At 70.7% G+C, this 112,894-nt stretch carries 102 protein-coding genes and 6 pseudogenes (1 of these 108 cut by a window edge); 58 read left to right on the top strand and 50 right to left on the bottom strand.

Annotated features, from left to right (window positions below; genetic code table 11):
* Positions 1-4,740, bottom strand: the 5' portion of a protein-coding gene (locus IE124_RS27800; RefSeq protein WP_189511611.1) for a ricin-type beta-trefoil lectin domain protein. It extends 2,061 nt beyond the left edge of the window; only the first 4,740 of its 6,801 coding nucleotides appear in the window; its start codon is at positions 4,738-4,740; the stop codon falls past the left edge of the window.
* Between the two features lie 528 nt (positions 4,741-5,268).
* Here IE124_RS27800 and IE124_RS27795 point away from each other — a divergent pair.
* Both IE124_RS27795 and IE124_RS27790 read left to right on the top strand, forming a co-directional pair.
* The gene (locus IE124_RS27795; protein WP_189511609.1) at positions 5,269-9,420 is read left to right on the top strand and encodes a ricin-type beta-trefoil lectin domain protein; all 4,152 of its coding nucleotides are present in this window, start codon (positions 5,269-5,271) and stop codon (positions 9,418-9,420) included.
* A gap of 95 nt (positions 9,421-9,515) precedes the next feature.
* Positions 9,516-9,914 (top strand): annotated as a pseudogene (locus IE124_RS27790) (tyrosine-type recombinase/integrase); the annotation flags it as partial.
* A 207-nt stretch (positions 9,915-10,121) separates the two neighbouring features.
* Here IE124_RS27790 and IE124_RS27785 read toward each other — a convergent pair.
* The 3 genes from IE124_RS27785 to IE124_RS27775 are packed head-to-tail and all read right to left on the bottom strand — an operon-like array spanning position 10,122 to position 13,590.
* Positions 10,122-10,856: an ATP-binding cassette domain-containing protein gene (locus IE124_RS27785; protein ID WP_306432433.1), complete on the bottom strand. Its 735-nt coding sequence runs from the start codon at positions 10,854-10,856 to the stop codon at positions 10,122-10,124.
* A complete protein-coding gene (gene pstC / locus IE124_RS27780; RefSeq protein ID WP_189511607.1) occupies positions 10,844-12,676 on the bottom strand; it encodes a phosphate ABC transporter permease subunit PstC in 1,833 nt (610 codons plus the stop codon). The genes IE124_RS27785 and pstC overlap by 13 nt, the downstream gene beginning before the upstream one ends.
* Positions 12,677-12,678: 2 nt before the next feature.
* Positions 12,679-13,590 carry a phosphate ABC transporter substrate-binding protein gene (locus IE124_RS27775; RefSeq protein ID WP_189511605.1) on the bottom strand — a complete coding sequence of 304 codons (912 nt, stop codon included), beginning with the start codon at positions 13,588-13,590 and terminating at the stop codon, positions 12,679-12,681.
* An 858-nt stretch (positions 13,591-14,448) separates the two neighbouring features.
* Between IE124_RS27775 and arsL the strand changes: the two genes are divergently transcribed.
* The 5 genes from arsL (at position 14,449) to IE124_RS27750 (ending at position 19,458) form a co-directional block, all read left to right on the top strand.
* Positions 14,449-15,699 carry an arsinothricin biosynthesis radical SAM protein ArsL gene (arsL, locus tag IE124_RS27770; protein WP_189511603.1) on the top strand — a complete coding sequence of 417 codons (1,251 nt, stop codon included), beginning with the start codon at positions 14,449-14,451 and terminating at the stop codon, positions 15,697-15,699.
* Positions 15,700-15,729: 30 nt separating this feature from the next.
* Positions 15,730-16,989, top strand: coding sequence for a GNAT family N-acetyltransferase (locus IE124_RS27765; protein ID WP_189511601.1), 1,260 nt, complete (start codon positions 15,730-15,732; stop codon positions 16,987-16,989).
* Positions 16,990-17,025: 36 nt separating this feature from the next.
* On the top strand, positions 17,026-18,132 hold the full coding sequence (locus IE124_RS27760; protein WP_189511598.1) for a GTP-binding protein: 1,107 nt from the start codon (positions 17,026-17,028) through the stop codon (positions 18,130-18,132).
* A gap of 19 nt (positions 18,133-18,151) precedes the next feature.
* Positions 18,152-18,940 (top strand): methyltransferase domain-containing protein, encoded by a 789-nt coding sequence (locus IE124_RS27755; RefSeq protein WP_189511596.1) that lies wholly within the window; start codon positions 18,152-18,154, stop codon positions 18,938-18,940.
* 182 nt (positions 18,941-19,122) lie between these two features.
* Complete coding sequence (locus IE124_RS27750; protein ID WP_189511594.1) at positions 19,123-19,458, top strand: ArsR/SmtB family transcription factor; 336 nt, start codon at positions 19,123-19,125, stop codon at positions 19,456-19,458.
* Between the two features lie 259 nt (positions 19,459-19,717).
* Here the strand turns inward: IE124_RS27750 and trxB are convergent, their stop codons facing one another.
* Together trxB and IE124_RS27740 are read right to left on the bottom strand one after the other, a co-directional pair.
* Complete coding sequence (gene trxB, locus IE124_RS27745; protein ID WP_189511686.1) at positions 19,718-20,692, bottom strand: thioredoxin-disulfide reductase; 975 nt, start codon at positions 20,690-20,692, stop codon at positions 19,718-19,720.
* 29 nt (positions 20,693-20,721) lie between these two features.
* Positions 20,722-21,141 carry an arsenate reductase ArsC gene (locus IE124_RS27740; RefSeq protein ID WP_189511592.1) on the bottom strand — a complete coding sequence of 140 codons (420 nt, stop codon included), beginning with the start codon at positions 21,139-21,141 and terminating at the stop codon, positions 20,722-20,724.
* Positions 21,142-21,212: 71 nt separating this feature from the next.
* Here IE124_RS27740 and IE124_RS27735 point away from each other — a divergent pair, with 71 nt between their 5' ends.
* The 4 genes from IE124_RS27735 to IE124_RS27720 all read left to right on the top strand — a co-directional run bounded on the left by IE124_RS27735 (position 21,213) and on the right by IE124_RS27720 (position 24,207).
* On the top strand, positions 21,213-21,521 hold the full coding sequence (locus IE124_RS27735) for an ArsR/SmtB family transcription factor (protein WP_189511590.1): 309 nt from the start codon (positions 21,213-21,215) through the stop codon (positions 21,519-21,521).
* Positions 21,518-22,600 carry an ACR3 family arsenite efflux transporter gene (arsB, locus tag IE124_RS27730; protein ID WP_189511588.1) on the top strand — a complete coding sequence of 361 codons (1,083 nt, stop codon included), beginning with the start codon at positions 21,518-21,520 and terminating at the stop codon, positions 22,598-22,600. Before IE124_RS27735 ends, arsB begins: the two co-directional genes overlap by 4 nt.
* Positions 22,601-22,679: 79 nt before the next feature.
* Positions 22,680-23,738, top strand: coding sequence for an ArsO family NAD(P)H-dependent flavin-containing monooxygenase (locus IE124_RS27725; protein WP_189511587.1), 1,059 nt, complete (start codon positions 22,680-22,682; stop codon positions 23,736-23,738).
* 88 nt (positions 23,739-23,826) lie between these two features.
* Complete coding sequence (locus IE124_RS27720) at positions 23,827-24,207, top strand: ArsR/SmtB family transcription factor (RefSeq protein ID WP_189511585.1); 381 nt, start codon at positions 23,827-23,829, stop codon at positions 24,205-24,207.
* 9 nt (positions 24,208-24,216) lie between these two features.
* Here IE124_RS27720 and IE124_RS27715 read toward each other — a convergent pair whose 3' ends face one another.
* Positions 24,217-24,630 carry an arsenate reductase ArsC gene (locus tag IE124_RS27715; protein WP_189511583.1) on the bottom strand — a complete coding sequence of 138 codons (414 nt, stop codon included), beginning with the start codon at positions 24,628-24,630 and terminating at the stop codon, positions 24,217-24,219.
* 87 nt (positions 24,631-24,717) lie between these two features.
* On the opposite strand from IE124_RS27715, the gene IE124_RS27710 reads away from it, so the two are divergent.
* The 7 genes from IE124_RS27710 to IE124_RS27680 all read left to right on the top strand — a co-directional run bounded on the left by IE124_RS27710 (position 24,718) and on the right by IE124_RS27680 (position 30,793).
* Positions 24,718-25,026, top strand: coding sequence for an ArsR/SmtB family transcription factor (locus tag IE124_RS27710; RefSeq protein WP_189511580.1), 309 nt, complete (start codon positions 24,718-24,720; stop codon positions 25,024-25,026).
* Between the two features lie 585 nt (positions 25,027-25,611).
* Entirely contained in the window at positions 25,612-26,874 is a 1,263-nt protein-coding gene (locus tag IE124_RS27705; RefSeq protein WP_189511578.1) for an ATP-grasp domain-containing protein, read from the top strand.
* A gap of 38 nt (positions 26,875-26,912) precedes the next feature.
* Positions 26,913-27,938 carry an S-methyl-5-thioribose-1-phosphate isomerase gene (gene mtnA, locus IE124_RS27700; RefSeq protein WP_189511576.1) on the top strand — a complete coding sequence of 342 codons (1,026 nt, stop codon included), beginning with the start codon at positions 26,913-26,915 and terminating at the stop codon, positions 27,936-27,938.
* Positions 27,935-28,597: a methylthioribulose 1-phosphate dehydratase gene (gene mtnB, locus IE124_RS27695; protein WP_189511574.1), complete on the top strand. Its 663-nt coding sequence runs from the start codon at positions 27,935-27,937 to the stop codon at positions 28,595-28,597. Before mtnA ends, mtnB begins: the two co-directional genes overlap by 4 nt.
* A gap of 24 nt (positions 28,598-28,621) precedes the next feature.
* Complete coding sequence (locus IE124_RS27690; RefSeq protein ID WP_189511572.1) at positions 28,622-29,197, top strand: 1,2-dihydroxy-3-keto-5-methylthiopentene dioxygenase; 576 nt, start codon at positions 28,622-28,624, stop codon at positions 29,195-29,197.
* Positions 29,197-29,979, top strand: a complete 783-nt coding sequence (gene mtnC / locus IE124_RS27685) for an acireductone synthase (protein ID WP_189511569.1) — start codon at positions 29,197-29,199, stop codon at positions 29,977-29,979. The genes IE124_RS27690 and mtnC overlap by 1 nt, the downstream gene beginning before the upstream one ends.
* Positions 29,972-30,793, top strand: coding sequence for an S-methyl-5'-thioadenosine phosphorylase (locus IE124_RS27680; RefSeq protein ID WP_189511568.1), 822 nt, complete (start codon positions 29,972-29,974; stop codon positions 30,791-30,793). Before mtnC ends, IE124_RS27680 begins: the two co-directional genes overlap by 8 nt.
* Before the next feature lie 82 nt (positions 30,794-30,875).
* Here IE124_RS27680 and IE124_RS27675 read toward each other — a convergent pair whose 3' ends face one another.
* Positions 30,876-31,388, bottom strand: a complete 513-nt coding sequence (locus IE124_RS27675) for a GNAT family N-acetyltransferase (RefSeq protein WP_189511566.1) — start codon at positions 31,386-31,388, stop codon at positions 30,876-30,878.
* Positions 31,389-31,518: 130 nt separating this feature from the next.
* Entirely contained in the window at positions 31,519-32,640 is a 1,122-nt protein-coding gene (locus IE124_RS27670) for a permease (protein WP_189511564.1), read from the bottom strand.
* Between the two features lie 386 nt (positions 32,641-33,026).
* Between IE124_RS27670 and IE124_RS27665 the strand changes: the two genes are divergently transcribed.
* Positions 33,027-33,356 (top strand): ArsR/SmtB family transcription factor, encoded by a 330-nt coding sequence (locus tag IE124_RS27665; RefSeq protein ID WP_229832930.1) that lies wholly within the window; start codon positions 33,027-33,029, stop codon positions 33,354-33,356.
* A 17-nt stretch (positions 33,357-33,373) separates the two neighbouring features.
* Positions 33,374-33,763 carry an ArsR/SmtB family transcription factor gene (locus tag IE124_RS27660; protein ID WP_189511684.1) on the top strand — a complete coding sequence of 130 codons (390 nt, stop codon included), beginning with the start codon at positions 33,374-33,376 and terminating at the stop codon, positions 33,761-33,763.
* Between the two features lie 215 nt (positions 33,764-33,978).
* Here the strand turns inward: IE124_RS27660 and IE124_RS27655 are convergent, their stop codons facing one another.
* Together IE124_RS27655 and IE124_RS27650 are read right to left on the bottom strand one after the other, a co-directional pair.
* Positions 33,979-34,341: an ArsR/SmtB family transcription factor gene (locus IE124_RS27655; protein WP_189511562.1), complete on the bottom strand. Its 363-nt coding sequence runs from the start codon at positions 34,339-34,341 to the stop codon at positions 33,979-33,981.
* 4 nt (positions 34,342-34,345) lie between these two features.
* Positions 34,346-34,702: a hypothetical protein gene (locus IE124_RS27650; protein WP_189511560.1), complete on the bottom strand. Its 357-nt coding sequence runs from the start codon at positions 34,700-34,702 to the stop codon at positions 34,346-34,348.
* A gap of 322 nt (positions 34,703-35,024) precedes the next feature.
* On the opposite strand from IE124_RS27650, the gene IE124_RS27645 reads away from it, so the two are divergent.
* From IE124_RS27645 to IE124_RS27630, 4 genes and pseudogenes are all read left to right on the top strand, one after another.
* Positions 35,025-36,392, top strand: coding sequence for an NAD(P)-binding domain-containing protein (locus IE124_RS27645; RefSeq protein ID WP_229832928.1), 1,368 nt, complete (start codon positions 35,025-35,027; stop codon positions 36,390-36,392).
* Positions 36,393-36,438: 46 nt separating this feature from the next.
* Positions 36,439-36,903 carry an ArsI/CadI family heavy metal resistance metalloenzyme gene (locus IE124_RS27640; RefSeq protein ID WP_189511556.1) on the top strand — a complete coding sequence of 155 codons (465 nt, stop codon included), beginning with the start codon at positions 36,439-36,441 and terminating at the stop codon, positions 36,901-36,903.
* A 7-nt stretch (positions 36,904-36,910) separates the two neighbouring features.
* Positions 36,911-38,128, top strand: a complete 1,218-nt coding sequence (locus IE124_RS27635; RefSeq protein ID WP_189511554.1) for an MFS transporter — start codon at positions 36,911-36,913, stop codon at positions 38,126-38,128.
* A gap of 484 nt (positions 38,129-38,612) precedes the next feature.
* A pseudogene (locus IE124_RS27630) lies at positions 38,613-39,354 on the top strand (SulP family inorganic anion transporter); the annotation flags it as partial.
* 26 nt (positions 39,355-39,380) lie between these two features.
* Here the strand turns inward: IE124_RS27630 and IE124_RS27625 are convergent.
* From IE124_RS27625 to IE124_RS27615, 3 genes are all read right to left on the bottom strand, one after another.
* Entirely contained in the window at positions 39,381-42,317 is a 2,937-nt protein-coding gene (locus IE124_RS27625; protein ID WP_189511552.1) for an FtsX-like permease family protein, read from the bottom strand.
* A gap of 2 nt (positions 42,318-42,319) precedes the next feature.
* A complete protein-coding gene (locus tag IE124_RS27620) occupies positions 42,320-43,057 on the bottom strand; it encodes an ABC transporter ATP-binding protein (RefSeq protein WP_189511550.1) in 738 nt (245 codons plus the stop codon).
* A gap of 122 nt (positions 43,058-43,179) precedes the next feature.
* Positions 43,180-44,340, bottom strand: coding sequence for an MFS transporter (locus IE124_RS27615; protein ID WP_189511548.1), 1,161 nt, complete (start codon positions 44,338-44,340; stop codon positions 43,180-43,182).
* A 273-nt stretch (positions 44,341-44,613) separates the two neighbouring features.
* Between IE124_RS27615 and IE124_RS27610 the strand changes: the two genes are divergently transcribed.
* Positions 44,614-44,844 carry an SHOCT domain-containing protein gene (locus tag IE124_RS27610; protein WP_370468829.1) on the top strand — a complete coding sequence of 77 codons (231 nt, stop codon included), beginning with the start codon at positions 44,614-44,616 and terminating at the stop codon, positions 44,842-44,844.
* 10 nt (positions 44,845-44,854) lie between these two features.
* On the opposite strand, the gene IE124_RS27605 is transcribed toward IE124_RS27610, so the two are convergent.
* The 4 genes from IE124_RS27605 to IE124_RS27590 form a co-directional block, all read right to left on the bottom strand.
* Entirely contained in the window at positions 44,855-45,070 is a 216-nt protein-coding gene (locus IE124_RS27605; RefSeq protein WP_189511543.1) for a hypothetical protein, read from the bottom strand.
* A gap of 8 nt (positions 45,071-45,078) precedes the next feature.
* Positions 45,079-46,728 carry a SulP family inorganic anion transporter gene (locus IE124_RS27600; RefSeq protein WP_189511682.1) on the bottom strand — a complete coding sequence of 550 codons (1,650 nt, stop codon included), beginning with the start codon at positions 46,726-46,728 and terminating at the stop codon, positions 45,079-45,081.
* A 56-nt stretch (positions 46,729-46,784) separates the two neighbouring features.
* A complete protein-coding gene (locus IE124_RS27595) occupies positions 46,785-47,126 on the bottom strand; it encodes an ArsR/SmtB family transcription factor (protein WP_189511541.1) in 342 nt (113 codons plus the stop codon).
* Positions 47,127-47,277: 151 nt separating this feature from the next.
* Entirely contained in the window at positions 47,278-47,655 is a 378-nt protein-coding gene (locus tag IE124_RS27590; protein ID WP_189511539.1) for a zinc ribbon domain-containing protein YjdM, read from the bottom strand.
* A gap of 146 nt (positions 47,656-47,801) precedes the next feature.
* Here IE124_RS27590 and IE124_RS27585 point away from each other — a divergent pair, with 146 nt between their 5' ends.
* The 4 genes and pseudogenes from IE124_RS27585 (at position 47,802) to fdhF (ending at position 52,788) form a co-directional block, all read left to right on the top strand.
* The gene (locus tag IE124_RS27585) at positions 47,802-48,125 is read left to right on the top strand and encodes a rhodanese-like domain-containing protein (protein ID WP_189511537.1); all 324 of its coding nucleotides are present in this window, start codon (positions 47,802-47,804) and stop codon (positions 48,123-48,125) included.
* A 90-nt stretch (positions 48,126-48,215) separates the two neighbouring features.
* Positions 48,216-48,353 (top strand): annotated as a pseudogene (locus IE124_RS27580) (TSUP family transporter); the annotation flags it as partial.
* Positions 48,354-48,457: 104 nt separating this feature from the next.
* Positions 48,458-50,098 carry an NADH-ubiquinone oxidoreductase-F iron-sulfur binding region domain-containing protein gene (locus IE124_RS27575; RefSeq protein ID WP_229832926.1) on the top strand — a complete coding sequence of 547 codons (1,641 nt, stop codon included), beginning with the start codon at positions 48,458-48,460 and terminating at the stop codon, positions 50,096-50,098.
* Positions 50,095-52,788 carry a formate dehydrogenase subunit alpha gene (gene fdhF / locus IE124_RS27570; protein WP_189511533.1) on the top strand — a complete coding sequence of 898 codons (2,694 nt, stop codon included), beginning with the start codon at positions 50,095-50,097 and terminating at the stop codon, positions 52,786-52,788. Before IE124_RS27575 ends, fdhF begins: the two co-directional genes overlap by 4 nt.
* A gap of 10 nt (positions 52,789-52,798) precedes the next feature.
* On the opposite strand, the gene IE124_RS27565 is transcribed toward fdhF, so the two are convergent.
* The 8 genes from IE124_RS27565 to IE124_RS27530 are packed head-to-tail and all read right to left on the bottom strand — an operon-like array spanning position 52,799 to position 60,542.
* Positions 52,799-53,656 (bottom strand): universal stress protein, encoded by an 858-nt coding sequence (locus tag IE124_RS27565; protein WP_189511532.1) that lies wholly within the window; start codon positions 53,654-53,656, stop codon positions 52,799-52,801.
* Positions 53,653-54,333: a CBS domain-containing protein gene (locus IE124_RS27560; RefSeq protein WP_189511529.1), complete on the bottom strand. Its 681-nt coding sequence runs from the start codon at positions 54,331-54,333 to the stop codon at positions 53,653-53,655. The genes IE124_RS27565 and IE124_RS27560 overlap by 4 nt, the downstream gene beginning before the upstream one ends.
* Complete coding sequence (locus IE124_RS27555) at positions 54,333-54,602, bottom strand: acyl carrier protein (protein ID WP_189511521.1); 270 nt, start codon at positions 54,600-54,602, stop codon at positions 54,333-54,335. The genes IE124_RS27560 and IE124_RS27555 overlap by 1 nt, the downstream gene beginning before the upstream one ends.
* Positions 54,599-55,993 carry a dihydrolipoamide acetyltransferase family protein gene (locus IE124_RS27550; protein ID WP_189511519.1) on the bottom strand — a complete coding sequence of 465 codons (1,395 nt, stop codon included), beginning with the start codon at positions 55,991-55,993 and terminating at the stop codon, positions 54,599-54,601. The genes IE124_RS27555 and IE124_RS27550 overlap by 4 nt, the downstream gene beginning before the upstream one ends.
* A 1-nt stretch (position 55,994) precedes the next feature.
* Positions 55,995-57,005, bottom strand: coding sequence for an alpha-ketoacid dehydrogenase subunit beta (locus IE124_RS27545; RefSeq protein ID WP_189511518.1), 1,011 nt, complete (start codon positions 57,003-57,005; stop codon positions 55,995-55,997).
* Positions 57,002-58,066 (bottom strand): pyruvate dehydrogenase (acetyl-transferring) E1 component subunit alpha, encoded by a 1,065-nt coding sequence (pdhA, locus tag IE124_RS27540; protein WP_189511516.1) that lies wholly within the window; start codon positions 58,064-58,066, stop codon positions 57,002-57,004. Before pdhA ends, IE124_RS27545 begins: the two co-directional genes overlap by 4 nt.
* On the bottom strand, positions 58,066-59,868 hold the full coding sequence (acsA, locus tag IE124_RS27535; protein ID WP_189511514.1) for an acetate--CoA ligase: 1,803 nt from the start codon (positions 59,866-59,868) through the stop codon (positions 58,066-58,068). Before acsA ends, pdhA begins: the two co-directional genes overlap by 1 nt.
* Positions 59,865-60,542: a CBS domain-containing protein gene (locus IE124_RS27530; protein WP_189511512.1), complete on the bottom strand. Its 678-nt coding sequence runs from the start codon at positions 60,540-60,542 to the stop codon at positions 59,865-59,867. Before IE124_RS27530 ends, acsA begins: the two co-directional genes overlap by 4 nt.
* 247 nt (positions 60,543-60,789) lie before the next feature.
* On the opposite strand from IE124_RS27530, the pseudogene IE124_RS36075 reads away from it, so the two are divergent.
* The 3 genes and pseudogenes from IE124_RS36075 to IE124_RS27515 form a co-directional block, all read left to right on the top strand.
* Positions 60,790-60,969 (top strand): annotated as a pseudogene (locus tag IE124_RS36075) (DUF1918 domain-containing protein); the annotation flags it as partial.
* A 288-nt stretch (positions 60,970-61,257) separates the two neighbouring features.
* Positions 61,258-62,166 carry a universal stress protein gene (locus IE124_RS27520; protein WP_189511508.1) on the top strand — a complete coding sequence of 303 codons (909 nt, stop codon included), beginning with the start codon at positions 61,258-61,260 and terminating at the stop codon, positions 62,164-62,166.
* On the top strand, positions 62,166-62,873 hold the full coding sequence (locus IE124_RS27515) for a helix-turn-helix domain-containing protein (RefSeq protein WP_189511506.1): 708 nt from the start codon (positions 62,166-62,168) through the stop codon (positions 62,871-62,873). The genes IE124_RS27520 and IE124_RS27515 overlap by 1 nt, the downstream gene beginning before the upstream one ends.
* A gap of 89 nt (positions 62,874-62,962) precedes the next feature.
* Here the strand turns inward: IE124_RS27515 and IE124_RS27510 are convergent, their stop codons facing one another.
* Positions 62,963-63,826 carry a universal stress protein gene (locus IE124_RS27510; RefSeq protein ID WP_189511504.1) on the bottom strand — a complete coding sequence of 288 codons (864 nt, stop codon included), beginning with the start codon at positions 63,824-63,826 and terminating at the stop codon, positions 62,963-62,965.
* Positions 63,827-64,057: 231 nt separating this feature from the next.
* Between IE124_RS27510 and IE124_RS27505 the strand changes: the two genes are divergently transcribed.
* The 8 genes from IE124_RS27505 (at position 64,058) to IE124_RS27470 (ending at position 73,709) form a co-directional block, all read left to right on the top strand.
* Entirely contained in the window at positions 64,058-64,963 is a 906-nt protein-coding gene (locus IE124_RS27505; RefSeq protein WP_189511502.1) for a universal stress protein, read from the top strand.
* Positions 64,960-65,928, top strand: coding sequence for a universal stress protein (locus IE124_RS27500; RefSeq protein WP_189511500.1), 969 nt, complete (start codon positions 64,960-64,962; stop codon positions 65,926-65,928). The genes IE124_RS27505 and IE124_RS27500 overlap by 4 nt, the downstream gene beginning before the upstream one ends.
* Before the next feature lie 170 nt (positions 65,929-66,098).
* A complete protein-coding gene (ppsA, locus tag IE124_RS27495) occupies positions 66,099-68,501 on the top strand; it encodes a phosphoenolpyruvate synthase (RefSeq protein ID WP_189511498.1) in 2,403 nt (800 codons plus the stop codon).
* Positions 68,502-68,746: 245 nt separating this feature from the next.
* A complete protein-coding gene (locus tag IE124_RS27490) occupies positions 68,747-69,160 on the top strand; it encodes a CBS domain-containing protein (RefSeq protein WP_189511496.1) in 414 nt (137 codons plus the stop codon).
* A 219-nt stretch (positions 69,161-69,379) separates the two neighbouring features.
* Positions 69,380-69,841 (top strand): Hsp20/alpha crystallin family protein, encoded by a 462-nt coding sequence (locus tag IE124_RS27485; RefSeq protein WP_189511494.1) that lies wholly within the window; start codon positions 69,380-69,382, stop codon positions 69,839-69,841.
* On the top strand, positions 69,838-70,341 hold the full coding sequence (locus tag IE124_RS27480; RefSeq protein ID WP_189511492.1) for a flavodoxin domain-containing protein: 504 nt from the start codon (positions 69,838-69,840) through the stop codon (positions 70,339-70,341). Before IE124_RS27485 ends, IE124_RS27480 begins: the two co-directional genes overlap by 4 nt.
* Before the next feature lie 47 nt (positions 70,342-70,388).
* Positions 70,389-70,832, top strand: a complete 444-nt coding sequence (locus tag IE124_RS27475; protein WP_189511490.1) for a hypothetical protein — start codon at positions 70,389-70,391, stop codon at positions 70,830-70,832.
* 135 nt (positions 70,833-70,967) lie between these two features.
* Complete coding sequence (locus IE124_RS27470; protein ID WP_189511488.1) at positions 70,968-73,709, top strand: cation-translocating P-type ATPase; 2,742 nt, start codon at positions 70,968-70,970, stop codon at positions 73,707-73,709.
* Here IE124_RS27470 and IE124_RS27465 read toward each other — a convergent pair.
* From IE124_RS27465 to IE124_RS27440, 6 genes are all read right to left on the bottom strand, one after another.
* On the bottom strand, positions 73,679-74,338 hold the full coding sequence (locus IE124_RS27465) for a DUF4389 domain-containing protein (protein WP_189511486.1): 660 nt from the start codon (positions 74,336-74,338) through the stop codon (positions 73,679-73,681). The two genes, IE124_RS27470 and IE124_RS27465, sit on opposite strands and share 31 nt — an antisense overlap.
* Positions 74,339-74,352: 14 nt before the next feature.
* Positions 74,353-74,949 (bottom strand): CBS domain-containing protein, encoded by a 597-nt coding sequence (locus IE124_RS27460; RefSeq protein ID WP_189511484.1) that lies wholly within the window; start codon positions 74,947-74,949, stop codon positions 74,353-74,355.
* 43 nt (positions 74,950-74,992) lie between these two features.
* A complete protein-coding gene (locus tag IE124_RS27455; RefSeq protein ID WP_306432432.1) occupies positions 74,993-75,847 on the bottom strand; it encodes a potassium channel family protein in 855 nt (284 codons plus the stop codon).
* 171 nt (positions 75,848-76,018) lie between these two features.
* The gene (locus tag IE124_RS27450) at positions 76,019-77,353 is read right to left on the bottom strand and encodes a nicotinate phosphoribosyltransferase (RefSeq protein ID WP_189511473.1); all 1,335 of its coding nucleotides are present in this window, start codon (positions 77,351-77,353) and stop codon (positions 76,019-76,021) included.
* A 51-nt stretch (positions 77,354-77,404) separates the two neighbouring features.
* A complete protein-coding gene (locus IE124_RS27445) occupies positions 77,405-78,058 on the bottom strand; it encodes a CBS domain-containing protein (RefSeq protein WP_189511471.1) in 654 nt (217 codons plus the stop codon).
* Positions 78,059-78,092: 34 nt separating this feature from the next.
* The gene (locus IE124_RS27440) at positions 78,093-79,466 is read right to left on the bottom strand and encodes an MBL fold metallo-hydrolase RNA specificity domain-containing protein (RefSeq protein WP_189511461.1); all 1,374 of its coding nucleotides are present in this window, start codon (positions 79,464-79,466) and stop codon (positions 78,093-78,095) included.
* A 176-nt stretch (positions 79,467-79,642) separates the two neighbouring features.
* On the opposite strand from IE124_RS27440, the gene IE124_RS27435 reads away from it, so the two are divergent.
* From IE124_RS27435 to IE124_RS27425, 3 genes are read left to right on the top strand one after another with little or no spacing between them, the layout of a single operon-like run.
* Positions 79,643-80,722, top strand: coding sequence for a zinc-dependent alcohol dehydrogenase family protein (locus tag IE124_RS27435; RefSeq protein WP_189511459.1), 1,080 nt, complete (start codon positions 79,643-79,645; stop codon positions 80,720-80,722).
* Positions 80,722-81,495, top strand: coding sequence for an HAD family hydrolase (locus IE124_RS27430; RefSeq protein ID WP_189511457.1), 774 nt, complete (start codon positions 80,722-80,724; stop codon positions 81,493-81,495). Before IE124_RS27435 ends, IE124_RS27430 begins: the two co-directional genes overlap by 1 nt.
* Entirely contained in the window at positions 81,492-83,882 is a 2,391-nt protein-coding gene (locus IE124_RS27425) for a glycoside hydrolase family 65 protein (RefSeq protein ID WP_189511455.1), read from the top strand. Before IE124_RS27430 ends, IE124_RS27425 begins: the two co-directional genes overlap by 4 nt.
* 35 nt (positions 83,883-83,917) lie before the next feature.
* On the opposite strand, the gene IE124_RS27420 is transcribed toward IE124_RS27425, so the two are convergent.
* Both IE124_RS27420 and IE124_RS27415 read right to left on the bottom strand, forming a co-directional pair.
* Positions 83,918-84,907, bottom strand: coding sequence for an Acg family FMN-binding oxidoreductase (locus tag IE124_RS27420; RefSeq protein ID WP_189511453.1), 990 nt, complete (start codon positions 84,905-84,907; stop codon positions 83,918-83,920).
* Between the two features lie 22 nt (positions 84,908-84,929).
* On the bottom strand, positions 84,930-85,553 hold the full coding sequence (locus IE124_RS27415; protein ID WP_189511451.1) for a CBS domain-containing protein: 624 nt from the start codon (positions 85,551-85,553) through the stop codon (positions 84,930-84,932).
* A 246-nt stretch (positions 85,554-85,799) separates the two neighbouring features.
* On the opposite strand from IE124_RS27415, the gene IE124_RS27410 reads away from it, so the two are divergent.
* Genes IE124_RS27410 through IE124_RS27395 form a run of 4 tightly spaced genes read left to right on the top strand, consistent with a single transcriptional unit; the run spans position 85,800 to position 91,975 of the window.
* Positions 85,800-86,702: a universal stress protein gene (locus tag IE124_RS27410; protein ID WP_189511449.1), complete on the top strand. Its 903-nt coding sequence runs from the start codon at positions 85,800-85,802 to the stop codon at positions 86,700-86,702.
* Positions 86,699-87,559 carry a universal stress protein gene (locus IE124_RS27405; RefSeq protein ID WP_189511447.1) on the top strand — a complete coding sequence of 287 codons (861 nt, stop codon included), beginning with the start codon at positions 86,699-86,701 and terminating at the stop codon, positions 87,557-87,559. The genes IE124_RS27410 and IE124_RS27405 overlap by 4 nt, the downstream gene beginning before the upstream one ends.
* A 7-nt stretch (positions 87,560-87,566) precedes the next feature.
* A complete protein-coding gene (locus IE124_RS27400; RefSeq protein ID WP_189511446.1) occupies positions 87,567-90,188 on the top strand; it encodes a cation-translocating P-type ATPase in 2,622 nt (873 codons plus the stop codon).
* Positions 90,189-90,238: 50 nt separating this feature from the next.
* A complete protein-coding gene (locus IE124_RS27395; protein ID WP_189511444.1) occupies positions 90,239-91,975 on the top strand; it encodes a sensor histidine kinase in 1,737 nt (578 codons plus the stop codon).
* Between the two features lie 5 nt (positions 91,976-91,980).
* Here IE124_RS27395 and IE124_RS27390 read toward each other — a convergent pair whose 3' ends face one another.
* The 3 genes from IE124_RS27390 to IE124_RS27380 are packed head-to-tail and all read right to left on the bottom strand — an operon-like array spanning position 91,981 to position 93,843.
* On the bottom strand, positions 91,981-92,667 hold the full coding sequence (locus IE124_RS27390) for a response regulator (RefSeq protein WP_189511442.1): 687 nt from the start codon (positions 92,665-92,667) through the stop codon (positions 91,981-91,983).
* 51 nt (positions 92,668-92,718) lie between these two features.
* Positions 92,719-93,357, bottom strand: coding sequence for a CBS domain-containing protein (locus IE124_RS27385; RefSeq protein ID WP_189511439.1), 639 nt, complete (start codon positions 93,355-93,357; stop codon positions 92,719-92,721).
* Positions 93,358-93,384: 27 nt separating this feature from the next.
* Complete coding sequence (locus IE124_RS27380; protein WP_189511433.1) at positions 93,385-93,843, bottom strand: Crp/Fnr family transcriptional regulator; 459 nt, start codon at positions 93,841-93,843, stop codon at positions 93,385-93,387.
* A gap of 416 nt (positions 93,844-94,259) precedes the next feature.
* On the opposite strand from IE124_RS27380, the gene IE124_RS27375 reads away from it, so the two are divergent.
* The 4 genes from IE124_RS27375 (at position 94,260) to IE124_RS27360 (ending at position 99,128) form a co-directional block, all read left to right on the top strand.
* Complete coding sequence (locus IE124_RS27375) at positions 94,260-95,465, top strand: NAD(P)/FAD-dependent oxidoreductase (protein ID WP_189511431.1); 1,206 nt, start codon at positions 94,260-94,262, stop codon at positions 95,463-95,465.
* Between the two features lie 66 nt (positions 95,466-95,531).
* Complete coding sequence (locus IE124_RS27370) at positions 95,532-96,572, top strand: hypothetical protein (protein WP_189511429.1); 1,041 nt, start codon at positions 95,532-95,534, stop codon at positions 96,570-96,572.
* A gap of 97 nt (positions 96,573-96,669) precedes the next feature.
* The gene (locus IE124_RS27365) at positions 96,670-97,626 is read left to right on the top strand and encodes a sigma-70 family RNA polymerase sigma factor (protein ID WP_189511427.1); all 957 of its coding nucleotides are present in this window, start codon (positions 96,670-96,672) and stop codon (positions 97,624-97,626) included.
* A 230-nt stretch (positions 97,627-97,856) separates the two neighbouring features.
* A complete protein-coding gene (locus tag IE124_RS27360; RefSeq protein WP_189511425.1) occupies positions 97,857-99,128 on the top strand; it encodes an APC family permease in 1,272 nt (423 codons plus the stop codon).
* Between the two features lie 36 nt (positions 99,129-99,164).
* Here the strand turns inward: IE124_RS27360 and IE124_RS27355 are convergent, their stop codons facing one another.
* Complete coding sequence (locus IE124_RS27355) at positions 99,165-99,584, bottom strand: DUF6223 family protein (protein ID WP_189511423.1); 420 nt, start codon at positions 99,582-99,584, stop codon at positions 99,165-99,167.
* Positions 99,585-99,959: 375 nt separating this feature from the next.
* Between IE124_RS27355 and IE124_RS27350 the strand changes: the two are divergent.
* Positions 99,960-100,286, top strand: a pseudogene (locus tag IE124_RS27350) (response regulator transcription factor); the annotation flags it as partial.
* A gap of 8 nt (positions 100,287-100,294) precedes the next feature.
* Here IE124_RS27350 and IE124_RS27345 read toward each other — a convergent pair.
* From IE124_RS27345 to IE124_RS27320, 6 genes are all read right to left on the bottom strand, one after another.
* The gene (locus tag IE124_RS27345) at positions 100,295-100,900 is read right to left on the bottom strand and encodes a hypothetical protein (RefSeq protein WP_189511421.1); all 606 of its coding nucleotides are present in this window, start codon (positions 100,898-100,900) and stop codon (positions 100,295-100,297) included.
* Between the two features lie 70 nt (positions 100,901-100,970).
* Entirely contained in the window at positions 100,971-101,210 is a 240-nt protein-coding gene (locus IE124_RS27340; protein ID WP_189511419.1) for a hypothetical protein, read from the bottom strand.
* Positions 101,211-101,292: 82 nt separating this feature from the next.
* Entirely contained in the window at positions 101,293-102,312 is a 1,020-nt protein-coding gene (locus IE124_RS27335) for a hemolysin family protein (RefSeq protein ID WP_189511417.1), read from the bottom strand.
* On the bottom strand, positions 102,309-103,625 hold the full coding sequence (locus IE124_RS27330; protein ID WP_370468828.1) for a hemolysin family protein: 1,317 nt from the start codon (positions 103,623-103,625) through the stop codon (positions 102,309-102,311). Before IE124_RS27330 ends, IE124_RS27335 begins: the two co-directional genes overlap by 4 nt.
* A 150-nt stretch (positions 103,626-103,775) precedes the next feature.
* Positions 103,776-104,795 (bottom strand): hemolysin family protein, encoded by a 1,020-nt coding sequence (locus tag IE124_RS27325; RefSeq protein ID WP_189511413.1) that lies wholly within the window; start codon positions 104,793-104,795, stop codon positions 103,776-103,778.
* Positions 104,792-106,129 (bottom strand): hemolysin family protein, encoded by a 1,338-nt coding sequence (locus tag IE124_RS27320; RefSeq protein WP_189511411.1) that lies wholly within the window; start codon positions 106,127-106,129, stop codon positions 104,792-104,794. The genes IE124_RS27325 and IE124_RS27320 overlap by 4 nt, the downstream gene beginning before the upstream one ends.
* A gap of 409 nt (positions 106,130-106,538) precedes the next feature.
* On the opposite strand from IE124_RS27320, the gene IE124_RS27315 reads away from it, so the two are divergent.
* From IE124_RS27315 to IE124_RS27305, 3 genes are all read left to right on the top strand, one after another.
* The gene (locus IE124_RS27315) at positions 106,539-106,760 is read left to right on the top strand and encodes a hypothetical protein (RefSeq protein ID WP_189511409.1); all 222 of its coding nucleotides are present in this window, start codon (positions 106,539-106,541) and stop codon (positions 106,758-106,760) included.
* A gap of 88 nt (positions 106,761-106,848) precedes the next feature.
* Positions 106,849-107,883, top strand: coding sequence for a sporulation protein (locus IE124_RS27310; protein WP_189511407.1), 1,035 nt, complete (start codon positions 106,849-106,851; stop codon positions 107,881-107,883).
* A 297-nt stretch (positions 107,884-108,180) separates the two neighbouring features.
* Positions 108,181-108,636 carry a tellurite resistance TerB family protein gene (locus IE124_RS27305; RefSeq protein WP_030211975.1) on the top strand — a complete coding sequence of 152 codons (456 nt, stop codon included), beginning with the start codon at positions 108,181-108,183 and terminating at the stop codon, positions 108,634-108,636.
* A 53-nt stretch (positions 108,637-108,689) separates the two neighbouring features.
* Here IE124_RS27305 and IE124_RS27300 read toward each other — a convergent pair whose 3' ends face one another.
* The 3 genes from IE124_RS27300 to IE124_RS27290 form a co-directional block, all read right to left on the bottom strand.
* The gene (locus tag IE124_RS27300; protein ID WP_189511405.1) at positions 108,690-109,055 is read right to left on the bottom strand and encodes a hypothetical protein; all 366 of its coding nucleotides are present in this window, start codon (positions 109,053-109,055) and stop codon (positions 108,690-108,692) included.
* Between the two features lie 87 nt (positions 109,056-109,142).
* Complete coding sequence (locus IE124_RS27295; protein ID WP_189511403.1) at positions 109,143-110,072, bottom strand: M56 family metallopeptidase; 930 nt, start codon at positions 110,070-110,072, stop codon at positions 109,143-109,145.
* A 4-nt stretch (positions 110,073-110,076) separates the two neighbouring features.
* Positions 110,077-110,481: a BlaI/MecI/CopY family transcriptional regulator gene (locus tag IE124_RS27290; protein WP_189511401.1), complete on the bottom strand. Its 405-nt coding sequence runs from the start codon at positions 110,479-110,481 to the stop codon at positions 110,077-110,079.
* Between the two features lie 206 nt (positions 110,482-110,687).
* Between IE124_RS27290 and IE124_RS27285 the strand changes: the two genes are divergently transcribed.
* Both IE124_RS27285 and tatA read left to right on the top strand, forming a co-directional pair.
* Positions 110,688-111,263, top strand: coding sequence for a TerD family protein (locus tag IE124_RS27285; protein WP_189511399.1), 576 nt, complete (start codon positions 110,688-110,690; stop codon positions 111,261-111,263).
* Between the two features lie 40 nt (positions 111,264-111,303).
* A complete protein-coding gene (gene tatA / locus IE124_RS27280; protein ID WP_189511397.1) occupies positions 111,304-111,573 on the top strand; it encodes a Sec-independent protein translocase subunit TatA in 270 nt (89 codons plus the stop codon).
* Between the two features lie 174 nt (positions 111,574-111,747).
* On the opposite strand, the gene IE124_RS27275 is transcribed toward tatA, so the two are convergent.
* Together IE124_RS27275 and IE124_RS27270 are read right to left on the bottom strand one after the other, a co-directional pair.
* Positions 111,748-112,074 (bottom strand): hypothetical protein, encoded by a 327-nt coding sequence (locus tag IE124_RS27275; protein WP_189511395.1) that lies wholly within the window; start codon positions 112,072-112,074, stop codon positions 111,748-111,750.
* The gene (locus tag IE124_RS27270) at positions 112,071-112,559 is read right to left on the bottom strand and encodes a hypothetical protein (RefSeq protein ID WP_189511393.1); all 489 of its coding nucleotides are present in this window, start codon (positions 112,557-112,559) and stop codon (positions 112,071-112,073) included. The genes IE124_RS27275 and IE124_RS27270 overlap by 4 nt, the downstream gene beginning before the upstream one ends.
* Positions 112,560-112,575: 16 nt before the next feature.
* Between IE124_RS27270 and IE124_RS27265 the strand changes: the two are divergent.
* Positions 112,576-112,894, top strand: a pseudogene (locus IE124_RS27265) (DM13 domain-containing protein); the annotation flags it as partial.

The following is a 112,894-nucleotide window of genomic DNA, read 5'->3' as shown; positions in this document are numbered from 1 at the left end:
GAAGCACTCACGGTCGCGCAAGGCCGGGCTGTTGTCAGGGGTGTTGGTGACCGACGTGATGCGCCCGGACTTGTCGTAGGTGTACGAGGCCTGCTGGACCGCCCCCGTCACCGAGGTCTGCTTGTCCAGCAGCTGGTTCTTCAGGCGTCCGCTGGCCTGGTCATAGTCCAGCGTGGTCACGACCTGCTTCTCGAACGGGTTCACCGTCGAGCGGATCACCCGGCCGAAGGCGTCGTACTCCGTCTGGACGTCGTACGTGGTGGCACCGGCGTACTTGTACATCTGACCGTAGTCGTTGTACGAGTACGCCATATCGTCCACGGGCAGTCCGCCGAGCGCCGGCAGCAGCGCGGTCTTGCGCTCACCGGTCAGCTTGTCGAAGGTGCTCGTGGCCGTGTACGTGTACGTGCCGGTCTGGCCGATCTCGCTGCCGGGGATGCTGACGCGCATCCCGGTCGCGCGGTAGCCGTTGTCGTAACCCGTGACGGCGTTGGTGTAAGCCTGGCCGACCGTGCCGCCGACGTAGCGGGTGGACGAGGCGGGCTTGCCCTTGCCGTTGGTGACCGTGTCGTAGGTCCAGCCGACGAGCTGCTTGGCGCCGCTTACCGTGCCGTCGTACAGGCCCGTCTGGCGGTCATTCAGGTCGTAGGTGCGGAGCAGAGTCTTGCCGCGGCCGTCCTTGGAGGAGACCAGACGGGAGGCGGCGTCGTACGACTGCGTGGTCGTGCCCGTGTCCGGCTCGCGGGCTGTGATCTGACGGCCCCGCAGGTCGTAGTCGTAGGACCAGGTGTTGCCGTCCGCGTCCTTGCGGGTCGAGGCCTTGCCCTCCGGCGTGTACGTGTACGTCGACACGGTCGCGTCGGTGGCGTTGCCCGTCACGGTCGCCGTGCGGTATTGCCAGCGGGCGGTGGTCTGGCCGCGCGCGTCGGTGAGAACACTGCTCGGCCAGGAACCGGCCGGCGGCACGGTGTCCGTGCGGTCGGCGCCCGGGTAGCTGGTGGTTGTGCGGTTCTGCTCGATACCCAGCGAGTGGGTGGCCACCACGGTGGGGCGCCCCTGGCCGTCGTACGTCGTGCGGGTCTGCGCCGGGACGGCGGACTCGGCGACGGCGGCGAGGGTGCGCACCGGACCGGAGGCGTTGTTGTACCAGGAGCCGTTGGCTACGCGGACCCGGCCCTGGGAGTCGTAGAGCTTGTCCGTGATCAGGCGGCCCGTGTACGCGGGGTTCGCGGGCGAGGCCTGGGTCTGCCGGTCGCGGCCGAAGCCGTCGAGCACGTTGATGCTGTGCGTGTAGACCGGGGGTGTGCCGTCCTTCTTGAGGATGGACGTGGTGATGGCCGAAGGCACGCCAACGGTCTGGGAGACCGTGTAGTCGAAGGTCATGTCGGCGTTCGGCTCGTTGGCCGGGGTGCGGCCGGGCCGCCAGGCTCCGGTCATCCGGCCCAGCGCGTCGTAGCGCAGGGTCTTCGTCTTGCCGTTGGGGTCCGCAACCGTCAGCGGCAGACCGCGGCGCGGGTCCAGCGTGGTGACCGTGTCCCACGTGGTGGTGGCCGGCTGGCCGGGGGCCGAGGCCGAGACGGTCATGGTGGACGGGAGCTCGCCGGTGGCGGGGCTGTACGTCGTACGGGTGACCGAACCACCCTGGTGCTGGGAGTCCGTACGCGTGGGATCGATGACTGTCAGGACACGGCCGTACACGTCGTACGTGGTGCTCGCGGTAGTGGTGAACTGGGCGCTGCCGTCACCGGCGTACTGCTCCAGTACCTGCGTGCCGGTCGGATTGCCGGTGGTGTCGGCCTGCCCGAAGGGCTTGCCGTCGAACAGGACCCGCTTGCGCTCCACGGTGTTGGCCGCGGTCGCGTCGGCGGCGCAGGCGTTCGCGCCGGAGACCTTCAGGGTCTCGGAGACGAGGTTGGTGCGCTGCGCGTCAGGGCCCGCGGCGTAGCTGGAGCGGGTGCAGATGTCGGCGGTGCCGTCGGCCTGGTCGAGCTCGGTGAGCGGCCGGTTGCCGTTCGCCGGGTCGGTGACCTTGATGGTGACGGCCTTCTGCCAGGTGCCGTCGGCCTTCTTGGAGCTGACCGTGGTGGTCGTCTTGGTCGATCCGTAGCGGGCGACCAGATCGGGCAGGCCGGAGCCACGGGACTGGGTGGCCGTGGCCACCTCGTTCGCGGACCCGGTCACCGCGTGGCGGACGACCGTACCGCCGGCCTGGTCGAAGGTCTCCGTCTGCAGGACCTGGCCGGAGAGCCATTCGTGGTCGGTGACGGAGCCGCCGAGGGCGTCGGTGAGCGAGACGGAACGGGTGCCGCTCTTGCGGACGTCACCGTTCATGCCCTGGCGGTACGTGGTGCGCACCTGGGACTTGGGGCCGTCGTTGCCGCTGCCGGTGGTGACCGTGACGGTCCGGAACCCGCGGAACTCGCCCCAGGTGCGGGCGTTGGTCTCGGTGTACTGACTGTCGTCGCGGTGCCAGCCCGCTGGCCCGTACGCGTAGGAGGTGATCTTCTGCGGGGAGTCGGTCACCGTGTCGTTCTCGGTGAGCGACTTGACCGTGTAGTGGTTGAACCAGTCCAGGACCGGGTCGGAGTCGGCGACCGAGCCGGGCGGGAGCCAGCGCACCGGGTAGCACGACATGGTGTTGTCGTCCTCAGCCGTCGGCATCACGTTGTTGATGCGCGAGCACTCCCGCAGGTTGTAGTCGACGTTGAGGACGCCGCCGGTCTCGTTGGCGATCTGCTGGATGCGCGGGCGGTTCATGATCGGCGGTGCGGGGACCAGGTTGGTGCCGTCCACGCGGTTGGGCAGCATCACCGGCGTGAACTTCACCAGGGGAAGGTCCGCGTTCGGCGTCGCCGTCATACCGGTGTGCTTGACCGAGTCCAGCCACAGGGCCTTCTGGCTGGTGGCGTCCTTCGGGTCCGGGAAAGAGTGCGCGAAGGTGTACGAGTCCACGCTCTGCCACGCGCCCGCGACGCGCACCTCGGTCAGCGCCGAGGCCAGCCGCTTGGTGGTGAAGAAGGTGGGGGTGTACTTGGTGCACGTCCCGGTGGACTTGCACTCCTGGTCGACCGGTACGTCGGGCCAGTTGGCGCTGTTGGCGGTGGTGCGCTGGGAGGGGGCGCAGGCTGCGGTGTTCACACAGCGCTCGGCCACGGTGAAGGTCACCCGGGCGGCCGGCTGGAGGGTACCCTTGGCCGCCACCTGCTCGTTCAGGCGTTGCCCGTAGGCCGCCGAGGCGAGGGTGGTGGCGCGGGTGTAGGCGGTCTGCGTGCCGGTGCCGTTGTTCTGGGCGCCGCCGCGGTTGTAGTAGTTCGTCTCCGGCGCCCACTTGTACTGGGTGAGGTTGCCGTGCGGGTCCACCACGTGGTCCAGGGAGAGGCGCTGCCACATCTCGCACCACGAGCCGAGGCCCTTGGTGGAGTCGTAGCAGGGGTCACCGCTCTTCGGCGAGTAGACCGGCACGCTGGAGACGGAGTTCGTCGCCGGGTCCGACTTGTCGCCGCCCGGCAGGTGGTTGATGCCGAAGTAATACACGGTCCCGGTGGGGTCCGTCACCTTGGCGTAGGCGCCGTCACGCACGGAGTTGCCCGCCCCGGAGCCGAACTCGACCCGCGTGCCATCGTCGTTCTTCAGCCGCCAGACACCGGTCGCGGCGTCGGTCGCGGCGGCCGACGTGCTGACGCGCACCAGCGGTCCCGAGTGCTGGCCGAGGGAGAGCGAGGCGTTGTAGCCCGCCCAGCACATGTCGGCGGACTTGTCGATGCCGGCCTTGTCGCACACCTTGTACGTGCGCTCGATGAAGCCCGGGCTGAGCTCCCAGCCGTCACCGATCCACGAGGCCTGGGCGTTGGTCGCGGAGGTTCTGCCGTCCACGGAGGAGGAGTCGTAGTTGAGCGCCAGCTCCGGGGCCGCGCCGCCGAGGCTGGGCGGGACCTGGAGCGGGTAGTTGTACGTCAGGGAGCCCGAGGCGTTGCCAGAGGCCCACGCCGACGACGGGTTCAGGGCGGACGCGGTGTAGTCGCCGCCACCGCCGCTCTCCTCGGTCTCGGCGGCGAGCAGCATCAGTGCGGTGGACGCGCCCGAGGCGGCGAACGCCGACTTGGAGCCGGCCACTGCCGTGGGCGCGGCGGCGGACACGGTCACGTCGGTCGTGAGCCGACCGGTGGACTTGTCGGTACGCATGGCGAGGGGCGTGCGCACACGGCAGGCGGCCACCTCCGGCGTGGTCACGGCACACGCCGGAAGGATCACCAGGCGGCCGCGCGAGGCGAACTGCCCGCCGGTGGCCTGCTGAAGGGCCGCCATGTCGAGGCCGACGGTCACCGGTGTGCGCGAACTGCTCGTGGACGCCGCATGGTTGGCGGTCAGTGTAAAGAGCAGGCCGTCAACTCCCGCCTTGCGGGCGGTCTTCGCGTCGTTACGGACGACGGTGACGGCGGGCGGGGCGGTCTTGGCGCGCTGGCCGGCCGGGGCCACCCACACCGGGAGCTTTCCGGCCCGAGCGGCGGAGTTCACGGTCGGCCGCGCCGTCCCGACGAGCCGGGTCACCGGCGCGGCGGGCGCGGGCTTGCCAGAGCGCGGGGGAACCGCGCGCGGCGGCTTCACCTGCTTGCGGGGCTTCTTCGCCGTGAGGGGAACCGAAGTGGTCTTCGGCAGTGGTGTCGTGGGCGGCTGCCAGACCTTGTCGTGGTCGGGCTTCGCCGCGGCGGTCGCCGGAACCGCCAGTAGTGATGTGGCCAAGGCGAGTACCAGCGGGACGGTTACCCGTCTCCAGTGGAATCGCCGAGAACTGCGCATGCCTGAATGCGGCATCGCTCAACCCCCCGAAGTGGACGCCGTTGATCCGGTTGATCGCCGGTCCAAGCGGGGGAAGGTAGCAGTGAACGATCATCGGGCCACTATCAGCCAACGCTTATGGACACGTGGGAAAGGTCACTCCGGTTTCAATTGGGCACGACCCCCCGCAGGAAGGGCGGAATTGACTCCTCCGCCTTTGGATCTTCTGTGAACCTGCTGTCAGAGTGCCCCGGTCCTTGCCTGTGGGGCCGGGACGCAACTCGTCTGGGGGGAGTGGGCACTCGCATGTCCAATGCACGAAGAGCCGGCTTGCGGAAGCCGGTTTCCGCCGGTCTGGCGGTGGGGGTTTCGGCGGTTCTGCTGCTGGCGACGCCGTATGTGGCGGATGCCGCTCCGGTCCCGTTGCCTGAGGTTCCGGGCAAGCCGGGTCCGTCGGCGGCGCCGGCGGCGCCCGGGGCCGGGAAGCGTCCGGTGGCTCCGGCGGGTATGCCGGCGCGTACGGCGGTGGAGAAGGCGTGGGAGCTGGCGGCGGAGTCCGGCAAAGACGTACCGGTCGCTGAGCTGACGACGGAGTACTCGACCACGGTCGCTACGCCCAAGGGGACGCTGCGGTCGGAGAGCCATGTGCTGCCGCAGCGGACGAAGGGCGCGAAGGGCGGCTGGCTGACGCTGGATGACACCCTGGCGGTACGTACGGACGGGTCGGTGGCGCCGAAGGCGGCGAGTTCGGGTCTGGTCATCTCCGGTGGCGGTACGGGTCCGTTGGCGACGATGACGAGCGCTGACGGCAAGAAGCTGTCGGTGTCCTCGCCGTTCGAGGGCCCGCTGCCCAGGCCGGTGCTGCGGGGCAATGACGCGGTGTTCGAGAATGTGGCCCCTGACACCGACCTCCAGGTGAGTGCCAGCAAGTACGGCGGTTACACGACCGTGGTGGTGCTGCGGACGCCTGCGGCGGCGGCGAATCCGGCGGTGCGTGATCTGGTGTTCCCCACGGTCACGGACGGTCTGACGCTGGCGAAGGGCAAGGACGGCGGGCTGACCGCGGCGGCGGGCGAGGACACCGTCTTCCGCGCGCCCGCGCCGCTGATGTGGTCGGCCGGCGAGGCGCGCACGTCCGGTGCGCGCGGCTCCCGTTACGCCGACTTTGAGGCCGCTGCCGGCCTCAGCAGCGCCGACGGCCCCGGGGACAGTGCCACCGTGGCCAAGATCCCGGTGACCGGCGCGAAGGTGTCTGGTTCCGCCAAGGGTGCCAAGGGTGAGATCGCTCTGGCGCCGAGTCCTGAGCTGCTGGACGGCGCGAACACCAGGTACCCCATTTACGTTGACCCTTCGTGGTCGGTGGACAGCCGGGGCAAGTCGCATCACGCGTGGGTGCAGCAGGCGTACGACACGGGCAACTACGACCGTACGGGTTCGACTGACCGGGACCGTCCGGGTGTGGGCTACCAGGGCTGGGAGACCAGCAAGGGTATTGAGCGCGCGCTCTATGAGTTCGACCTGAACGGTTACGCGGGCGCGACGATCAACTACGCCAACCTTCGGCTGGAGCAGTACATCTCGGCCGACTGGTCGTGCACGACGAAGTACCCGGTGCACCTGTACCGGGCCGGGGCCTTCGGTTCGTCGGTGAAGTGGAGTAATCACCAGATCCGTGAGTGGATCCAGAACCAGTGGGTCGGCGGCAACGGCAACAGCGGTGACTGCTACGCCAACATCCCGGTGGACTTCAATGTCACCAACGCGATGCGTGACGGCATCCGTGACACGGGCACCCCGCTCGCCTTCGCCCTGACGGGCCAGGAAGGCACGGGCGACAAGATGGCGTTCAAGCGGTATGCGTACAGCGCGGTCCTCAGCGCCGAGTACGACTTCCCGCCGCGTGTACCGGAGAACCAGCGCACGGTTCCCGCCCCGCGCCGCGTGGTCGCGGGTGACACCCAGGCCTGCGGGGACGTCCCCGCTGACCAGTTCGGCTGGATCACCACCCCGACCGTCACGATCGCCTCGAAGGTCAGCAGCCCCAACCAGGGCCAGCTGACCCAGTGGCTGAACATGTGGGAGCACAACACGGGCACGACCGTGCACACGGGCTGGTCCGGCTTCGTCGCCACCGGCACCGACGCCTCGTACACCGTGCCGCTGGACGCCATCAAGGACGGTCACAACTACGGCTGGGCGGTCCACGGTGACGACGGTCTGCTGCGCGGACCCTCCACCTCCTCCTGCCACTTCGCGGTCGACATGACCCCGCCCGTGCTGGAGTTCGGCCAGTTCACCAACCCGGCCACCCAGTTCCCCCCGGCCGGCAACGGCCAGATCACCAGCCTGCGCCTCGGCGACACGGGCTCCCTGCCCGTCGTCGCATCGGACCCGAGCCCGGGCGCGGGCCTGCGCAACTCCGGACTGGCCTGCATCCAGTGGGGCTTCAACCCGCAGCTCACCGACGTCCGGCAGCAGTGCGCGCCGGCCGGCAGTGCGCTGAGCGTGAACTCCATCAGCGTCAAGCCCGCGCACTGGGGCACCAACGTCGTCTACGCGCGGGTCCTGGATGAGGCGGGCAACTCCTCCCAGACGCGGTCTTACGCGTTCTACGTGCCGTGGAAGGACGGTGCGGTCGCCTTCGGTGACACCACCGGTGACGCCCGTTCCGACATCCTGGTCCCGGACGAGGCCGGCAACCTGGTCACCCACGGCCGTGCCACTGACGGTGACAGCCGCAGCATGATCCCCAGCGGTACCGCCGCCACCGCCCTCCAGGCGCCTGAGGTCTCCTCGGGCCGTACCTGGAAGGACTACCGGACCGTCCACCGGGGTTCGCTCGACCCGGGCCGCAACGTGGATGACCTGTTCGTCCACCAGGAGCCGGCCACCGCGGGCGCGCTGGGCGGTTCGCAGTTGTTCGCCTACGACAACACGCTCTCCGCCCCGGGCCGCTTCACTTTGGGCACGAAGTCGTCGGTGGAGAAGCCGGAGTGCTCCACCGAGTACACCACCGCCTGCACCGGCTACCGCAACGAGGCGACCTGGAAGTACTCCAGCCAGATCACCCCGACCGGCCCGGCCCGCACCACCCGCACGCCCAGCCGCCAGGTCACCGATGCCACCGGCCTGCTGGCCGTGGAGGCCGGCAACCTGTGGTTCTACCCGGTCAAGACCAACCAGACCCTGGCCGCCCCGACCCTCGTCAGCGCGTCCGGCACCTGGGACGACAAGGACCTGATGGTCCCCGGCAACGCCCTGAACATCGGCACCGCCACCGACACCGCTCCGGCGCTGTGGGTGCGCAACCGCGCCAACGGCGACATCTTCCAGTACAAGCTGACCACCACCACTCGCGCCGTCGACGGATACGTCGTCATCACCGGTGTCACGGCCCAGCCCGCCACCCGCATCGGCTACGGCATCAAGGGCGCGGACTACCCGCGCGTCGGCTCCGACGGCGATGTGACCGGCGATGACATCCCGGACTTCTGGGCTGTCGGCACCGACGGCACTCTCCACGCCTGGGCGGGCACCGCCGCCAGTGGCGCCGTGACCGGCTACTCCGGCTACCACGTCCGAGGTGACGCGCAGGCCCCGACCGTGCAGTGGCGCCTGGAGGGCGACACCAAGGCCATCCCGGCCAAGAACGGCAGCGGTGTCACCAATGACGCCACCGCGACCGCGGTCACCTACGCCACCGAGACCGTCGACGGCCGTGCCCGCAAGGTCGCAGTCTTCGACACCGCGGCGAAGTCAGTCATCACCGGCCCCCTCAAGGCCGTCGACACCCGGCAGTCCTTCACCATCTCCACCTGGGCGAAGCTGGACGCCGCTGACGGTGTGATTGTCAGTCAGGACAGCACGCATGCCAGTGCGTTCATGCTGTGGGCCGACTCCGGTCACTGGCGGTTCGCCATCGCGCGCGGTGACGACGACGGCTGGCCGTATGACTTCAACGCCACCGTCACCCCGGCCAACACCTTCAGGCAGGGCGTCTGGACCCAGCTGACGGCCACCTACAACGCCACCACGGGCGCCATGAGCCTCTATGTCAACGGCACCCTGGCCTCCAGCGGCTACCACAACGTCAGCACCAGTCCCGCACCCAGCGGCGCCCTCGCGCTCGGCCGGTACAAGTACGTCAGCCAGCCCAGCAACTACCTCAAGGGCGCCATCGCCGGACTCTCCGTCTACCAGAACTACGTCCCGCCGACGACGGCCACGGACCTGCCGATCCGGTACTCCGCGTCGCCCGACTTCTGCCAGGACGCACCGCAGGGCAACGTCGGCAACGGCTACCAGCCGCAGCTGTGGGACTGCAACGGCTCCGACGCCCAGAAGTTCAGCGTCAACGCCAACGGCACCCTGACCCAGAAGGGCCAGTGTGTCGGGGCACGGGGCAACGGCACCGGCCAGGGAACTGACCTGATCTTCTGGCAGTGCCTGGGTGAGGGCGGCCAGCAGTGGCTGCCGCGCGCCGACGGCAGCATCTACAATCCGCAGTCGAACAACTGCTTCGACCTCCCGCAGGCGAAGCGCGACTGGGGTACGAAGTTCATCATGTGGGGCTGCAACGGCACCCCGGCCCAGCGCTGGAGCATCCCGACGCTGGCCACTCCGGACCTCCCCGTCGCCCCGTAACACCCGCACCACCTGATCCACCGCCCCGCACCCCGGGGCAAGGCCCGCGGCTCATCCGAGCCGCGGGCCTTTTCGTGTCCTGTGTCTACGCCGTGCCGGCGAAGCTGAAGCACCGCAAGGCGGGGGAGTTCCGGGAGGTCCCGCTGCCGCGGTCGGTGCGGGAGGCGATCGAGCGGTACGAGGCCAAGCACGGCACCACGTGGGACGGCTATCTGCTGCGCGGCCCGGGCGGCTATTTCACCGAGGGCATGGAGCGACGCCGGGTGAGGAGGCTCTTCGCCAACCTGCCGCCGGAGGAGGGGGTGGGGATGTACGGCTTCCGGCACTACTTCGCCTCGAACGCCCTCGGCAACGGCATCCCGATCACCGACGTCGCGGAGTGGATGGGCCACAAGTCCATCGAGGAGACGTACCGCACGTACCGGCACCTGATGCCCGGGAGCATCACCAAGGCCGCCCGGATCCTGGACGTCGGCCTTTGGGCGGCGGCTTAATTACCTACGGGAGCACCATCGGCCGGCGTTCTGCCTGGGCGCTCGACGAGGCACCGTCCGTGTGCCGGGTTTGGGCGGACCCTTGGCGACCAGAGCGGTGCCGGCCGGTGAGCCGACGAGATCTCGATCATGCTCCCGGGCCCGCCCTTGCGATTTCGTCGCCAGGGCGGGCCCAAGAGCGTCGAGCCCTGCGGGTTGGGCGGGCGTTCAGACCATCGCTGCGGAAGGCTCGCAGGTGGTCGGCAGGTCGATGCGGACCGTCCGGTCGCAGAGTCGTTCCACCTGCGCGGGGTCGTGCGAGACGAGTAGGACCGTCCGGTTGCCCCGCAGGGCTGCCACGGACTCCTCGACGGTGTCGCGGCTCCGCTCGTCCAGGGCGCTGGTCGGCTCGTCGAGCAGGAGGGCTGCCGGTTCGAGGGCCAGGGCGCGGGCCAGGCAGAGTCGTTGGCGCTGGCCGTTGGAGAGGGTCTGCGCTGGGGTGTCCAGGCGGTCGGCGACCTCGCTCCACAGGCCCGCCTCGCGCAGTGCCTGCTCGACACGGTCGTGCAGTTCCGTCCGGGGCGCCCGTACCAGGTGACGGAGGCCGAACAGGGCGTTGTCCAGGATGCTGCCGCCGAAGACCACGGGGGTCTGCGGCACCAGGACGACCGTGCTGCGCAGGCCGGCGTCGCCCTTGCCGTACCGGACGGGACGGCCGAGGACCTGCACCTCGCCCTCGCGGCGGAGCCCGTGGGGCAGCAGGTCGACCAGGGCGCGCAGCACCGTGGACTTGCCCGCGCCCGACGGGCCGCACAGGCCGGTGGTGGATCCGGTGGCCAGCTCGAAGGTGACCGGACCGACCAGGCGCTTCGTGCCGTCGAAGATCTGCAGGTCGCGGACCGCGATGACAGTCTTGTCGACCGTGTCGTCCAGCGGCGCGAGACCCATTGTCACGTCGTCCATCGTCGGGCTCCTTCGAAGCGGTTGCGCAGGAAGACCGCGAGGCTGAGCAGGCCCGCGGTGATCAGGACCAGGACGAGGGCGCTGCCCCATGCCTGGGCGATCGCCTCGGGGGCGCCCGAGTCCTGCGACAGGGTGAAGATGTGCGTGGGCAGGGCCTGGACCGGAGCGTTGACGATGCCGGTCGGGAGGGCGGGTGCCCCGAAGAACACCGTGGCGGTGAAGATCAGGGGGGCCGTCTCTCCCGCCGCGCGGGCCAGGCCGAGAAGCAGGCCGGTGAGCGTGGCCGGCCAGGTGTACGGGATGACCACCGAGCGGACGTACTGGGAGCTCGTCAGACCCAGCGCGAGCGCGGCCTCGGTGATTTCCGCCGGCATGCTCCGAATCCGGCCCGCGGTGGTGAGGGCGACCACCGGGATCACGACGGGCACCAGGACCACGGCGCCGGCCAGCCAGGAGCGGCCCCAGCCCATGGTCGTGCAGAAGAGGACGTACCCGGCGAGGCCCAGCAGGATCGTGGGCGTTCCGCCGACCGCGACGGTCAGCGTCTCCAGCACGCGAGCGGTCTTCGCCGAGGCGCGCGTGCCGATCACGATGCCTGCTCCATAGCCGAGGGGCAGTGCGATCAGGGCCGTGGTGGCAAGGAGCAGGAGGGTGCCGAGGATCTGGTCGCGTATACCGCCACCCGCCGCGCCTTCGGAGGCCGTGAACCAGAAGACCGGATTGAGCGCTGCGCCGCCGCGGGCCAGCAGGATGCCGAGCATGCCGACGAGGAGTGCCCCCGGCAGCAGCAGGGCCCCGAGCCGGACGGCGGTGGTGAGCCGGTCCTTCGGGGTGCGCAGCCATGCGGAGGACCGCCGGGCACGTGGAGCGCGTACGGCCCTTCCCGTGGAGCCGCGGGTGCCCCAGACGGTGGCGACGGCGACCAGGGTCAGCAGGATGATGCCCAGCCCGCACAGGGCCGCGAAGTACGGGCCGGAGGTGCCCGCGAGCATCGGCTCGGGGCCGGCCAGCTTGGTGGTGAGCGTCTGGCCGGGGCGTACGAGGAAGGAGAAGACGTCTCCGAGTGACTCGGGGAGCCGGTCGTCGGCGCGCCCGATGACCATGAAGACCGCGATGGCCTCACCCAGCGCCCGCGCCAGGCCGAGCAGGACGCCGGCCCGCATGCCGGGACGGGCCTGGGGCAGGACGGCCGACCGCACGACCTCGCGCCGGGTCAGGCCGAGGGAGTACGCGGCCTCCCGGTACCGGCCGGGTACGGCGGCCAGCGCGTCCACGCTGACCGCCACGATCGTCGGCATGATCATCACGGCGAGGACGATGCCGGCGGCGAGCAGGCTGTCTCCGCCCGGCACGTCACCGAGGTCTGCCACGAAGGGCCTGATCACCATGATGCCGATCAGGCCGTAGACGATGGAGGGGACCGCTGCCAGGAGTTCGATGCTCAGGCGCAGCGGCTTGGCGAGGCGAGGCGGAAGGTACTCGGACAGGGCGACGGCCGCCGCCCAGCCCACGGGGACGGCGAGAACCAGTGCCAGGACGCAGACGACCGCCGATCCGTAGATCATGGCCAGGCCGCCGAACGCGAGGTTCCCCGGGCTCCAGGTGGACGAGGTGAGCAGTGCCGTCCAGTCGACGGTTCCACTCGCGATGCCCGTGACCAGGTAGCCGAGCAGGACCGTGAGGGTGAGCAGCACCGACAGGATGCCGCTGTAGGCCCAGCCCCAGACCCATCTCGCCCGGCTGCCGCGGCCGCTCCCGGGGGAGGGCCGCGGCACGGCGGGTCCGGGCGCCTGGGTGGGGCGCTCCAGAGTGAGACCCATGATCAGAGGCCCATCTGCTCACGCGTGAGGTAGCCGTGCTTGGGCAGCAGCTTCTGGCCCTCGGGCGAGAGGATGTAGTCGATGTACTGCTTGACGCCGTCCTTCGGCTTGCCGTTGGTGATCATGTACAGGGGGCGGGTCATCGGGTACTTGCCGGACGCCACGTTCGCCAGGGTGGGGGCGACGCCTTCCAGAGGCACGGCGACCAGCTCGGGGTGACCGTCGATGAAACCGGTGGACAGCGGGGCGATGGAACCGCGGGTGGACTTGAGCTTGTTGCGGGTCTCCAGGTTGCCGCCGACGATGGCGTAGTTCGCCGACTTGGGCGGGGCCGGCGGCTCGCCCTTGCCGTAGATGAACTTGTCCAGCACCTCACGGGTGCCACGGCCGGGCTCCTTGTCGTACACGAAGACCTGGAGGTCGGGACCGCCGACCTCCTTCCAGTTCGTGATCTTGCCCTCGAACAGGCCCGCGACCTGCGCCTTGGTCAGGCCCTTGACACCGCCGTCGGCCACTTCCTTCGTGATGATCACGCCGACGGCGTCCGCGCCGATCTGCGTGGTCACGAAGTCCGTGTCGGGGTAGGCCTTCTGGTCCTTCTCCGACAGAGGCTTGGAGCTCAGCGCGATGTTGATCTGGCCGGTGCCGAGCTGGGAGATGCCGCCGGCGGAGCCGCCCTGGGTGGCGACGGTGATGTTCAGGCCCTTGGCCTTCAGCGCCTCGGCCGCATCGGATGCCACCGGGGCGACGGTGGTGGAGCCGCTGGCCTGGATGGCGTCCGAGCCGGCCTTCGCGGAGCCGGCGCAGCCGGTCAGGGCGGCGGAGAGGAGGAGGGACGCGGAGGCGACGGAAGCGCCCTGGCGGACGCGCCGGCCGGTGAGGCGCGCTGCTCTGCTGCGGGATTCGGTGGACATGAAAGACATGGCGGTGCCTTTGCGGTGATGGAGGGACGGTGATCGGGGAACACCGGTAGCGGATTGCCACCCGTAGGGCATGCGGGTCTGAGGTTCGGGACGTGGAAGAGGTGTGGCCGTGAGCACCGGTCGCGCCCCTGTCGCGTGGACGGGGAGAGACGCCGGACGAGAGTGCGGGGGCGCCGGGAGGACGGTTGTGTGACCACCGGGCTTGCGGATGACGGCTGTTCAGGGCCTGAAGCCCGAACTCCCTGAGATCTCTCTCGCTTGCAGGTTGAACTCGCGCCGGACCGTGGGGAGTCGCCGTCGGATCCTCACGCGTCTCTGTGATTGAAGCTCGGCCCGCTCCCCTTTGAAGGGCCTGAAGAATCAAGGCGTCGGTAGCCGTTCACCCGCTGACCCCGGGTGCGGACCGTGATGCCGTGGCCGAACGCTACCGTCTCGGACTCGCCCTGGCGAGATCTGGTGAGGCGAAATCATCGATGATCAGCGATTGAATTTGAGTCATGCGCCGAGATGACAGGTGGGTCACCTGCGGTCGACAACGAAATTCGAAGCCCTGGTGACCGCCACTCGGCACCTTCGCTCTGGACGGCTTCCAGCTGTGTGAACAAGGGGATTCAGGTGAGTGACTTCTCTTCGCATCCAGTTACAGAGGAGGGCGAATCGGGGCACTGATACCCCGCGACGACGGCGGTCCGCAGGGATGGTCTTTCAGTCATTCATCGATCTATTGACATACATCGCTCAACGCTGGCAGGGTTCCGGCCGTCGGTCGACAGCGTCGTTACCGACCTGGGCCCTGACCCGGCCCCCTCTCGATCCGTCACGCTCCTTGATCACTCCCTGGGGGGAAGTGTGAGTAGTGCCCGTGTTCTGGTTGCCTCCGCGTTCGAAGCGGAGCTCCAGCCCCTGACCTCCGCGTGTGCGGCTGCCGCTCTGCAGCAGCACGGCGCCGACGTCGTCGGTTGGGACGCGCACCTGCTTCCCGACGCCATTCCGGAAGGCCCCTTCGACCTCACGCTCGTCTCGGTCCAGCAGTTCGAGGGCCTCGAGCGCGGAATCGCCCTGGCGCGCAGGGTCTCGGAGGCGTACGGCACCACGGTCGTGACCTTCGGTCAGTACGCGCAGATGAACCACCGGGAGTTCCTGGAGGTCGCCGACGGCATCATCATGGAGGAGCCCGAACTCATCAGCGAGGAGCTGGCCCAGCTCGCCGCCGGCACCATCGCGCTCGACGCGGTGCCCGCCCTGATGACCCGTACGGGCATGCGTCCCAAGCCCCCGCGCCGGCGCATCTCGGTCACCAAGCCCGCCCGGGACCTGTTCCCCTCCCTCGTGCACTACCCGGCGCACCACTCGCCGTTCGGCCTGATGGGCAACATCGAGGCCTCCCGCGGCTGCCACCACAAGTGCACCTACTGCTCCGTCTACGGCGCGTACGACGGTGGCGTCGCCGCCTACGACGCCGACAGCGTCCTGGCCGACGCGCTGCAGCTGGCGGAGGAGGGCGTACGGCATTTCTGCTTCATCGACGCCGAGTTCTTCAACTCCCGCACCATCGGCATCGGTGTGGTCGAGCGACTCGTCGAGGCCATCGGCCCCATCACCTTCGAGTTCACCACCCGCGTCGACCACGTCCTCGACTACACCAAGGAGCTGGAGAAGCTCGTCTCGCTCGGGCTGCGCCGCGTCACCTGCGCCCTCGAGTTCCCCTCCGACCGCATCCTGCGCATCTTCGACAAGCACATCGACGTCGACCACATGCGCGAGGCGGTCGACGAGGCCGAGCGGATCGGCTTCGAGCTCTACCCGACGTTCATCCCGTTCACCCCGTGGATCGAGTACGAGGAGCTCCTCGGCTTCGAGGACTGGCTGGTCGAGACGGGCCTCGCCCGCGTCACCGACCCCACCGCGCTGCAGACCCGACTGCTGCTGTTCAAGGGCTCCCCGCTGCTCTCCTCGCCGTGGATGGAGGACATCGCCACCGTCGACCGCGGCTTCTGGGTCGAGTGGACCCACCCCGACAAGCGCGTCGAGGAGCTCTGGCAGGAGCGTCGCACCGACGCCGAGGACGCGGGCAAGATCCGCTGCTGCGTGAAGTGCTGACCCACCCGCTCACAAGAAAAGGACACTGACATGGGTGGATCACCCCGCGTCGTCATCTCCACCGGCCAGGCCCTCCCGGACATGGACTGGACCGGCGAGCTCGCCGGCCTCACCGACTCGTGGCCGTACCTCGGCCCCAGCTGGCTGCGGGCCACGGAGAAGGTGCTCCCCGACGTCCAGCCCTGGCACACCCTCGCCCACCGGGCCCGCGGCGAACTGGCCCTCCTCCCCGGCTACATCCTCACCACCCCGCCGGTCGTCGACCACGAGCCGCGCACCTACCTGGGATGGCAGGCGCCCTCCGGCGAAGAGGTGTGCTGCGGCGCCGAGACCGATGCCGCGCGCAGCGCCGAGGTCGACGCCCTGGGAACCGAGCCCTTCTTCCCGACCCTCCTCCTCGGCTCCCCGCTGGGCTACCGCACCGAGGTCGCCTACAACTTCTGGACTCCCACGCTGATGGGGTCCATCGTCGACAAGCTCGTGCCCGCCGCCTTCGAGGCCGGCATCCGCTGCATCGTCGCCCCCTGGATCCCCAGCCGGCGCGGCAACGACGCCCTCGTCGACGCGCTCAACGCGGCCGGTGCGTCCAGCACCTTCTGGGGCTACGAGGACTTCATGAGCCTCGACGCGCCGAACTGGGAAGGACACCTCGCCGCCCTGCCGCTGAAGAAGCGCCAGCGCATCAAGGGCGACGTCCGCCGCGCTGAAGCGGCCGGCGTGACGATCGAGCGGGTCGACGGAACCGACATCCGCCCCTACGTCGCCCGCATCGCCGAACTCACCTGTCTCAACAGGGAGAAGAACGGCGCCGGCGAGGAACCCGAGCACATCGTGGGCATCCTCTCCGCTCTGATCGACGAGGGTGCGGACGTCCGCGCCTACCTCGGCTACAAGGACGGCGCGCTGGTCGCCACCTGCGTCACCATCCGCAAGAACCACCGCCTCTTCCCGAAGTGGGCCGGCTTCGACTACGCCGCGATCGGCGAGCGCAGCGGCATCTACTTCGCCCTCGTCCTCGACGCGCCCGTCCGCGACGCCTACGCCGAGGGGCTGCGCACCGTCGAGTTCGGCGCCGGCGCCCACCAGGCGAAGGCCCTGCGCGGCTGCACCCCGCGCGAAGTCACCACCTCGATGCTGCTCTCCGACCCGGCGCTGCGGCCGCAGGCGAACGCCTGGCTCGATGCCTTCGGAAACAGCAGGCGCGTCGCGTTCGGCGCCGCGTCCCCCGCCCCGGCCCAGCCCGCGAACCTGCCCCTCCTGGGCGGCTCCGGCGACAGCTGCTGCGGCTGACCCGCCCGACTCCACGACAAGGACGAGAAGGACCACATGATCACCTTCATCCCCCTGACCGGATTCCTCGGGGCGGGCAAGACCACGACCATGACCGCCGCCGCGCTCGCGCTCCAGGAGCAGGGCCGCAAGGTCGCCGTCATCACCAACGACCAGGGCGTCGAACTGGTCGACACCAAGCTGGTGCGCAGCAAGCTCGACAGCGTCGCCGAGGTCACCGGCGGCTGTTTCTGCTGCAAGTTCGAGGACCTCGTCGAGGCGATCGTCGCGCTCGTCGCCTCCGACAGCGTCGACACCGTGATAGCCGAGGCCGTCGGCAGCTGCACGGACCTCCAGGCCACCGTTGTGCGACCGCTCCGCCAATACTACGGCGACGACATGGTCGTCGCCCCGCTGACCACCGTGGTCGACCCCCTGCGGCACCTGGCCTTCGCCCGCGCCGCCGAGAGGGGCGAGCCGGAGTCGGACCTCTCGTACCTCTTCCGACAGCAGGTCACCGAGGCCGACGTCATCGCCGTGAACAAGCTGGACACCATCAAGCCGGAGCGGGCCGAGGAACTCCTCGCCGCGCTCCGTACGAGCAACCCGAAGGCGACCGTCGTCGGATATTCGGCCACCACGGGTGCCCACCTGGACACGCTCCTCGACGCCTGGCAGGCTCCGGCGACGAACGAGGACGTCGTCCTCGACATCGACTACGACCGCTACGCGGCCGCCGAGGCCCAGCTCGCCTGGATGAACCAGGAGCTCGACCTCACCGCCGCCGGGGAGGATTTCGACGCGACCGCCTGGGCCCGTACCGTCCTCCAGGAGCTGTCCGTCTGGTCCGCGGAGCACGACGCCGTGATCGGCCACGCCAAGATCACGGTGGAGACGGCCGACGGCGACTTCGCCAAGCTGAGCCTCACCGAGTCCGGCGCGCAGCCCACCCTCGACCGCGCCGCCAGCGCACACGCGCCGGCCGGCCGGGCCGTCGTCAACGCCCGGGTCGCCTGCGAACCCGACGCCCTGGACGCGGCCGTCACCGAGGCCGTCAAGGCCGCCGACCTGGCCACCGCCGTCACCTCCTCGGCGACCACCCCGGTGTCGTTCAAGCCCTCCTACCCGCGCCCCGTCCACCGCCTCGCCCCCGCCGGCGCCTGACCGAGAAGGACCACCTGCCATGAGCGACACCACCACTGCCGGCAGCCTGCAGGAAGAGGTCCGGGAGTACTACCGGGCCAAGGCCGCCGAAGCCGAGACGAGCGGCGCCTGCTGCTCGCCCGACCCGCAGACCTTCGGCCCCGCCGCGTATGACGAGATCGGCCCCGGCACCGCACCGGACGCCGCCCTCCTCGCCAGCCTCGGCTGCGGCAACCCGAGCGCCGTCGCCGAACTGCGCGAGGGCGAGACGGTCCTGGACCTCGGCTCCGGCGGCGGCTTGGACGTCATCCTCAGCGCCCGGCGCGTCGGCCCCGACGGCCGCGTCTTCGGCCTGGACTTCCTGGAGGAGATGCTCGCCCTCGCCGCCCGCAACGTCGACGACGCCGAGATCGACAACGTCGTCCTCCTCAAGGGCACGATCGAGTCCATCCCGCTGCCCGCCGACACCGTCGACGTGATCATCTCCAACTGCGTGATCAACCTGTCGCTGAACAAGCCCGCCGTCTTCGCCGAGATGGCGCGCGTTCTCACCCCCGGCGGACGCCTCGGCATCAGCGACGTCGTCGCCGAGGACCGGCTCAGCCCCGAGGAGCGAGCGGAACGCGGCGGGCACAGCCAGTGCATCGCGGGTGCCCTGTCGGTCGCCGAGTACAAGGAACTCCTCGACGCGGTCGGCCTGAAGGACGCGGAGGTCGTCTTCACTCAGGAGGCGGCCGACGGCCTCCACGCCGCCATCATCCGCGCCCGCAAGCCGGTCGACGGCACCGCCGACGCGCAGGAGTGCGAGCCGGGCGGCACCTGCTGCTGAGCACGTCATCGCACGCGAACCGTGGCCGGAGCTCAGAGCTCCGGCCACGGTTCGCACCGTTGTACTCGCCCGCGTCCCCTCGTGACCGTGGGCGGACGACCACGCTCCCGATGGCTCGACCGGTCCGCACTTCGCCGCTGCCGACGGCGCGGAGGCGATCCCCGTGGCCGCTAAGGATTCCCATGTCCGAAACGTCACTCGACCGGGAGACCGTCGAGGAGTACGCCCGCTGGTTCCGAGCCCTGGCAGACCCCACGCGCATCCGCATCATGCGGTTCCTGAGCGGTCGACCGGAGCCCGTGCCGGTGGGCGAGATCGTCGACCACCTTCGACTCAACCAGTCGACCGTTTCGCACCACCTGAAGATCCTCCACACCGCCCGCTTCCTGACCAGGCGCCGGGCCGGTGCCAGCATCCGGTACGCCGTCAACCCCCGCTGCGTCTCCGAGTTCCCCAGCGCCGCCGACATCCTCGTCGGCGCACCGGTCCACTCGTGCGGGGAGCCGGAATCCAGCTGAAAGCCCTTCGCCCGTAGCCGTGCCGCAGGCGTCTACCGAGCAGGTCCTCACCGCGAGCAGAGCAGATCAGCCGGCAACGAGTCTCGTTGCCGGCTTCTTGTGCTCACGTGCGGCCGCACGAAGACCGAAAACCGGCTGCGGTGTGACTCGTCGTGCCGACCGGTGGAGAGTGCCAGCTCCTGCCCGGCAGGTCCGCCAACGCGACGGGCAGGAGCTGGTGTTCATGGGGAGGGCCGACAGCGTGGGCTTCGCTGGTGCCTCAGGCTGTGACGGTGACGCTCTCGGCGGCCTTGCGCTTGTCGGCAAGGGCGGCGAGGTACCGCTCCGCATCGAGTGCGGCCTGGCAGCCGGAGCCCGCGGCCGTGATGGCCTGGCGGTAGGTGTGGTCGACGACGTCGCCGGCGGCGAAGACTCCCGGCAGGTTCGTGCGGGTGGAGGGCGCCTTCACCTTGATGTAGCCCTCGTCGTCGAGGTCGACCTGGCCGGTGAAGAGTTCGGTGCGCGGGTCGTGGCCGATGGCGATGAACAGGCCGGTGGCATCGAGATCGCGGGTCATGCCCGTGAAGGTGTCGCGCAGGACGACGCCGGCGAGCATGCCGTTCTCGGCCTTGATCTCCGCGATCTCGCTGTCGAAGGCGAAGGAGATCTTGTCGTCCGCGAAGGCCCGGCTCTGCATGACCTGGGAGGCGCGCAGGGTCGAGCGCCGATGGACGACGGTGACGGAGCGGGCGAAACGGGTGAGGAAGGTGGCTTCCTCCATGGCGGTGTCTCCGCCGCCGACCACGACGATGTCGCGGTCACGGAAGAAGAAGCCGTCGCACGTGGCGCACCACGAGACACCGCGGCCCGAGAGCTCGTCTTCGTTGGGGAGACCGAGCTTGCGGTAGCCGGAGCCGGTTGCGAGGATCACGGCCTTGGCGCGGTGGACCGTTCCCTCGCTGTCGGTGAGTTCCTTGATGGCTCCGGTCAGGTCGACGGAGACGATGTCGTCGTCGATCATCTCCGCGCCGAAGCGCTCGGCCTGGGCCCTCATGTCGTCCATGAGGTCGGGTCCGTCGATGCCGGTGGGGAAGCCGGGGAAGTTCTCGACCTCGGTCGTCGTGGTCAGGGACCCTCCGACGAAGATCGAGCTGCCGAAGAGCAGAGGCTTGAGCTGGGCGCGGGCCGTGTAGAGGGCTGCGGTGTATCCGGCGGGTCCGGAGCCTATGACGATGACCTCACGGACGTCGTCCACGGTCGCCGTGTTCGAGTCGGTCAAGGGAGTCACGCCTCCTGCTTCGCGTCGATCTCGGCGATGAGGCCCTCGATCAGGACCTTGATCTCGTCACGGATCGGACGGACGGCCTCGACACCCTGGCCGGCCGGGTCCTCCAGGGCCCAGTCGAGGTAGTTCTTGCCGGGGAAGACCGGGCAGGCGTCGCCGCAGCCCATGGTGATGACGTAGTCCGACGCCTGGACGGCCTCGGTGGTCAGCACCTTGGGCTGCTGGTCGGAGATGTCGACGCCGACCTCGGCCATGGCCTCGACGGCGGCCGGGTTGACCTGGTCGCCGGGAATCGAACCGGCGGAGCGGACCTCGACGCGGTCGCCGGCCAGGTGGCGCAGGAATCCGGCGGCCATCTGGGAGCGGCCCGCGTTGTGGACGCAGACGAAGAGCACGGAGGCGAGCGGAGCGGTGGTCATCGGTTCTTCCTTGGCGGCAAGAGGTCAGCCCCGGCTGGTATCAGCAGCGAGTGATGTGACAGTATCAGTCCATGATGACGTCAGTCGATACTGATTTGATCCGGGTTCTGGCAGATCCCCTCAGGCTCCAGATCGTGACCCTGCTCGCCCGCGAGACCCTCTGCACCACCCACCTCGTCGAGGAGACGGGCGCCAAGCAGACCAACCTCTCCAACCACCTGCGCGTGCTGCGCGAGGCCGGTGTGGTGGAGACGGAGCCCTGCGGTCGCTTCACGTACTACCGCCTGAGGCCGGACGTCATCGCCCAGCTGGCCGGCCAGTTCGCCGACCTGGCCGCCTCCGCCCGTACCGCTGCCGAGAACAAGAGGGCCTGTCCGTGACCCCCACCCAAGCCCCCTCTCAGGCCCCGGATTCCTCGGTCGTCGCGAAGCTGTCGACACTGGACCGCTTCCTCGCCGTCTGGATCCTCCTCGCCATGGGCCTTGGCCTCGGGCTCGGGCGGCTGATCCCCGGCCTGAACGACGCTTTGGCCAAGGTCGAGATCGGCGGCATCTCGCTGCCCATCGCCGTGGGCCTGCTGATCATGATGTACCCGGTCCTCGCCAAGGTCCGGTACGACAGGCTCGACGCCGTCACCGGCGACAAGAAGCTCATGGTCTCTTCGCTCGTCATCAACTGGATCCTCGGCCCGGCACTCATGTTCGCCCTCGCCTGGATCTTCCTGCCGGACCTGCCGGAGTACCGCACCGGCCTGATCATCGTCGGCCTCGCCCGCTGCATCGCCATGGTGATCATCTGGAACGACCTGGCCTGCGGCGACCGCGAGGCCGCCGCGGTCCTCGTCGCGCTGAACTCGGTCTTCCAGGTCATCGCCTTCGGTGTCCTTGGCTGGTTCTACCTCGACCTGCTGCCCGGCTGGCTCGGCCTCGGCGAGGGCGAGACGCTCGACATCTCGATGGGGAAGATCGCCCTGAACGTCGTCATCTTCCTCGGCGTTCCGTTGGCGGCCGGGTTCCTCACCCGCCGGACCGGTGAGAGGAGGATGGGCCGGGAGCAGTACGAGACGAGGTTCCTGCCGAAGATCGGACCGTGGGCGCTCTACGGGTTGCTCTTCACGATCGTCATCCTCTTCGCCCTTCAGGGGAAGACCATCACCTCGCAGCCGCTGGACGTGGCGAGGATCGCCCTCCCGCTCCTCGTCTACTTCGCGGTGATGTGGTTCGGCACTTTCGCCCTCGGCAAGGCCATCGGCCTCCCCTACGACCGCACCGCAACGCTCGCCTTCACCGCCGCCGGCAACAACTTCGAACTCGCCATCGCCGTCGCCATCGCCACCTTCGGCGTCACCTCCGGCCAGGCCCTCTCCGGAGTCGTCGGCCCCCTCATCGAGGTCCCGGTCCTGGTCGCGCTCGTGTACGTGTCGCTGGCCTGGCGCAGGAAGTTCGCCCCCGCCCAGTAGTGGCCCCGCCGAATCGCTACTCTGCGCCTCGCCTCTCTATCGCGGCGAGGCGCAGCCGCACGAAGGGAAAGCCGAGGAGATGAGCAAGGCACTCGACGTCGTCGTGATCGGCGGTGGCCAGTCGGGACTCGCCGCCGCATACCACCTGCGCCGCCTCGGCGGCCTCGACTTCGCCGTCCTGGACGCTCAACCCGCGCCGGGTGGGGCCTGGCAACACGCGTGGGACTCGTTGCACCTCTTCTCGCCGGCCGCGTACTCGTCCCTGCCCGGTCGCCTCATGCCGCCACAACAGGGCGAGACGTACCCGGACGCCGCGCACGTCGTGGACTACCTGACCGACTACGAGCAGCGCTACGAGCTCCCCGTTCATCGGCCCGTTCGCGTCGAGGCAGTACGCCGCGACGGCGGGTACCTGCGTGTCGAGACCGACTCCGGCACCTGGCGTGCCCGCGCCGTCGTCAGCGCCACCGGCTCGTGGTCACGGCCGTTCCTTCCCTCTGTCCCGGGCCGTGGCTCATTTCTGGGGCGGCAGCTTCACACCGTCGAGTACCGCACCCCAGGTGAGTTCGCCGGAATGCGGGTCATCGTCGTCGGCGGCGGAAACTCCGGAGCACAGATCGCCGCCGATCTCGCGTACGACACCGGCCTCACCTGGGTCACCCAGCGGCCCGCACGGTTCCTGGCCGACGACATCGACGGCCGCGCCCTCTTCGACCACGCCACGGCCCGCCGCCGTGCCCTCGACGAAGGCCGCACCGACGGCGGGGGAGTCGCCTCGCTCGGTGACATCGTCGCCGTTCCGCCCGTACGCGAAGCCCGCGACGCGGGCCTCCTCAAGGCGCAACCGATGTTCACGCGCCTGACGGAGACCGGCGTCGAGTGGGCTGACGGAACGCGGGCCGAGGCCGACGCGATCATCTGGTGCACCGGCTTCCGTCCCGCTCTCGCCCACCTCGCCCCACTCGGGCTACGCGGTCCGCGCGGACACATCCCCACCCGGGGGACGGAGGCTCTCGAAGAGCCCCGCCTTCATCTGCTCGGGTACGGCGACTGGACCGGGCCGGCCTCAGCGACCCTTGTCGGCGTCGGCCGTCCCGCACGCGAAGCCGCGCGGTCCATCGCAGCCCTCCTGCGCTGACGTGGCGCGGGTGAACGAACGGTGAACGCCTGACGGATATCACTCCTCGGATTCGCCATGCGATCTTGTCGCCTCGTATGGTGTCCGGATGGCAACTCCGTTGGCAGGCATACCGATCGAGGACGTGAGCGAGGAGCACTGTGTGCCCTGCTCCCCGGGACTTCTCATCGGCCACGACGAAGTCGAGACGCTGTCTGTCCAGTTGAAGGCGATGGCCGACCCGACCCGCCTCCAGATCGTCCACCTCATCGATCAGGCGCCGGCCGGCGAGCTCTGTGTCTGCGACCTGACCGAGTCGCTCGACCTGGCGCAGCCCACGGTGAGCCGTCACCTGAAGATCCTCACCACCGCGGGACTGCTGCGCCGTGAGCAGCGAGGAACGTGGGCCTGGTTCTCGATTCGCTGGGATGCCCTGCAGGAGCTCAGGAAGCAGGCCTTCCCTCGGGGGATCGACTGCTCACCGTACTGATCATCCGGTTCAATGCGCCGGAGTCACGTTCATCTCCGCGATGAGATCCTCGACGAGGCCCCTGATGGCATCACGGATGGGGCGCACCGCCTCCACGCCCTGCCCGGCCGGGTCGTCCAGCTTCCAGTCGAGGTAGCGCTTGCCGGGGAACACCTCGCAGGTGTCCCCGCAGCCCATCGTGACGCACACGTCCGACTCGCTGACGGCTTCCGTGGTGAGGATCTTGGGGACCTCCGCGGACATGTCGATGCCGACTTCACGCATCGCCTCGACCGCCGCCGGGTTCACCGCCGAGGCCGGCGCGGAGCCCGCCGAACGGACCTCGATCCGGTCGCCGGCCAAGTGGCGAAGCCATGCGGCGGCCATCTGGGACCGGCCTGCGTTGTGAATGCATACGAACAGGACAGAGGGCATCCGGGACACCTGCTTCTCCTCAAATGGATTGTTGTACAACGGTGTTGACAATCGGGCGGTTGACACCGGTTGTGCTTGGTGTGTCACGATCGGGGCATGCTGACGTCGGTGAACGCGGAACTGCTGAGGGCCCTGGCGGACCCTCTGCGGCTTCGCATCGTGTGCCTGCTTGCCCGTGAGTCGCTGTGTACGACTCATCTCGTCGAAGAGACGGGCGCGCGGCAGACGAACCTGTCCAACCATCTCCGGGTTCTCCGGGAATCGGGCGTCGTGGAGACCGAGCCCTGCGGGCGCTTCACCTACTACCGGCTGCGGCCCGAGGCGCTGGCCGATCTGGCCACATTCTTCGGCGGCTTGGTCGAAGGAGGGTGCGAAGCCTCTGTCGCCCGGCGGCCTTGCGGTTGAAAGTCCGGCCGCTTCTCCTTCGAAGCGTCCTCGCCGTCTCGACGTCCACTCGCCCCTGACGCCGTGGGCTGCGGATCTCGATCCGTGTGCGAACGCTACCCCTTCCGAGCGCCTCTTGCGACCCCGGTACAGGTGACTTGACCGTGGCGGCGACCGAGTGGGGGAAGGGGCGTCAGGTGTCATCTGTCGCCTCTGCATCATCGATGGCCACCGATTGAAATTCGCCGTGCGTCAACACCGCCCAGTGCCTCCCGCGACCCTGGCGACGGAATCCGCTGGAGTCGCGAGACGAGCCTGAGCGCCCTTGCTTCCTACCGGTTTCATCAGCGCGAATGCCTACGTCGGGTAACCTGGCCGACTTTCGCAACCGCCCCAGACGTGAGCGAATCGGGGCAGGTGTGCCGTGCGGCGGTGACGTCGGGGAAGGTGTGCACCTTCGGCCATTCATCGATCTATTGACATACATCGCTCGACGCTGGCAGGGTTCCGGCCGTCGGCCGAACAGCGCCGCTGCCGACCTGGGCTCCACCCCGCTCCGTCGGCCCGCCCCGGCCCCGACCACACGTCGACGCAAAGGTTCCCACCATGGCCGCCACGCCCCACCCGCACTCGCCCACCACCGAGGCACCGGTCCTGCTCCTCATGGGCAGCGGTGACCGCCGCTATCGGGAGTACATCGTGGCGGCCGTCTCACGCCACTTCCGTCTGTGGCTTCTCGACGCGTACGAGCCGAGTTGGCAACTGCCGTACGTGGAGGGGACCTCACTCCTCGACACCAAGGACCTCGACGCCCTCCTCGTCGAGGCGAGGAAGGTCATGCAACAGCTGCCTGTCGCGGGGGTCTTCACCTACGACGAGTCCCTCGTGCACGCCGCCGCGCGCCTCGCCGAAGCCCTCGGCCTGCCCGGAAGCGCGCCCGACGCGGTGCTCTCCTGCCGCGACAAGGCGGCCACCCGGGCCCGGCTCACGGCGGCCCACGTGCCGCAGCCGGCCTGCACCCCGGTCTCCACGGCGGCCGAGGCGCGCCGTGCCGCCGACGCGACCGGCTACCCGGTGGTGGTCAAGGCCCGTGGACTCGCCGGCAGTCTCGGTGTCGTCCGGGCCGACCACGGCGACGCCGTCGAAGCGGCGTTCGAGGCGGCCAGCTCCGCCAACTGGCCCGGAGTACCCCGTTACGAGGCCGACGTCCTGGTCGAGGAGTACCTCACCGGACCCGAGATCAGCATCGACGCGGTCGTCGTCGACGGCGTGTGCACCCCCATGATCGTGGCACGCAAGCAGACCGGCATGGACCCGTACTTCGAGGAGACCGGCCACACCGTCGACGCCGCCGATCCCCTCCTGCAGGACGCCGAACTCCTGGACCAACTCCACCGCATCCACAAGGCGCTCGGCTTCGAACGCGGTGCCACGCACACCGAGTTCAAGCTCACTCCCAAGGGGCCGCGCCTCGTCGAGATCAACGCACGCCTCGGCGGCGACTTCATCCCCCTCATCGGGATGCTCGCCACCGGTACCGACCCGGCGGTCGCGGCCGCCCACGTGGCGGCGGGGCTCACCCCCGACACCGCGCCGAAGGCGCAGAAGACCGCAGCCATCAGATTCCTCTACCCGGAGCGCGACTGCGAGGCGGTCGAAGTGGTCGTCCGCACCGACCTCTTCGGGCCCACGGTGCACAGCGCGGTCGCGACTGCCGGCCCCGGCACCCGGCTGGCACTTCCGCCCCGGGCGTACATGAACCGCTACGGCTACGTCATCGCCGTCGGCGATGACCCCGAGCAGGTGACCGCCGACGTGGAGGCCGGGCCCACCCTGGTCGAACTGCGGTCGCGTCCCCTGACCGACTGACCGGTTCCACCTCCCAGGCCTCCGAGGAGCCGCCGCCCGTGAGCAAGCCCTCCGACCAGCCGTCACTGCGCTGGGACGACAACGCGATCGTCACCCTCGACCAGCGCGCGCTGCCCCACGAGAGACGGCTTCTGCGCCTGGACACCGTGGACGACGTCATCACCGCCATCACGACGCTCGCGGTACGGGGCGCCCCCTCCATCGGGCTCGCGGGCGCCCTGGGCGTCGCGCTCTCCGCGTACGCCCACTGCTCGCCGGGCATCACCGGCGGCGGGCGGCAGGCCGTGCACGCCGATGCCCAGCGGCTTGTCGCCGCCCGCCCGACAGCAGTCAACCTGGCCTGGGCGGTCGACCGAGCCCTCGGGAGGCTCGCCGACGGCCCGGACGCGGTCCTGGCCGAGGCCACCGCCATGATCGACGAGGACCGGGCGGTCAACCGGCAGATGGTCGCCCACGCGGTCCAGGCCGTAGAGGACCGCTGTCCGCAGCGCCCCCTGCGACTCCTGACCCACTGCAACACCGGCCGGCTCGCGACCGCGGCCGTGGGCACCGCCCTCGGCACGATCCTCGCCCTCGCCGACGCCGGAAAGGTCACCGAGGTCCTCGTCGACGAGACCCGGCCGCTCCTGCAGGGCGCACGGCTGACGGCCTGGGAACTGGCGGAGGCCGGTGTGCCGCACCGCGTGTGTGTCGACAGCGCGGCGGCCGCGGCCATGAGCCAGGGGCTCGTGGACTGCGTCCTCGTCGGAGCCGACCGGATCACCGCGCGCGGAGACGTGGCCAACAAGATCGGCACCTACGGACTGGCGATCGCCGCCGCCCACCACGGCATCCCCTTCATCGTTGTCGCCCCCGAGTCGTCGTGGGACAGGTCCCTCGTCGATGGCCGGGACATCGTCATCGAGGAACGTGACGCGTACGAGGTGACCAGCTGCGGGGGGATCCGCACCACGCCACGCGGTACGCGGGCGTACAACCCCGCCTTCGACGTCACCCCGGCTTCCCTGATCACCGCGATCGTCTCCGAGCACGGTGTCCGCCACGCATCCGAGGTAGGGGCATGAGCTACGCGCCGTCCACCGCCGCGGGCAAGCAGACCGCCCAGCAACTGGCCGACATCTCCCGCACCCTGTACGAGCGCGGTTGGATGCCGGGCACGTCCGGCAACATCTCCATGCGGTTGCCCGACGATCCCGACCGGGCGCTGATCACGGCGAGCGGCCGGGACAAAGGCGAACTGACCGCCCGGGACGTGGTGGAGGTCGACGCCCTCACCGGCCGGGCGACTCCTCCCGTCCAGGACCGCCCCTCGGCGGAGACCTCCATCCATGCCGCGGTCTACCGCGTCACCGGAGCCCGCGCCGTCATCCATGTCCACTCCCCGTATGCCACGGTCGTCGCCCACCGTGCCGCCGCCTCGGACGCCGTTGCCTCGGTACGAGTGGAACGCTTCGAACTGCTCAAGGGGCTGGGGCTGAAGAACCCGACCTTCACCGACCTGCCGGTCTTCCCCAACTGGCCCGATGTCGACCGGATCGCCGACGACGTTGCCGCCCATCTCGCGGCCGACCGGGAAGGCCCGCCCGGGCTGCTTCTGGCCGATCACGGCATCACCACCTGGGGCGAATCGCTGGGCCAGGCGAAGAACCGGCTCGAATGCCTCGAGTCGCTCTGCCGGCTGCTCGTGATCTCCCAGACGGAGCTGCACGTCTCCCGTGCCTGAAGAACTCGACGACAGGACCACACCATGACCTTGCTGCAGATCATGCCGGACGACGCACCGGACACCGTGCTGCTCCGCACGCGGGACGAGGAGACCATCGCAAAGGCCCTGCGCGAGAGGTCGGTCTCCTTCACCCGCTGGACGCTGCGCGCACGGGTCACGCCGCAGACGGCGTCAGAGGAACTACTCGACGCCTACCGGGCGGAGATCGACGCACTGTGCGCCGGCCAAGGGTTGCGCCTCGTCGATGTCGCCCGCCTCCACCCCGAGGAGGGAGCGGAGTGGCAAGAGCGCGCGGCCAAGGCCCGGTCGACGTTCCTCGACGAGCACCGGCACGCCGAGGACGAGGTCCGGTTCTTCGCCCACGGCACCGGCTGCTTCTACCTGCACCTGGAGGACCGCGTGTACGCCGTGGTCTGCGAGGCCGGAGACCTGCTGTCGGTCCCGGCCGGCACCCGGCACTGGTTCGACATGGGACCCGTACCGGACTTCTGCGCCATCCGGTTCTTCGAGAAGGAGGACGGCTGGGTGGGCGACTTCACCCAGGAGCCCGTCGCCGATGGCTTCCCCCGCCTCGACGCGCTGCTAAGGGAAGGCTGATGCCGCGCAGCCGTCAGGGCCGAGTCCCCGACAACGGGCCGCGGGCCGTCGTCCTCGACATCGAGGGGACCACCGGCTCCCTCAGCCACGTCCGTGACGTCCTCTTCCCCTACGCGCGTCGGCGGATCGCTCCCTGGCTCACTGCGCACCGCGGCACTGCGGCCTGGCGACAGATCCTCGACTCGGTGGCCGCTCACACCGGGGCATCCCACGACGAGGCGAGTGCTCTGGCACTCCTGGAGCAGTGGGCCGACGCCGATGTGAAGGTGGCGCCGCTGAAGACGCTTCAGGGCCTGATCTGGGCCGATGGCTACGCGGCAGGTGAGCTGTACGGTCACGTGTACCCGGACGTACCGCCCGCACTGCAGCACTGGAAGACGCAGGGCACAGACCGCTTCATCTACTCCTCCGGTTCCGTAGCCGCACAGCGGGACTGGTTCGGCCACACGGCCCACGGCGATCTGCGCCCTTTGCTCGACGGTTACTTCGACCTGACGACAGCCGGCCCCAAGGCGGACACCGACTCCTACCGTGCGATCGCGGCACGTCTGGGACACGCGCCCGGCGACCTGCTGTTCGTCAGCGACGTCGGTGCCGAGCTCGACGCCGCGGCCGAGGCCGGCTGGCAGACGGTTGCCGTGCGCCGCCCCGACGACGAACGCTCGGCAGTGACCGGCCACGAGACCGTCGCCTCGCTCACCCCACTCGTTTCCCGACCCGGCCCGGGTACGTCGACGCCGCCGGTCGACACGCACACGCAGGAGGACCAAAGCCATGAGTGATCCGTCCGACACGACACCGAAGGCCGACATCGCGGTCATCGGCGGCAGCGGCTTCTACGAACTCCTGGAGTCGGTACAGCGCGTCGAGGTCACCACCCCCTACGGCTCACCCTCCGACGCGGTGTCCATCGGCACCGTGGGCGACCGCAGGGTGGCCTTCCTGCCCCGGCACGGCAGCCACCACGAACTCCCGCCGCACCGCATCAACTACCGCGCCAACATGTGGGCACTGCGCTCGCTGGGAGTGAGGCAGGTCCTCGCGCCCTGCGCGGTAGGTTCGCTGCGCGGGTCTCTCGGCCCCGGAAGCGTCGTCATCCCCGACCAGCTCGTCGACCGGACCGCCGGCCGCGTCCAGACGTACTACGAGCACGGCGCCACCCACGTGTCGTTCGCCGACCCGTACTGCGCCTCGGGACGGGCGGCCGTACTCAAGGCCGCGGGAGAGGCAGACGCCGACGTCCACGACGGGGGAGTGATGGTGGTCGTCGAAGGGCCACGGTTCTCCACCCGGGCCGAGTCCCGGTGGTACGCCGCGGCAGGCTGGTCCCTGATCAACATGACCGGGCACCCCGAAGCCGTGCTCGCCCGTGAACTCGCCCTCTGCTACACCTCCATAGCCCTGGTCACGGACTACGACGCCGGCGTGGAGCGCGGAGAGGGCGTGTCACAGGACGAGGTGTTCCGGGTGTTCGCGGCGAACGTGGAACGCCTGAAGAGCCTGGTCCTGAAGACCGTCCACGTCCTGGACCGCGAGCGGGACTGCGCGTGCGCGACGGCGCTGGACGGCATGGACCTGCCGTTCGAGCTCCCCTGACACGGCGGTCGGTACGGGCCGCAGCCGTACCGATCAGGAACACCCATGCTGATGCCGGTCCCATTGTGGTGACCGGCATCGGTCATTCGACCACCTGGCTGCGGCGCTCCACGAGCAGGACGTCGCGCCAGACGCCGTGGTGGCGGGCCACGCGCTCCCGCCGGCCCAGTACGCGGAACCCCACGGACTCGTGCAGAGCCAGGCTGGCCACGTTCTCGGGGAAGATGCCCGCTTGGATCGTCCAGAAGCCCGCCTTCTCCGTGGAGGCGATCAGCGCCTCCAGAAGCGTGCGTCCTACGCCGGTTCCGCGCGCCGTGGGACAGACGTACACGGAATGCTCGACGACCCCCGCGTACGCGGGTCGCGTCGAGACCTGTGACACCGCCGTCCAGCCGACCACCCGCCCCCGCTGCCCCAGCGCCACGAACCGGTGCGCCGCCAACTTGGCGGTGTCGAACGCACTCCACGGCGGCGCGGTGGTCTCGAACGTGGCGTTGCCCTCGTCGATGCCCTGCTGGTAGATCGCCATGACGGCGGACGCGTGGTCGTCGGTCATCGGGGCCAGGGTGATGTCCGGGCGCGGTGATGCGGTCATACGTGTTCCTTGCCTCGGTGCGCTCCCGCAGACGGGGACGGCACGGTGTTCGTCAGCGGGTACGGCGACGCTCCTGCGGCGTCGGGGGTCGCCGCAGGAGCGTGGGTGGGGGGTGAGGAGGAGTACCGGGTCAGAGCAGGGGCAGGGTGACGAGACCGATGCCCACGCTGCCGAGGAGGCCCACGCCGAGGTAGAAGGCGAAGACCTTCGTCTTGACGACGCTCTTGACGGCCACCATGGCCGGGATCGTCGTGATGGCGCCGCCGAGGAGGAAGGTGACGCCCGCCGCCGCGACCATGCCCTGGTCGAGAAGGCCCTCGACGACAGGGATGGCGCCGACGCCGTTGAGGTAGAGCGGGACGCTGAGGAGCCCGGCGACCAGGACGGAGAGGACGCCGTCCGTGCCGAGGATGCCCGAGACGACATCGGTGGGGACGTAGCGGACGATCAGGGCTTCGAGGACGATGGCCAGGAGCAGCCACTTGCCCAGGATCAGCGAGTCGCTGACGATCTCCTTCAGGATCTCGCCGGCGCGGAGGTTCTTGATGTCGCGCCGCACGAGTACGCGCCACGGGGTGCCGTCGTCCTCCGCGTCGTTCCGTGCTGCGGTGGAGCAGCCACCGGCCGCGGGCTCGGCCTCCTGCGCGGCGCTTCCGCAGCCGCCCTCGGACGCCCCACCGCCCGCGCCGCCGGCACCGACGGTCACGGGCTCGGGGACGGTCGCCTTCGCCGTCGAGCACGCGGTCTCGGGAACGGTCACCGTCTCCTGCGCACAGGTCTTCGCGGCCGTCTTCTCCTCGGTGGACTCGAGCAGCGGGTCGGCGAACCGCCCACGCCGTTCGAGCGCCAGGACGATGAGACCCGCGCCGAAGCTGAGTACCAGGGCGCCGATGAGGCGGGCGGTGGCGATGGGGATCCCGAGCTGGGCGGCGGAGAGCGCGTAGATCTCCGGGTCCATGGAGGGGGAGGCGATCCAGAACGACATGACCGCCGAGAGTGGAACGCCGGCTATCAGGAAGCGGCGGATCAGCGGGATCACGGTGAAGGAGCAGAAGGGACTGAACGCTCCGATGGCCGTGACGATGGCGATGCCGAGGACGCCCCTGCGCCCGTGGGCGAAGCTGCGGCGCGCGACCACGTCGATCGACAGACGCTGTACGGCGATCCCCAGGACGATGGCGACCAGGAACCACGGGAGATAGTGCAGCACCTCGAACAGGATGAACCGGCCAAGGGCCAGCAATTCGTCCACAGGTGAACCTCTCTGAGACGGTGACACATGAGGGGAGCGGCGCCGTGAAGGTACGTACGGGGGACGTGCCGAGCCGCATGGGGGAGGCTCGATCGGCATCCCCTTTATCGAATATCGATGATAGACGATTAAAGAGAGGTCCGGCAATGGGAGTCCCGCGTCCCTCGTGGCGTCGCAGGGGTGTCCCGCGCTTTCGGTGGCGGCTGCCAGGAAGCGGGGATTGTTCCCAGGTCGAGCCGATGCGTACGCCTTGCATGTGGTGTCTACATGGTCCCTCGCGTCAGCGGTTTCGGTTGCCGGCGGGCCTCCATGGGCTCTATATGGGCCCCGTCTGCGTGGAGCGAGCCTTGCCGTCGTGGGTGGTCATCGAATAACATCGATGGATCATGAGCGGTACGATGAATGCCCAGCTGATCGACCGGACCACGGCCGAGTCCTACGCGACCTGGTTCAAGGCCCTCTCCGATCCCACCCGCGTACAGATCCTCAATCTCCTCGCCCTGGCGACCGGGCCGATGAGCGTCGGAGAGATCGTGGACCGGATGGGCGTCGGACAGTCGACGGTGTCCCATCACCTGAAGCTGCTCGCCGACGTGCGGTTCGTCCTGCGCGAGCGCCAGGGGACCTCGATGCTCTACTCCATCAACGTCGCCTGCGTGGCCTGCTTCCCCAGCGCCGCCGACGCCGTCATGGGCCGCCCCGCGGCCTCGGCGTGAGGGTCGGTCCCTTGACCATGCCGACCCCGCACATTGCCGGTACGACCGCCAATGCCTGCTGCCCGCCCATCGTGACCGCCGCGCTGTCCGAAGGGGACGCCGAGATCATGGCGGCGATGTTCAAGGCGCTGTCCGACCCCGTCCGGCTCCGCCTCCTGTCCAGAGTGGCGTCGCACCCCAACGGCGAGGCGTGCGTCTGCGACATAGCCGACGTGGGCGTCTCCCAGCCAACGGTCAGCCACCACCTGAAGAAGCTCCGGGAAGCGGGTCTGCTCACCTCCGAGCGGCGCGGCACCTGGGTGTACTACCGCCCCGCACCGGGCGTCCTGGCGACGCTCGGCGAGTTCCTCGCCGACACCGAGAACGCCGGCAAGGAAGAGATCGCTCCGGCCGTCCGGATCTCCTGACATCAGGCGTCGCTGTCCCTGAACCTGGGAAAGTGCGCCGTTTCTGCCGTGGCGCGACTGTCTGTGAGCATCCGTATGCCTGCGCTTGGCCGCGGTAGTCGATGCGAGCCTTCCGGGCCCCCGGCGCGGCGCCCCGCCCCTTTGAGTCAGGGGGCGGGGCGAAGACGTGGGGGAATTCTGAGGCTGGCGCACGTCGCTCCGCGCTCCGGAGGCTCTCAGGCCGAGGCGGCCTTGGTGAGGAGGGCTCCCATGGCCGCGAGGACGGTGGGCTCGACGCGGTAGTACACCCAGGTGCCCCGCCGTTCCGAGGTGAGGAGCCCGGCTTCCTTCAGCTTCTTCAGGTGGTGGGAGACCGTGGGCTGGGAGACGCCGACATCGGAGATGTCGCAGACGCAGGCCTCGCCGCCTTCGTGCGAGGCGACGGAGGAGAAGAGTCGCAGCCGGACCGGGTCGCCCAGCGCCTTGAACATGACAGCGGTTCGCTCGGCCTCTTCGGCGGTCAGTGGCCGCTCGTTCAGAGGCGGGCAGCAGGGCTCTATATAGGGCTCCAGTACCGGCAGCATCTTCACGTTCGACATATATCTATGTTGACACACATCGAACCAGCAGTGGCTGCGGGGCGGGACGGCTCGGGGTCGCTATGCGTGTGGCGCCACGGACCGTCTTCGCCTTGACCCGCAGTACGTCCTCGGTGTGCGTCACGGCCTTGCCGGAGTTGACGGATCCGTTGTCGTCGATCTGGTCGGAGTAGGTCAGGCTGCTCTTCCACTGGATGTACGCCCCGATCGCGGAGCCGTCGGCGTTTCCGTCGTACACCCATACCCAGGACTGGTTGCCAGCCTGGTTGGGGCCGTTGTCGACTTCGATCTCGTTGTTGTAGAAGGTCCACTCGCACCGCCACCCGCTGCAGCCGTCCGCGGCGGCGGGGCCGGCCGGCATCGCTACCAGCCCGGTGACGGCCGCCGCGATTCCGAGGAGGTGTGAGCGCCTCGATGTCCGAGTCGTGGCAGGCGAGCGTAGTTCTGCACCCTGAGCCGCACCCAGTCTCGTTCCAGCCGTACTGACGTGGTCGACGCAGGTTTCGGCCGCAGCTCTCGCGGCTGTGCCGCTCGGCGCCCCCTGTGTGGTCGGGAGGTCTTGCTCGGCCGGCGGATGGCCGGGGCAGTGAATTCGATGAATGTCTATGTTGACGCTTGTCGAATCAAGCGCCATGCTGAAAGCGCAAGAGATCGACGAATGTCGAATCAAAGGGGAAAGAGCCGTGAACGTCACCGCCACCGACCAGCTGCCCGTCGTGGTCATCGGAGCCGGACCGGCCGGCTTGGCCGCTGCCGCGCACCTCGTCGACCGGGGGCTGGAAGCCTTGGTGTTCGAGGCCGGCGCCCAAGCGGGAGCGGCGGTTCGGGCGTGGTCCCACGTGCGGCTCTTCTCCGCATGGGGCGAGGTCATCGACCCGGTCGCCGAGAAGCTCCTGGCCCCGACCGGCTGGGTGAAGCCCGACGCGGACACCTACCCGACCGGCGGAGACTGGGCCGCCGCCTATCTCCAGCCGCTCGCGGACGTCCTCGGCCACAGGGTCCGGCTCAACGTGCGGGTCACCGGCGTATCCCGCGCGGGCCGCGACCGTGTGGTCGACGTCGACCGTGACGAGCAGCCCTTCACCGTGCACATCCAACACGATGACGGTCGCGAAGAGCGCGTCCTCGCCCGGGCCGTGATCGACGCCTCCGGTACATGGTCCACTCCGAGCCCGGCAGGCGGCGACGGACTCCCGGCCCTCGGCGAACGTGCAGCGGCGGAGCGGATCTCCTACCGGGTGCCCGACCTCAAGGACCCTGCTGTGCGCGCCCGTTACGCGGGCAGGCGCACCGCCGTCATCGGCTCCGGAGCCTCGGCCTTCACGGCGCTCGCCTCGCTCGCCGCCCTCGCGAAGTCCCGGGACGGCGGGGACACCCGTGCGACCTGGATCCTGCGGCGCAGTATCTCGGGCAGCACTTTCGGCGGAGGGAGCGCCGACCAGCTCCCGGCCCGTGGCGCCCTCGGCCTCGCGGCGAAGGCCGCGGTCGACGAGGGGTACGCGGACGCCGTCACGGGCTTCCGCACGGACGCGATCGAGCGCGACGGCGAGCACCTGGTCCTGGTGGCCGAGGACGGCCGTCGGCTCGACCCCGTGGACGAGGTCATCGTCCTGACAGGCTTCCGCCCCGACCTGACGTTCCTCGGCGAACTGCGTCTGGGACTCGACGAGCGGCTCCAGGCCCCCGTCGAGCTCGCCCCGCTCATCGACCCGAACCAGCACTCCTGCGGCACCGTCTACCCGCACGGCGTGAAGGAGCTGGCACACCCGGAGGAGGGCGTGTACCTGGTGGGGATGAAGTCCTACGGCCGTGCTCCGTCCTTCCTGGCGCTCACCGGCTACGAGCAGGTCCGCTCGGTCGTCGCCGCCATCTCCGGCGACCGCGAGTCCGCCGAGCGCGTCGAACTCGTACTCCCCGAGACCGGCGTCTGCGGCGGCGCCGGCCTCTTCGACCAGCCCACCGACACCTCGACCGACGGCGGTGGCTGCTGCGCGACCCCGGCGGCGCTCCAGATCGGCATCGGATCCCCGGCCGCCTCCGGCGGCTGCTGACCCTGCCCGTCCAACTCATCCACCCGCCCACAACTGGAGGATCACGATGTCCCGCGTACAGCTCGCCCTGCGCGTTCCCGACCTGGCGGCATCCGTCGCCTTCTACACGAAGCTCTTCGGTACCGAACCGGCCAAGCTCCGTGAGGGCTACGCCAACTTCGCCATCGCGGAACCGCCGCTCAAGCTCGTCCTCATCGAAGGTGAAGAGAACGAGGACACCCGTCTGGACCACCTCGGCGTGGAAGTCGGCACCACCGAGGCGGTTCACGCGGCCACCGCCCGGCTGGGCGAGGAGGGTCTGGCAACGACGGAGGAGAACGACACCACCTGTTGCTACGCCGTCCAGGACAAGGTGTGGGTCCACGGCCCCGGCCGTGAACCGTGGGAGGTGTACGTCGTCAAGGCCGACGCCGACACCCTGCCCAAGCAGCAGGGCAGCACCTGCTGCGCCGGCACCGCCACTACCGACAGCGATGCGAGTGAACCGGTCGCCGCCGGCGGATGCTGCTGATCCCTCGATGGCCGACCTTCATACCCGCGGGGCCGCGACCGGAGCAGGGGACCGGTCGCGGCCCCGCGCCGTCCTGCCCGCGCTCTGCGCCACCCAGATCACCAGCTGGGGCATCCTCTATTACGCCTTCCCGGTCCTGAACCCGCAGATCACCGCCGACAGCGGCTGGTCCACCGGCGCCACCATGGCCGCGTTCTCACTTGCCCTGGTCGTCTCCGGCCTCACGGGAATCCGGGTCGGCCGGATCATCGATCGCCGCGGCCCACGCACAGTCATGACGGCAGGCTCCATGGCTGGGGTCCTGAGTCTGGTGATCGTGGCCCTGGCGCCGAACCTGCCGGTGTTCTTCGCCGGGTGGCTGCTGGGCGGGTTCGCCATGGCGGCCACCTTCTACCAGCCCGCGTTTGCCGCACTCACCCGCTGGTGGGCCCCGGATCACGTCCGAGCCCTCACGATCGTCACCCTCGCCGGCGGCCTCGCCTCCACCGTCTTCGCCCCGCTCACCGCTGCGCTGGCCGACCACCTGTCGTGGCGCGAGACCTACCTCGTGCTGGCGGCGATCCTCGCCACCGTCACCATCCCGGCCCACGCGATCGCCCTCAAAGCTCCCTGGCCCCCGGCAGCACCCTCACCCGTCGATACCGCCGAGAGCCCGAGCGCCGTAGCCCGAAGCCGACCGTTCCTCCTGCTCACGATCGCGTTCACGCTCTCGGCCTTCGCGATGTACGCCGTCGTCGTCACTCTCGTCCCGCTCCTGCTCGAAGGCGGATACACCACAGCCCAAGCGGCCTGGGTGCTGGGCCTGGGCGGCGCGGGTCAGACCCTCGGCCGTACCCTCTACGCGCCGCTGGCCCGCCGCACCGGCACGACAGCCCGTACCACGACCCTCATCGCACTCGGCGCCCTGACCACGGCGGCCCTCGCCGTCACCCCTGGCCCGTACAGCCTGGTGATCGCGGTGTCGATCGCGGCCGGCATGGTCCGCGGCAACCTCACCCTCCTCCAGGCCACCGCCATCACCGACCGCTGGGGCACACAGCACTACGGTCGGCTCTCCGCCCTCCTCAGCGCCCCCGCCATGACATCCTCCGCTCTCGCGCCCTTCGCTGCAGCCATGCTCGCCTCAATTCTGGGCGGCTACCCGTTGTTGTTCGGAGTGCTTGCCGGCCTCGCGGCGGCGTCCGCAATCGTGGCCACGGCGACATCCGTACGAGGAAGGGAATGACTCCGATCGTCGAGGCCGACGATCTCGGCGCAGTGTCGGTGCCTTGCCCCGCCTCGCTCGCGAGTTCCACGCTGCCGAGGCTCTCGGGCGGGCGCGGCAGGCAGCGAGCCGACTTCTCGAGCGGTCGAGCGTCGACTGGCTGATGGTCAAAGGGGCCGTGTTCCGTAAACCGGGTCGAGGAAAGTCCCCGACAGGTCGGTGGTGCATGGGCGCACGACGTCCGTGTGCGCGGCCTGCGCATGCCTGATGGGTCATCAGGTAAGTCGGCATTCGGTCAGCATGAGTCCCCGCGCGGTCCGGGACGCTCACCCCAACAGGCGCCGCTGCTAAGGGAAACCCCAGGTGGGAAGCTGTCCAGCCCGACGGGAGCGATGTTCCTCACAAACATCGTTCGGTGCGTCCCGGTGTACAGTCGAGGACGCCCTTGACCTGCAGAAAGCAGGCAGGGAGCCGTCTTAGAGGAGTCCACAGTGCTGCGGGCACGGTGCCCGGGCCGCTGGTCGTGGTCGCGCTCGGAACCGCTGCAGTGGCGGCGTTCGGCCTGGACGAGCACGGCATCGCCGTGATCGGAGACGTGCCGTCGGGGTTGCCCCACCCGGCCCTGCCGGACGTCGACGAGCTGTCTCGGCTGATGGTTCCGGCGCTCGGTCTCCTCCTCGTGGGCTACACGGATGTCATCCTCACCGCGCGTGCCTTCGCCACCGACGACCAGGGCGGGCGCCTGGACGCCAATCAGGAGTTGCTGGCCCTGGGCGCCGCCAACCTCGGCGCGGGCCTCCTGAGCGGGTTCCCGGTGAGCAACAGCGCCAGCCGCACCGCGCTGGCGGACTCCACCGGCGCACGGAGCCAGGTGTACTCGCTGACCGCCGCCGTGGCCGTTCTCGCCGTCCTGCTGTTCGTCAGCCCGCTGCTGGAACTTCCGCCGCCGGGCACTTGCCGCCGTCGCGGAGCAGTCCGGGCCCGTCCACTGGTTCGTGCTCAACACCGAGGCCAATGTGGAGGTGGACATCACCGCGCTGGACTCCGTCGACGGGCTGCGTCGCGAACTGTCCGGGCGCGGCATCGTGTTCGCGCTGGCGCGGGTGAAGCAGGACCTGCTCGACGACCTCGACGCCTACGGGCTGACCGAGTCGGTCGGTGCCGATCTGATCTTCCCCACCCTGCCCACGGCGGTGGCCGCATACCAATACTGGCACCGTGCCTGCGAAGACGGTTCTCCCGAGTAGGAATCCTGGTCGGCGAGGGGTGCCCTTCATTCGGTGACGCGGACCGCGAGTGCGGGGCGGATGGCGGCCGCGCGGCGTGCCGGACCGATCGTGGCCAGGAGTGACGCGGCGAAGGTGGCTGCGGCCAGGCCGCAGATGCTGGTCCACTCGACCGGGAATCCGCCTTCGAGGCCCTCGAAGGCGGCGCTGTTGCTGTACATCAGCCAGGTGGTGAGGACGCCCAGCAGCGATCCGAGGACGATTCCCTCCACGGCGACGAAGGAGCTCTCCCACAGGAAGGACCGTTGGACCGTCCGTGCCCGGAAGCCGAGGGCCCGCAGGATGCCTATGGTGCGGCGGCGTTCGCGTACGGCTCGGACCATGACGACGCCGAGGCCGGTGATGCCGACGCCTAGCCCGAGGGCGAGGAAGCCTTGCATGAGGCGGAAGAAGGCGGTGCTGGAGTCGAACTGTTGACGGATGTCCGACTCGATGGGCGTGGCGACCAGGCTGGACGAGAGCTGCTCGCCCTGCAGCTGGGCCGCCAGGGCGTCGGGGGAGGTTCCGGGGCCGGTCCTCACCAGGGCGGAGGCGTTCTGCGCCTGGGTGCCGAAGAGCTCGCGCGTCGCCTGCTCGCCGAGCACCACGGGGTAGGTGGTCGAACTGGCTCCGGTGCCCGGGTAGAAGACCATTCCGTTGCTGAGTACGCCGGCGATGACCTTCTGTTCGCTGCGACCCGTGCGGGGGTCCGTCAGGGTGAGGGTGTCGCCGGGGTCGTAGTAGTCGCCGGCCGGGCCGCCGGTGCTGCCGAAGAAGCCGTCGAGCACGACGTAGCGGGGGTCGGAGGCGAGGGCCTGCCACACGGCGGCGTCGTTGGTCAGGCCGGGCAGGCGCTCCCGGAACGTGATGCCGGTGATCGCCTTGTCGGGGACACCGACGACGGCGGCGTCCAGTGCTTGCGGGCTGCGGTGTCCCGGATCGGTTGCCCGGCCTGAGGCGTTGAGCAGCGGTGTGACGGCGGCGATCCCGGGGGCGGACGGGCCGCGGCGGAGATCGGAGAGGAGCCGGTCGCCGGCTACCTGTGGGTTGTAGTCCAGGCGCAGGGAGTACCCGGCGGTGGCATCGGCGACGACTCCGTCGACGCCGGCGCGGATGATGCCCGAGATCTCCGTCAGGAGCACGAGGACGAACACGATGAGGGTGTACATCACCAGCGTCGCGCCGGTCCTGAACCGCTTGGCCAACGGGTACGCGACGGCGAGCCGCGCCGCCAGGCCACCCTCCGTCGGGCGTTCGAGGAGCCGCCGCACGGGTCGCAGCAGCGTCTTCTGGTTGTCGCTGACGAGCACCACGGCTGAGAAGGCGGCCAGGGCGCCCTGGATGACGTACACGGACATCGAGGGGGTGTCGAAGATCCGCGGGCGGATGACAGGTGCCAGGAGCGTCCAGGCGAGAACGGCTCCCGCGACCAGGGTGGTGACCGTGTGACGGGGGAGGACCCGCAGGAGCGCCGGAGTGGCGAAGGCGAGCGCGAGCGCCGGCATGAGGTACGTGGCGTCGGGCTGGCTGCGCGCCACGGCTGGAACGGCCACGAGCGCGCACAGGACGGCGAGGGTGGTGGAGACCGCGAGCAGCCGGCGGCGTGGCCCCTGCCCTGGTGTGGCGGGGAGGTCTCGTATTGCGGCGATGATGTTGAACCTGCTGATGCGCACGCTCGTCGCGAGGATGGCGGCGAAGGCGATGAGCAGGCCCATGGCCAGTCCGTTGAGGACGCTCGTGGGGGTGACGGCGAACGCGATGCGGATGCTGCTTCCGCCGACCGACCAGCCCTGGAAGATCTGCGCGGCCACCACGGCGACGCCCCAGCCGACGGCGAGCCCGATGGCCACGCCCGGCAGTGCGGACAGCAACGCGTAGCTCGCCCCTTCGAGTGTGAAGGACCCGACAAGCCGCGAGCGCTTCATTCCCACGGCTCGCACCATGCCCATCTGGGACTTCCGTTCCTCGCCGAGCATCACGAAGATGTTCACCAGGAGCAGTGCGCCGGCGATGATGCTGAAACTGCCGATCATGAGGAACAGGGCGCCGAGGGAGTCCCCGGCCTGTCGGGCGTCGCGCAGGACCGTGTGCTTAGGCGTCTCGATCTCCGCTTGCCCGGCGAGCGGGCCCAGAGCCTGTCGGATGTCGGCCGTCACCCGGTCGGTCAGGGCCTCGCCGCTCTCGACGCCGCCGCGGTTGGACACGAAGGTGACCGAACGCGGCTCCACACCGGTGGCCCGGGCCGCGGCGTCCAGGGTCCCCGGTGCCACGAACACGTCGCGGTTCAGCCTGCCGCCGAGGCCCACACCGGCCAGGCCCTCCTCCGGCACCACGCGATCGACCCGGTACGTCCCCGGAACTCCGAACAGGTACAGAGTGACCGTATCCCCGGCTCCCACGCTCAGGGAGCGGGCCAGGGGCTCGTTCACCACGACCTGGCCGGGCCTCGGATTCGGTCCGCCGAGACCGGAGTCCCCACCCGGTGCTCCGAACCGTGCGGCCTTGTCGAAGTCCATCTGCCAGGCGAGGACGCGTGGCTCGGCGACCGTGTGGTCGCCGGCGCCGCTGACCGCAGATGCCTGGGTGGCCTGGGCGTTCAGTACTCCGTCGACGTCGGGATCGCCCGCCAGGGAAGCCATCCGTTCCGTCACGGCGCGCCCGGTCGGTCCGGGGGGCGCGATGACGCGCTCGTCCACGGGCCCCAGGGTCCGGTATGCCTCCTGGCGTACGGAGAAGTTCAGGGTGTCGCCGACGACGAGGGCTCCGATGACGATGGCCGTTCCGAGCATCGATCCGCCGATCACCAGCGCTGCCTCGGTGCGCCGGCGGGCGACCTGCCGGAAGGCCAGCCGCCGCGACACCGGCTGCCGGACGGCGACCAGAACCAGAGCGCCGAGGGCGAGCGCGAGGGCGATGAGCAGCGGGACGAGGAGGTTCGGATACATGATCAGCCCATGGGGACGTCGGGGATCGGGGCTCGGGCCCTGACGGTCTGGCCGACGTCGTCGACGAGCCGCCCGTCGCGCATGCGGATCAGCCGGGGGACGCGGGCGCCGATGGCGCTGTCGTGGGTGACCAGGACGATCGTCTGGCCCTCGTCCCGGTTGAGCTCGCACAGCAGGTCCATGACCTGGTCGGCCATCGCGCTGTCGAGGTTGCCCGTGGGTTCGTCCGCCCACACGATGGCCGGTCGTCCGGCCAGGGCGCGGGCGATGGTCACCCGCTGCTGTTCACCCCCGGACATCTCACTCGGCCGGTGCTCGACCCGGTGGCCGAGGCCCACCCGGTCGAGCATCTCCAGAGCCCTGCGACGCGCCTCGCGCGGCCGCGTGCCCACCAGCAGCAGGGGCAGCTCGACGTTCTCCACCGCGGAGAAGACGGGGATGAGGTTGAACGCCTGGAAGACGAACCCCATCGTGCGGGCCCGGTGCTCCGTGCGCGCCGCGTCCGACATCGCGAACAGATCGTGGCCGTCGACCTCGACCCGGCCGGCGTCGATGTCGTCGAGCCCGGACAGACAGTTCAGGAGCGTGGTCTTCCCGGAGCCGGACGGGCCCGTGACCGCCACCATCTCCCCGTGACACACGACGAGATCCAGATCGAGCAGGGCTGTGACCTCGACGGAGCCCGTCCGGTAGGTCTTGCGTACCCCGGTGGCGACGAGGAGCCCCTGGTCGGCGTTCATGTCTTCCATACCAACCGCCGGAGGGAACCGGCGGCTACGGCCACCCAGGTCCCGCGGGCGGGCCGAACGGCCCAATCGCCGGATCACCGAGAGGCTCGTGAGAACTCCTACGCTGCCGATGGTCAGGTGCCCGGAGTCGCCCGGGCGCGTCGCCGGACGGTGGTGGCGGCCAGGGTCGCCGCGCCTGCCGCCGTGACGACGAGGAGGACGAATCCCCATGTGTAGTCGCCGGTGGCGCCCTCGACCGCGCCCATCACGAGAGGCGGGAAGAACCCGCCGAGACCACCCGCGGCCCCTACGACACCCGTCACCGCGCCCACCCTCTCGGGCGCCACGAGGCGGGCGACGAGCGCGAACACCGCGCCGGAGCCTGCACCCAGACCCGCGGCCATTGTCAGGAAGGCCGCCGTGCCGACGGTGACCAGCTCCGCCTCGAACGCGGCGACCAGAGCGCCTGAGGCGACCAGCCCGTACGTCACCGTCAGCACACGAACGGGATCAGTGCGGTCGGACAGCCAGCCGCCCACGGGGCGCATGGCCACCGCGAGGACGACGAAGCCGGCGGTCCGCAGAGCGGCGTCGGAGCGACCGAGTGCGTATGCCTGGGTGAGGTAGGTGGGGAGGTAGACGCTGAACGCGACGAACCCGCCGAAGGACACGGCGTACAGGAAGGCCAGCTGCCAGGTGGCCGGAAGGCGCAGCGCCAGCGCGGTACGCGTGGCCATGGACCCGGGGGCGACCGCACGCCCTGGTTTGTCACGGAGCAGCGACCAGGCGGCCACGGCATACACGGTGAGGCAGGCTGCCACGAGGTCGAACGGGAACGACGACCCGACGGCATCGGACAGCTGGACGGTCGTGAACGCGGACACGGCTGTCCCGCCGGTGCCGATGCCGAACAGCCCGAGAGCCATGCCCCGGTGCTCCGGCGGATACCAGGCGTTGACGAAGGGCACGCCCACGGCGAACGTCGTTCCTCCGAGCCCGAGGAAGAAGCCGCCCACCAGAACCTCTGCCGGCGAGTCGGCCAGATGCCCCAGGTACAGCACCGGCAGGACCGTCAGTCCGGCGACGAGCGGGAAGACCCGTCGTGCTCCCCAGTGGTCGGTGAGCGCACCCGCGGGGATACGGCCGAGGGCACCGACGACGACCGGGACCGCGACGACGAGGGACTGCTGGAAGGAGTCGAGGCCGAGTTCCTCCCGCAGCCTTGGCCCCAACGGGGCGAGAAGCGCCCAGGCCCAGAAGCAGAGCAGGAATCCGGTCGTGGCCAGGAACAGCATGGGACCGGGCCGTGGGGTTGCGTGTGTACGGGGTGATGCCCCGGTTCTCGGGATCACGGCGTCCTCCTGACAGCCGGTGCGGCGGTCCCGTGACCTTGCTCCTTGGGCTACAGCCTCCGTCGTCGGGCGAGCCGTTTCCAGGGCTGCCCGGCCCCCCTCGCCAGGGCCGGTCGGACCTGTACACGGAGACCCTCCCTGACGGACGGTGAACGTGTGGGGCCGACCGCCGAGAGGGGAGCGTGACTCACGATGATGTTCTGGTACGGCGACGGTATGAACGGATGGGGATGGTTTGCCATGTCGGCCGGCATGCTGCTCTTCTGGGCACTGCTGATCACCGTGGTGGTGATGCTCTTCCGCACACTGGACCGCGCCTCCGTGAGGCCGTCGGTACCCGAGGTCACGCGGCCCGAGCAGCTGCTGGGAGAACGGCTGGCGCGGGGCGAGATCGACGAGGAGGAGTACCGCAGACGGCTGAGCGCCCTGCGAGGCGGTGGAACATGAGGCGCCGTGCTCAGTGATCCGGCCGCGGGGACGGCGGCGAGTTCGAGCCCGCGCCCCCGGTCGCGAGTCGCCGGGCCGCCGCCGCGACGGCCGGCCGGCCACCGACGCCGGCGCCGGTCAGGGGCGGTGGGGTGATCCGCAGCACCGCGTCGTGCGGGCCGTACGTCCGGCCCGGCAGCGTACGGAGGTGGTGGGCGGCCTCGAGAGGGTTCGGGGCCGAGGTCATCGTGCGGGCTACTCGGTGGTCTCGCAGGGCTGCCGCGCTGGTGTGTCGGCCAGGATGCCGGTGCCCCGGAGGTGCGCGCGGGCCCCGGCGATCGCCTCGGGAGTGGTGGCGAAGTCCCTTCCTTCGAGCCGCAACAGTTCGAGCGGCCCCACGGATTCGAGAGCCTGCCGCTGGCCCGGGCGTATGCCGGAGGCCATGACGGCGATGCCGCGCCGGTTGAGCTTCTCGACCGCGTCCTTGAGAACGAGGGCGCCGGTGGCGTCGATCGTGGTGACCCGGGACATCCTCAGGATCACCACGCGGACGTCCGCCACCTCGGTCAGTTCCAGCAGGAAGCGGTGGGCGGCGGCGAAGAAGAGCGGGCCGTCGATCCGGTACGCCACGATGTGCTCCACCAGGAGGGCGTGTTCCTCCTCGCTGTGCTCGCCCGGCAGGTCGGCCGTGAAGTCGACCTCGGCGAGGCGGGCCTGCTTGGCCACGGCACGAAGGGCGAGGCCGCCGGCGACGACGAAGCCGATGATCACCGCGTACACGAGGTCCAGGGCGAGGGTGGCGACGGCCGTCAGGACCAGGACGACGGCATCGGAGCGGGTGGCCTTCGCCATGGCCCGCAGCGAGCCGACCTCGACCATGCGGACGGCGGTGGCGAGCAGGACACCGGCGAGCGCCGCGAGGGGGATCCTCGACACGAGTGGGGCCGCGGCGAACACGATGACGGCGAGGACCGCCGCGTGGGTCAGTGCGGCGAGCCGTGAGGACGCGCCGGTACGGACGTTCACCGCGGTACGGGCGATGGCGCCGGTCGCCGGGACGCCACCGAACAGGGGCGCCGCGAGGTTGGCGAGGCCCTGACCGAACAGCTCCCGGTCCGGGTCGTGCTTCTGCCCCACGGTCATGCCGTCGGCGACCTGCGCCGAGAGCAGCGACTCCAGGGCGGCGAGGGCGGCGACCGCCACCGCCGGCGCGATCAGGGAACCCAGTTGCGACAGGTCCACGAAGGCGAGGGAGGGGACGGGGAGCCCGGCCGGCAGATCGCCGATCGGTGCCGCCTTGTCGAGGTGGAACACCTGGGCGACGACGGTCGCGGCGATCACCGCCACGATCGAGAAGGGGATCGCCGGCCGCCACCGGGCGCCGACGAGCATCAGGGTGGCGACCCCCAGCGCGACCGCGACGGCCGTCCAGTTCGGAGCCCGGACGAATTCCGCGAGGGCGCGCCACGTCACCTCCAGGACCCGCTCGCCCTCGGGCTTGGGCACACCGAGGGCGCTCGGCACCTGCTGAAGCCCGATGACGAGTGCGATGCCGAGTGTGAAGCCTTCCACGACGGAGGCCGGGATGTATGCCATGTACCGGCCCGCCCTCGCCACAGCGAGGCCGACGACGATCAGCCCGGCGATCAGCCCGACCGTGAGCACACCGCTGGGGCCGTGCTGCGCCACGATCGGGACAAGGACGACGGTCATGGCCCCGGTCGGCCCGGACACCTGCAGGTTCGAACCGCCGAACAGGGCGGCGAGCGCCCCTGCCACGACGGCGGTTGCGAGGCCGGCCTCGGCGCCGAGGCCGGAGGAGACGCCGAAGCCGAGCGCGAGCGGCAAGGCGACGATGGCGACGGTCAGCCCGGCCAGGAGGTCCCGGCGTGGGTTGCGGGCCATGGCGGTGAAGTCGGCGTGCACGGGCAGGAGGGACCGCAACCTGGACGGCACCGTGTTCACCGGGGTGAGACCTCGGCCTCCTGGAGCTCGGCGAGGAGCTCGTTCTGCCCCACCAACATCTCGGTGAGGATGCGCCGGGCGGCCTGCATGAGGTCGGCCACGTCGCCGCCGGCGAGCCGGTAGACGACGGTCGCTCCGTCACGGGTCGACACCACGATCCCCGATCGCCGCAGGACTGCCAGCTGCTGGGAGAGCGAGGGCGGTTCGACTTCGATCGCCGCCAGGAGGTCCCGTACGGCCATCGGCCCCTCCTGCAGGAGCTCAAGGATGCGGATGCGGACCGGGTGTCCCAGCATCCGGAAGAACTCGGCCTTGGCCTGGTAAAGGGGAACCGACACGCTCGAGCACTCTCCTCATCGCCTCGCGTGCGCGAAGACGCCAGTTGGCGCCGTGCCCGCAGTTACCTGCGGGCACGGCAAAAACATCATGTATGGAATTGCAGAATTATGCAATTAGTGGGTATGGGTGGTCGCCGCGGCGGAGGTCCGGTCAGGCCTTCTTGACCACGCTGGACTTGAGCTGCATGGGCCCGAACCCGTCGACCTTGCAGTCGATGTCGTGCCCGTCGACGCCGTCCACGAGGCGGATGTTACGCACCTTGGTGCCGGCCTTGATGCCCGACGGGCTGCCCTTGACCTTCAGCGCCTTGACGACCGTGACCGTGTCTCCGTCGGTCAGCACGTTGCCGACGGAGTCCTTGATCACCTTCTCGCCGCTGTCGCCGCTGTCGCCGCTGTCGCCGCTGTCGTCCGCGCTCCGGGTGGCGGCTGACCACTCGTGGCCGCATTCCGGGCAGACGAGCAGGGCGCCCATTTCGTAGGTGAAGGCGCTGGAGCACTCGGGGCACGGGGGGAGGTTCTCGTTCATCCGGCGATTTTACGTTCCGTGTCGGCGTCCCTCGCGCCCCGGCAGGCCCTCTGGATACCCCAGGGGGTATTTGACTTTCCCCGTGTCGGCCCCTTACGGTCGAGTGCGTAAATACCCAGGGGGGGTATTGAATGAGAGATGTCTCGATGCGTGAAGCAGGCCTCGACGTCCTTGCGGCCGAGCTGGCCCAGGGTGCGTTCGTCATCGATGTCCGGGAGTCCGACGAGTACGCGGCGGGCCACGTGTCGGGGGCGCTCAGTACGCCCTTGTCGGCGCTCGGAGCCGTTCTCGGGGATCTGCCCGGCGACCGCCCCGTGTACGTGATCTGCGCCAGTGGCAGCCGCAGCGCCTGGGCCGCCGAAAGGCTCGCGGAGCTCGGTGTGGACGCCGTATCCGTCGCGGGTGGTACCGCGGGCTGGGCCCGCACCGGTCGTCCGCTCGTGCGCGGTACGGCCGTTCAGGCCGCCTGAGCGCCAGGTCCACCGGACCTGGTCGCGTCACCTCGGGCACGCAACTGCCCGCGCCTCAGCACTGTCGCGCCCGACTCGGGCGTGCGCTCGGACACCAAGGAGGCAATCGCCACCTCGCTGTTCGTGGTCGGCGTCACCAGTCTTGCCGCGCTGGTCCCGCACGCGCGGGCCCGGCGGGTCCGCTGGCGGACCGGGCTGCTCTTCGGCGCGTTCAGCATGGCCGGCGCCCCATGGCAGGCCAGGATGCGGGCGGGGGCGCAGCCGGTCACTCTGGGAGCATGGCAGGTCGGACGCCCGGGGAGCGGGGGAGGCGACAAGACGCGCTCCGTGAGTTGACCGCACGGCACGGAGGGCGCGGGGGGCTGCTGCCTGCCGCGCTGGAACACGCCAGGTCGGGCACCAGTCGAGAGCCGGAGGCGTGGGCGCCCCGGGTCGCGGCGGCAGCCGGACTGCCGGCCGCCGCGGGGCTCGGTCCCGCCACCTACTTCGCCGATCTCGCCGCCCCGCGCGGCGAGCGGCATGTGCGGTTGTGTACCGCGGCGGCGTGCTTCGCCGCGCGGGGCGGTCGGCACCTGGCGGAGGTCGAACGCGCTCTCGGGGTGGGGGTTGGCACGGTCGACGAGGCGGGTTCGACCTCGCTGCAGGCCGTGCACTGCCTCGGCTACTGCTACGCGGGCCCAGCCGCCCTCGACGGCACTTCGCCCCGGGCGGGGCCCGACGTGGCCGACCAACTCGGCGGGCGGACCGAACCACGCGCGCCGGGCATCCCCGCGACCGATACCACCGGTGCGCCGGTCCTCCTCGCCGGCATCGCCGGAGGGCAGTCCGCCTGGGACGTGTGGCGCAGCGTGGTGACCGGCCTGAACCCCGAGGACGTGCAGGAGGAGATCGTCGCCTCGGGACTGCGCGGGCGCGGCGGCGCCGGGTTCCCGGTGGCCGACAAGTGGGCCGCGGCGGCGGGGAAGGCGGACACGATCGTCGTCGCCAACGGGGACGAGGGCGACCCGGGATCGTATGCCGACCGACTGCTCATGGAGGAGGACCCCGAGCGCGTCCTCGCGGGACTCGCCCTGGCCTGCTTCGCCTGTGGCGCCCGGCGGGGGACCGTTCTCGTCCGTTCCGAGTATCCGAAGGCCCTGGTCCGGCTGCGCCGGGCGGTGGAACGCGCGACCGGGGCCGGTGACCTGGCCCCCTCGGTGGAGGAATCCGGTCCGCGGCCGTTCGTCGAGATCGTCGAAGGCGCCGGTTCCTACGTCGCCGGCGAGGAGACCGCCCTGATCGCCCGACTCGAAGGCGCCCGCGGCTGCGCACGCCCCCGGCCTCCCTACCCCACGGACCACGGCCTGTGGGACATGCCGACCGTGGTGAACAACGTGGAGACCCTGGCGGCCGTGCCCTGGATCCTCGCCCACGGCGGAGCGTCCTACGCCCGACGCGGCGTACCGCACGAGACCGGCACCAAACTGGTCTGCCTGTCCGAACGCTTCGCCCGGCCAGGGGCCTACGAGGTCGAACTCGGCACTCCCGTGGACGAGATCGTCACCCGGTTCGGTGGTGGTCCCAAGGGCGACGGTGAACTCGTCGCCCTCCAGATCGGCGGCCCCCTCGGCGGGTTCCTCTCCGCGACCGCGCTCGACGTCCCGCTCACCACGGCAGCCCTTTCCGAGCGCGGTGTCGCCCTCGGTCACGCCGGTATGGTCGCCTTCGGCGCCGACATCGATCCGTACGAACTTCTCGGGCACATCTGGGAGTTCGCCGCCGACGAGAGCTGCGGAGCCTGCTCTCCCTGTCGGGTCGGTACCCGGCGAGGGCTCGAACTCGCGCAGCGTCAGGATGGGCCCGGGGAGTCCTACGGACGACTGGCACGGCTGATGGGTGAGGCGAGCCTCTGTGCCTTCGGCCGCCGTGTCCCCGCCGCCGTCCGTAGCCTGGCCCGAGCCTACGGGCCGCCCTTGGAGGCATGGGAACGATGACACGACTCCATGTCGACGGCGTACGGGTCGAACTGCCGGGCGGAGCCTCCCTGCTCGACGCGGTGCGGGCCACCGGGGCGGACCTGCCCGCTCTCTGCCACGACGACCGTCTCCGGCCGGCCGGCTCCTGCCGCACCTGCCTGGTCCGCGCCGACGGGCGGACCGTCGCCGCCTGCGTCACGCCCGCCACGTCGGGACTCACCGTCGTCACCGCCGACGAGGGCATACGCGATCTGCGCCGGGACGCCGTCGCCCTGATCGCCTCGGCGCTGCCGCCACACGCGCTCGCCGACAGTGCGCACAGCGAACTGGCCCAGGTGTGTCGGGCCTTGGGAATTCCGGCGGACACGGCGACCGCTGACCCCACGTACCGCCGGGACGAGAGTCACCCGTACGTCCGACTCGACCAGGACCTGTGCATCGCGTGCGGACGCTGCGTACGGATGTGCTCCGACGTCCAGGGCACCTTCGCGCTCACCCTCACCAGGCGCGGTGCCGACACGGTCGCCGCCCCCGGTACCGGCGGCCCTTGGGCCGAGTCCGACTGCGTGTCCTGCGGCGGATGTGTCGACACCTGCCCGACGGGGGCGATCTCCCAGCCAGGGCCCGGCCAGGGCCTCACCTCGCGGCAGGCTCCCACAGGTCGCGTGCGCACCACCTGCGGCTACTGCGGAGTCGGCTGCGCTCTCGACGTCGTCGTCCGCGAGGACCGTGTCACCGCCGTCCTGCCCGCCAGGGACGGGCCGGTCAATCAAGGCCACGCCTGCGTCAAAGGACGCTTCGCGTACGGGTACCTCGGCTCCGCGGAACGTCTCACCGAGCCCCTGGTCCGTGAGAACGGAGTCCTGAGGAAGGCGAGTTGGGCCGAAGCGGTTGGTAGGGTCGCCGACGGCCTGCGCGCCGCGGTGCGTGACGGCGGCCCCGACGCGGTCGCCGCGATCTCCTCCGCCCGGGCCACCAACGAGGAGAACTACCTCGTACAGAAGTTCCTGCGGACCGTCATCGGCACCAACAACGTCGACAACTGCTCCCGCCTCTGCCACGCCCCTTCCGCCGCCGGACTCACCGCCTCCTTCGGGCGCGCCGGCGGCACCGACCCCTTCGACGACGTCGAGACCGCCGACTGCCTCCTGGTCGTCGGCGCCAATCCCGTCGAAGCCCACCCCGTCGTCGGTGCTCGCCTCCTTCAACGGGCCCTCGCGGGCGCCTCCCTGATCGTGGCCGACCCCCGTGCCGTGGGCCTCGCCCGACATGCCGACGTTCACCTGCGTCCCCGACCCGGTACGAACGTCGCCCTCTTCCACGGCCTCGCCCACGTCCTCGTCGGCGAAGGCCTGACCGATGCGGACTTCCTCCGCGACCGCGCCACCGGACTGGACGAGCTCGCCGACCTGCTGGCCGACTACCCGCCCGCGCGGGTCGCCGAGATCACCGGAGTCCCGGCCGAGGACATCAGGCGGGCCGCCCGGCTCTACGGCGCCGCCGAGCGCCCCGCCGTCCTGTACGGGCTCGGGGTCACGGAGCACCTCCACGGCACCGACGGTGTACGCACCCTGGCGAACCTCCCCATCCTGCGGGGAGCCGTCGGCGGCACCGGCCGCGGGTTCGGCATCAGCCCCCTGCGCGGCCAGAACAACGTGCAAGGCGCCTCTGACATGGGCGCCCTGCCCGACCTGCTGCCCGGCTACGGCCGTGTCACCGACCCGGAGGCCCGCGCCCGTGCCGAGGCGGTGTGGGGCCGACCGGTCCCCGAGCGGCCGGGTATGCGCATCCCCGAGATGTTCGTGGCGGCCCGGGAGGGCCGACTGAGGGCGCTGTGGGTCATCGGTGAGGACGTGTGCGCGACCGACCCCGACAGCCGACGGGTCGCCGAAGCCCTCGACGCCTGCCCGCTCGTCGTCGTCAACGAGCTCTTCCTCGGGGAGACCGCCCGACACGCCGACGTCGTCCTGCCCGTGGCCTCGTGGCTGGAGAAGGACGGAACCTTCGTGAACTTCGACCGGCGCTTCCAACGCGTACGGCAGGCGGTGGTTCCGCCTGGAACAGCGCGCTCCGACTTCCAGGTGGTGCACGCCGTCGCCGAAGCGCTCGGTGCCGACCTGGGCTGCTCCACCCCTGCAGCGGCGCTGGCCGAGTGCGGACGTGTGACGCCGCTGTTCGCAGGCCTCTCGCACGCGCGGCTCGATCGGGAGAACGCGGTCCCCTGGCCCTGCCCCGCGCCGGACAGGCCAGGTGAATCCACGCTGTACGTAGAGGAGTTCTCCACACCGGACGGGCGCGCCCACCTGTCGGCGGCTCCCTATCTGCCACCAGGCGAGGCCCCGGACCAGGACTACCCGCTGGTGCTCGTCACCGGCCGCCGATGGGCTCACTACAACTCCGGGAGCATGACCCGGCGCGGCGGCAACCTGCTCCTCGACGCGTCCGACCGCCTGGACCTGACCGCGGAGGACGCCGCGCGATTCGGTGTGCGGGACGGCACCGCGGTCACCGTCGAGAGCCGTCACGGACAGGCGCGACTGGTCGCCCGCGTCGGGACGGAACCTGCCCCCGGACAGGTCTTCTGCGCCTTCCACTTCCCGGACAGTGGCGTCAACTCCCTCACCTCGGAGCACGCCGACACCGTGACCTCGTGTCCGGAGTACAAGGTCACGGCGGTACGGCTGCGTCCGACGGTGCCCGAGAACTGACCGGCACCGATCAGTCGTGGGGAACGAGGGCCACGGGTACGGGGCTGTGGTGCAGGACGGCGTGGGCCACGCTGCCGATGTGCGCGCCGAGCGTCGAACGGCGGGTGCGGCGGCCCACCACCACGAGGGAGGCCTCCCGGGCGACCGCCAGCAGTTCGAGTCCGGCCGATCCGACCGCCACGCGGGCGACCGCCTCGACGTCGGGATACTTGGTCCTCCACGGTTCCAGCATGACCTCCACCGAACGCTTGATCTCCGGAACCATGGAGAGCCTGAAGTCCGGGACCATGGCGGGCCCCATTCCCGCGTGCAGCGGGAGCTGCTGTACGTAGACGACGACGACCTGGGTGTGCCGTCGCGCGGCTTCCTCGAAGGCGAAGCCCAGCACGGAGTCCACGGGCTGCCGCACGTCGGCCCCGACCACGACGGGCCCCCGTGGAGTGCCGCCCGCGCCGACGGCCCGTACGAGCACGACGGGACGCTCGACGACACCGGCGACCGTCAGGCCGACCGAGCCGAGGAGGTACCCGGTCATGCTGCCGAGCGCGCGTGAGCCGAGGACAAGCAGCTCACCCTCCTCGGCCGCGGCGACGAGACCCGGGACGGGGGCCGATGGCAGCATCCGGGAGGTCACCGACAGGCCGGGATGGCGCTCGCGCAGCGCATCTGCGGTGCGTGCCATCATCTCCCTGGCCCACGGTTCCTCGGACTCCCACTCCACGAGCGACAGAGCGGCCTCCGGTACCGGTTCCTTCGCGTACACCAGATGTACGTCCGTGCCGCGCAGCAGTGCCTCCTCGGCCGCCCACTCCGCAGCTGCCTCGGCCTGCTCCGTGCCGTCCAGACCGACCACGATGCTCCGCGTCATGACCGTCCACCTCCTCGTTCGGTGTCGTCGACGTCGTACGCGAGACGCGTGCAGGAGACGGTGACCACGCCATCCACGGTGGCGCACATGCGCTCGATCGCCGGCAGCATGCCACGGAACGGCAGCCTCCCGCGGAGCTCCACCCGCCCGTCGTGCACGTCGACGGCAACGGCGCTCGGTTCGAGACGCAGCGTGTCACCGAGCACGTCCTCGACGATCTCCCGACGGATGTCGTCGTCCTCGCGGAGGAAGACGCCCAGGAGGTCACGACGGCTCACGATGCCCACCAGGTGGTCGTCACCGTCGACGACGACGAGCCGCTTGACCCTCTGAACCTCCATGAGGCGTGCCGCCTCGGCCACGGTCCAGTCCGGGCGGGCGCACACCGCGGGGGCGGACATCAGCTCCTCGGCGCGCGTCCCCCCGGCCTTCGCGCGCTCCCACGCCTCCAGGTCCGGAACGGCCGGCATGCCATTCGGTGCGGCGGCCTGGTCGGCGGTCTTGCGCAGCAGATCGCCCTCCGACACCACCCCGACCACCCGGCCCTCGCCCTCCACCACGGGTACAGCGGTCACCCGGTGCTCCGAGAGGGTGCGGACGATCTCCTTGAACGCGGTGTCGCCGCGGACGCTCACCACGTCGCGGGTCATCAGCTGGTCGATCCTGCGGTGGCGCATCATCCGCTCCTTCCTCGTGCGGACGCATCAGCCTCGGCCACCAGGCGATCGGCGCAGCCGCCCCAGGTGTCGAGGGCCGGATAGTCGTCCTCGGTGAGTTCCGTGCCGCTGAGTTCGGAGAGGGCTTCGACGAACTCGAGGAAGTCCAGCGAATCCATCTCGAACGTGTCCCGCAGGGACGCGCCGGGATCGAGCCCGGTGAAGTCGGCGTCGGGGACGACACGCTGCACGGCGTGCCGGACGAACGCCTTCGCCTGGTCGTGGTTCACAGTTCCTCCGGTCGTTGCAGGAGCTTGTCCAGCGTGGTCAGGAGGCGCGCGCCGGTGGCGCCGTCGGCCGCTCGGTGGTCGGCGGACAGCGTTGCCGTCACCACGGGACGCACTCCCAGCAGGCCGTTCACGGCCACCGGCCGCTCGACGATGCGGCCGAGGCCGACGAGCGCGACCTGCGGCGGGTAGACGACGCCGAACACGGCCTCGACGCCCTGGTCGCCGAGGTTCGTGACGGTGAGACTGGGGTCGGCGGTCTCGGACGCCTTGAGCCGTCCGCCCCTTGCCCGCGCCACCAGGTCCTTGAGCGCGGCCATCACCTCGGCCACGGAGAGCGTGTCGGCGCGGGCGAGGGACGGCGCGGCAAGGCCACCGCCCCGCAGGGAGACGGCGACGCCGAGCCGCACCTCGTCCGCCGGGACGAAGCCGTCGTCGACCCAGTGCCCGTTGAGCCCGGGCACCTTCCGTGCAGCCAGCGCGACGGCCTTGAGGATGAGTGCGGCGGGCACCAGACGGGCGGACAGGGGCAGTTCGCGATTGCGGGCGCGCATCCACTCCAGGGCCGCCGCCATGTCCACGGTCGTGGAGAGGTAGAAGTGCGGAATCTCCCGCTTGGATCGGCTCATGAGCCGGGCGGTCGCCGCCCGTGCCACATTCGGGACGGCCGGCCGCGGCGCGCCCTCGGCTGCCGCGGCGGAACGGACGTCCTCCGCACGGACGGTGCCGCCCCGGCCCGTGCCGGTCACCTGGGCGAGGTCGACGCCGAGTTCCGTGGACAGCCGCCGCGCGAGCGGTGAGGACCTCACGCGCCGCGGAATCTCACGTTCTCCGTTCGAGTCGTCGGTGCGCACCGGTCTCGGCGGCCGTGCCGTCGGCGTGGTCTTCTCCTCGGGCGGGGAAGCGCTCCGCTTCCGTCGCACCGGCTCCGCGCCCGGCTGTCGCCTGGTGGCGGTGCGCGTGGACTCCGCCGGGCCGACGGACCCGTCGTGCCCTGGCGCTCGTGCAGGTTCCGGTTCCGCGTGCTCCACGTCCGCGCGGGTGATCCTGCCTCCCGGGCCCGAACCGTGGACGGCGGCGAGGTCGACGTGCCGGTCCTGGGCGAGCCGGCGGACCAGGGGCGTCGACGGGGGCCGGTCCGTGGTGGGTGTGCCTTCGGTGGTCGTGCCGATGCGTGCCAGCGGGGTGCCCACGGGCACGGTGGTGCCCTCGTCGACGAGGAGGGTGTCGACCGTACCGCTCTCGAAGCACTCCACCTCGATCGCGGACTTGGCGGTCTCGACGACCGCGACGACGTCACCGCGCGCCACCCGGTCGCCGGGATGCACCAGCCACTGGGAGAGCGTGCCCTCGTCCATGTCGGCGCCGAGGGAGGGCATCGTGAACTCGGCCATCTCAGCTCACCACCCGGTGCGCCGCCGCCACGATTCCGGCAGGCTGGGGGAGTGCCGCCTCCTCCAGCCGGTGGGCGTAGGGGATGGGGACCTCCGCGCTGCACACCCGCTCGACGGGCGAGTCGAGTTCGAAGAACGCCTGCTCGCAGATGCGCGATGCGATCTCGGCGGAGAGACTGCCGCTGCGCCAGCCCTCGTCGACCACGACGGCACGGTGGGTCCGCCTGACCGAGCCGACGATCGTGGCGTCGTCCAGGGGCCGTAGCGTGCGCAGGTCGACGACCTCCGCGCTGATCCCCTCGCCCGACAGTTGCTCCGCGGCTTCGAGGGCCTTGGACACGCAACCGCCGTACGCGACGACGGTGACGTCGGTGCCCTCGCGGCGGACGGCCGCGCGGTCCAGGTCGACCTCCTGGATCGCCGGGTCGAGCGTTCCGGCCGCGTTGTAGAGACTGCCGTGCTCGAAGAACATGACCGGATCAGGGTCGGCCAACGCGGCCGACAGCATGTGGCGGGCGTCGTCGACCGTGGCCGGAGCCAGGACACGGAGGCCGGGGATGTGGGCGTACCAGCCTTCGAGACTGTGGGAGTGCTGGGCAGCCAGCTGCCGTCCCGCACCCGTCGTCATGCGGATCACCAGGGGCACACCGAGCTGCCCGCCGGACATGTGCCGCAGCGTGGCCGCGTTGTTGAGGATCTGATCGAGCGCCAGCAGGCTGAAATTTACCGTCATGATCTCCACGACCGGCCTCAGTCCGGCCAGCGCGGCGCCGATTCCGGCTCCGACGAACGCGGATTCCGACAAGGGCGTGTCCCGGACCCGGTCCGGGCCGAACTCTTCCAGCAGGCCCAGGCTCACCCCGAAGCAGCCGCCGTAGCGGCCCACGTCCTCACCCATCAGGAAGACCCGGTCGTCCGAGGCCAGGGCCTCGCGCAGTGCCTCGCGCAGGGCGTCCCTGTACGTCGTGGTGTCGTCGTCGGGATGTGCCCGCGGACGTGTGCGCGTGCTCATGCCTGAGCCTCCTCGTATCGGCCTGTGACATGCAGCAGCAGATCCTCGGGCGGCTCCTCGGGGGCCTGTTCGGCCGCCCGGACGGCGTGGTCGATCTCCTCGGCGACCTGGTGCTCCACGTCGTCCAGAGTGGCGGTGTCGAGGAGTCCGGCCGTACGCATGCCGTCGGCGAGACCGGTGACGGGGTCGTGCCGCTTCCACTCCTCGACCTCCTCCTTCGCCCGGTACCGGTCCGGGTCGTACATGGAGTGCGCGCGGAACCGATACGTCCGCATCTCCAGGAAGTGTGGTCCGCTGCCGGCGCGCATGGACTCGACCGCGCCGCGCGCCGCCTTCTCCACGGCGTGCACGTCCATGCCGTCGACGGCCCAAGCGGCCATGCCGTACGACGCCGCCCGCATCGCCAGGTCCGTCTGGGCGTGTTCGCGGGCGAGGGCCGTTCCCATCGCGTACAGGTTGTTCTCGCAGACGAAGAGCACGGGCAGTCCCCAGAGCGCCGCCAGGTTGGCGGTCTCGTGGAACTCGCCCTCGGCGAAGGCCCCGTCACCGAAGAAGCAGCAGGTGACCCTCCGATCGCTGCGCAGCCGGTCGGCGAGCGCCAGGCCCGCCGCGAGCGGCAGTCCGCCGCCCACGATCGCGTTGCCGCCGTAGAAGCGGCGATCGGCGTCGAAGAGGTGCATGGACCCGCCGCGGCCGTGGCTGCACCCGGTGGTCTTCCCGTACATCTCCGCCATCACGGCCTCGGGTGGTATCCCGCGGGCCAGCGCGTGGCCGTGCTCGCGGTACGTGGAGACGACCGCGTCCCGCTCGTCGAGCGCCTGGTGTACGCCGACCGCCACCGCCTCCTCGCCGATGTAGAGGTGGACGAAGCCCCGGATCGCCGCTGCGCTGTACAGCTCGACGCACCGTTCCTCGAACCGCCGGATGAGCAGCATCCGCCGCAGCAGGTCCAGGTCGTGGGCTGCCACAGGTGTCCGGGAAGCCGTCGCGGGTCCGTGTGCGCGACGCGGGCGCTTCGCCTTCGGCGTTTCGGCGGACGTGCCGCCGTGTGCGGTGGCCATCACGACTCCTCCTCGGAGGGCTCGGCCGTCCCGGCCGGTCCGGGTGTCTCCAGCGTCGACACGTCGCCTTCGGGCAGGCCCAGTTCGCGGGCCCGCAGCAGGCGGCGCATCACCTTGCCGCTGCGGGTGTGGGGCAGATCCTCGACGAACTCGATCTCCCGGGGTGCGACGGCCGGGCCGAGGCGCCGGCGGGCGAACGCCATGACGTCGCGCCGCAGTTCGGTGTCGGGCGGACACTCGGGGCGCGGCAGCACGAACGCCTTGACGATCGAGCCGGCCAGTGGGTCAGGGCGTCCGATGACGCCGGCTTCGGCGACGGCCGGATGCTCCATGAGCGCGCTCTCCACCTCGAAAGGCCCGATGAGGTGCCCCGCGGACTTGATGACGTCGTCGGCGCGGCCCACGAACCAGTACCAGCCGTCGGTGTCGCGGCTGACGAGGTCGCCGGTCAGGTACCACCCCTCGGCGAAGCACGCCTCGTATCGGTGCGGTTCGTGCAGGTAGGCGCGGAACATCGACGGCCAGCCCGCCCGCAGGGCGAGCTCGCCCTGAGCACCCGGTTCCCGGAGGACGTGGACCCGCCCGCCGGTGATCGCGGCCCGGCCGTCCTCGCCGCATGCCAGTACGGCGGCTTCGACGCCGGGAACCGGTCGGCCCATCGAACCGGGCCGCACGGGATCGGCCGCGAAGTTGGCGATCATGATGGCACCGGTCTCGGTCTGCCACCAGGTGTCGTGGACAGGTAGCCCCAGCGCCTCCCGGCCCCAGTGCACGGCCTCGGGGTTCAGTGGCTCGCCGACGCTCGCGACGAACCGGAGCGACGAGAGGTCGTGCCGCGCGGCGGGTGTCGGCTCGCCGTCGCGCGGTGTGGCCCGCATGAGCATGCGGAGCGCGGTGGGCGCGGTGTACCAGACGGTGACGTGTTGGTCGGCGAGGATGCGGTACCAGCGCTTCGGGGCGAATTCCCCTTCGTCCACGACGGTCGTCACCCCGTGGGTGAGCGGGGCGATGATGCCGTACGACATGCCGGTGACCCAGCCGGGGTCCGCGGTGCACCAGAAGACGTCGCCCTCGTGCAGGTCCAGGGCGTAGGCGGCGGTGACGTGATGGGCGAGGACCGCCTCGTGCACGTGTACCGCGCCCTTGGGGGCCCCTGTGGTGCCGCTGGTGAAGTGCAACAGTGCCGGCTCCGCCGGATCGGTCGGGCCGACCGTGTACGTGTCCGGCGCGGCGGCCGTGAGGGCGGGGAAGGAGAGGGTGTCCGGGGGCGGGGCGGCCCCGGGGTCGAGAAGCAGGACGTGCCGCAGGTGGGGAAGACGGGACCGTACCGGGGCCACCTTGCGTTCGTACAGTTCGCGGGTCGTGACGAGCGCCCGGGCGTTGCCCAGCTCCATGCGGAGTGCGACGGGTTCGGGACCGAAGGCGCTGAACAGGGGACACACGACTCGGCCGGCGCGCAGCGTGCCGAGGACGGTGCTGTACAGCTCGAACCGCCGGCCGAGCAGGGTGAACACCCGCTCGCCGCGTTCCAGGCCGAGCGTCTCCAGCACGTGCGCGAAGCGGGAGCTCTCGGCTGCGAGCCCGGCGAAGCTGACCGTCCGGACGGATCCGTCGCGGGCGATGCAGCGCAACGCGGCCTGCTCGCCGTGGCCCTCGCGCAGGTGCCGGTCGACCGCCTCGTACCCGATGTTGATGCCGCCGTCCGGCAGCCCGGCGAGCCGTGACCGTTCCCGTCGCCAGGAGAAGACGGCCAGGGCGCTGTCGTAGTCGGGCATGACCGGTGAGACCCACAGGGCGTTCATCGCGGGGGCTCCACGGCGAGCGCGAGGTTGTCGTGGGCGTACTCGATCGATTCGTGCAGGGCGACGACTCCGTCGACCGAGCGGCAGAGTCGCACGATCACGCGGATGTCGGCCCGCTCCTCGACCCGGCCCGTCAGGCTGACGACTCCGTCGTCGATGGTCACGCGGATCGTGCCGGGGGCCAGGCGCAGCGTGTCGCCCAGGACGTCGTGCTCGATCTCGTCACGGATCGCGGTGTCACTGCGCAGGAAGGGCCGCAGCAGGTCGCTACGGCTGATGATCCCGACGAGCCGACCGGTCTCGTCGGTCACGGGCAGTCTCTTCACCGCCTTGCGCTGCATCGTCCGGGCCGTCTCGACCAGATTCCAGTTCGCCTGTGCCGTGACGGCCGGCGAGGTCATCAGTTGGGAGGCCGTCTCCGCATCGGGGAGACCCCGCTCCTGGGACAGCAGCCGGACACCCGCCCAACGGCCCTCCAGGTCGGGGAGCTCGGCGGTGGAACGCAGCAGGTCGGCCTCCGAGACCACTCCGAGCAGGCGTCGGTCGGCGTCGACGACCGGGACCGCCGAGACGCCGTGGTCGGCGAAGAGCCGCGCGATCTGCTTGAACGGGGTCTCCGGGGCGGCGGTGACCACGTCATGGGTCATCACTTCGAAAACCGTGCGGTGCTGCATGACGGTCCTCCTTCACGGGACGCGGCCGCCCCGGTTCTCACTCTGCTGTGCGCATCCCACCCCGGGCAGTGCCGAATGGTCCCCATCCGGGACTGTTTGCCCCTATGGCGGCCGGCCGGCCGGGACGCACGGTGGAGAAGGCGAGAGAGCCCGTCCCGGGAGGACCGCGGCCGGGCGCTCGTGCCGGGAGGCGAGAACCATGACCGCGACCGGAGCACGACAAGGCCAGGAGAAGCCCCGCGCCGGATTGTGGGCTCGCGTCGGCGACCGGCTGATCGTGGGGGGCGCCACGGTCGGGGACGAGGGGCGTGACGGTGAGATCGTCGGACTGCACCATCCGGACGGCACTCCGCCCTTCGACGTCCGATGGTCGGACACGGGCCGGGTCACCGAGGTGTTCCCGGGCCCGGACGCGCGGGTCCAGCACTTTCTGCCGCACGACACGAGAGAGGCTGGACCTGGGAAGGCCGCTGAGCAGTCCTGAACTCCGCCGTCGCGGCCACCACGCCGGGCGTCGACGACCTCCGGTGTTCCGAGCACCGCGCGATCAGGATCCGCGAGAAGCGGAAGGGCCCTCCTCCCATCGTGTCTCCCCGTTGTCACCACACCTGGTCCGGGCGGGCCACGCCCGGGACCGACCGGCCCTATCCGGCCCCTTCCGCCCGGTGCGAGCGTGGCAGCAGACCTCCACACGACTCGGAAGGCGGTGGGCACGATGGAATCGCCCCTGGTGGTAGGAGTGGTCGGAGTCGACGGGTCCGACGCCAGTCTCACGGCTGTGGACTGGGCCGTCGACGAAGCGGTACGGCACGCCGTTCCTCTGCGTATCGTCCACGCCTCCATGTGGGAACGGTACGAGGGAGTCGTGCCGACGTGGAGTACGGACCGACCCTCGGGTCAGATCCTCGCCGAGAACATCGCCGCCATCGCGGCCGAACGCGCCCGCCGTCGTGCACCCGACCTCCCGCTCACCACGGAGATCGTCGCCGAGGACGCGTCGCAGGCGTTGCTCAGGGAGGGACGAGAGGGCGCGATCCTCGTCGTCGGGTCACGCGGGCGTGGCGAGTTCGCCGACCTTTTGCTCGGATCCGTCAGCCTCATCGTGGCCGCCCGTGCCCCCTGCCCGGTCGTCGTCGTCCGGGGGGACCGGCAGGCCCTGGAAGTACGCCACGGGCGCGTCCTGCTCGGGGTGGGCGAGCACGACCTGGATTCGCCGGCCGTGCGGTTCGCCTTCCGTGAGGCGGCCGTCCGGGACGCGGAGCTCGACGTCGTCCGCGCCTGGCGACGGCCCGCCCATGAACCGGCCGACCACCTGCTCATGAGGCGTGCCGGGGCGGCCTACTTCACGGAAGGGGCTTCCGAGCTGCTCGAGAAGGCCCTTGAGGCCGCGGCGTCCGAACATCCCCAGGTGCGCCTGCGCAGGAGCACCGTCGAAGGCCCCGCCCACAAGGTGCTGACCGAGCGCTCCGCCGCCGCCGACCTGCTGGTCGTCGGCGCCAGGCGCCGGGACGGGCTCGTCGGCCTGGAGCTCGGCAGGGTCGCCCACCGAGCTCTGCACCACGCCTCGTGCCCGGTCGCCGTCGTGCCCCAGCGGCGCCCCGTGACCACGGAGGGAGACCAGTGATGAACACGCCTGGTGAACCGCATTCCTCGCACGCCACGAGCGACCTCGGCCGCCGCGTCGCGTCCAGGCGCACCCGACTCGGTCTGTCCTGGGAGGACGTGGCCGAACGGGCCGGCTCCACGCCCGGCTTCATCGCCTACGTGGAGCAGGAGGTGGCCACCCCGGGGATCGAGTTCCTGGTCCGGCTCGCGAACGCGCTGGAGACCACCGTCCAGGACCTCACCGGGTACACGTCGGACCTCGCGCCCGGCGGGGCCCGCGCCGGGTACCGGGCACGGATGGAGGAGATCGGCGAGACCGAGTGCTGGGAGCTGCTCGACGGCCACGGCGTCGGCCGGGTCGCCGTCGAAGGACGGGACGGGCTGATGGTGATCCCCGTGAACTACCAGGTCGTCGACGGGGAGATCGCCTTCATGACCGCCGCGGACTCGACCCTCGCGCGCGCCTCGACGTCCGGCGTGGAGGTCGCCTTCGAGGAGGACCACCTGGACGAAGCCTTCAGCCAGGGCTGGAGCGTGCTCCTCGTCGGTCCGACACGCACGGTGTCGGACGAGGCCGCGGTACGGAGGATCAAGGACGCCGTCCACTCGGAGCCGTGGGCAGGGGCCGGGCGGGACACCGTGGTGACCCTCTCGCCGCGCCGAGTGACCGGACGGCGCATTCAGGTGCCGGGCGCGCCCGGCACGCTGTCCGGGCCTGCTGGCTAGGTATACAACTGCTGGACGTTGGTCACACGTGTATGCCCCACACCCGTACGACTGTGCGGCTGAGCGCTGACCGGCCCGGCACCTACAGGTCAGGTCAAGGGGACGACGGCGACCGGCGCGGGACTGTGGTGAATGACCGCGTGGGCGACATGACCCAGGTGCGGGCCGAGGGGGACGTTCAGGCTCCGGCGTCCCACGATGAGGAGTTGCGCGGTCTGCGACGCCTCGACCAGTTGGAAGGCGGGCGAGCCCACCACAGGCTTGGCCTCCACCTCCACGCCCGCGTACCGCTTCCGCCAAGGCTCCAACAGGTCGTCCAGACCCTCGAGGAGGTGGCTGCCGAGTTCCTCCCCGACCGCCGGGTCCATGATGGCCGCGTAGCCGTACGAGGCGGGAAGCGTCCAGCTGTGGAGGAATCGCAGAGGCATGCCCCTGCGGGCGGCTTCGGAGAAGGAGAACGCGAGCAGGGCTTCGCACGGGTGGTGGATGTCGACGCCCACCACGATGCCGCCCTCCGGAGCTTCCCGGTCGTCCGTCGCGCGTACGAGGACGACCGGCTGTCGGGCCGCGCCGACGACGGCAAGGGAGACCGAGCCCACGAGGAAGCCGCGGACGCCGCCGAGTCCGCGCGAACCCAGGGCCGTCAGATCCGCCTCGTTCGCGGCGGCCGTCAGTTCCTCGGCTGCCCGGCCGTGCGCGTACTCCGTGATGACCTCGAGGTCGGGATGGTCCTTCCGCGCTCGGTCCGTCTCCTCCCGCATCAACCGCGCGGTCTGCTCGTCGTGGGCACGTGTGCGGGCGTACGCCATGGGTACTTCCGGCAGGCTCGGCCATTCCTCCACGTGCACCAGCCTGAGGGGCACTTCGCGGAGCACTGCTTGCGCCGCGGCCCAACGGGCGGCGGCGAGGCTTTCAGCAGAGCCGTCGAGACCGACGGTGACCTGTGCTGTCATGGCGTGCCTCCTTCGTCGAAACCTCTCCGCGCGGCCCCGCCCCGACTCCGGATCGGACAGGACATCTCACCTTTCAGGTTGGTGCCCCGTCGCTTTCCGGCAGCAGGGCCGGGCAGGTCACGATCGGGGCCGAACGGCCCATCCCGAGGAGGCCCACCACGATGCCAGTGTGGGAGATGTCGCTTCTCGGGACGCGCTCCCGAGCCTCGGGTGTTCCCCGGAGGAGGAGCCATGACCAGCGAGACCCCCACCCGACCGGAGCTCGGCAACGTCGTCGTGGGAGTCGACGGGTCCCCCTCCGGACGCGCGGCCGTGCTCTGGGCCGCCGAGGAGGCGGACCGACGGGGTCGGCCTCTGCATCTCGTCCACGCCGCCGACACCGACCGCCGGGCGATCTTCTCCAACGCGGAGACGATCCAGGCGGTACGCGAAGCGGGTCGCGACCTGCTGACCGAGACCGCGAGCGCGGTCCGTGACCTCTTTCCGGACCTCGCCGTCACCAAGGAACTGAGCCGCCAGGAGCCGGTCGCCGGTCTCCGGGCGGCCGCCGGCCACCGGGCCACGATCGTGGTGGGCAACCGGGGACTCGGCGGCTTCTCCACACTCATGCTCGGATCCGTCGGTCTGGGCGTGGCGGCCCGCGCCGAAGTTCCCGTGATCGTGGTCCGAGGAGACGGTGACCGTCCCGCGTCGGCCTCGGTGACAGCAGCCGTGCACGGTGCTTCGGATCTGGGCTGGCTGCTCGTCGCGGCCGCCGAGGCCGACGCCCGCAAGGCGGCGTTGCGGCTGGTCAGCGTCTGGAACCTGCTCACCCACGTCGGCAGCGTCGCGACCATGCTGGACGACCTCGACGGGATCGCGCAGCAGCGCGTGCACGAGATCAAGTCGCTCGCCGACCTCGCACGTGAGTTCTATCCCCAGCTGATCGTCAGCCATCACGTCGAGACGGGCACGAGCACACCCGGGACCCTGGTGGAGGCGAGTGCCCACACCGATCTGCTGGTGATGGGCAGACAACACCGTGCCCTGGGCGTGGGCCCCTCCCTGGGGAGAGTCGCCCACGTCCTGGTCCACCACGCCCACTGTCCGGTGGAGATCGTCCCACCCGCCTTCGCCACCAGGGTCGAGGAGACGTGAACGAGATACTGCTCGGTGTCGACCCCCAGGAGCTGTCGGTCCCCGCTCTCGTCTGGGCTGCCGACGAGGCCGCACGGAGAGGACTCGTGCTCCGGCTGGTCGTCGCCGTACCGCCTGCCCACGGCGGGCTGCGGTACGACGCGCTCGCCCGCCAGAGCGCCCTGCGCGTCCGCGCGGAGTCGGCGATCGCCAACGCGGAGGACCTCGTCCGGGAACTGCGCGACGATCTGCGGATCGCGACGGACCGCGTGAACGGTGCGCCGGCGACCGTGCTGCGCGACATGGCACGGCACGCCGCACTTGTCGTCGTGGGCTCTCGCCGTCTCGGCAGGCCCGCCGAGATGTTCAGCGAGAGCTCCGTCGTCGTCCCGCTCACAGCACGGGCCGACTGTCCCGTCGTCGTGGTCCGCGCACCTGAACACACCGCCGTGCACCCACCGACCGTCGTCGTCGGCGTGGACGGAAGCGAGTCCTCACGGGCCGCGGTCGCCTTCGCCGTCGAGGAGGCAAGCCTCCGCGCGGCAAGGTTGCGGGCCGTCTGGGTCTGGCCCCGGTCCGTCCTCGCCCACGACGACGGTGGAGAGGGCCTCGCCGAGCGGCGTCGGCTGCTCGCCGAATCGGTGGCGGGCCGGGCGGAGAGATATCCCGATGTCGCCATCACCCAAGACGTCCTGCGGGGACACCCGGTCGAGCAACTTGCCCTGGCGTCCCAGGAATCCCTCTCACTCGTGGTCGGCCGCCGAGGCCGTGGCGGCTACTCCGGCATGCGGCTGGGCTCGACGGTTCACGGCCTGCTGCACCGTGCCCCGTGTCCGCTGGTCACCGTCCCCCTCCCGCAACGCGAGCGCCGGACAGGCGACCCGGCACGTGCCGACCGGTCCCGTTCCGGTGTGGCCGACCGGCCCGTGCCCGCTGCCCCGCACGGCACTGGGAGGCGAGCACCTCGACACGGGACGGTGAGGTGAGAGGACGCCCCCGGTCCATCGGCCGGTTCCGTGGAGAGGTGAGCACCATGAAGCGCATACGGATCAGCCCCCGGCCGGGCCATCCCCGCAAGCCCGCTCCCCTCGACCTGCGCACGCCGTCCGGCAGGCCCCTGCCGTACTGAGGAGGCCCGAGAGTCGTGGAAGAGACCATGGGACCGATACGAAACGTCGTACCGTTCACGGAACTCGGGCGGCACGATGTCGGCCGAGCGGGTGGCAAGAACGCCTCACTGGGCGAGATGACCACCCGGCTCGGGGGCGCGGGAATCCGCGTCCCTCCGGGATTCGCCACCACTGCCGAAGCGTACGAGGAGCTGCTCGGTTCCCGAGACCTCCGCCGTCGCGTGGAGGCACAGATCGACAGACTGCACGCGGGCGCCCCACTCGACGAGGTCGGGGCGGCCATCCGGTCCCTCTTCCTCGTGGAGCCGTTGCCCGTACCTCTGCGGGATGCCGTGCTCGCGGCGTACGAGCGGCTGGCCGAGGAGATCGGCCGGGAGTCGCCCGAGGTGGCGGTGCGCAGCAGTGCGACGGCGGAGGACCTGCCCGAAGCGAGTTTCGCCGGGCAGCAGGAGACGTACCTGAATGTCAGCGGCGCCGACGCGCTCCTTGAGGCGTGCAGACGCTGCTACGCCTCCCTGTTCACCGACCGGGCGATCGACTACCGCGAACGGATGGGCTTCGACCACCTCGCCGTCGCCCTGTCCATCGGCGTCCAGGTCATGGTCCGCTCCGATCTCGCCGGCGCCGGAGTCGTCTTCACCCTCGACCCGGAGAGCGGCTTCCCGGACGTGATCGTGGTGAGCGCCGCCTGGGGGCTGGGGGAGACCGTCGTCAGCGGCCAGGTCGACCCGGACGAGTACACGGTGTTCAAACCGAGCATGAAGGACCCGGCGCTCGACCCCGTCATCGACGTGCGGATCGGAGCCAAGCGGTTGAAGGCCGTGTACGCCGATGCCGGGCTGACCCGCACGGTCGACACACCCGACGGTGAGCGGAACCAGCGAGTCCTCGACGACGCGGAGATCCGCACGCTCGCCGACTGGGCGGCGGCCGTCGAGGAGCACTACGGCTGCCCCATGGACATCGAATGGGCCAAGGACGGGCTCACCGGCGAGCTGTGGATCGTCCAGGCCCGCCCCGAGACGGTCCAGTCGCGTCGGCGCACCACCACCCTCACCCGCCGCCGACTCACCGATGCTCCCGGCGAACCGCTCGTCGAAGGCATCGCCGTCGGCGAGGCCATCGGCGAGGGACGTGTCGTGGCGCTCGACGCGCCCGTCGACCTCGACCGCTTCCCCGAGGGCGGCGTCCTCGTCACCGGCGTCACCGACCCGGACTGGGAACCCGTCATGAAGAGGGCCTCCGCCATCGTCACCGACCACGGGGGACGCACCTCGCACGCCGCCATCGTCAGCCGCGAACTCGGCGTCCCCGCCGTCGTCGGAACCGGAAACGGGACACGGATCCTGCGTGACGGGCGTTCCGTCACGGTCTCCTGCGCCGAGGGAGGGAGCGGACGTGTCTACCAAGGGCTGCTCCCGTACGAGGAGTCCGTGACCGATCTCGCGGAACTGCCCGCCACCCGAACCCGGGTGATGCTGAACCTGGCAGATCCCTCAGCGGCGTTCCGCTGGTGGCGGCTTCCCGCGGACGGAGTGGGCCTGGCGCGCCTGGAGTTCATCGTCGCCCACCAGGTGAAGGTCCACCCCATGGCCCTGCTGCATCCGGAGCGGCTCGACCCCCACGACCGGCATGTCGTCGAGCGGCTCACCGAGGGCTACCTCGATCGGGGTGACTACTTCGTCGACCTGCTGGCCCACGGCATCGCCCGGATCGCGGCCTCGCGCTGGCCGGCGCCCGTCGTCGTACGCACCAGCGACTTCAAGACCAACGAGTACGCCAAGCTCCTCGGCGGCCGGCCCTTCGAACCGGACGAGGCGAACCCCATGATCGGTTGGCGTGGCGCGAGCCGGTACTACAGCGACGGCTACCGCGAGGGCTTCGTCCTCGAATGCCGCGCACTGCGCCGGGTCCGTGACGGGATGGGGCTGACCAACGTGGTCGTCATGATCCCCTTCTGCCGCACCCTGGGCGAGGCCGACCGCGTACTGGCGGTGATGGCGAGCGAGGGACTGGTGCGTGGTGAGAACGGCCTGCAGGTCTACGTCATGGCGGAGATACCGGCCAACATCATCCTGGCCGGGGAGTTCGCGGAACGCTTCGACGGATTCTCGATCGGCAGCAACGACCTCACCCAGCTGACCCTCGGCGTCGACCGAGACTCAGAGGCTCTCGCTCACGTCTTCGACGAGCGGGACCCCGCAGTCGTCCGGAGCATCCAGACCCTCGCCGTCCGCGCCCACGCGGCGGGCCGGCCGGTCGGGTTGTGCGGGCAGCGGCCCAGCGACGATCCGGCGTTCACCGCGATCCTGGTCGAGGCGGGCCTCGACTCGATCTCGGTGGCACCGGACAGCTTCGCAGCGGTCAAGGGGCACGTGGCCCGCGCGGAGACGACGTTCGAGAACGGCACCGGACGAACGGAGGAGTGACCATGCCGAGGAAGGCACGACATCGCGTCGCCGGGGGCAACGGGCTGCCGGCCCGGCGCGGTCGACGGGCGCCCATGGGAGACGCGCTACCCGGTCGGACCAGGAACGACCGGCTGCCCGCAGAGGGGAGGATGGGACGTCCCCGGCGCCCGGTTCACACCGTCAGGGTGTCGGCGCTCTTTCTCTGAACCCATGGCGGATGGGCTGGATCGTGAGCAGGGGGGCCGGATAAGGAGGACGCTGCCATGACGACCGCACGGGAAATCATGCATGCCGGTGCGAGCTGTGTGCAGGAGAACGAGAGCCTGATGGATGCCGCACGCCGTATGAGCGAGCTGGATGTCGGCGCACTGCCCATCTGTGGGCCGGACGACCGGCTGCACGGCATCATCACCGACCGGGACATCGTGGTGAAGTGCCTTGCCAAGGGCAAGGACCCTCACCGCATGACAGCCGGGGACCTCGCCCAGGGCAAGCCGGTCACCGTGGACGCGGGCGCCGACAGCGAGGTGGTGCTCCGCACGATGCAGGACCACCGTGTCCGCCGCGTGCCCGTGATCGACGACCACCGCATGGTCGGCATGATCAGTGAGGCGGACCTGGCGCGGCACCTGCCGGAGGAACGGGTGGGCCATTTCGTCGAAGAGGTCTGCCGCTGACCGCACCGGCGCTGTGGCGCCATGGGCCGGGCGGCCCCCTCCTGATGCGGCCCGTTCGGCCCTGCCCTTCAGCCCCCTTGGACACTGCGCCACACGACTTCGCGGGTGGAAGTGTGGGATACGGAGTCGGACCGGGCTTCGCAACCCGACCCGCCGCCTGTCCGTACTCACTCGGGTCCACGGCGACCGTCCTGGGCCCCGTACACGAGGAGCAGAACAATGGCCGGAGGCAAGGTGGAACGCAGGCACAGCCTCTTCCCCGACTTCAACGACTGGTTCAACCGGGAGTTCCCCGGGCTGCCCGGATGGCGACCCGCGACGGCCGCCCACTCCATCCCGGTCGAGTTGACCAGCGGTGACGGCGTGTACGTGCTGCGAGCCGAACTGCCGGGCATGGACCCGGACGACGACATCGCCATCACCGTCGACGACAACCTCCTCACGGTGAGTGCGGAGCACAGCGAGAGCAAGGAGGACAAGGAGCACTCGGAGTTCCGCTACGGATCCTTCCGCAGGACCGTGCGCCTCCCGGCTCCCATCCCCGCCGACCAGGTCGAGGCGTCGTACGCGGACGGCGTCCTCACGGTCCGCATCCCGATGCCCGACGAGGAGGACGCGACGTCCGTCCGGACCATTCCGGTGAAGCGGGTCCGAGGATCGGCCGAGGGCACGGAATCATGAACGCCAAACGTGTGCTCATCGCCTACGGCAGCAAAGCCGGCGCGACCGCCGGAATCGCCGAGGAGATCGGCCGGACGCTCCGGGACGACGGCTTCGAGGCCGTCGTCCTGCCCGCCGACACCGTCACCGACGTCAGCGGATACGACGGCGTCGTCCTCGGCGGAGCCCTCTACGCCGGGCACTGGACCGGCAAGGCGCGACGGTGCGCCCGGCGCAACGCCGAACAGCTCAGGCACCGGCCGCTCTGGCTGTTCAGCAGCGGTCCCGTCGACAGTTCCGCGGAACAGCACGACATCCCGCCCGTACGGGGAGTCGCCCGGCGGATGGAGAAACTCGGTGCCCGTGAGCACATGACCTTCGGTGGCGCCGTGACCGCCGAGACGTCGGGTCCGGTCGCGCGGGCCATGGTGCGCCGGGGCAAGGGCGGCGACTTCCGCAATCCGGAGCGGATCCGGGCCTGGGCCCATCACATCGGAACGGAACTCGACGCCACCCACTGAAGGGGCCTCCGACAGGTCGGCGAGGCCACCCCAACGGGAGGTGCGGCATGCTCCACCAGGAGTCGGGGAGCGGAGCCACCCCGCCAACGAGACCCTCGGGACGCGCCGCCCTGGTCCTCGTGCTGCTGATCGCCGTGATCTGTGGTGCCGTGGCCGCCGGGAGCCTGTGGTCGGCGGGCTCCAAGGCCGACCGTGAACTCGCCGCGCACCGGCATCAGGTGACCGCGACCACCACCGGGCCGGCGAAGGACCCGCCCATCGCCACCCGGTACGGATCCAAGCCGCAGGCCGTCGCGCCGGCCGTGTGGGAGCAGCCCGAGAACGTCCGCCGGTCCGGGAGCATCCACGTCCCGTCCCGGACACCGGAGGGACGCGCCGTGACGATCTGGGTGGACGACGCAGGGTCACCCGCTCGGCCCCCCGGCGGCGCCGCCGACCGCGCCCTGCCTCGTTGTCGGGCGGTGTGGCGGCGGCAGGCGTCACCGGGGTGACAGGCGCCGTTGCCCTCCTCCTCGTACGGCGGCGGACCGAAGGTCACCGGCTCACGGCCTGGGAACGCGAGTGGGAGCAGGTGGAACCCGTCTGGTCCGGTCGACTCCGCCGGGGCAGCGGTGCGGGGGACGACGATGACTGACCGTGTCGGCAGCCGCGCCGGCCCTGAGCGGACCGCTTCCTCCACCCAGGCGCTGCCCTTCGACCCCAGTGAACCGCTGCCCCGGCTGCGTCGCGAACTCGCCACGGGGCCGGATGGTCTCTCAGCCCGCGAGGCGGCCCGGCGCCTCGCCGTCCACGGACCGAACGAGGTACGGCGAAGGGTGCGCTCCTCCTTCGTGCGCGAGCTGGTCGGGCAGCTGGTCCACCCCCTGGCCCTGTTGCTGTGGGCCGCCGCCGCCCTCGCCTTCGTCGCGGACCTGGCGGTCCTCGGTTGGGCGATCCTCGCGGTCATCGCCGTCAACGCGGCTTTCGCCCTGCTCCAGGAACGTCAGGCGGAGCGGGCGGTGGAGACGCTCGCCCGTTATCTGCCCGAGCACGCCCTCGCCGTACGCGACGGGCAGCCTCACGTCGTGGAGGCCCGTGACCTCGTACCGGGCGATCTGATCCTTCTGGAGGAGGGCGACAAGGTACCCGCTGACGCACACGTCACCGAGGGTGGGGTCGAGGTCGACCTGTCGATGCTCACGGGCGAGTCCGTGCCGGCCGAACGGATCGCCTCGGCCGGTGTCCTCGGCGCCCCGCTGCTTGAGGAGCCGAACCTCGTCTTCAGCGGGACGACCTGCGTCGAGGGGCAGGCCCGGGCCATCGTGTTCGCCACCGGAAACCACACCGAACTCGGTCGGATCGCCGCACTCAGCCAGCGGACGCGGCGCGAGGCGAGCCCTCTGGAACGGCAGGTCAAGCGGGTCGCGTGGCTCATCGCCGGCGTCGCGACCGGCATGGGCCTCGTCTTTCTCGTCCTCGGGGTGGCGGTCGGGCTTCCGGTCACCGACTCCCTGACGTTCGCCATCGGGCTCCTCGTCGCCAACGTCCCCGAGGGACTCCTTCCGACCATCACCCTGGCCCTGGCCGTCGGCGTCCGCGCCCTGGCCCGCCGGGGTGCGTTGGTCAAACGGCTCAGTGCCGTGGAGACCCTCGGCTCCACGAGCGTCATCTGCACGGACAAGACCGGCACACTCACCCGCAACAGCATGCGTCTCAGGGCGCTGTGGACGGTCGGCCACGGGTCGGAGCCGGGCCCCTGGGCGGAGGAGTTGGCGAGGGCGGGCGCCCTGTGCACCACCGTCACGCGAGAAGCCGACGGCGAACTGCACGGCGACCCCACCGAGGCCGCCCTTGTCACCGGCGCGGCCGACCACGGGGCTCCGCTGGACCTGGGTCGGCGCGACGCGGGACGGCGGGCGCTGTTCCGCTTCGATCCGCGGCTGCGCCTGATGTCGGTCGTGCAGGGCGGGGAGGTACGGGGCGGGGAGCGGCAGGGAGGGGAGACGCAGGGCCCCACGCGGATCGTCGTCAAGGGAGCGCCCGAGGCGGTGCTGGACCGCCTCCTGCCCGGAACCGCGGCGGAGTCGGCCCGCGCCGCGGCCGAGGAGCTGGCCCGGGACGGCATGCGCGTCCTGGCCGTCGCCGTACGCGACGTGCCGAGCGGATCGGAGCTGCCGTCACGCCGCCAGGACGCGGAGTCGGGGTTGACCCTGCTCGGGCTCGTCGGGCTGTACGACCCGCCACGCCCCGAGGTGGCGGACGCCGTGCGCCGCTGCCACGAGGCCGGGATCCGGGTGCACGTCGTCACGGGCGACAACGGCGCCACCGCCGCGGCCGTCGCGCGGGAGGTCGGGATCGGGTTGCCCCGACTGCACGTGGTCGCGGCGTCGGAGTCGCTGGGCGACGACCAGCTGGACCGGCTCCTCGTGGAAGGCGACGCCGAGATCGTCTTCGCCCGCTCCTCGCCCGAGACGAAGCTCAAGGTGGCCGACACGCTGCGGGAGCACGGCCGGATCGTCGCCATGACGGGTGACGGCGTCAACGACGCCCCCGCGCTGCACCGCGCCCACATAGGGGTGGCCATGGGGCGCTCCGGCACCGACGTGGCCCGGGAGGCCGCCGCGATGGTGCTCACCGACGACGACTTCGCCACCATCGTGACCGCGGTCGAAGCCGGGCGCCGCGTCTACGACAACGTACGCAAGTTCATCGTCTACATCTTCGCCCACGCGACTCCGGAGATCGTTCCCTTCCTCGTCTTCGCGCTCTCCGCCGGCGCGGTACCGCTCCCCCTGACCGTGCTGCAGATCCTCGCCATCGACCTCGGCACCGAGACCCTGCCCGCCCTCGCTCTCGGCAGGGAACGTTCTGAGCCCGGCGTCATGCAGCGGCCCCCGCGGCCGCGGCACCAGGGCGTGATCTCCCGCGACATGCTCATACGGAGCTGGGGATACCTGGGGCTCACGTCGGCGGTCCTCGTCATGGCGGGCTACTTCTACGTGCTGTGGCGCGCGGGCTGGCAGCCGGGAGACCCCACAGGTACCGGCAGCCCCTTGCATCACGCCTACGTGACGGCCACCACGGCCACCTTCGCCGGCATCGTCACCTGCCAGGTCGGCACGGCGTTCGCGGCCCGCACCGACCACGCGGCGCTGCGCGACATCGGAGTGTTCTCGAATCCCCTGCTGCTCGCCGGCATCGCCTTCGAACTCGCGTTCACGGCCGCCCTCGTCTACGCGCCCCCGCTCCAGCATCTCTTCGGCACGGCCGCCCTTCCCCTGGACGTCGTCCTGCTCGTCGCGACGTTCCCGGTGCTGGTGTGGGGCACGGACGAACTGCGGCGCGCCGGGCGGCGCGGTCAGCGGGCGTCGGCCGTCTCCGGTTCGTGACCGCCCTGGTCGAGGCGGAAGGGCGGGTACGCGTCCGTCATGAGGCTCGCGTAGGCGGCGACGCGCAGGACCCAGCGGTTGAGGCCGACGATCAGGGCGAACAGATCACGGGGGTATTTCTCGGTGAAGGTCACGGCGAAGCCCGCGATGAGCGTGAGCAGGGTGATCAGTCCGCTGCTCCACCATCCTGCGTGCATGCCGCTGGTGAAGAAGGCGATCACGAGGTACTGGGGGATGGCGAGCAGCCACCACTTGACCAGGACCAGCGAGCGGGAGAGCCGCTCCGGGTAGGCGATGTCGAGCCGGGCCGGGTAGTCGGGTTCGGGGCCCAGACTGAAGGGCGGGTAGCGGTCGGTGCCGAGTGCACCGTACGAGTAGTACGAGACGCGCCAGGACCAGCGGAGCACGCCCAGGTTGAAGTCGAACAGACCCCGTGGGAAGCGCTCGGTGAAGAGGATGGCGAAGAACGCGATGACCGTCACCACGAAGAAGGCGATCCAGAGGAAGATCAGCACGATCCAGTGCGGGATCGTCAGGATCCACTTGACCAGCCACAGCCAGCGCGACAGTGGCTTGTCGAGCTCGGCCGTCACCGTCACCGCGGGGTAGGAGCCGCGTCGCGTTTCCATGATGGTCACTTCCTCTACAGGTCGTCGTCTTCGTACCCGAGCCGGTCGACGACCCCCACGACACCGTCGACGCTGTTGCAGAGTCTGAGGAGCACCGGAACGAGGCTGCGGCGGCGGACCGTACCGCTGAGGGTGACCAGGCCGTCCACGACCTCCACCGAGAGGGCCGACGGGCTCAACCTCAGGGTGTGGGTGGCCACGTCTTCGACGATCTCCTCCTGGATCGCCCGGTCCCGGCGCAGGAAGAGCTGGACGAGGTCGCTCCGGCTGAGCACACCCAGGAGGCGTTCGTCCTCGTCGACGACGGGCAGGCGCTTGACCCTCGCCCGTTCCATCACTCGTGCGGCGCGCACGACGCTCCACTCGGGGCGGGCGACGACGGCGGGACTCGACATGAGGGCGCCCGCGGTGTCGAGCCCGGCCCCGGCGGCACGACGGCGTACCAGGTCCGCTTCCGAGACCACGCCCAACGGGCGGTTCGACTCGTCCACCACGCACACCGCGGTGATGTCGAACTCGTCCAGGAGTCGTGCGATCTCCTTGAACGTCGTGTCCGGCACGACGCTGACCGCCGTGGGTGTCATCAGATCCGCGACGCTGCGGTGCCTCATCGCTCGTCACCTTCTCGTGCGTTCCACCGGCGGCCCCCCACGTTCAGGATCGCCCGCCGGCGCCGTCCTGGGGAGGGCCGTCCGGCCCCTGGGGTTGCCCGTGGTCGTCGGCGTAGGCCGCGAACACCCGATCGGGTCCCTCGCCCGTGCGCAGGAACCTCTCGTCGAGCACGACTGCCAGGTCTTCCAGTGCGCCGCGCAGTACCGAAGCGGAGAGCCTGACGTCCGGGTGATGCGCGGCGTCGGCCTGGTCCGCGAGGCCCAGGGCGTAGCGGAGCTGCCGGGGCAGGGACGTGTTCTCGTCCCCGTCGTGGAAGTAGTACGACTCGGCGTACTGCAGGAAGTCGACCGTGACGGTCGAGAGGGCCGAGGCGAGACCGTCCAGGAGAGCGGCGCCGCCGTCGGAGTCGAGGGCCTGAGCGGTGGCCCGGCTGCGGCGCACGTGCGAAAGCCGCAGCGCCAGTGCTCTGCGGCGGGCCAGCGCCGGGTAGATGCCGAGGATCCAGGCGACGGTCGCCGACAGCAGGACGAAGCCCACGAGGGCCTCCATGGGGGCGAGTACGCGCAGCCATCCGGAGGCCGGCGCGATGTCGCCGAGGCCGAGCGTGGCCAGGGTGACGAGCGAGATGTAGAGGGCGTCCAGCGGGCCCGCGTGTTCGGACGGGACGAGCCCCGCCGCGTACGAGAACTCCTCCGGCATATGGGGCCAGTAGATGAGCCCCCATCCCACGGCCACGGTCAGCGCCCATACGGCGACGACCGCCACCATGCCGAGAGGGCCTGCGATCCCGGCCGACCGCCGACGCTTGCCGAGGCGGGGGGACAGCCACCACAACGACACCATCACGAGCCTGCTCAGACCTCCGTGGCGGGTCGGGTGCCAAAGGGTATGGAACACGTCCCGGAGGATGAACAGCACCAGGACAGCGCCCGCGGGCGTCGCAAGCCAGGTCATCCCGGCACTCTTCCCACGAGCAGCGACGGGGTCCCGCCCTCCCGCTTCGATCTCAGCCCCCTGGCGGCGCCCGCTCGCCCCTTCGGGCGCACCCTTCGCCGGATGCGTGCGGTGCTACTGCCCGGCTTGTGTCCGTGCTTCGATCCGGTGTCGCACGACGGTCGTCAGAGCCGACAGCCGGGTCGACGCGACCGGCACCGGTGGCGCAGGGGCCTCGATGCGGCGCGCGACCTCCGGCAGTGCGGCGATGTCGGCCTCGAAGCGGTCGTGGGCGGCTGCCAGGGTGTCGGGTGGTTCCGTGCGGAGGCCGCCGCGCATCACGGTCCGCAGCAGGGGCTCCGTGCCCTCGGGTGGCTCCTCGTTCGCCAGGCTGATGACGTCGCGGAGGCCGGGGTCGCGGAACACCTGCTTCGGGGCGGGGGACGTCACCTTCGCCGACGAGAGCTTCATGACGGGCCGGCCGTCGTACTCGACCAGCTTGTACGCCGCGTCCAGATACGGGGCGTCGGCGGCCGTGCCGACTTTCGTCCCCACGGCGAAGACGTCGATGGGTGCCCCGTCCCGTACGAGCGTGGCGACGGCGTACTCGTCGAGGCCGCCGCTCGCGATGATCTGCACGTCTCTCAGCCCCGCCGCGTCGAGTGCGGCACGGGCGCGCTGGGCGAGCGCGCCGAGATCGCCGCTGTCGAGGCGGATTCCGCACCCCGGGCCGAGCCGCAAGTCACTGAGGACGCGCGCGGCCGTCGCGACCCCGCGATCGCTGTCGTACGTGTCGACCAGGAAGGTCACGGGGCCCGGATGGGTTCGGGCGAAGGCACGGAAGGCGTCCTCCTCCGAGGCGAAGGTCTCGATGTAGGAGTGGGCCATGGTGCCGGATGCGGGAATGCCGTACCGGGTGGCGGCGGCGACGTTGCTGGTGCCTGCGAAGCCGACCAGGGCGCAGAGGCGCGCGGCCTGCATGCCGGCCTCTGGTCCGTGGTTCCGGCGCAGGGAGAAGTCCACCAGGGGCCGGCCCGCGGCGGCGAGCACACACCGCGCCGCCTTGGAGGCGACCGCCGTCTGGTGGCAGACGAGGGACAGCAGGTACGTCTCCACGAGCTGGGCCTGCGGCAGGGGCGCGGTGACTTCCAGCAGCGGCTCACCTGCGAGGACGAGCCGTCCTTCGGGCACGGCGCGGACCTCGCCGTCGAACGACAGGCCACGCAGCGGTTCCACGTCCTCGATCGGCCGACGCAGCGCCTCGGCGAACTCCAGGACGTCGGAGCGGCCCACCAGGAAGTGGGCCAGGTAGTCGAGGGCCGGCTCGAGCCCCGCCGCGACGAGGAACCCGCGTTCCGGGGGGAGGTCGCGGACGAAGAGGCTGAAGGTGGCCGGTGCCCGCATGTCCTCCCGCAGGTACGAGAGCGCCATCGTGACCTCGTACAGGTCGGTGCTGGTCACCTGGGACATGCTTCGAGCATGCGCGGCGGATCCATGATCTGCACCGCAACGGCCGGAAGGCTACGTCCCGCCGCCGGCGGTGAGCTCGCACCGTACGTCCACCACGCCTTCGACGGCGCGGGCCAGGCGGGCGGCAAGCGGGATGAGCGCGCTGTCGTGGACCTGGCCGGACAGCGTCACGACTCCCGCGTCGACGCGGACGTCGACCCGGCGCTGAGAGAGGGGGAAAACGCGCTCGACGACGTCGCGGCGCACGTCGGCGGCGAGATCCGCGTCCGGGCGGAGGAAGACCTTGAGGAGGTCGGACCGGCTCACGATCCCCTGGATCGTTCCGCTCGTCCCGACGACCGGCAGCCGCTTGACGTGGTGGGAGGCCATGAGGCGGGCGGCCCGGGGCAGGGACGCCTCGGGAGCGACGGTCACGGCGGGCGAGGTCATCAGGTCCTCGGCCCGGCGGGAACCGGCCTTGGCCGTGGCGCCGAGCCGTCGCATCTGTTCGACGAGACCGAGGCGGTGGTCGTGGAACTCCTCCTTGAGAAGCAGATCGGCCTCGGAGACCACCCCGACGACGCGGCCCTCGCCCTCGACGACCGGTACGGCCGTCACGTTCCACCGCTCCATGGCGGTGACGATCTCCTTGAACTCCGCGCCGGGCCGGACGGCGACGACCTTCTTGGTCATCACGTCGGCGACGGTGAACGGCTGGGACGACATGGCTCTCTCTCCTCACCGGGGCCGAAGGCCCGTGTCAGCGGACCAGGACGGCCTCACCGGAGCGGGGCACGACGGCCGTCCAGCCCAGTTCGCGATCGATGCGGTCGCGCAGCGAATCGGACGCCGCCGGCTCGCCGTGGACCAGGTAGGTGGTGTGCGGGGGAGGAGCGCCACGGAGCCAGTCGATGATCTGCCCCGCGTCGGCATGGGCCGAGAAGTGGGGTACGTCGGCGATCTCGGCCCGTACGGGCACGTACTCGCCGAACATCTTCAGCGTCCGGACCCCGTCCACGAGGTCCCGGGCCCGGGTCCCCGCAGCGGCGAAGCCGACCACGACCACGGCGTTGCGCGGGTCCGGGAGAAGACGGTGGAGGTGGTGCAGGACCCGGCCGCCGGTGGCCATGCCGGCCGAGGAGACGATCACGGCGGGCCCGTGCGTGCTGTTGATGTCGATGGACTCCTGCACCGTGCGTGCCGCGAGGAACGGTTCCGGGCTCAGCGCGCCCTCGCCCCGTGCGAGGATCTCGGGCCGCAGCTCGGCGGAGTGCTCGCGTACGGCGTCCTGGTAGACGTCCAGCGCGGCAAGGGCCATGGGGCTGTCCACGTACACGGGGACCGAACGAGGCAGGACGCCCGTGTCGCGCAGGCGGCCCAGTTCGTGCAGGACGATCTCGGTCCGGTCGATCGCGAAGGCCGGGATGACGACGGTGCCGTTCCGCGCGAGGGCACGTGCGATGACGGAGGCGAACTCCGACCTGGCGGACTCCTGGTCGTGGTGCCGGTCGCCGTAGGTGGACTCCATGAGGAGTACGTCGGCGCCCGAGAACGGCTCCGGCGGCCGCAGCAGCGGGTGCCCCGGGCGGCCCAGGTCCCCGGAGGTGGCCAGGGTGTGGCCGTCCTCCAGGGTGAGGTGGGCCCATGCAGAGCCGAGGATGTGTCCGCCGTGATGGAGAGTGAGCCGGGTGCCGGCCATGATCTCCACGTCCTCGCCGACGGCCACGGGGTCGAAGAACGCCAGGGTCTTCTCGACGTCCGAGTCGTCGTAGAGCGGCTTGGCCGGGCGGTGCTTGGACCAGCCGTGTGCGTTGGCGTGCCGGGCGGTGTGGGCGCTGGTCAGGATCGGTCCCCGGAAGCCCTGCCGCACCAGGCGGGGCAGATAGCCGCAGTGGTCCAGGTGGGCATGGGTGACGACCACGGCGTCCACGTCCGCGGCGTCGCGGGCGAAGCGCTCCCAGTTGCGGTGCCGCAGCTTCGCGAAACCCTGGAAGAGACCGCAGTCGAGGAGGATCCGCGCATGGTCGCTCTCGACCAGGAACTTGCTGCCGGTGACTGTCCCCACGCCACCCAGGAAACTGAGCAGGGCCGGCCGCGGGGGCGTGGGAGCGGGATTCGGGGATGCCTCGGACATGGCCGTTCCTCCTTCGGAACGTGTACCGGTCTCCACCCTCGCATCCTGACCCGGCCCGCCCCGAGAGTCCGTACGGGCACAACGGGGGGCCGACCGGCCCATGCGTCTCCCGAATGCCGGACGGAGCCTGGTGGACGAGGACCGCGGCGAATCGCGACGGGAAGTGGGTGGGCGCCATGAAGGCACTCGTCTTCCAGGGCACCGGACAGATCGCCTGGAACGACGTACCGGACCCGGTCGTCGAGGATCCCGCCGACGCGATCGTGCGGGTCGACGCCGTCACCATCTGCGGCACGGACCTGCACATCCTGAAGGGCGACCTCCCCGAGGTGACGCCCGGCCGGGTCCTCGGACACGAGGCGGTCGGCACGGTGGTCGAGACCGGGGGCGACGTCCGCACGGTACGGGCGGGCGACCGCGTCCTGGTCTCCTGCATCACGGCCTGCGGAAGGTGCCGCTTCTGCCGTGAGAGCCGCTACGGACAGTGCCGGGGCGGAGGCGGCTGGATCCTCGGCCACACCGTCGACGGCACCCAGGCCGAGTACGTCCGGGTGCCCTTCGCCGACCTGTCGGTCCACCCGCTTCCGGACGCGATCGACAGCGCCGACGCCGTTCTGCTCGCCGACATCTTCCCCACCGCCTACGAGGTCGGGGTCCTGAACGGGGCGGTGCACCCCGCCGACACGGTGGTCGTGGTCGGCGCGGGCCCCATCGGCCTCGCCGCCGTCATCACGGCGGGCCTCTACAGCCCCGGCCGTATCGTCGCCGTCGACCTCGCCGAGTCCCGGCTGAGCGCTGCCCGTTCCCTCGGCGCGGACGCCACCGTGAACGCCGGGGAAGGCCCCGAGCAGCTCGTCGCGGATCTGACCGACGGACTCGGCGCCGACGTCGTCATGGAGGCCGTCGGTGTTCCGGAGGCGTTCGAGATGTGCACGCGCATGGTCCGACCAGGCGGCACGGTCGCCAACATCGGAGTCCACGGCGAGTCCGCGACGCTTCACCTCGAAGACCTGTGGATCAAGGACGTCACGATCACCACCGGTCTCGTGGACACCTCGTCCACACCCATGCTGCTGCGCATGATGGCCGCGGGGCGGCTGCCGTCGGCAGCACTGCTCACCCACCGGTTCGAACTGGGAGAGATGGAGGAGGCGTACGACGTCTTCGGCCGCGCGGCCGAGACCGGCGCCATCAAGGTCGCGCTGGGAGGCCCGCAGCACACAGCCGTGAGCCTCCCCGACACGTCGGCGGCCTGATGAACGGCCGAGGCTCGGGCTCTCGGCCGCCGGAGAGTGTCGTTCTCGACACCGACGGTGTTCTGCTCGACTCCGCCGTCGTGCACGCGGCGGCGTGGAAGAGCGCTTTCGACGCCTGCCTCGACCGGCTGGCGCCCGACAACGGAACACAGCCTCCCTTCGATGCGGACGCCGAATACCGTCGGCTCGTCGACGGAAGGTCCCGGTACGACGGCGCCGAGGCCTTCCTCACCGCCCGCGGCCTTCACCTCCCATCGGGAGAGCCCCACGACGCCCCCGGCCACGGCACGGTCTGGGCCGTCGCGGCACACAAGGAACGGGCGTTCCTCGATCTGCTGCGTACACAAGGCGTCACGGCCTTCGCCGACGTGAGGCCCGCCCTGACGGCTTTGCGCACGGCGGGCGTGCCATGTGCAGCCGTCTCCGCCTCGCGGCACGCCCGGACACTGATCCGTGCCGCCGGGCTCGCCGGTCTCCTCGCGGTGATCGTGGACGGCGCGGACGCCGCCGGGCTCGGCCTCGCCGGCAAGCCGGATCCCGCACTGTTCCTGCGGGCCGCCGCCCTCCTGGGCAGTCGCCCGCAAGAGAGCGCAGTCATCGAGGACGCACTCGCCGGAGTCGAGGCAGGACGCCGCGGTGGCTTCGGCCTCGTCGTCGGAATCGACCGCACCTCGCAGCGGAGCACCACTGCCCTCCTGCGGGAGAAGGGCGCCGACCTCGTCGTTCCCGATCTGACCACGCTGGTCCGGAGCGTGTGGGGTGAACGCGGATGACCACAGGCTGGACGTGGCAGTACGACCGCTACGACCCGGAACGCGAGCCACTGGTCGAAGCCCTTTGCACCCTCGGCAACGGCCGGTTCGCCACGAGGGGCTCCGCCCCTGAGTGCCCCGCCGGGACCCCGCACTACCCGGGCACCTATCTGGCCGGCTGCTACGACCGGCGCACCTCGGTCGTCGCGGGCGAGCGGGTCGAGAACGAGGACCTCGTCAACCTTCCGAACTGGACGTTGCTCCGCTACCGCTGCCTCCCGGACGACGGGCCGCCGGGCGAGTGGCTCACTCCCGACGCCGGCGAACTGTGCCATTACGCCGTACACCTCGACCTGTGTGCGGGGGTCCTCACACGACGCATGTTCTTCAGGGACGCTCGCGGGCGGGGCCTGCGCGTCAGCCACATCCGCCTCGTACACATGGGAGAACCCGGACTGGCGGCCCAGTGCACCCTCTTCCGCACCTACGGATGGAGCGGCGCCGTCGAAGTGCGGTCCCTGCTCGACGGCGCCGTCACCAACGCCGGAGTCGAGCGCTACCGGCATCTCGACGGGCGCCATCTCACCGACCACCGGACCGGATTCAAGGCCGACGGCGTCGCCTGGATCTCTTGCCGTACGGTCGACCCGGGCCTCCGGATCGCCATGGCCGTACGCACGGTCACCCGCCCCGCGCGGTCCGCCCGGAAGGTCGCCACCTCGACCGGCACCGAACAGACGTACCGCCTGCCGGTCGCACCCCGCCGCTCGGCGATGGTCGTGAAGACCCTGGCGCTGCACACATCGATGGACTGGCCCTCCGCCGACCCGCTCACAGCGGCCACTGACGTGATCGCTCGAACTCCCGCCTTCTCCCGGCTGCTCTCCGCCCACAAGGCGGCATGGCGGCGGGTCTGGGAGGAGGGGGAGCTGCATGTGCCCGGTGAGGCGGGCCGCATCCTGCGCCTGCACGTGTTCCACCTGCTGCAGACGCTGTCCCCGCACACGGCGGAGCTCGACGTGGGCGTGCCCGCGCGGGGCCTGCACGGTGAGGCGTACCGAGGACATGTCTTCTGGGACGAGCTCTTCGTCCTCCCCTACCTGAACCTCCACTTCCCCGAGGTGGCCCGGGCACTGCTCATGTACCGGCACAGACGGCTGCCTGCCGCCCGAGAGGCCGCTCGCCTCGCCGGCCGGTCAGGGGCCATGTATCCCTGGCAGAGCGCGAGTTCCGGCCGCGAGGAGACCCAGGCCCTGCACCTCAACCCGCGCTCCGGACGCTGGCTGCCCGACCATTCCCACCTCCAGCGCCATGTGGGGTCCGCCGTCGCGTACAACGTCTGGAAGTACGCGCAGGCCACCGGCGACAGAGGATTCCTCCACTCGGCCGGTGCGGAGATCCTGCTTGAGATCGCCGGTTACTGGGCCGGGGCCGCCACCTTCGACAGCGAGCTCGGCCGCTACCGCATCCGGGGGGTCGTGGGACCGGACGAGTACCACGACGCCTATCCCGATGCCACGGACCCGGGCATCGACGACAACGCCTACACCAACGCAACCACCGCCTGGGTTCTCGCCCGCGGTCTCGACCTGCTCGGCGAACTGCCTGCGGGCCGGCGCTCGGAACTCTCTCAGCAGCTGTCGCTGGACGACGGTGAACTCGCCCGATGGGAGGACGTCTCCCGCCGCCTTCACATCCCGTTCCACCAGGGCGTGGTGAGCCAGTTCGAGGGGTACGGAGACCTGGAGGAGCTCGACTGGGAGGCGTACAGGGCCCGTTACGGAGACATCCGCAGGCTCGACCGGATCCTGGAGGCCGAGGGCGACACGGTCAACCGCTACCAGGCGTCGAAGCAGGCCGACACCCTCATGCTCGGCTACCTCTTCCGGCCCGAGGAGCTGTACGGCCTGTTCGGCCGGCTCGGCTACGCCCTGGACGACGAGATGTGGCGTGCGACCGTCGCGTACTACCTGCGCCGTACCAGCCACGGCTCGACGCTCAGCAGCCTCGTCCACGGATGGGTGCTTGCCCGGCAGAAGGGAGCCGACGCCTGGCAGTACTGCGAGGAGGCCCTGCTCGCGGATGTGGCCGACGTCCAGGGCGGAACGACCGGCGAGGGCATTCATCTCGGCGCGATGGCCGGCACGATCGATTTCGTCGAAAGAGGGATCACCGGCCTGGAAACGGGGCCGGAAGGGCTTCGCGTGGCTCCGGTGACGCTCGCGGAGATCCCCCGGTTCACCTTCACCCTGTGCTGCGGTCCTCATCGAGGGGTACGCCTGCGGATGCTCCCCGGACGGCTGGCAGTCAGCGTTCCCGCTTCGCCCGAGGGCCCGCTCGCCGTCACGCTCCCCGGCGGGCGGCGGGTGACCGTCGCACCCGGACAGGAGCGCTGGTTCCGTCTGTGACAGGCGCTTCAGTGGAAGGTGAGCACTTCGGGGCTTCAGTCGAAGGTGAGCACTTCGGAGACGGGTCGGCGTGGTGTGGCCCGCCCCTGGGGGCCGTAGCCCAGGCGGAGCACCATGTGGACGAAGGCCGTCGTCGAAGCCGGATCGCGTATGGCGGAGCGTAGTTCGGACCACTCCAGGGGCTGTGACATGAGGGAGGTGGACAGACCGTCGAGGGTGGCCCGGAGCAGGACCCGGTGCAGCGCCTGACCGGCCATCAGCCAGTGTCGCGGATTGTCGTCGACCGTGCCGAGGAGGGCGATCTGCGGCCGCTTCTCGAAGCGTGCCGAAGTGCGTTCCGCGACGCGCCGGGGTGAGTCGAAGTCCCGGACCGGAGAGGTGACGTCGTACTGCCGCGGGCCGAAGGCGTACGAAGGGATGCCCTCGGTCTCGGAGCCCTCGCCGGGCGCACCCGTGCGCGTCCAGGCGGCGATCTCCGCGCGAACCGCCGCGTCCGCGGCCTCGAACCTTTCGGAGTCGTGGACGATCTCGAGGACGGAGTCGGTGTGCCAGTCGCCCGGCACGACCAGTTGGCAGCCCTCCAGGAGGGCCGCGGCCCGCAGACCGTCGATCACCTCGGAGGGGATCCGCTCCTCGGTGAAGGGGAAGCGGCTGGTGTGGCGCCGCGGCAGGGCGGTGTGGAGTGCGAGGAGATCGCGGTCGATGTCGTCGGGTCCGTGGAGTTCCACATCGGCGAAGTGCCAGCGGTCTTCTGGGCGTGGCAGCAGCCGGACAGCGGCGTGCCGGCCTCTGTGCGCGGCGCCGATGCGCAGACCGAACAGGGCGGCGCCGCAGCCGAGGTGGAGGGCACGGTGGTCCGGGTCCTCCGCCGGCATGCCGCGCAGCGGATCGCCGTGCAGTTCGATGACGTCCGTGCTCGTCCTGCACACGAACTTCCAGGGCTGTGCGTTGTGCATGGAGGGTGCTGTGACGGCGTCCTCGATCAGCGACGTCACGAGCGGTCGGGTCAAAGCGGTGATGGACACGGTTCGTCCTGTCTGCGGTGAGTCACCAAGAGATGTCGTGCGGAGACCGGGTGGAGGACGCGAGACGTGCGTCGTCCTCGTGGAAGGACAGGCGGTCCACGACGGCGACGACGCCATCGACCTCCTCGGCGAGTCCGACGAGCATCTGGGCCTGACTCCGCCGCCGGACGCGGCCCCCCAGCGTCACCACACCGTCCAGGACGTGCACGTCCACTGCGTCCCCGGGCAGGTCCATGGCATCAGTGAGGACGTCCTCGCGGATGCGCTGCCGTATCTCCGCGTCCGGGCGGAGATAGACGCACAGCAGATCGCGGCGCGTCACGATGCCGACCAGTCGTTCCTCCTCGTCGACCACGGGAAGGCGCTCGACTCCGCGACGCACCATCAGCCGTGCCGCGTCCGCCACCGTCTCCTCGGCGTGGACGGTGATGGCCGGTGTGGTCATGAGGTCCCGCGCGGTCAGCTCGTCGCGGGCCAGGAGGTCACTCTCGGAGACGACACCGATGACACGGTCGTCCTCGTCCACGACGGGCACTCCGCTGATGTCGTGTTCGGCGAGCGACTTCGCCACGTCCCGGAACGACGCGGCAGGAACGGTGGAGACCACGTCGTCGGTCATCAGACCGCCGACCTTCATGTGCTTCATCACCGCGCCTCCTGTCCGAGGGTTCGGCCGGTGTGCTGTCCCGTGTCACCACCCTCCGCCGCACGCCCGTGGTCGGCGAGGGCCGAATGGTCCACCCTCAGGCCCGAACGGGCTCGTCGGTGCCGGTCCACGCGACGCCCCGCCCGGCTGGGACCTTCGGTCCCGTCATTGGCCCCAGCGGCCCTCCAGCCGCTCGGGACCACCTGCCAGGGTGAAAGGAGCCCCTGGACCGCGCGAGGAGGAGCGATGGACGGAACCACAGCCCGTCCCGGCCTCGGCAGGGTAGTCGTCGGCGTCGACGGATCACCGTCCGCACGCACGGCGGTGATGTGGGCGGCAGCGGAGGCGGAGTTGCGGGGCAGCACTCTCTTCCTCGTCCATGCGGTTGAGACGGACGGACAGGCCCCGTTTCTGTCCCAGGCGGAGATCGTCAGGAGTCGGCAGGGGGGAAGGGAGCTGCTCGACCGGACCGCCGAGGCGATCACGGCACGCCACAGCGAGCTGACGGTCGTCACGGAACTCACCGACGGTGAGGCCCCCGACGGTCTGCGTCGGGCCGCCGCCCGGACGGGCACGATCGTCGTCGGACACCGGGGCCTCGGCGGGTTCACCTCGCTGTTGCTCGGATCGGTCGGTCTGGAGGTCACTGCCGGCGCCACCACGCCCGTGGTCGTGGTGCGTGGTACCGCGGAGCCCGTCGAGGCCCGCGTGGTTCTTGCGGCGGTGCGGGACGAGGCCGACGTGGGATGTGCCCGCGCGGGGGCACGCGAGGCCTTGCTGCGAAAGGTACCCCTGCGGCTCCTGCACATCTGGAGTGTCGGGCTGTCCGCTCGCTCACAGACCGCGCTGCACAACGGTGACGACGAGATCGCCCGCGATCACGTACGCGTACCGTCCTCGCTCGCGGACCGAGTCCGAGGGGAGTTCCCGGGACTCACCGTGCACGCCGAAGGCCAGAAGAGCCGCAGCGTGCCGGGGGCACTCGTGGACGCGTCGCACCACGCAGACCTTCTGGTCGTCGGTGGCCGGCGCTCGCCCGGATACCTCGGACCCACCATCGGCCGGACCACGCTCAGCCTGCTGCAGCACGCCCACTGCCCTGTGGAGCTCATCCCCCGGCAAGGGCCCGGACACGGGAGCACCTCATGACACGCACCGCGGACCGCCGTGACATCGTCGTCGGAATCGACCCGGTCAGGAACTGGCACCTGGCCCTCGCCTGGGCCGCGGACGAGGCTCATCTGCGAGGAGCGGGACTGCGTCTGATGGTCGCCGTACCCCCGACGCACGACACCCGGCATGTCGACGACACCCCTCGCCACGTGGCACAGCGGCAGGCCGGCTCAGAAGCTCTGCGTACGGCACTCACCTGGGCGCACGCCCGGCAGCCGGGCGTCACGGCCACCTCCTCTCTTCTTGACGGGCTCCCGGCGGCAGCCCTGGCCGCTGTGTCGGACGAGGCCGACATCATCGTGCTGGGCTCCCGGCACCTCAGCCGTACCGAGGAGTTCCTGAGCGCCGGTTCCCTGGTCGTCCCGGTCACGGCGAAGGCACGCTGCCCGGTCGTCGTCGTCGGCGACGCGGAACACCTCACCCAGGAGACGCCCTATCTCGTCGTCGGCGTCGACGGCAGCGAGTTTTCTCGCGCCGCCCTGGCCTGGGCCTTCGAGGAAGCAGACCTCCGGCGCTGCGCCCTGCGGGCCATCGCCGTCTGGCAGCCCCCCGTCTTCACCCTGCACAGCGGTGACACGCTGTTCCATGCCGAACGCCGCCTGCTCTCGGAGACCACCGCGGGCTGGGCGGAGAAGTACCCTGACGTCCGGCTCACACACGAGGTGCTGATCGGCTCGCCCGTCGAGAACCTCGCGGACGCCGCCGAACACGCACTGGCCGTCGTCGTCGGCCGCAGGGGCCGGGGCGGGTACAGCGGGATGCGCGTCGGCTCCGTCGTCCACGGGCTGCTCCACCGCGCCCACTGCCCGGTGATCACCGTCCCTGTGAGGTGAGCGGGCCATGACCGCGTCGGAGGCGGACCGGGCCCTCGCCCCGGTGCGGGACACCACGGGACTCAGCGAGGCCGAGGCCGCCCGTCGGCTGGCCGGCACGGGCCCCAACGCGGTCACCGCGCGAAAGCCCGTGCGGGTCCACAGCAGGATCCTGGCCCAACTGACCGACCCGCTGATCATGGTGCTCCTCGGGGCCGTCGTACTGACCCTCGCGATAGCTGACTATCCCGACGCGATCGTCATCGGGATGGTCGTCCTCGTGAACACCACCGTCGGTGTGGCACAGGAGATCAGGGCCGACAACGCCGTCGCCGCACTCTCGGCCCTCACCGCCCCGCACGCGCGCGTGCGGCGCGACGGCACGGTCCGCGACCTCCCGGCGGCGTCGATCGTCCCCGGTGACGTCCTCCTGGTCGGTGAGGGCGACATCGTCGCCGCCGACGCCGAGCTCGCCGAGGCCTCCGCCGTCCTGGTGGACGAGTCCATGCTCACGGGGGAGTCCGTGTCGGTGGACAAGGACCCGGGTGCGACCCTGAGCGCGGGCACGGTCGTCGTCCGCGGCCGAGGCGTGGCCGTGGTCTCGGCGACCGGGGCGTCCAGTGCGCTCGGCCGTATCGCGGCTCTCCTCGACGAACGCCGCGAGCCGACCCCCCTACAGCGCCGGCTCTCCGCCCTCGGGCGCGTCCTCGCGGCTGTGACGCTCGCCCTGTGCGTCCTGGTCTTCGCCCTGGGCCTGGTGCGGGGGCTCCCGCTGGGGACTATGGCGGTGACCGCCATCAGCCTGGCCGTGGCGGCCGTCCCCGAATCCCTTCCGGCCGTCGTCACCCTGGCCCTGGCACTCGGAGCCCGGCGCATGGCCGCCCGGCACGCCCTGGTGCGGCGGCTGCCCGCGGTCGAGACGCTCGGCTCGGTGTCCGTCCTCGCCACCGACAAGACCGGCACCCTGACGGAGGGCCGCATGGTCGTGCAGCACCTCTGGACACCGTGCGTGACCGCCGAGCTCTCGGGGGTGGGCTACGAACCAGAGGGCCAGGTCCTTGTCGCCGGGAGACCGGCGGAGGCACACGAGCTCGAACCGCTGACGGAGCTGCTGACCGTGACCGCTCTGTGCAACGACGCCACACTGCGCCCACCGGACGACGGAGCGTCCGACGGCCGTTGGACAGCCCTGGGCGACCCCATGGAGGCTGCCCTGCTGGCGGCCGCTGCCAAGACGGGCTGCCCGGAGCCGACGGAACTGTCGGTGACCAGCCCCCGGATCGGGGAAGCGCCGTTCGACAGCCTCCGCAGACGCATGACCACCCTCCACAAGGCCGGGGAAGACCGGGTGCTCGTCTGCCTGAAAGGCGCCCCCGAAGCCGTCCTCGACCCCGCAGTCCTGCAAGATCCTCCCGAGGTGCTCGCGGCTGCACACCAGGAGGCCGCACGCCTGGCCACCCGTGGATACCGCGTGCTCGCAGTCGCGTCGGGAGTGCGGAACGACCTCCCGACACCGGTCACCGAGGCGGAGTCGGGGCTCACGCTCCTCGGCCTCGTCGCGCTCAGCGACCCGCCGAAACCGCACGCCGCCGCGACCCTCGCCTCCTGTCGTGCGGCCGGGATCACGCCCGTCCTCATCACCGGGGACCATCCGGCGACCGCTCGGGCGGTGGCGTCCCACGTCGCTCTCCTGGGCGACGGCGGCGATACGGAAGGCCGCGTCGCCACCGGGGCCGACGTGACCGCGGGTCGCGTGGCCGACCTCACTTCGGTGCGGGTCTTCGCCCGAACGGACCCCCAGCAGAAGCTGGACATCGTTGAGGCGTGGCGAGCCGGGGGAGCGGTGACCGCCATGACCGGCGACGGCGTCAACGACGGCCCTGCCCTGCACCGGGCCGACATCGGCGTCGCCATGGGCGCACGCGGCACGGAGGTCGCACGGCAGGCCGCCGACCTCGTCCTCACCGACGACGAGCTCTCGACGGTCGTGGCGGCCGTCGAGGAGGGAAGGCGTGTCTACGACAACATCCGCCGGTTCCTCGTCTACGGGATGGCCGGCGGCGCGGCAGAGATCCTCGTGATGCTCATCGGACCGCTGCTCGGGCTGCCGCTGCCCCTTCGCGCCGGCCAGATCCTGTGGATCAACCTCCTGACACACGGCCTCACGGGCGTCGCCATGGGCGCCGAACCCGCATCCCCGGGAGCCATGCACCGCCCGCCGCGCCCACCCGACCAACACATTCTCGGCGGTGGCTCCTGGCAGAGGCTGCTTCTTCTCGCGGCCGTCGTCACGGCGGCCTCCCTCGGCGCGGGCCTCGCCGCGCAGGCACTGGACCTGCCCTGGCAAAGCGTGCTCTTCCTCGCCCTGCTCGCCGCGCAACTCGGCGTCGCCCTGGGACTGCGCACTCGACTTCTCACCAAGGAGAACCCCTTCCTCCCGCTGTCCGTCCTCGCTTCTGCCCTTCTGGCGGCGGCAGCGCTGTACGTGCCCTTCCTGAACTCGGTCCTGGAGACCGAGCCACTCGGCTGGGCGGGCGCCGGGATCGCTCTCGCGTGCGCGCCCGCCGGATTCGTCGCGGCCCGCGCGGTACGGACCGCCTTCCACCCAGGTGGTCCGGCAGGAACAGGTGGTTCGACCGGACTACGGTGAAGGTGTGCGCTTCGGGTGCAGCCCGTGCGCTCGACGCAGCCGGAGGTTCGATGGGCCGGGAGGACACCAAGCCAGCAGGTACACGGCTACCACGCCTGCGACTCGACGAGCTGATCGACGAGGTCCAGGTGCGTATCGACGAGGTGCGTGGCACCAGGGACCGGCTCAACGGGCTACTCGAAGCCGTGATGTCCGTGGGCCGGGAACTGGACCTGCCTCAGGTGCTGCGCGGCATCGTGGAATCCGCCGTGACTCTGGTGGACGCCGAGTACGGGGCCCTGGGCGTCATCGGTGACGACCGGAATCTGTCGGAGTTCCTCCCCATCGGCATCGACGACGAACTCCGTGAGCGGATCGGCGCGCTACCGTCCGGACACGGCATCCTCGGCGAGCTGATCCGCAACCCCAAGCCGCTGCGCTTGCCGGAGCTGTCCGAGCACCCGGCCTCGTACGGATTCCCGGCCCACCATCCGCCGATGCACACGTTCCTGGGCGTGCCCATCCGCGTCCGCGACGAGGTGTTCGGCAATCTCTACCTCACGGAGAAGCGCGGAGGAGCCGACTTCGACGCCGAGGACGAGGCCGTCGTGACGACCCTGGCCGTGGCGGCCGGCATCGCCATCGAGAACGCCCGCCTCTACGAGGAGGGCAGGCTCAGGCAGCGGTGGCTGGCCGCGAACTCCGACCTGACCAGCGCACTCCTGTCCGGCGCGGAGGAGCCCCAGGTCCTCGACGGGATGCTGGAACAGGCTGTGGCCATCGCGGGCGCCGACATGGGGGTCTTCTACCTGGTGGGTGAAGGCGGTGAGCTGCGGGGCTCGCTGGCCTGTGGTGAGAGGGCCGAAGCCCACCGGGGCGTTGTCCTTCCGAGCAGCGAAGGAACCCTGGTCGAGGCCGCCCTCGCGCAGGAGGGCCTGGTCACGGTCGCCGATGTCGAGAACGAACCGCGCATCAGAGTGCAGCCCGAACGGTGGAAGGGGTTCGGACCGGCGGTGGCCGTCACGGTCGGCACCAAGGAGCGGCTGACCGGTGTGCTGATCCTCGCCAGGCGGCACGGGCGACCCCTCTTCAAGGCTGCCGAAGTCAGCGCCCTTCCCGGATTCGCGGGGCAGGCAGCCCTGGCGCTCGAACTGGCGGACCGCCGTCGTGACGCGGAGCAGGTGAGCCTGCTGGAGGACCGCGACCGGATCGCCCGAGACCTCCACGATCTGGCGATCCAGCGCCTCTTCGCCACGGGGATGACGCTGCAGAGCGCCCGGCGCTTCGTCGAGCACCCGGAGGCCGTGGACCGATTGACCCGGGCCATCGACGACCTCGACTCCACCATCAAGATCATCCGATCGACCATCTTCGGCCTCCGGGAACACGACACCCCGGGAACCGCGCCGAAACTGCGAAACCGCGTGGTCAAGGCCGTGGATACGGCGGCGTCAACGCTCGGATTCGCTCCGGCGCTGCGTATGGAGGGCCTGATCGACACCGACGTACCGACGGAGGCGGCCGAGGAGGTGCTCGCCGTCCTCGGGGAGGCCCTCTCCAACGTGGCACGGCACGCCCGGGCCCGAAAGGCGGAGGTGTCCGTCGTGGCCGACGACGGCGTGTTGGCGGTGACGGTGAGCGATGACGGAGTGGGCATCCCGCACGGCGGCAGCCGCAGCGGACTGCGGAACCTGTCCGAACGGGCCGAGCGGCTGGGCGGCGCGCTATCGGTCCACGCACGAGCGGCGCCGGGCAGCGGCACGGTCCTCGAGTGGCGGATCCCGCTCACGGCCGAGCGGGTGGAATGAGCAGCCTACGTGGCCTCGGCGTCGTGCTCGTGGACCTGCGCGGCGATGACGGCCGCCTGTACGCGGCGTTCCACACCGAGTTTGCCGAGCAGCCGGGATATGTGGTTCTTGACGGTCTTCTCGGACAGATAGAGCCGCTTGGCGATCTGTCGGTTGGTGAGCCCCTCGCCGATGAGGTCGAGCACCGACCGTTCCCTGTCGGACAACACGGCGAGCCGTTCGTCCTCCGGCGGCTTCGCCGCCTCGGGGTCGCGCAGCGAGTGCATCAGCCGGGCGGTGGTGGCCGGGTCGAGCATCGACTGCCCGGTGGCCACGGTCCGTACCGCAGCCACCAGGTCCGACCCCTTGATCTGCTTCAGGACGTACCCGGACGCCCCCGCCATGATCGCGTCGAGAAGAGCGTCCTCGTCGTCGAATGACGTCAGCATCAAGCACGCGACGTCAGGCATCCGTGACCGCAGCTCTCGGCACACCGATATGCCGTCCCCGTCGGGCAGGCGCACGTCGAGCACCGCCACGTCCGGCCGTAGGGCGGGTCCCCTGGCCAGCGCCTGCTCCGCCGTCGCCGCCTCGCCGACCACTTCCATGTCGGGCTCGTCGTCGACCAGGTCGCGAAGGCCCCGGCGGACGACCTCGTGGTCATCGACAAGGAAGACCCGCGCGGGTGTGGTGGCTGTCGGCAGATCGGACATGGCGACCCCTGCGATCGGTGGGTTCGTATCGGCCCCCACAAGGATTGTCCGTCATACAGCGTCTTCGTGGGCACCGAGATCCATCCGTACGTCGACGACACCCTCCACCGCCCGCACGGCGCGTGCGAGCAGCGGCACCAGCGACCGTTCGAGGAGTGCACCGTGAAGGGTGGCCACGCCCTCCCGCACGGAGACGTCGAGCCCTGCCGGGGCGGCCGACTCGCCGAGGATGGAACGGCGGATCTCCTCCTCGATCTCGCCGTCCGTCCGGAGGAACACCTTGAGCAGGTCGCTCCGGCTGACGACCCCTTCCAGCATTCCGATCCCGTTCACCACCGGCAGCCGCTTCACCTTCCGGGTGGCCATGATCCGTGCCGCCTCGGCGAGCGTCGCGTCCGGGTGGACGGTCACGGCCGGACTCGACATGAGCTCACCGGCCCGCAGGGCTCCGGCCTTGGCCGCCTCGGCGAATTCGTCCGGGCGGGGCTCCTCCAGCCGGAACTCCTCCTTCGGCAGGAGATCCGCCTCCGACACGACTCCGACGACACGTCCCTCGCCTTCAAGGACGGGAAGGGCACTGACCTTCCACTGGTCCAAGAGCGCGACGATCTCCTTGTAGGGCGCGTCGCGGCCGATCGCGACGGCGGTGTGGGTCATGACGTCGCTGACGGTGTAGTGCGAGGCGGACATGGCGTTCTCCCGGAGGTGGGCGAGGGTCTACAGGCCGCTGCCGTGCGGGGCGTACAGATCGAGCAGCCGTACGCGGGCGGAGACGAGGCGACGAGCGAGCGTCTGCCCGACGAGCTGCCCGAGGGCGGAGCCGAGGTCCGGATCGGCGTTCTTCATCCGGCGCACGGCCATCGCATCGAACTCGTACGCCCGCACACGTGTCATGGCCTCCGCTCCGGAGTGCCGGCGATACGGGGCGAACAGCCAAGACCATCCGAGCAGCTCACCCGCGTTCACGGTGTCGATCACCGCCGACCGTGTGCCAGGCACCGAGACGTCCAAGGTGACCGTGCCCGTCCGAAGGATCCAGAAGCGCAGGGCGGGATCGCCCTCCTCGAACAGTCGGGTGCCTTCCTGGAGGTCCACCGGGCGGCTGCAGACCATCAGCCGCGCATGCTGGTCGGCGGACAGAAGCGTCGTGAGCCTGGGGGAAGCAAGTGAGCTCATCGGGGACCTCCTGATCGGGTGTCCGCATCCAGTTTCCGCTCCACATCACGGGGAGCGGGAGGGCCGGATGGCCCCCACTTCGCTGCCCGCAACGCGTGTCCCACCCTGCCGATGTGGGAAACGGCGATCGAGGTGGATGACGAGACGCGTCGTCGTGGCCTGGGACGCGCACTGGCCATTGCCGTCCGCCGTCTCGCACCTGACGGAGAACCGGTGGTACGGCGAGCGCTCGGCAGTTGCTTGTACGGGCCCGCCGCCTCCGCCACCGTCTACCCGCTGATGGCACGGGCAGGAATCGAGGTCGTTCGAACCACCAAGAGCGAATGTGGCCCACGTCACCTATGGCGCCTGTCAGGAATCGGGGCGCTGTTCCGCTCAAGTCACCGAGAGCCAAGCGAACGAAGAGGAGTAACACCATGAAGCACCGCATCGTCGTCCTCGGCGCCGGCTATGCCGGGGCCTACGCGGCCGGGACCCTGGCCCGCCGGCTGTCGCCGGAGGACACCGAGGTCACCGTGGTCAACGTCGAGCCGGACTTCGTCCAGCGGTTGCGGCTGCACCAGCTCGCGGCCGGCCAGGAGATCGAGGCTCCCCGGCTCACCGAGGTCTTCGCCGGCACGGGGATACGGCTGCGCCTGGCCCGTGTCACGGCCGTCGACCCCGAACGCCAGGTCGTCGCCGTGGCCGACGCCGACGGCGGCGGCCAGATCGGTTACGACACGCTTGTCTACGCGCTGGGCAGCCACGGTGACGACCGCGGCGTCCCCGGCGTGGCCGAGCACGCCTTCGACGTCGCCGCCCGGCCCTCCGCGCTGCGCCTGCGTGAGCGCCTGGACGGCCTGGAGAAGCGAGGCGAAGGCGTGAAAGTCCTGGTCGTCGGCGACGGCTTGACCGGCATCGAGACCGCCACCGAGATCGCCGAATCCCGCCCCGGCCTCTCGGTGACGCTGGTCGCCCGCGGAGAGCTGGGCGCCCAGCTCTCCGCCGGAGCCCGCGGCCACCTGCGCCAGGTCTGCGATCGGCTGGGCGTCATCGTCCTGGAGCACACGAGCGTCGACGCCGTCGAGGAGACGCGGGTGCTGTGCGCGGACGGCACCGCCCTGGCGTCCGACGCGACCGTGTGGACGGCCGGGTTCGCGGTCAGCTCCATCGCCGCCGTCGGCGGGCTCGAGGTCACCGGGGACGGCCGGATCGTGGTCGATCGCACCATGCGGTCGGTCTCGCACCCGAACGTCTACGCCGTCGGCGACAGCGGCTACGTCATCGGCGACAACGGCCGGCCGCTGCCGATGTCCTGCGCCTCGGCCGGCTACACCGGCCGGCAGGCCGTGGACGCGATCGTCGGACGCCTGACCGGCGGCAAGATCGCGAACACCAAGCTGGAGTACCCGGGCAACCACATCAGCCTCGGGCGGCAGGACGGAATCCTGCAGTTGGTCGACGGCGAAGGACAGGCGAAGCCGAAGTTCATGGGCGGCCGGAAGGCCGCCCGGATCAAGGCGGGCATCCTCAGGATGTCGTTGTGGGCCACCGAGCACCCGACCTTCGGCCTGCCCAAGCGCAAGCACCACCTCCTGGCCGCCGCGCCGAAGGCGTCCGCTGCGGAGAAGGCGGTCGCGTAGCCGGCGGGTCGCGCTACACGATCTCGAGCCACTCGGCAAGAAACTCCCCCCTCTCAAGGAGCAGGCATGTCCACTCAGGCCGCGCCCGCAGCCGACACGTCCCACTCACCCTCCCCCTGGCCGGCCGTCGCGAGGGCGGTCACCCTGCTCACGGTGAGCATCAGCCTGCTGCTCATCGCCTTCGCCTGGCCGTCGGTGCGCTCATCGGTGCATGACGTGCCGATCGCCGTCGCCGGGCCCGCCCCCGCGGTCCAGCAGATGACGGCCGTACTCGACCAACGGCTTCCCGACGGCTTCGAGATCGTCGAGGTCGCCGACACCGCCGCCGCCGAACGCCTGATCCGCGATCGTGAGGTGTACGGGGCGATCGACCTCAGCTCCGGCACCCCGCAGGTCGTCACCGCGTCCGCCGGAAGCGCCGCCGTCGCCCAGGCCCTGAACAGCATCGCGACCGGCCTCGGCCGGACGCAGGGAGTCGGCACCGCTGTCGCCGCCCGCGACCTCGTCCCGCTGCCGGCCGACGACCCACGTGGCGCCGGACTGGCCGCCGGAGCCCTGCCGTTGGTCATGGGCGGCCTGCTCGCCGCCCTGCTGCTGACCAGGCTCGTCCGCGGCAGCATCCGCCGCGCCGTCGGAGCGCTCGCCTTCGCCGTCACCGGCGGACTCGCCGTGGCGGCGATCCTGCAGTTCTGGTTCGGCTCGCTCGACGGCTCGTACGCCGCCAACACCGGGGCCGTCGCCCTGACCGTCGCGGCCATCGCCCTGACCATCCTCGGTCTCGAGTCACTGCTCGGGTACGTCGGCTTCGGCCTCGGCGCCGCCACCATGATGCTCATCGGCAACCCCCTGTCGGGCACCGCGACCGCACCCGAGATGCTGCCCGACTGGTCCGGCACCCTCGGCCAACTGCTACCACCCGGGGCCGGTGGCCAACTGCTGCGCTCCACCGCCTTCTTCGACGCTCACGGCGCCACCCGCCCCGCCACCGTCCTGGCGGCGTGGCTCACGCTCGGTACGGTGCTGTGCCTGGCCGGCGACCTGCGCCGACGCCCTCCCGCCACCACCGAAGAAACGGCCGTCCAGCCCGCCGCGCACGCGGCGGTCTGACCCCCTCCTCGCCCACCGACACGGCGCGCAACACCCCACCCCCACAGGGAGAACGCCCCGAGTCGAGCCTTCCGCCACACCACATAGGGTGGTCCGCATGGACAGCACCGCCACTGATCGCTTCGACACCAGCCGCTTCGAGGCGAGCCGGAACCGACTGGCCTCGCTGGCGTACCGGCTGCTGGGCTCCGCCACCGACGCCGAAGACGCGGTGCAGGACGCGTTCCTGCACTGGCAGGCCGCGGACCGGCAGCGCATCAGGGTTCCGGAGGCATGGCTGACCAAGGTCGTCACCAACCTGTGCCTGGACCGGCTCCGCTCGGCACAGGCCCGCCGTGAACGCACCGCCGGCGCCTGGATGCCCGAACCGCTCCTCGACGGCGATGTGCTGCTCGGCCCGGCCGACACGTTCGAGCAACGCGAGTCGGTCTCCCTGGCCCTGCTGACCCTCATGGAGCGCCTGTCCCCCCTTGAGCGGGCCGTCTACGTCCTGCGCGAAGCGTTCTCCTACGGTCACGCCGAGATCGCCGAGATCCTCGACATCACCGAATCCGCAAGCCAGCAGCACCTCCACCGGGCCCGGCGCCGCATCACCGCCGCGCGCCGCGGCGACGGCGAAGTCGACCCGGCATCCGCCCGCAGGATCGTCGAGGAGTTCCTCGCAGCCGCCGCCTCGGGTCGCACCGAACGGCTGGTGGCGCTGCTCACCGACGACGCGACCGCGATCTCGGACGGCATGGGCGGCACGGCCCAGAAGCTGCTGCGGTTCGACACTCCGCAGCGCATCGCCGCTGTCGTACGGGCCGGCTTCAAGCCCACACCGGCGAAGCGGCGACTGGCCGGCGGCACACCGGCCATCCACTACGCGGTCGTCAACGGCGCCCCCGCCATCCTGTTCGTCCTCGCCGACCAGGTCATCGGCGCCGTGACCTTCGACATCGCGGGCGGCAGGATCGCGACCGTGCGCGGCATCGCCGCCCCCGCCCGTCTCGTCCGCCTCACCGAAGCCTGGCGGGAGCACGGACCGGACACGCCGCTCGTCGCCCAGTGGTGACCCGCCGCTTCCAGGCCGCCGAGTCCGAACGGTGCCGCGCGGTCCAGACGGAGGCGGGCCGTGCTGGAACGTCCGATCACGCTGCGCTCACGCAGGAGAGCCAGGGGTATTCGCCGTGGTCGGGGCTCTGAGCACGCCTTCTTCGCCGCCCGGGTGCTGTCCGCGGCTCGTCACTTTGTTCCTATACGGTGCCCCGGTACGTCTGGCGGAGCGCGGTTGGGGAGCGAGCGATGAGTGCGGGGTCGGGGCCTGCGGGCACGGGCGAGTTGAAGCGGCACCTGGGTGTGTTCGACGCCGTGGTGATCGGCCTGGGGTCGATGATCGGGGCGGGGATCTTCGCGGCCCTGGCTCCGGCGGCCGCCGCGGCTGGGTCGGGGCTGCTGCTCGGCCTGGCGTTGGCTGCGGTGGTGGCGTATTGCAACGCAATGTCCTCGGCGCGCCTCGCGGCCCGCTACCCCGCCTCCGGAGGTACGTACGTCTACGGGCGGGAGCGGCTGGGCGAGTTCTGGGGCTACCTCGCCGGATGGGCGTTCGTGGTCGGCAAGACCGCCTCCTGTGCGGCCATGGCGCTGACCGTCGGCTCGTACGTGTGGCCCGGTCAGGCTCATGCCGTCGCGGTCGCGGCGGTGGTGGCGCTGACCGCCGTCAACTACGCCGGGGTGCAGAAGTCCGCGTGGCTCACCCGCGTCATCGTCGCCGTGGTCCTGGCCGTGCTGACCGCCGTGGTGGTCGCCGCGGTCACCTCCGGCGATGCGGACACCGCCCAGCTCGGCATCGGTGAGGACGCGACCTTCGGCGGAGTGCTCCAAGCGGCGGGCCTGCTGTTCTTCGCATTCGCCGGCTACGCCCGCATCGCCACTCTGGGTGAGGAGGTCCGCGATCCCGCCCGCACGATCCCGAGGGCCATCCCGATCGCTCTCGGCATCGCCCTCGTCGTCTACACGGCCGTGGCCGTCGCCGTCCTGGTCGTCCTGGGCCCCCAGGGCCTCGCGGACGCCACCGCCCCGCTGTCGGATGCCGCGCGCGATGCAGGCGCGGACTGGCTGGCTCCGGTCGTACGGGTGGGCGCCGCAGTGGCCGCGCTCGGCTCGCTGCTCGCCCTGATCCTCGGGGTCTCGCGCACGACCTTGGCCATGGCCCGCGATCGGCATCTGCCGCATGCCCTGGCCGCCGTCCACCCGAAGTTCCGGGTGCCGCACCGTGCTGAACTCGTGGTCGGCGCCGTCGTCGCGGTGCTCGCCGCGACAGCCGACGTACGCGGGGCGATCGGCTTCTCCTCCTTCGGAGTGCTCGCCTACTACGCGATCGCCAACGCCGCCGCCTGGACCCTCGCCCCGGACGAGGGCCGACCGGCGCGGATTGTGCCGGTCGTCGGGCTGGCCGGTTGCCTCGTCCTCGCGTTCGCCCTGCCGGCCTCGTCGGTGATCTCCGGCGCCGCAGTTCTGGCTGCCGGTGCCGTTGCCTACGGGGTGCGTCGCGCGGTGACCGCCCGCGGGGCGTGACTGCGGCGGAGCTGCAGGCGCGCGTATCCGCGGCGGTCAGCCGGTGCGGCGGGAGCGGGACAGGGCCAGCCCGCCGAGGATCGCGGCGGTCAGCCCCGACAGCAGGGCCAAGGCGCCGGCGACTACTCCGTTGCCGGTGCCGGGACCACCGTCGGCGACGGCCAGATTCAGCACGCCGCCGACCAAAGCGATCAGCCCCGCCACCAGGGCCACAATGGCCCTCTTTTTCCCGCCTCTGCCGATAGGACGGACGGAGCGGGCCCGCGCCAGCCCGCCGATGACCGCGGCGGCCAGCCCCAGCAGCGCGGCCGCGGTGGCCCAGAATCGGGCGGTGGTCAGGGTGTACGCCTCGACGTCGGCGGACTGGGCCAGGTCGTGCGCTGCCGCTGGTGCGGCAAGTACGAGGCCCCCGAGCATGGCGGCCGCGGCGGTGACAAGCAGGCGACGAACGGACATGAAGGGTGCTCCTTGTTTTCCTGCGGCTGGACGTGGTCTGAGCATGTCGGTCGGACCCACCTCCGGTCGTCCCGCAGACGCAGGCACTTCGCACTGCCGCAGGCGCGGCAGGCGCCGCGAAAGTACTGCGTGCGTGGTAGTCGGCCGCTCGTCCGCGAGCGGGGATTCGCCCGCGGACGCCTCGGGCTACGGTGCGCGCGTGAGCAAAGGGCGGTTCCACGTTCGGGCCGGTGTCAGGGACTGGCTGATCGCCGCCGGCGCCGCCGGTGAAGCCCTCCGGCAGGCCGGCGAGGCATCGGACTGCTCGGGATGCGCGCACGCGTCACCGCCCTCGGAGGCCGCCTCCGAGCGGCTCCGCGCGGCGAGGGCGGCTACTTCCTGCACGCCGTACGGGTGGCGGCGCGGGGCGACGCCCTCCTCGCACCCTCGATCACCCGCAAGTTGATCAACCGGTACGTCACCCAGGCACTCCCCACGGCCACCGGCACAGCGCTAAAGGAACTGACCGGCCGCGAACGCGAGGCCGTCGTCCTGGTCGCACACGGTCTGTCGAACGACGAGATCGCGGCCCGCGTGGTGATCAGCCCGCTGACCGCGAAGACCCATGTCAACCGCGCCATGATCAAACTGGACGCCCGCGACCGCGCCCGACTCGTCGTCCTCGCCTACGAATCGGGCCTGGTCGCGCCTGGCAACACCTGAGGTACCCGTCAGGGCTTGAGGAGGGCGGCGGCCTCTCGGGCGGCGTCGACGACTCCGGCGCGGGCGGCTTGCCTGTCGTCGTCGCTGCGGGCGTGGGCCAGGTAGATCACGATGTTGCTGCGGCGGAAGACGACTTGCGCGGTGATGTTCTTGCCGGGGACGGGCGGGCTGAAGCGGAGGAATGCTTCGTCGCCCAGGCCGAGCAGGTCTTCCTGGGTGTCCTTCTCCCAGCCCGGTTCACCGTCGGCGCGCTGTTCGCGCATGTCCTCCTGGGCCAGTTCGACGTTGAGGCGGCTGGCGAAGAGATGGACGTTGGCCCGATACTTCCCCTTCTCGCGAGGGGCGGACCAGGTGCAGGAGGCCACGTCCTCGCGTCCGCCGTACGCCTCCGGGACGAGCCGGTGGATCGTCTCGGGGGTGACGAGCTCGCAGAACTGCGGATCGGCCTTGAACTCGCCCTCCTGCTCGCCGTCCCACCACCGCCATGTCCAGAAGGCGGCCAGGGTGACGACGATCAGCGTGATCGCGGCGGCGAAGGCGAGGCGCGAGGGCGCGGTGGGCTGGGTCGGCACGACGGGCTCGACGGACGCGGCGGGCTCGGGGGGTATGGTCACCGCCGCAGCATAGGGGCCCCGGCCACGTGAGGATCCGGGGAATTCGCAGCGCGCCGGACTGCCCTGCCCTTCAGCGGAGTTCGGCCACGAGCCCGACACCGTCGATCTCCTTCAGGACCGGCGGGGACAGGTCCAGCGGGCTGCCGCCGAGGGCGACGTAGCCGATGCGGGCCTGGGGGTACGTCGTGTCCGTACCGGCGAGCTCGGTGCGCTCCGCCGGGGTCAGGGGTTCCCTGGGCTTCTCCACGCCCTCCGCACAGGTCTTGCCGCCGTAGGAGGCAGCGAACTCGGTCTGGGCGATCCGGGTCATGCGCGAACAGACAGCCGTGCCGTCGTGGGCGGCTGAGCGGAACGGCAAAGGCAGAGACACGCCCCGCCCGGCCCTGCGGATGTCAGACCGTCTGCGGGCCCATGAGCCGGACGAGGAGGTCGTCGAGGCTGACCAGCCCGGTGAGCGCACCGTCTTCGTTCCGTACGACGGCGAGGGAGGAGCGGCGGCGGCGCAGGTGCTCGACGGCCTCGGACACCGTGGTGCCGGGGGCCAGTTCGGGTACGGGGCGGGCGAGGTCGCGGGCGGTGAGGGTACGGCCGCGGGTGCGGGCGACAAGGGCGTCGCGGGCGTGGACGGAGCCGAGGATACGGTCGCCGTCGCGGACCAGGAGGCGCGAGCGGTCGGCGTCGGAGGCCCGGGCCAGCAGCGTGTCCAGGTCGGCGCCGGCCGGGATCGTGACGATGTCCGCGGCCGGGGTCTGGAATTCCGCCACCGGGGTCTGGGGTTCGGTCAGGGAGCGGGTGATGAGCAGCGAGTCGGTCCTGTTGATCAGGCCCAGGCGCTCGGACTCCTCCACGAGGTGGGTGAGCTGCTCGCGGTTGTGGACGGCGGCCAGTTCGTCACGGGGCTGCACGCGGCACATTCGTACAAGTGCGTTGCTGACCTTGTTGAGGATCCAGAGCAGCGGGCGCACCGCCTTGACCACGGCCCGGAAGGGCGGCGTGAGGAGCATCGCGGAGCGCTCGGGGTGGGCGATGGCCCAGGACTTGGGGGCCATCTCGCCGAGGACCATGTGGAGGAAGACCACGACGATCATGGCGACGGCGAAGGCGATGCCGTAGCTGAGGGCCGTGGGCAGTCCGAGCTTCACGAGCAGCGGGTCGAGCTCGTGGGAGATCGCCGGCTTGGAGATCGCGCCGAGGCCGAGGGTGCACAGGGTGATGCCGAGCTGCGCGCCCGCGAGCATCAGCGACAGCTCGCGCATGCCGGCGAGTGCGGCCTTGGCGCCGCGCTGCCCGTCGGCGACGGCCTTCTCGATGCGGTGCCTCTTGGCGGCGACGAGCGCGAACTCGGCGGCGACGAAGAAGCCGCTGCCGATCAGCAGCAGGACGGTGACGAAGAGCGCCATGGGGAAGCTCATGCCTGGGCCTCCTCGGCGGCAGACGGGACCTGTTCGATGCGGACGCGTTCGGGGACGTGGCGGTCGAGGCTGAGGACCTCGATGTGGACGTCGTCGACGGTGAGGCGGTCCCCGATCGTGGGGAAGCGGCCGAGGCGGTCGATGACGAGGCCGGCGACGGTGTCGTAGTCGTCGTCCTCGGGCAGCGCGATGCCGGTGGCGTCCTCGATCTCGTCGAGGCGACGTCCGGCGTCGACCTTCCAGCCGTCGCCGTCCGGTGCGGCCACGGTGACGACGGTGTCGCTCTCGTCGGCGATGTCTCCGACGAGCTCCTCCGCGATGTCCTCGTACGTGACGATGCCGGCGACGCCGCCGTGCTCGTCGAGGACGACGGCGAACTCGTCGTCGCGCTCCCGCATCTGCGCGACGGCCTGCGGCAGCGGCAGCGTGTCGGGCAGCAGGAGCGGTCGCCGGGCGGCTTCGCCCGCGGTGGTGGTGTCGAAGGCGGTCGCGGGCAGGCGCATCAGCTCGTTCACGCCCAGGACACCCGCGACGTCGTCGGGGTGGTCGCCGAGGACGGGGTAGTTGGAGTGGCCGTACGTGGCGATCAGCTCCACGGCCTCGGTGAGCGTGGAGTCCTTGCGTACGAAGACGGCGTCCACGCGCGGCACCATCACCTCGTCCATGGTCCGCTCCGAGAACTCCAGGGCGTGGTCGAGCAGCTCGGCGGTGGCGGGCGGCAGCTCGCCCTGTTCGTGGGACTCGCCGATGAGGTGGCTGAGCTCCTCCAGGGTTGCGCCGTGGTGCAGCTCCTCGACCGGCTCGATGCCGACCTTGCGGAGCAGCTTGTTGGCGGCGCCGTCGAAGACGCGGACGACCGGCCCGACGACCTTCAGGTAGATGAGGGTGGAGGCGGCGAGGGACTTGGCGAGCCGTTCGGGGACGGCGAGGGCCAGGTTCTTCGGTGCGAGTTCGCCGAGGACCATCTGCAGGACCGTCGCCACCACGAAGGCGAGGACCACGGAGATCGCCGAGACGGCGCCGGCGGACAGCCCCGTCCCCTCCAGGGCGGGCTTCAGGAGCGCTGAGACGGACGGCTCGGCGAGGAAGCCGACGACGAGGCCGGTGACGGTGATGCCGAGCTGGGCGCCGGAGAGCATGAACGAGAGCCGTTCGAGGACCGTCAGGGCGCGGGCTGCCCGCTTGTCGCCTGCCTCGGCCTCGCGGGCGAGCGCGAGCCGGTCGGCGGCGACGTAGGCGAACTCCTGGGCGACGAAGTACCCGGTGCCGGCGGTCAGGACGAGGACGGCCAGCAGGCCGAGAGCGGCGTTCATCGACCGCACCCCTTCAGGGCGTGGGTGGACGTCGGTCTGGCGGACGCGGACAAGAAGTGGCTCCTTGCAGAAGGGACAGAGCGTTGGAAGGGAGTATCGGGGGTGAGGGGGCCGCCGGACCGCCGGACCGCAGGCGGAAGGCCGACCGGGTTACACGGCGGCGGCCGGTCCGACCAGCTCGTCGAGGACGTCTTCCATGGTCACGTAGCCGAGGACGGCGCCGCCGGCGCCGGTGACGGCGGCCAGGTGGCTGTCGGCGGCCCGCAGCGCGGTGAGCGTGTCGTCGAGCGGGGTGTCGACGCGGACCCGGGTCACCGCGTGCAGCGCGGTCCGCGGGAAGGGCCTGTCCCGGTCGGTGACGCCGAGGGTGTCCTTGATGTGCAGGTAGCCGAGTACGGCTCCCGCCGGACCGGTGACCGGGAAGCGCGAGTAGCCGGCCTCGGCTGCGGCCCGCTCCAGTCCGGTGGGGGTGATGCGGTGGTCGACGGTCACCATGCGGGCGGCGGGGACGAGGATCTCGCCGACGGGGCGGGTGCCCAGTTCCAGGGCGTCGCGCAGTCGCTCCCCGTCGGCGGGGGAGAGCAGTCCGGCCTGGCTGGTGTCGTGGACCATCCGGGCGAGTTCGTCGTCGGTGAAGACGGAAGCGACCTCGTCCTTCGGCTCGACGCGCAGCAGCCGCAGCAGGGCGTTGGCGAAGGCGTTGATGCCGAAGATGACCGGCTTGAGGGCGCGGGTGAGGGCGACGAGCGGCGGGCCGAGGAGCAGCGCGGTCTTCACCGGGGCGGCGAGCGCGATGTTCTTCGGGACCATCTCGCCGATCAGCATGTGCGCGTACGTCGCCAGGGTGAGCGCGATGACGAACGCGATCGGGTGCACGAAGCCGTGCGGCACGTGCATCGCCTCGAAGACGGGTTCCAGCAGGTGGGCGATGGCCGGCTCGGCGACCGCGCCCAGGACGAGGGAGGAGACGGTGATGCCCAGCTGGGCGGTGGCGAGCAGCGCGGAGATGTGCTCCAGGCCCCACAGCGTCATTCGGGCCCGCCGGTCGCCCTCCCGGGCCAGGGGCTCGATCTGGCTGCGGCGGACGGAGATCAGGGAGAACTCGCCGCCGACGAAGAAGGCGTTCGTCAGGAGGGTGAGGAATCCGATGGCGAGCTGGACGGCGGTCATCGGGTCGCTCCGGCGTGCTGGTGCTCCGCCTGGTGAGCGGGCTCTGTGAGGTGGACGCGGTCCGCGCGGTGGTGCTCGATGTCGAGGACGTCGAGCCGCCAGCCGTCGAGCAGGATCGCATCGCCCTGGGCGGGGATGCGGCCGAGGCGGGTGGCGATCAGACCGGCCACCGTCTCGTACGGGCCTTCCGGCGCGCGCAGCCCTATGCGGGCCAGCTCGTCGATCCGTACGCCTCCGTCGGCCTCCCAGGTCGCCCGCCCGTCCTCGGTGGGCGGCGCGGGCAGCAGGTCGGGGACCTCGACGGGGTCGTGCTCGTCGCGGACCTCGCCCACGACCTCCTCGACGATGTCCTCCACCGTCGCCACGCCGGCCATGCCGCCGTACTCGTCGATCACGACGGCCATCGTGCGGCTCGCCCGCAGCCGCTCCAGGAGCCGGTCGGCGGGCAGCGTCTCGGGCACCAGGAGCGGCTCGGTCACCAGCTGGGTGATCGGAGTGGCCGCCCGGGCGGCCGGTTCCAGTGCGAGGACGTCACGGATGTGGACGGTGCCGATCACGTTGTCCAGGTTCACCCGGTAGACCGGGAAGCGGGACAGGCCGGTGGCGTACGTGAGGTTGGCGGCGTCGGCGGCCGTGGCCTGGGCCTCCAGGGCGCGAACGTCGACGCGCGGCGTCATGACGTTCTCCGCCGTCAGTTCGCCCAGGTGGAGCGTACGGACGAACAACTCGACGGAGTCCGCCTCGATGGCACCCTCGGCGGCCGAGTGCCGGGCAAGGGATGCCAGCTCGGCGGGCGTGCGGACGGAGTGCAGCTCCTCGGCCGGTTCCAGGCCGAAGCGGCGTACGAACCGGTTGGCGGTGTTGTTGAGGTGCCGGATGAACGGACCGAAAGCGGCGGTGAAGCCCCGCTGGGGGCCGGCCACGACCTTGGCGACGGCCAGCGGGCGCGAGATCGCCCAGTTCTTCGGAACGAGCTCGCCGACGACCATGAGCACGACAGTGGAGATCGCCACACCGAGAACAGTGGCGACGGAGGACGCCGCACCGCCCAGACCGATCGCCTCCAGCGGGCCGCGCAGCAACGCCGCGAGGGACGGCTCCGCGAGCATGCCGATCACCAGCGAGGTGACGGTGATACCGAGCTGGGCGCCGGAGAGCTGCACGGTCAGCCGTCGGACGGCACGCAGCGCGCTCTCGGCGCCGCGCTCCTCGGCCTCGGCGGCACGTTCCAGATCGCCACGCTCGACGGTCGTCAGGGAGAACTCGGCGGCGACGAAGACGGCGCAGGCCAGGGTGAGTCCGAGGGCGAGGAGCAACAGGAGGACTTCGGTCACCGTGCCACCCCCGCTCGCTCACCGAACGTCAGCAGGCAGGGTCCGGCACAGCCGGTACTCGGAGGCTCCATCGCGGGCCCGTGGCTCCTTCTCATGAACGACGTGGGGAGGAGGTCACGCCCCTCCCCGTACTTCTACACCCACTGTAAAGGACCCAGGTCCGGTGTCCACTGTTCACCCACCCACAGATTGCGCCGCCAGGAGTCGACCTCCGGGGTGCGTCCGACCGGCACGATCGAGTCTCCGGCCGTGGCGTCCAGGGTCGAATGGAGACTGTTTCCGGACTCTTTCTCCACGAACCTGCCGTCGCGCAAACCCAATTCGCCGGAACACCCCTATGCTCTACAGATGTGTAGAGGACGTGCGTGGTGTGCGCACGTTCTTCGTCGACCCCTGGAGGGCTGCTTCCGTGGCTTCGATCGACCTCGACAAGGTGCTGGACAAGGCATGGGTGGACAAGGAGCTGCCGGAGATCCTGGCCGCGCCGGTCGGGGCCCTCAAGGGCGTCTCCGACCGTGACGGTGAGCTGCTCCAGGAGGCGTTCGGGGTCAAGACGATCGCCGACCTCGCGGAGCTGAAGTACGTCCGCTGGGCACAGACGCTCGCCGCGCTCCACACCGCGACGAAGTAACCCACATACCGCCGTCGGCGCCCCACACCCCACCCGGGGCGCCGGCGGCATCCGACCAACAGGTACGAATGAAGGAGTGAACGCCACGATGGTGTTCAAGAGGCTGCTCGGCTCGCTCGGGGTCGGCGGCCCGTCAGTGGACACGGTCCTCGACCCGGGCGCGGTGACGCCGGGGGGAACGCTCGGCGGGCAGGTGCACCTCAAGGGTGGGAGTGCCGACTTCACCGTCGAGCACATCACCCTGGAGCTCGTGGCCCACGTCGAGGCCGAACACGACGGCGGGGAGTCCGAGGGGGCGGTGGTCTTCCACCGGCAGGTGGTGGGCGGGAACTTCCGCCTCGAGGAGGGTGAACTGCGCAACGTCCCGTTCTCCTTCCCCCTGCCGTGGGAGACGCCGATCACCGAGCTGTACGGCCAGGGCCTCGGCATCGCCCTCGGGGTACGAACCGAACTCGGCATCGCCGGCGAGAAGGACAAGGGCGACCTCGACCCGCTATCCGTACGCCCCCTGCCGGTCCAGGAAGCGGTCCTCGAAGCCCTCGGCCAGCTCGGCTTCGGCTTCAAGTCGGCCGACCTCGAACTCGGGCACATCCGGGGGACGGGCCAGCAGCTGCCCTTCTACCAGGAGATCGAGGTCGCCCCCTCGCCCCGGTACGCACACCAGGTCAACGAGATCGAAGTGACCTTCCTCGCCGGCCCGGCCGGAATGGAGGTCGTCCTGGAGGCGGACAAGCGCGGCGGATTCCTCTCCGAGGGCCACGACACCGTCAGCCGCTACACGGTCAGCCATCACGGCGTCGACCAGGTCGACTGGAACGCCGAGGTCGAGTCCTGGATGCGGCAGCTCGTCGAGCATCGTGCCTCGTACGGTTCACCCTCCCCGTACGGCTCCCACGACGCCTACGGCCACGGGGCTCCGCACGCCGACAAGGATCACCACGGCCACCACGGCGACGGGCACGGTCACCGCTCCGGTCCGGGCATGGGCACTGCGGTCGCGGCGGGTGCGGCCGGGCTCGCCGTCGGTGTCGTCGGCGGCATGGTCGCGGCCGAAGCCGTCGACGAGATCGGCGACTTCTTCGAAGGCGACGAAGAGGAAGAGGAGGAAGGCGGCGAGGGCTGAGACCAGCCGCCTGTCGGGCGCTCGCCCGGCCGCTGCCTCCTGGGCCCGCGACCGCATCCCGGTCGCGGGCCTTCTCTCATCCAGGGGTCAAGGGGTGCCGCTCGCGGGGCGGACCTCGATGGGCGACTCGCCAAGGAAGCCGCCTCCCTTGCGGCAAGGTTCCAGAGGCGTTGACTGGAACGGCGCCGACCGCGCCACCAGCACCTGATAGCTTCTACATCAATGTAGAAGGTGCGGGTGGTCCGGACCGTCCTCATCCGGCCCGGACCACCCCCGACACGTAACGGAGGTCCGAAGATGGCCCTGTGGGACCGCTTCAAGGAGTCTGCATCGACGATGCAGACCCAGCTCATGGCGAAGAAGAACGACCTGAAGAGCGGCGCTTTCCGTGACGCCAGCATGGCGATGTGCGCGCTCGTCGCCGCCGCCGACGGCAGCATCGACCCGTCCGAGCGCCAGAAGGTCGCCCAGCTCATCATGAGCAACGACGTCCTGCGGAACTTCCCGGGGGACGACCTCCAGCGCCGCTTCGACGCCAACTGCGACAAGCTCACCGCCGACTTCGACTTCGGCAAGGTCAGCGTCCTCCAGGAGGTCGCGAAGGCGAAGAAGAAGCCCGCCGAGGCCCGCGCCGTCATCCAGATCGGCATCATCATCGGCGGCGCCGACGGCGATTTCGACAAGGACGAGCAGGCGGTCGTACGGGAGGCGTGCTACGCCCTCGACCTCCCCCCGCACGAGTTCGACCTGTAGTCCCCTCGCCGGGAGAGGGGCCCGAGCCGTCGTCGCGGGCCCCGCCTCCCCCTTCAGGCCAGGTCCGTCAGCTCCTCCGCGAACACCTGCGACAACGGCTGCGGCCCCACGTACTGCTGGCAGTTGCACTGCCCGGCCTCGTAACGGACCGGTTTCTTGTTCTCGTCCCAGGCGGTCGGCACCTCGACCCGCTCATGGCACCGGCCCTGCTTGTCGTGCTTCGCCAGGTGGTGCGTGCACCCGCACACCGGCTCCGGCATCTTGTGTACGGCCTCAAGGGCCAGACGTTCCTGCTTCGCCGCATCCAGCAGCTCCATCTTGCGCTCATGCCGGTGGCGCAGCGCGGTCCGGGCGTTGTCGACCGCCCACGCGAAGCCGCCCGTCCAGAACAGGATGAGGACCAACCAGAACCAGTTCACCATTCCCCCTGTTTCCCCTGGTACTTGGACATCAGCATAGGACCGGACCCGGCCGTACAGCTCGTCGGCAACCGCTCTTGTCCGGAGCTAGAGCGGGGTCGCCGCCTTCAGGATCAGGAAGAGCGTGACGGCCGAGTTCGCCGAGGACAGTGCGGAGATCGTGGTGCCGGCCGCCGCCCCCCACGCGGCCAGGCCCGCGCTGGTGAACAAGGACGGCCACAGGCGTGCGGCCGGAGCAGGGCCCAGCAGAGCGGCCACGCGGCGGGGCGCGGGACCGGCCGAGGCGAATCCCGCCAGCGTCACCGCAGGTGCGCCACGGGAGATCAGCGCGGCCTTGCCGACAGCCCGCGCTACGGTCCGGCGGCTGCCGATCCGGGTGGCCGCCTCTTCGTCCGCCCACCGCTCGGTGGTGTACGTGACCGCTGTGCGCAGGGGCCGCAGGAACGGGTTGGCGCGTGCGGCGAGTTGCACGGTCAGCAGGAACCTGTGGTGGCGGGCGGTCAGGTGGGCACGCTCGTGGGCGAACAGCGCGCGCCGCTCCGGGCCGGTCAGGGTGGCGAGCATCGCGGTCGTGACCACGACACGGTCCTTCCGGCCCGGCAGGGCGTACGCGTACGGGTTCGCGTCGGGCAACACCACGACCGACGTCGCGGGCAGGCCCTCCAGCGCGCGGCCGGCACGGCGGCGTACGCGATGGTGCCGCCAGGCGGCCCTGGCGCAGGAGGCGAGAACGAGGATCAGGGTGGGGATGGCGAGCTTGCCCGCGATCTCGTCGTAGGGGACGGCCTCGCGGACCTCGGGGTCGGACCAGCCGTCCGGCAGCGGGTTGCCGGGTAGTTGGGCGGTGCCGACCACCATCAGCAGCGCAAGGGACAGCGTGCTGCACATGGCGAGCACACCGGAGACGCCGGTCAGTAGCCAGGTGGCCATCCGCGGATGCAAGTGGTGCTCGGCAAGGCGTGCGACCGGCCATGCCGTCAAGGGCAGGACCAGTGGCAGGAAGACGAAGACTCCCATGCCGTCAGTCTTCCCCCTCGGTGGGGTCCTGAGCCAGCAGATCGCGCAGCAGGCGCTCGTCATGAGGTGAGAGGGCCGTCACAAAGCTGGCCAGCACGGCCCCCCGGTCCGCCTCGCCGTCCAGGACCTTCCGCATCCGCAGCGCTGCGAGCCCGGCCTCGTCCGCGACCGCCGTCCACTCGAACGACCGACCCACCCGCTCCCTGCTCACCGCCCCCTTGACGTGCAGACGCGTCAGGATCGTGATGACGGTCGTGTAGGCGAGATCGCCGCCAAGACGCTCCTGCACCCATCCCGCGGTGCGGGCGCCCGGAGCCTGCCGCAGGGCGGCCAGCACCTGCGCTTCGAGCTCGCCCTGGCCCCGCCGCCGGGGATGCGTGTCGTGGTCCTCCCGCTTGGCCTTCGTCATTCCGCCGCCCTCCCGTCGACTCGTCCCGCCCGTGTGGGGCGGTTCATCGTACTGAGACGACACGCATCCGCCCGCTTCTGTTCGCCTGGAGTTGGCGGGCGACGCCGTCGAGAAGCGAGGGGTCCCGATTTCTGCCCTTCCTGCATCTTCTACATCATTGTAGATTTACAGGCTCCAGCACGCTACGGCCAGGAAGTGAAGATGACATGGGTGTGAGCCTCTCCAAGGGCGGCAACGTCTCGCTGAGCAAGGAGGCGCCGGGGCTGACCGCCGTCCTGGTCGGCCTGGGCTGGGACGTCCGCACGACCACCGGGAGCGACTACGACCTCGACGCGAGCGCCCTACTCCTGAACGACACGGGGAAGGTCGCCTCCGACCGGCACTTCGTCTTCTACAACAACCTCACCAGCCCGGACGGTTCGGTCGAGCACACCGGCGACAACCTCACCGGCGAGGGCGACGGCGACGACGAGGCCATCAAGGTCAACCTGGCAGCCGTGCCCGCCGACATCACGAAGATCACCTTCCCGGTCTCCATCCATGACGCCGAGAACCGGGGCCAAAGCTTCGGCCAGGTCCGCCACGCCTTCATCCGCGTGGTCAACCAGGCCGGCGGCGCCGAACTCGCCCGCTACGACCTCTCGGAGGACGCAGCCACCGAGACCGCGGTGATCTTCGGCGAGCTCTACCGACACGGCACCGAATGGAAGTTCCGGGCCGTGGGCCAGGGCTACGCCTCCGGACTCGCCGGCATCGCGGCCGACTTCGGCGTCAACGTCTGAGACACCGAACGAGCCAGCCCCCTCCAGAGAACGGAACACCGTGTTCGGAATCAGCGAGATGGCGATCATCCTGATCGTCGTCATTCTGCTTCTCGGAGCCAAGAAGCTGCCCGACCTCGCCCGCAGCGCGGGCAAGGCGGCCCGCATCCTCAAGAGCGAGACGCGGGCGATGAAGGCCGACGGCACCCCGGACCAGCAGGCCACCTACCAGGTCACCGAGAACCGCCCCCACCAGGACCCGGCCGCCCAGCCCGACAGCCAACGCCCCGAAGCCTCGCCCGGGCACACGCCGGGGAACACGTGCCCCTGAGGCCGAGAACGCCTCCGTGCGGGATGGATGTCGGTTCAGTCGAAGGCCGGCTCGCGGAAGGCGCTGCGTACGAACCCGCGCCACAAGTGTGGGAATCACCGATACCCCGCTCGGGCGAGTCGGCGGCGTTCCCGGCCCGCTCGCCAGAGCCGGTGCGATTGTGCACGGCGCGAACTATGACACTGCGAGCTCCGCCCCCTGCGCCGAAGGCACGCTTGAGTGCCTCGGCGACGCGCAGCTGGTGAAGGCGACGGCCATCAACGGGGTACTGCCGGACTTGAACAGCGCCATCGACCACGCGGCCTTCGAGGTGCTGCGCTCGCTGCACCCGGCGCTGAACTTCGACGACGAGATCGCCGCCGCCCGCTCCACCATCCCCGCTGTCGTGACCCCCGCGCAGCGCGAGGCCGGCACCGAGGTCGGACAGATGACCGCTGCCGCGACGATCGCCACCCGCCAGAACGACGGCTCGGCGCCCGTCGCCCCGTATGCCGGCTTCACCGGCCCGGATACTGGCGTCCCACCGGCACCGGTGACGGCGCCACCCGCAGTGGGGTCTGGTCAAGCCCTTCGGCATGGCGTCGAGCGCGCAGTTCCGCCCCGCCGGCCCGGCTGGGCACACGCAGATGAGCACGCTGCTGCCGAGCCGGGCGTACGCCGACCAGGTCGACGACGTGAAGAGCCTCGTCGGCGCGGAATCGATCACCCGGACCGCCGACCAGACGAAGGCGGAGCTGTTCCTTCGAGATCGACGCCGCGGCCGGGAAGCCGGTACTCCACCGCCAGGTCACCAGCGACACCAGCCACGACGTCGCGCTCCAGCTACCGGAAGGCACCCGTGCTCCGGGACGGCAGAGCGCCCCCGGCCCGCTCGTGACGAAGACCCCTTCATTGTCCTTGGCCCTTCCGACCGATCCCGAAGACGGGTTGGGTAGAGGCGAGAGCGTCGACGATTGAAGAACGGGGACTGCCTTGGAACGCAGCATCAAGAGGAATCTGGGGATGGGCCTCGGCGTTGCCGCCGTGATGGTCGTGACGGCAGGGCTGGTGTGGTTCAAGCCCTGGGCCTTGTGGGTGGACGAGACGGTCAACGAATCGCTGCCCTCCGCGAGCTCACCCGCTATCACGTCCTCGGCCACGCCCGCGACGGGCACGGCTTCGTCCACGCCGGAGGCCACCGCCCCCGCCGGTCCCGTCACTCTCGCGCAGGGCACGTTCATCAGCCATGAACACGAGACCACCGGCACCGTGAAGGTCGTCCGGCTCGCGGACGGCAGCCACACCCTGCGTCTCGAGGGTCTCGACACGAGCAACGGCCCCG

It is taken from the genome of Streptomyces narbonensis (genome assembly GCF_014649015.1).
Classification (GTDB): Bacteria; Actinomycetota; Actinomycetes; order Streptomycetales; family Streptomycetaceae; genus Streptomyces; species Streptomyces narbonensis.
This window is presented reverse-complemented; position numbering and strand designations above follow the sequence as displayed.

Excerpts from the sequence above, each read along its gene's own strand:
- IE124_RS27785 (WP_306432433.1), bottom strand. The coding sequence starts at position 10,856 with ATGGACGACGTGACAATGGGTCTCGCGCCGCTGGACGACACGGTCGAC.
- pstC (WP_189511607.1), bottom strand. The coding sequence starts at position 12,676 with ATGGGTCTCACTCTGGAGCGCCCCACCCAGGCGCCCGGACCCGCCGTG.
- IE124_RS27775 (WP_189511605.1), bottom strand. The coding sequence starts at position 13,590 with ATGTCCACCGAATCCCGCAGCAGAGCAGCGCGCCTCACCGGCCGGCGC.
- IE124_RS27765 (WP_189511601.1), top strand. The coding sequence starts at position 15,730 with ATGGGTGGATCACCCCGCGTCGTCATCTCCACCGGCCAGGCCCTCCCG.
- IE124_RS27760 (WP_189511598.1), top strand. The coding sequence starts at position 17,026 with ATGATCACCTTCATCCCCCTGACCGGATTCCTCGGGGCGGGCAAGACC.
- IE124_RS27755 (WP_189511596.1), top strand. The coding sequence starts at position 18,152 with ATGAGCGACACCACCACTGCCGGCAGCCTGCAGGAAGAGGTCCGGGAG.
- IE124_RS27750 (WP_189511594.1), top strand. The coding sequence starts at position 19,123 with ATGTCCGAAACGTCACTCGACCGGGAGACCGTCGAGGAGTACGCCCGC.
- IE124_RS27740 (WP_189511592.1), bottom strand. The coding sequence starts at position 21,141 with ATGACCACCGCTCCGCTCGCCTCCGTGCTCTTCGTCTGCGTCCACAAC.
- IE124_RS27735 (WP_189511590.1), top strand. The coding sequence starts at position 21,213 with ATGATGACGTCAGTCGATACTGATTTGATCCGGGTTCTGGCAGATCCC.
- IE124_RS27725 (WP_189511587.1), top strand. The coding sequence starts at position 22,680 with ATGAGCAAGGCACTCGACGTCGTCGTGATCGGCGGTGGCCAGTCGGGA.
- IE124_RS27720 (WP_189511585.1), top strand. The coding sequence starts at position 23,827 with ATGGCAACTCCGTTGGCAGGCATACCGATCGAGGACGTGAGCGAGGAG.
- IE124_RS27710 (WP_189511580.1), top strand. The coding sequence starts at position 24,718 with ATGCTGACGTCGGTGAACGCGGAACTGCTGAGGGCCCTGGCGGACCCT.
- IE124_RS27705 (WP_189511578.1), top strand. The coding sequence starts at position 25,612 with ATGGCCGCCACGCCCCACCCGCACTCGCCCACCACCGAGGCACCGGTC.
- mtnB (WP_189511574.1), top strand. The coding sequence starts at position 27,935 with ATGAGCTACGCGCCGTCCACCGCCGCGGGCAAGCAGACCGCCCAGCAA.
- IE124_RS27690 (WP_189511572.1), top strand. The coding sequence starts at position 28,622 with ATGACCTTGCTGCAGATCATGCCGGACGACGCACCGGACACCGTGCTG.
- mtnC (WP_189511569.1), top strand. The coding sequence starts at position 29,197 with ATGCCGCGCAGCCGTCAGGGCCGAGTCCCCGACAACGGGCCGCGGGCC.
- IE124_RS27680 (WP_189511568.1), top strand. The coding sequence starts at position 29,972 with ATGAGTGATCCGTCCGACACGACACCGAAGGCCGACATCGCGGTCATC.
- IE124_RS27675 (WP_189511566.1), bottom strand. The coding sequence starts at position 31,388 with ATGACCGCATCACCGCGCCCGGACATCACCCTGGCCCCGATGACCGAC.
- IE124_RS27665 (WP_229832930.1), top strand. The coding sequence starts at position 33,027 with ATGAGCGGTACGATGAATGCCCAGCTGATCGACCGGACCACGGCCGAG.
- IE124_RS27660 (WP_189511684.1), top strand. The coding sequence starts at position 33,374 with ATGCCGACCCCGCACATTGCCGGTACGACCGCCAATGCCTGCTGCCCG.
- IE124_RS27655 (WP_189511562.1), bottom strand. The coding sequence starts at position 34,341 with ATGTCGAACGTGAAGATGCTGCCGGTACTGGAGCCCTATATAGAGCCC.
- IE124_RS27650 (WP_189511560.1), bottom strand. The coding sequence starts at position 34,702 with ATGCCGGCCGGCCCCGCCGCCGCGGACGGCTGCAGCGGGTGGCGGTGC.
- IE124_RS27640 (WP_189511556.1), top strand. The coding sequence starts at position 36,439 with ATGTCCCGCGTACAGCTCGCCCTGCGCGTTCCCGACCTGGCGGCATCC.
- IE124_RS27635 (WP_189511554.1), top strand. The coding sequence starts at position 36,911 with ATGGCCGACCTTCATACCCGCGGGGCCGCGACCGGAGCAGGGGACCGG.
- IE124_RS27625 (WP_189511552.1), bottom strand. The coding sequence starts at position 42,317 with ATGTATCCGAACCTCCTCGTCCCGCTGCTCATCGCCCTCGCGCTCGCC.
- IE124_RS27620 (WP_189511550.1), bottom strand. The coding sequence starts at position 43,057 with ATGAACGCCGACCAGGGGCTCCTCGTCGCCACCGGGGTACGCAAGACC.
- IE124_RS27615 (WP_189511548.1), bottom strand. The coding sequence starts at position 44,340 with ATGCTGTTCCTGGCCACGACCGGATTCCTGCTCTGCTTCTGGGCCTGG.
- IE124_RS27610 (WP_370468829.1), top strand. The coding sequence starts at position 44,614 with ATGAACGGATGGGGATGGTTTGCCATGTCGGCCGGCATGCTGCTCTTC.
- IE124_RS27605 (WP_189511543.1), bottom strand. The coding sequence starts at position 45,070 with ATGACCTCGGCCCCGAACCCTCTCGAGGCCGCCCACCACCTCCGTACG.
- IE124_RS27600 (WP_189511682.1), bottom strand. The coding sequence starts at position 46,728 with ATGGCCCGCAACCCACGCCGGGACCTCCTGGCCGGGCTGACCGTCGCC.
- IE124_RS27590 (WP_189511539.1), bottom strand. The coding sequence starts at position 47,655 with ATGAACGAGAACCTCCCCCCGTGCCCCGAGTGCTCCAGCGCCTTCACC.
- IE124_RS27585 (WP_189511537.1), top strand. The coding sequence starts at position 47,802 with ATGCGTGAAGCAGGCCTCGACGTCCTTGCGGCCGAGCTGGCCCAGGGT.
- fdhF (WP_189511533.1), top strand. The coding sequence starts at position 50,095 with ATGACACGACTCCATGTCGACGGCGTACGGGTCGAACTGCCGGGCGGA.
- IE124_RS27565 (WP_189511532.1), bottom strand. The coding sequence starts at position 53,656 with ATGACGCGGAGCATCGTGGTCGGTCTGGACGGCACGGAGCAGGCCGAG.
- IE124_RS27560 (WP_189511529.1), bottom strand. The coding sequence starts at position 54,333 with ATGCGCCACCGCAGGATCGACCAGCTGATGACCCGCGACGTGGTGAGC.
- IE124_RS27550 (WP_189511519.1), bottom strand. The coding sequence starts at position 55,993 with ATGGCCGAGTTCACGATGCCCTCCCTCGGCGCCGACATGGACGAGGGC.
- IE124_RS27545 (WP_189511518.1), bottom strand. The coding sequence starts at position 57,005 with ATGAGCACGCGCACACGTCCGCGGGCACATCCCGACGACGACACCACG.
- pdhA (WP_189511516.1), bottom strand. The coding sequence starts at position 58,066 with ATGGCCACCGCACACGGCGGCACGTCCGCCGAAACGCCGAAGGCGAAG.
- acsA (WP_189511514.1), bottom strand. The coding sequence starts at position 59,868 with ATGAACGCCCTGTGGGTCTCACCGGTCATGCCCGACTACGACAGCGCC.
- IE124_RS27530 (WP_189511512.1), bottom strand. The coding sequence starts at position 60,542 with ATGCAGCACCGCACGGTTTTCGAAGTGATGACCCATGACGTGGTCACC.
- IE124_RS27520 (WP_189511508.1), top strand. The coding sequence starts at position 61,258 with ATGGAATCGCCCCTGGTGGTAGGAGTGGTCGGAGTCGACGGGTCCGAC.
- IE124_RS27515 (WP_189511506.1), top strand. The coding sequence starts at position 62,166 with ATGAACACGCCTGGTGAACCGCATTCCTCGCACGCCACGAGCGACCTC.
- IE124_RS27510 (WP_189511504.1), bottom strand. The coding sequence starts at position 63,826 with ATGACAGCACAGGTCACCGTCGGTCTCGACGGCTCTGCTGAAAGCCTC.
- IE124_RS27505 (WP_189511502.1), top strand. The coding sequence starts at position 64,058 with ATGACCAGCGAGACCCCCACCCGACCGGAGCTCGGCAACGTCGTCGTG.
- ppsA (WP_189511498.1), top strand. The coding sequence starts at position 66,099 with ATGGGACCGATACGAAACGTCGTACCGTTCACGGAACTCGGGCGGCAC.
- IE124_RS27490 (WP_189511496.1), top strand. The coding sequence starts at position 68,747 with ATGACGACCGCACGGGAAATCATGCATGCCGGTGCGAGCTGTGTGCAG.
- IE124_RS27485 (WP_189511494.1), top strand. The coding sequence starts at position 69,380 with ATGGCCGGAGGCAAGGTGGAACGCAGGCACAGCCTCTTCCCCGACTTC.
- IE124_RS27480 (WP_189511492.1), top strand. The coding sequence starts at position 69,838 with ATGAACGCCAAACGTGTGCTCATCGCCTACGGCAGCAAAGCCGGCGCG.
- IE124_RS27475 (WP_189511490.1), top strand. The coding sequence starts at position 70,389 with ATGCTCCACCAGGAGTCGGGGAGCGGAGCCACCCCGCCAACGAGACCC.
- IE124_RS27470 (WP_189511488.1), top strand. The coding sequence starts at position 70,968 with ATGACTGACCGTGTCGGCAGCCGCGCCGGCCCTGAGCGGACCGCTTCC.
- IE124_RS27465 (WP_189511486.1), bottom strand. The coding sequence starts at position 74,338 with ATGGAAACGCGACGCGGCTCCTACCCCGCGGTGACGGTGACGGCCGAG.
- IE124_RS27460 (WP_189511484.1), bottom strand. The coding sequence starts at position 74,949 with ATGAGGCACCGCAGCGTCGCGGATCTGATGACACCCACGGCGGTCAGC.
- IE124_RS27450 (WP_189511473.1), bottom strand. The coding sequence starts at position 77,353 with ATGTCCCAGGTGACCAGCACCGACCTGTACGAGGTCACGATGGCGCTC.
- IE124_RS27445 (WP_189511471.1), bottom strand. The coding sequence starts at position 78,058 with ATGTCGTCCCAGCCGTTCACCGTCGCCGACGTGATGACCAAGAAGGTC.
- IE124_RS27440 (WP_189511461.1), bottom strand. The coding sequence starts at position 79,466 with ATGTCCGAGGCATCCCCGAATCCCGCTCCCACGCCCCCGCGGCCGGCC.
- IE124_RS27435 (WP_189511459.1), top strand. The coding sequence starts at position 79,643 with ATGAAGGCACTCGTCTTCCAGGGCACCGGACAGATCGCCTGGAACGAC.
- IE124_RS27430 (WP_189511457.1), top strand. The coding sequence starts at position 80,722 with ATGAACGGCCGAGGCTCGGGCTCTCGGCCGCCGGAGAGTGTCGTTCTC.
- IE124_RS27425 (WP_189511455.1), top strand. The coding sequence starts at position 81,492 with ATGACCACAGGCTGGACGTGGCAGTACGACCGCTACGACCCGGAACGC.
- IE124_RS27415 (WP_189511451.1), bottom strand. The coding sequence starts at position 85,553 with ATGAAGCACATGAAGGTCGGCGGTCTGATGACCGACGACGTGGTCTCC.
- IE124_RS27410 (WP_189511449.1), top strand. The coding sequence starts at position 85,800 with ATGGACGGAACCACAGCCCGTCCCGGCCTCGGCAGGGTAGTCGTCGGC.
- IE124_RS27405 (WP_189511447.1), top strand. The coding sequence starts at position 86,699 with ATGACACGCACCGCGGACCGCCGTGACATCGTCGTCGGAATCGACCCG.
- IE124_RS27400 (WP_189511446.1), top strand. The coding sequence starts at position 87,567 with ATGACCGCGTCGGAGGCGGACCGGGCCCTCGCCCCGGTGCGGGACACC.
- IE124_RS27395 (WP_189511444.1), top strand. The coding sequence starts at position 90,239 with ATGGGCCGGGAGGACACCAAGCCAGCAGGTACACGGCTACCACGCCTG.
- IE124_RS27390 (WP_189511442.1), bottom strand. The coding sequence starts at position 92,667 with ATGTCCGATCTGCCGACAGCCACCACACCCGCGCGGGTCTTCCTTGTC.
- IE124_RS27385 (WP_189511439.1), bottom strand. The coding sequence starts at position 93,357 with ATGTCCGCCTCGCACTACACCGTCAGCGACGTCATGACCCACACCGCC.
- IE124_RS27380 (WP_189511433.1), bottom strand. The coding sequence starts at position 93,843 with ATGAGCTCACTTGCTTCCCCCAGGCTCACGACGCTTCTGTCCGCCGAC.
- IE124_RS27375 (WP_189511431.1), top strand. The coding sequence starts at position 94,260 with ATGAAGCACCGCATCGTCGTCCTCGGCGCCGGCTATGCCGGGGCCTAC.
- IE124_RS27370 (WP_189511429.1), top strand. The coding sequence starts at position 95,532 with ATGTCCACTCAGGCCGCGCCCGCAGCCGACACGTCCCACTCACCCTCC.
- IE124_RS27365 (WP_189511427.1), top strand. The coding sequence starts at position 96,670 with ATGGACAGCACCGCCACTGATCGCTTCGACACCAGCCGCTTCGAGGCG.
- IE124_RS27360 (WP_189511425.1), top strand. The coding sequence starts at position 97,857 with ATGAGTGCGGGGTCGGGGCCTGCGGGCACGGGCGAGTTGAAGCGGCAC.
- IE124_RS27355 (WP_189511423.1), bottom strand. The coding sequence starts at position 99,584 with ATGTCCGTTCGTCGCCTGCTTGTCACCGCCGCGGCCGCCATGCTCGGG.
- IE124_RS27340 (WP_189511419.1), bottom strand. The coding sequence starts at position 101,210 with ATGACCCGGATCGCCCAGACCGAGTTCGCTGCCTCCTACGGCGGCAAG.
- IE124_RS27335 (WP_189511417.1), bottom strand. The coding sequence starts at position 102,312 with ATGAGCTTCCCCATGGCGCTCTTCGTCACCGTCCTGCTGCTGATCGGC.
- IE124_RS27330 (WP_370468828.1), bottom strand. The coding sequence starts at position 103,625 with ATGAACGCCGCTCTCGGCCTGCTGGCCGTCCTCGTCCTGACCGCCGGC.
- IE124_RS27325 (WP_189511413.1), bottom strand. The coding sequence starts at position 104,795 with ATGACCGCCGTCCAGCTCGCCATCGGATTCCTCACCCTCCTGACGAAC.
- IE124_RS27310 (WP_189511407.1), top strand. The coding sequence starts at position 106,849 with ATGGTGTTCAAGAGGCTGCTCGGCTCGCTCGGGGTCGGCGGCCCGTCA.
- IE124_RS27305 (WP_030211975.1), top strand. The coding sequence starts at position 108,181 with ATGGCCCTGTGGGACCGCTTCAAGGAGTCTGCATCGACGATGCAGACC.
- IE124_RS27295 (WP_189511403.1), bottom strand. The coding sequence starts at position 110,072 with ATGGGAGTCTTCGTCTTCCTGCCACTGGTCCTGCCCTTGACGGCATGG.
- IE124_RS27290 (WP_189511401.1), bottom strand. The coding sequence starts at position 110,481 with ATGACGAAGGCCAAGCGGGAGGACCACGACACGCATCCCCGGCGGCGG.
- IE124_RS27285 (WP_189511399.1), top strand. The coding sequence starts at position 110,688 with ATGGGTGTGAGCCTCTCCAAGGGCGGCAACGTCTCGCTGAGCAAGGAG.
- IE124_RS27270 (WP_189511393.1), bottom strand. The coding sequence starts at position 112,559 with ATGCTGCGTTCCAAGGCAGTCCCCGTTCTTCAATCGTCGACGCTCTCG.